At 51.8% G+C, this 115,343-nt stretch carries 103 protein-coding genes (1 of these 103 running past the window's edge); 51 read left to right on the top strand and 52 right to left on the bottom strand.

The annotated features are described in order from the left end of the window. Nucleotides 1-522: the 3' portion of a LysR family transcriptional regulator gene (locus tag Q8K39_RS15020; protein ID WP_305261383.1), read on the top strand. The gene continues 381 nt to the left of window position 1, outside the view; the window shows 522 of its 903 coding nt (coding positions 382-903); its start codon lies beyond the left edge, outside the window; it ends in the stop codon at nt 520-522. Nucleotides 523-579: 57 nt separating this feature from the next. On the opposite strand, the gene Q8K39_RS15015 is transcribed toward Q8K39_RS15020, so the two are convergent. After that, nucleotides 580-1,827, bottom strand: a complete 1,248-nt coding sequence (locus Q8K39_RS15015) for a hypothetical protein (protein WP_305261381.1) — start codon at nt 1,825-1,827, stop codon at nt 580-582. Between the two features lie 103 nt (nt 1,828-1,930). Between Q8K39_RS15015 and Q8K39_RS15010 the strand changes: the two genes are divergently transcribed. The 5 genes from Q8K39_RS15010 to Q8K39_RS14990 all read left to right on the top strand — a co-directional run bounded on the left by Q8K39_RS15010 (nt 1,931) and on the right by Q8K39_RS14990 (nt 5,541). Next, nucleotides 1,931-2,776, top strand: a complete 846-nt coding sequence (locus Q8K39_RS15010; RefSeq protein WP_305261379.1) for an alpha/beta hydrolase — start codon at nt 1,931-1,933, stop codon at nt 2,774-2,776. 75 nt (nt 2,777-2,851) lie between these two features. Beyond that, nucleotides 2,852-3,607, top strand: a complete 756-nt coding sequence (locus Q8K39_RS15005; RefSeq protein WP_305261377.1) for a hypothetical protein — start codon at nt 2,852-2,854, stop codon at nt 3,605-3,607. Then, on the top strand, nt 3,604-3,951 hold the full coding sequence (locus tag Q8K39_RS15000; RefSeq protein ID WP_305261376.1) for a hypothetical protein: 348 nt from the start codon (nt 3,604-3,606) through the stop codon (nt 3,949-3,951). Before Q8K39_RS15005 ends, Q8K39_RS15000 begins: the two co-directional genes overlap by 4 nt. Nucleotides 3,952-3,966: 15 nt before the next feature. Continuing rightward, entirely contained in the window at nt 3,967-4,821 is an 855-nt protein-coding gene (locus Q8K39_RS14995) for a tetratricopeptide repeat protein (RefSeq protein WP_305261373.1), read from the top strand. Between the two features lie 123 nt (nt 4,822-4,944). Next, the gene (locus tag Q8K39_RS14990) at nt 4,945-5,541 is read left to right on the top strand and encodes a DJ-1/PfpI family protein (protein ID WP_305261371.1); all 597 of its coding nucleotides are present in this window, start codon (nt 4,945-4,947) and stop codon (nt 5,539-5,541) included. Between the two features lie 293 nt (nt 5,542-5,834). Here Q8K39_RS14990 and Q8K39_RS14985 read toward each other — a convergent pair whose 3' ends face one another. The 6 genes from Q8K39_RS14985 to Q8K39_RS14960 form a co-directional block, all read right to left on the bottom strand. Continuing rightward, the gene (locus tag Q8K39_RS14985; protein WP_305261370.1) at nt 5,835-6,194 is read right to left on the bottom strand and encodes a hypothetical protein; all 360 of its coding nucleotides are present in this window, start codon (nt 6,192-6,194) and stop codon (nt 5,835-5,837) included. A 408-nt stretch (nt 6,195-6,602) separates the two neighbouring features. Beyond that, complete coding sequence (locus Q8K39_RS14980; RefSeq protein WP_305261368.1) at nt 6,603-7,766, bottom strand: hypothetical protein; 1,164 nt, start codon at nt 7,764-7,766, stop codon at nt 6,603-6,605. Between the two features lie 294 nt (nt 7,767-8,060). After that, nucleotides 8,061-8,969 (bottom strand): barstar family protein, encoded by a 909-nt coding sequence (locus tag Q8K39_RS14975; RefSeq protein ID WP_305261366.1) that lies wholly within the window; start codon nt 8,967-8,969, stop codon nt 8,061-8,063. Nucleotides 8,970-9,021: 52 nt separating this feature from the next. Next, on the bottom strand, nt 9,022-10,329 hold the full coding sequence (locus Q8K39_RS14970; protein WP_305261364.1) for a M20/M25/M40 family metallo-hydrolase: 1,308 nt from the start codon (nt 10,327-10,329) through the stop codon (nt 9,022-9,024). Between the two features lie 205 nt (nt 10,330-10,534). Beyond that, a complete protein-coding gene (locus tag Q8K39_RS14965) occupies nt 10,535-11,512 on the bottom strand; it encodes a DMT family transporter (protein ID WP_305261362.1) in 978 nt (325 codons plus the stop codon). Between the two features lie 74 nt (nt 11,513-11,586). Then, nucleotides 11,587-12,393 (bottom strand): AraC family transcriptional regulator, encoded by an 807-nt coding sequence (locus Q8K39_RS14960; RefSeq protein WP_305261360.1) that lies wholly within the window; start codon nt 12,391-12,393, stop codon nt 11,587-11,589. 329 nt (nt 12,394-12,722) lie between these two features. Here Q8K39_RS14960 and Q8K39_RS14955 point away from each other — a divergent pair, with 329 nt between their 5' ends. Then, nucleotides 12,723-13,139 carry a response regulator gene (locus tag Q8K39_RS14955; RefSeq protein ID WP_305261358.1) on the top strand — a complete coding sequence of 139 codons (417 nt, stop codon included), beginning with the start codon at nt 12,723-12,725 and terminating at the stop codon, nt 13,137-13,139. Nucleotides 13,140-13,313: 174 nt separating this feature from the next. Next, nucleotides 13,314-15,332 (top strand): methyl-accepting chemotaxis protein, encoded by a 2,019-nt coding sequence (locus Q8K39_RS14950; RefSeq protein WP_305261356.1) that lies wholly within the window; start codon nt 13,314-13,316, stop codon nt 15,330-15,332. Between the two features lie 36 nt (nt 15,333-15,368). Here Q8K39_RS14950 and Q8K39_RS14945 read toward each other — a convergent pair whose 3' ends face one another. Continuing rightward, complete coding sequence (locus Q8K39_RS14945; protein ID WP_305261355.1) at nt 15,369-16,277, bottom strand: lipase family protein; 909 nt, start codon at nt 16,275-16,277, stop codon at nt 15,369-15,371. 268 nt (nt 16,278-16,545) lie between these two features. On the opposite strand from Q8K39_RS14945, the gene Q8K39_RS14940 reads away from it, so the two are divergent. Genes Q8K39_RS14940 through Q8K39_RS14930 form a run of 3 tightly spaced genes read left to right on the top strand, consistent with a single transcriptional unit; the run spans nt 16,546 to nt 17,971 of the window. After that, nucleotides 16,546-16,947: a DUF3224 domain-containing protein gene (locus Q8K39_RS14940; RefSeq protein WP_305261353.1), complete on the top strand. Its 402-nt coding sequence runs from the start codon at nt 16,546-16,548 to the stop codon at nt 16,945-16,947. Continuing rightward, nucleotides 16,928-17,128, top strand: coding sequence for a hypothetical protein (locus Q8K39_RS14935; RefSeq protein WP_305261352.1), 201 nt, complete (start codon nt 16,928-16,930; stop codon nt 17,126-17,128). The genes Q8K39_RS14940 and Q8K39_RS14935 overlap by 20 nt, the downstream gene beginning before the upstream one ends. Before the next feature lie 51 nt (nt 17,129-17,179). Continuing rightward, a complete protein-coding gene (locus Q8K39_RS14930; protein ID WP_305261349.1) occupies nt 17,180-17,971 on the top strand; it encodes an ImmA/IrrE family metallo-endopeptidase in 792 nt (263 codons plus the stop codon). Nucleotides 17,972-18,215: 244 nt separating this feature from the next. Here Q8K39_RS14930 and Q8K39_RS14925 read toward each other — a convergent pair whose 3' ends face one another. The 8 genes from Q8K39_RS14925 to Q8K39_RS14890 all read right to left on the bottom strand — a co-directional run bounded on the left by Q8K39_RS14925 (nt 18,216) and on the right by Q8K39_RS14890 (nt 28,310). Then, complete coding sequence (locus Q8K39_RS14925; protein WP_305261348.1) at nt 18,216-19,367, bottom strand: DUF1624 domain-containing protein; 1,152 nt, start codon at nt 19,365-19,367, stop codon at nt 18,216-18,218. A gap of 11 nt (nt 19,368-19,378) precedes the next feature. Beyond that, nucleotides 19,379-21,463 (bottom strand): TonB-dependent siderophore receptor, encoded by a 2,085-nt coding sequence (locus Q8K39_RS14920; protein ID WP_305261347.1) that lies wholly within the window; start codon nt 21,461-21,463, stop codon nt 19,379-19,381. Nucleotides 21,464-21,550: 87 nt separating this feature from the next. Beyond that, complete coding sequence (locus tag Q8K39_RS14915; protein WP_305261345.1) at nt 21,551-22,225, bottom strand: DUF3299 domain-containing protein; 675 nt, start codon at nt 22,223-22,225, stop codon at nt 21,551-21,553. Nucleotides 22,226-22,238: 13 nt separating this feature from the next. Next, the gene (locus Q8K39_RS14910; RefSeq protein ID WP_305261344.1) at nt 22,239-23,537 is read right to left on the bottom strand and encodes an ABC transporter permease; all 1,299 of its coding nucleotides are present in this window, start codon (nt 23,535-23,537) and stop codon (nt 22,239-22,241) included. After that, complete coding sequence (locus Q8K39_RS14905; protein WP_305261343.1) at nt 23,537-24,256, bottom strand: ABC transporter ATP-binding protein; 720 nt, start codon at nt 24,254-24,256, stop codon at nt 23,537-23,539. Before Q8K39_RS14905 ends, Q8K39_RS14910 begins: the two co-directional genes overlap by 1 nt. Next, nucleotides 24,256-24,777, bottom strand: a complete 522-nt coding sequence (locus Q8K39_RS14900) for a DUF2796 domain-containing protein (protein ID WP_305261341.1) — start codon at nt 24,775-24,777, stop codon at nt 24,256-24,258. Before Q8K39_RS14900 ends, Q8K39_RS14905 begins: the two co-directional genes overlap by 1 nt. Then, nucleotides 24,774-26,027, bottom strand: a complete 1,254-nt coding sequence (gene zigA, locus Q8K39_RS14895) for a zinc metallochaperone GTPase ZigA (protein WP_305261339.1) — start codon at nt 26,025-26,027, stop codon at nt 24,774-24,776. The genes Q8K39_RS14900 and zigA overlap by 4 nt, the downstream gene beginning before the upstream one ends. A 684-nt stretch (nt 26,028-26,711) precedes the next feature. Then, entirely contained in the window at nt 26,712-28,310 is a 1,599-nt protein-coding gene (locus tag Q8K39_RS14890; protein WP_305261338.1) for a D-arabinono-1,4-lactone oxidase, read from the bottom strand. Between the two features lie 335 nt (nt 28,311-28,645). On the opposite strand from Q8K39_RS14890, the gene Q8K39_RS14885 reads away from it, so the two are divergent. Continuing rightward, the gene (locus Q8K39_RS14885) at nt 28,646-29,170 is read left to right on the top strand and encodes a hypothetical protein (protein ID WP_305261336.1); all 525 of its coding nucleotides are present in this window, start codon (nt 28,646-28,648) and stop codon (nt 29,168-29,170) included. A 301-nt stretch (nt 29,171-29,471) separates the two neighbouring features. Here Q8K39_RS14885 and Q8K39_RS14880 read toward each other — a convergent pair whose 3' ends face one another. The 13 genes from Q8K39_RS14880 to Q8K39_RS14820 form a co-directional block, all read right to left on the bottom strand. After that, complete coding sequence (locus tag Q8K39_RS14880) at nt 29,472-30,734, bottom strand: TerD family protein (protein ID WP_305261334.1); 1,263 nt, start codon at nt 30,732-30,734, stop codon at nt 29,472-29,474. Between the two features lie 24 nt (nt 30,735-30,758). After that, entirely contained in the window at nt 30,759-31,133 is a 375-nt protein-coding gene (locus tag Q8K39_RS14875; RefSeq protein WP_305261332.1) for a hypothetical protein, read from the bottom strand. After that, nucleotides 31,120-32,043 carry an HpcH/HpaI aldolase/citrate lyase family protein gene (locus Q8K39_RS14870; protein WP_186953256.1) on the bottom strand — a complete coding sequence of 308 codons (924 nt, stop codon included), beginning with the start codon at nt 32,041-32,043 and terminating at the stop codon, nt 31,120-31,122. Before Q8K39_RS14870 ends, Q8K39_RS14875 begins: the two co-directional genes overlap by 14 nt. After that, entirely contained in the window at nt 32,036-33,124 is a 1,089-nt protein-coding gene (locus Q8K39_RS14865; RefSeq protein WP_305261329.1) for a cysteine protease StiP domain-containing protein, read from the bottom strand. Before Q8K39_RS14865 ends, Q8K39_RS14870 begins: the two co-directional genes overlap by 8 nt. Further along, on the bottom strand, nt 33,121-33,873 hold the full coding sequence (locus Q8K39_RS14860) for a hypothetical protein (protein WP_186953254.1): 753 nt from the start codon (nt 33,871-33,873) through the stop codon (nt 33,121-33,123). Before Q8K39_RS14860 ends, Q8K39_RS14865 begins: the two co-directional genes overlap by 4 nt. After that, on the bottom strand, nt 33,851-35,014 hold the full coding sequence (locus Q8K39_RS14855; protein WP_305261326.1) for a phosphoribosyltransferase domain-containing protein: 1,164 nt from the start codon (nt 35,012-35,014) through the stop codon (nt 33,851-33,853). The genes Q8K39_RS14860 and Q8K39_RS14855 overlap by 23 nt, the downstream gene beginning before the upstream one ends. Nucleotides 35,015-35,043: 29 nt before the next feature. After that, nucleotides 35,044-36,069: an ATP-grasp domain-containing protein gene (locus tag Q8K39_RS14850; protein ID WP_305261324.1), complete on the bottom strand. Its 1,026-nt coding sequence runs from the start codon at nt 36,067-36,069 to the stop codon at nt 35,044-35,046. 7 nt (nt 36,070-36,076) lie between these two features. Further along, a complete protein-coding gene (locus Q8K39_RS14845) occupies nt 36,077-36,658 on the bottom strand; it encodes a TerD family protein (RefSeq protein ID WP_305261322.1) in 582 nt (193 codons plus the stop codon). A gap of 33 nt (nt 36,659-36,691) precedes the next feature. Next, nucleotides 36,692-37,414 (bottom strand): TIGR00266 family protein, encoded by a 723-nt coding sequence (locus Q8K39_RS14840; RefSeq protein ID WP_186953250.1) that lies wholly within the window; start codon nt 37,412-37,414, stop codon nt 36,692-36,694. A gap of 18 nt (nt 37,415-37,432) precedes the next feature. Then, nucleotides 37,433-38,746 (bottom strand): VWA domain-containing protein, encoded by a 1,314-nt coding sequence (locus tag Q8K39_RS14835; RefSeq protein WP_305261319.1) that lies wholly within the window; start codon nt 38,744-38,746, stop codon nt 37,433-37,435. A 23-nt stretch (nt 38,747-38,769) separates the two neighbouring features. Continuing rightward, complete coding sequence (locus Q8K39_RS14830) at nt 38,770-39,345, bottom strand: TerD family protein (protein WP_305261316.1); 576 nt, start codon at nt 39,343-39,345, stop codon at nt 38,770-38,772. Between the two features lie 71 nt (nt 39,346-39,416). Continuing rightward, on the bottom strand, nt 39,417-39,995 hold the full coding sequence (locus Q8K39_RS14825) for a TerD family protein (protein ID WP_305261315.1): 579 nt from the start codon (nt 39,993-39,995) through the stop codon (nt 39,417-39,419). A 12-nt stretch (nt 39,996-40,007) separates the two neighbouring features. Beyond that, nucleotides 40,008-41,054 (bottom strand): DUF475 domain-containing protein, encoded by a 1,047-nt coding sequence (locus Q8K39_RS14820; RefSeq protein WP_186953246.1) that lies wholly within the window; start codon nt 41,052-41,054, stop codon nt 40,008-40,010. Between the two features lie 323 nt (nt 41,055-41,377). Between Q8K39_RS14820 and Q8K39_RS14815 the strand changes: the two genes are divergently transcribed. The 7 genes from Q8K39_RS14815 to Q8K39_RS14785 are packed head-to-tail and all read left to right on the top strand — an operon-like array spanning nt 41,378 to nt 48,875. Next, the gene (locus Q8K39_RS14815) at nt 41,378-42,571 is read left to right on the top strand and encodes a helix-turn-helix domain-containing protein (protein WP_305261312.1); all 1,194 of its coding nucleotides are present in this window, start codon (nt 41,378-41,380) and stop codon (nt 42,569-42,571) included. 54 nt (nt 42,572-42,625) lie between these two features. Further along, entirely contained in the window at nt 42,626-43,264 is a 639-nt protein-coding gene (locus Q8K39_RS14810; RefSeq protein WP_305261310.1) for a VWA domain-containing protein, read from the top strand. 24 nt (nt 43,265-43,288) lie between these two features. Next, complete coding sequence (locus tag Q8K39_RS14805) at nt 43,289-43,942, top strand: TerD family protein (RefSeq protein ID WP_186953243.1); 654 nt, start codon at nt 43,289-43,291, stop codon at nt 43,940-43,942. Nucleotides 43,943-43,956: 14 nt separating this feature from the next. Next, the gene (locus tag Q8K39_RS14800; protein WP_186953242.1) at nt 43,957-44,598 is read left to right on the top strand and encodes a VWA domain-containing protein; all 642 of its coding nucleotides are present in this window, start codon (nt 43,957-43,959) and stop codon (nt 44,596-44,598) included. A 23-nt stretch (nt 44,599-44,621) separates the two neighbouring features. After that, entirely contained in the window at nt 44,622-45,671 is a 1,050-nt protein-coding gene (locus tag Q8K39_RS14795; protein WP_305261305.1) for a TerY-C metal binding domain-containing protein, read from the top strand. A gap of 15 nt (nt 45,672-45,686) precedes the next feature. Then, nucleotides 45,687-47,369 (top strand): PP2C family serine/threonine-protein phosphatase, encoded by a 1,683-nt coding sequence (locus tag Q8K39_RS14790; protein WP_305261303.1) that lies wholly within the window; start codon nt 45,687-45,689, stop codon nt 47,367-47,369. 9 nt (nt 47,370-47,378) lie between these two features. Beyond that, nucleotides 47,379-48,875, top strand: coding sequence for a helix-hairpin-helix domain-containing protein (locus tag Q8K39_RS14785; protein WP_305261302.1), 1,497 nt, complete (start codon nt 47,379-47,381; stop codon nt 48,873-48,875). Between the two features lie 94 nt (nt 48,876-48,969). On the opposite strand, the gene Q8K39_RS14780 is transcribed toward Q8K39_RS14785, so the two are convergent. Both Q8K39_RS14780 and arsA read right to left on the bottom strand, forming a co-directional pair. Beyond that, on the bottom strand, nt 48,970-51,273 hold the full coding sequence (locus tag Q8K39_RS14780) for a DUF4962 domain-containing protein (protein ID WP_305261301.1): 2,304 nt from the start codon (nt 51,271-51,273) through the stop codon (nt 48,970-48,972). 1,002 nt (nt 51,274-52,275) lie between these two features. Then, nucleotides 52,276-54,039: an arsenical pump-driving ATPase gene (gene arsA / locus Q8K39_RS14775; protein WP_305261299.1), complete on the bottom strand. Its 1,764-nt coding sequence runs from the start codon at nt 54,037-54,039 to the stop codon at nt 52,276-52,278. A gap of 160 nt (nt 54,040-54,199) precedes the next feature. Here arsA and Q8K39_RS14770 point away from each other — a divergent pair, with 160 nt between their 5' ends. Genes Q8K39_RS14770 through arsH form a run of 5 tightly spaced genes read left to right on the top strand, consistent with a single transcriptional unit; the run spans nt 54,200 to nt 56,886 of the window. Further along, entirely contained in the window at nt 54,200-54,529 is a 330-nt protein-coding gene (locus Q8K39_RS14770) for a helix-turn-helix transcriptional regulator (protein ID WP_305261297.1), read from the top strand. A gap of 45 nt (nt 54,530-54,574) precedes the next feature. Further along, complete coding sequence (locus tag Q8K39_RS14765) at nt 54,575-55,066, top strand: arsenate reductase ArsC (protein WP_305261295.1); 492 nt, start codon at nt 54,575-54,577, stop codon at nt 55,064-55,066. Beyond that, nucleotides 55,063-55,740 (top strand): MIP/aquaporin family protein, encoded by a 678-nt coding sequence (locus tag Q8K39_RS14760; protein WP_305261293.1) that lies wholly within the window; start codon nt 55,063-55,065, stop codon nt 55,738-55,740. The genes Q8K39_RS14765 and Q8K39_RS14760 overlap by 4 nt, the downstream gene beginning before the upstream one ends. A 14-nt stretch (nt 55,741-55,754) precedes the next feature. Further along, nucleotides 55,755-56,183 carry an arsenate reductase (glutaredoxin) gene (gene arsC, locus Q8K39_RS14755; protein WP_305261292.1) on the top strand — a complete coding sequence of 143 codons (429 nt, stop codon included), beginning with the start codon at nt 55,755-55,757 and terminating at the stop codon, nt 56,181-56,183. Beyond that, nucleotides 56,152-56,886, top strand: a complete 735-nt coding sequence (arsH, locus tag Q8K39_RS14750) for an arsenical resistance protein ArsH (RefSeq protein ID WP_305261290.1) — start codon at nt 56,152-56,154, stop codon at nt 56,884-56,886. The genes arsC and arsH overlap by 32 nt, the downstream gene beginning before the upstream one ends. 76 nt (nt 56,887-56,962) lie before the next feature. On the opposite strand, the gene Q8K39_RS14745 is transcribed toward arsH, so the two are convergent. Beyond that, nucleotides 56,963-57,316 (bottom strand): CZB domain-containing protein, encoded by a 354-nt coding sequence (locus Q8K39_RS14745; protein WP_186953228.1) that lies wholly within the window; start codon nt 57,314-57,316, stop codon nt 56,963-56,965. A 580-nt stretch (nt 57,317-57,896) separates the two neighbouring features. Here Q8K39_RS14745 and Q8K39_RS14740 point away from each other — a divergent pair. The 5 genes from Q8K39_RS14740 to Q8K39_RS14720 all read left to right on the top strand — a co-directional run bounded on the left by Q8K39_RS14740 (nt 57,897) and on the right by Q8K39_RS14720 (nt 63,398). Then, nucleotides 57,897-58,346 carry a hypothetical protein gene (locus tag Q8K39_RS14740; RefSeq protein ID WP_305261288.1) on the top strand — a complete coding sequence of 150 codons (450 nt, stop codon included), beginning with the start codon at nt 57,897-57,899 and terminating at the stop codon, nt 58,344-58,346. A gap of 172 nt (nt 58,347-58,518) precedes the next feature. Then, nucleotides 58,519-59,817 carry a hypothetical protein gene (locus tag Q8K39_RS14735; RefSeq protein ID WP_305261286.1) on the top strand — a complete coding sequence of 433 codons (1,299 nt, stop codon included), beginning with the start codon at nt 58,519-58,521 and terminating at the stop codon, nt 59,815-59,817. Between the two features lie 169 nt (nt 59,818-59,986). Continuing rightward, nucleotides 59,987-61,096 carry a phosphotransferase gene (locus Q8K39_RS14730; protein WP_305261284.1) on the top strand — a complete coding sequence of 370 codons (1,110 nt, stop codon included), beginning with the start codon at nt 59,987-59,989 and terminating at the stop codon, nt 61,094-61,096. Further along, nucleotides 61,093-62,100 carry a T3SS effector HopA1 family protein gene (locus Q8K39_RS14725; RefSeq protein ID WP_305261282.1) on the top strand — a complete coding sequence of 336 codons (1,008 nt, stop codon included), beginning with the start codon at nt 61,093-61,095 and terminating at the stop codon, nt 62,098-62,100. Before Q8K39_RS14730 ends, Q8K39_RS14725 begins: the two co-directional genes overlap by 4 nt. Beyond that, nucleotides 62,097-63,398 carry a lanthionine synthetase LanC family protein gene (locus Q8K39_RS14720; RefSeq protein WP_305261281.1) on the top strand — a complete coding sequence of 434 codons (1,302 nt, stop codon included), beginning with the start codon at nt 62,097-62,099 and terminating at the stop codon, nt 63,396-63,398. Before Q8K39_RS14725 ends, Q8K39_RS14720 begins: the two co-directional genes overlap by 4 nt. A gap of 188 nt (nt 63,399-63,586) precedes the next feature. Here Q8K39_RS14720 and Q8K39_RS14715 read toward each other — a convergent pair whose 3' ends face one another. The 3 genes from Q8K39_RS14715 to Q8K39_RS14705 all read right to left on the bottom strand — a co-directional run bounded on the left by Q8K39_RS14715 (nt 63,587) and on the right by Q8K39_RS14705 (nt 65,993). Next, the gene (locus Q8K39_RS14715; RefSeq protein ID WP_186953222.1) at nt 63,587-63,886 is read right to left on the bottom strand and encodes a DUF1843 domain-containing protein; all 300 of its coding nucleotides are present in this window, start codon (nt 63,884-63,886) and stop codon (nt 63,587-63,589) included. 133 nt (nt 63,887-64,019) lie between these two features. Beyond that, on the bottom strand, nt 64,020-65,483 hold the full coding sequence (locus tag Q8K39_RS14710) for a GDL motif peptide-associated radical SAM/SPASM maturase (protein WP_305261280.1): 1,464 nt from the start codon (nt 65,481-65,483) through the stop codon (nt 64,020-64,022). Nucleotides 65,484-65,540: 57 nt separating this feature from the next. Further along, nucleotides 65,541-65,993, bottom strand: a complete 453-nt coding sequence (locus Q8K39_RS14705; RefSeq protein ID WP_186953220.1) for a DUF1843 domain-containing protein — start codon at nt 65,991-65,993, stop codon at nt 65,541-65,543. Nucleotides 65,994-66,203: 210 nt separating this feature from the next. On the opposite strand from Q8K39_RS14705, the gene Q8K39_RS14700 reads away from it, so the two are divergent. Beyond that, nucleotides 66,204-66,821: a class I SAM-dependent methyltransferase gene (locus Q8K39_RS14700; protein WP_370868611.1), complete on the top strand. Its 618-nt coding sequence runs from the start codon at nt 66,204-66,206 to the stop codon at nt 66,819-66,821. 84 nt (nt 66,822-66,905) lie between these two features. Further along, complete coding sequence (locus Q8K39_RS14695) at nt 66,906-67,991, top strand: hypothetical protein (protein WP_305261275.1); 1,086 nt, start codon at nt 66,906-66,908, stop codon at nt 67,989-67,991. 7 nt (nt 67,992-67,998) lie between these two features. Here the strand turns inward: Q8K39_RS14695 and Q8K39_RS14690 are convergent, their stop codons facing one another. Genes Q8K39_RS14690 through Q8K39_RS14665 form a run of 6 tightly spaced genes read right to left on the bottom strand, consistent with a single transcriptional unit; the run spans nt 67,999 to nt 75,518 of the window. Continuing rightward, on the bottom strand, nt 67,999-68,433 hold the full coding sequence (locus tag Q8K39_RS14690) for a GAF domain-containing protein (RefSeq protein WP_305261274.1): 435 nt from the start codon (nt 68,431-68,433) through the stop codon (nt 67,999-68,001). Between the two features lie 19 nt (nt 68,434-68,452). Next, nucleotides 68,453-69,364, bottom strand: coding sequence for an EboA domain-containing protein (locus tag Q8K39_RS14685; RefSeq protein ID WP_305261272.1), 912 nt, complete (start codon nt 69,362-69,364; stop codon nt 68,453-68,455). A gap of 22 nt (nt 69,365-69,386) precedes the next feature. Then, nucleotides 69,387-70,334 carry a UbiA family prenyltransferase gene (locus Q8K39_RS14680; protein ID WP_305261270.1) on the bottom strand — a complete coding sequence of 316 codons (948 nt, stop codon included), beginning with the start codon at nt 70,332-70,334 and terminating at the stop codon, nt 69,387-69,389. Next, entirely contained in the window at nt 70,331-71,539 is a 1,209-nt protein-coding gene (eboE, locus tag Q8K39_RS14675; protein ID WP_305261268.1) for a metabolite traffic protein EboE, read from the bottom strand. The genes Q8K39_RS14680 and eboE overlap by 4 nt, the downstream gene beginning before the upstream one ends. Nucleotides 71,540-71,546: 7 nt before the next feature. Then, nucleotides 71,547-72,791, bottom strand: coding sequence for a 3-dehydroquinate synthase (locus Q8K39_RS14670; RefSeq protein WP_305261266.1), 1,245 nt, complete (start codon nt 72,789-72,791; stop codon nt 71,547-71,549). A 48-nt stretch (nt 72,792-72,839) separates the two neighbouring features. Continuing rightward, nucleotides 72,840-75,518, bottom strand: coding sequence for a ferritin-like protein (locus tag Q8K39_RS14665; RefSeq protein WP_305261265.1), 2,679 nt, complete (start codon nt 75,516-75,518; stop codon nt 72,840-72,842). A gap of 456 nt (nt 75,519-75,974) precedes the next feature. Here Q8K39_RS14665 and Q8K39_RS14660 point away from each other — a divergent pair, with 456 nt between their 5' ends. From Q8K39_RS14660 to Q8K39_RS14650, 3 genes are all read left to right on the top strand, one after another. Further along, entirely contained in the window at nt 75,975-77,378 is a 1,404-nt protein-coding gene (locus tag Q8K39_RS14660; protein ID WP_305261263.1) for a nucleotide pyrophosphatase/phosphodiesterase family protein, read from the top strand. Continuing rightward, nucleotides 77,375-78,484 carry a TatD family hydrolase gene (locus Q8K39_RS14655; RefSeq protein WP_305261261.1) on the top strand — a complete coding sequence of 370 codons (1,110 nt, stop codon included), beginning with the start codon at nt 77,375-77,377 and terminating at the stop codon, nt 78,482-78,484. Before Q8K39_RS14660 ends, Q8K39_RS14655 begins: the two co-directional genes overlap by 4 nt. Nucleotides 78,485-78,584: 100 nt before the next feature. Beyond that, nucleotides 78,585-81,359 carry a tetratricopeptide repeat protein gene (locus tag Q8K39_RS14650; protein ID WP_305261259.1) on the top strand — a complete coding sequence of 925 codons (2,775 nt, stop codon included), beginning with the start codon at nt 78,585-78,587 and terminating at the stop codon, nt 81,357-81,359. A 3-nt stretch (nt 81,360-81,362) separates the two neighbouring features. Here Q8K39_RS14650 and Q8K39_RS14645 read toward each other — a convergent pair whose 3' ends face one another. Continuing rightward, the gene (locus Q8K39_RS14645; protein ID WP_186953211.1) at nt 81,363-81,941 is read right to left on the bottom strand and encodes a 5-formyltetrahydrofolate cyclo-ligase; all 579 of its coding nucleotides are present in this window, start codon (nt 81,939-81,941) and stop codon (nt 81,363-81,365) included. Nucleotides 81,942-81,974: 33 nt separating this feature from the next. Between Q8K39_RS14645 and Q8K39_RS14640 the strand changes: the two genes are divergently transcribed. From Q8K39_RS14640 to Q8K39_RS14625, 4 genes are all read left to right on the top strand, one after another. Further along, entirely contained in the window at nt 81,975-83,942 is a 1,968-nt protein-coding gene (locus Q8K39_RS14640; RefSeq protein WP_370868610.1) for a transglycosylase SLT domain-containing protein, read from the top strand. Between the two features lie 11 nt (nt 83,943-83,953). Beyond that, the gene (locus Q8K39_RS14635) at nt 83,954-84,667 is read left to right on the top strand and encodes a glutathione S-transferase family protein (RefSeq protein WP_305261257.1); all 714 of its coding nucleotides are present in this window, start codon (nt 83,954-83,956) and stop codon (nt 84,665-84,667) included. Nucleotides 84,668-84,682: 15 nt separating this feature from the next. After that, complete coding sequence (locus Q8K39_RS14630; RefSeq protein WP_305261256.1) at nt 84,683-85,876, top strand: multifunctional CCA addition/repair protein; 1,194 nt, start codon at nt 84,683-84,685, stop codon at nt 85,874-85,876. Between the two features lie 112 nt (nt 85,877-85,988). Next, complete coding sequence (locus Q8K39_RS14625; protein WP_186953208.1) at nt 85,989-86,675, top strand: GNAT family N-acetyltransferase; 687 nt, start codon at nt 85,989-85,991, stop codon at nt 86,673-86,675. A 241-nt stretch (nt 86,676-86,916) separates the two neighbouring features. Here Q8K39_RS14625 and Q8K39_RS14620 read toward each other — a convergent pair whose 3' ends face one another. Continuing rightward, on the bottom strand, nt 86,917-87,417 hold the full coding sequence (locus tag Q8K39_RS14620; RefSeq protein ID WP_305261255.1) for an Lrp/AsnC family transcriptional regulator: 501 nt from the start codon (nt 87,415-87,417) through the stop codon (nt 86,917-86,919). A gap of 178 nt (nt 87,418-87,595) precedes the next feature. Here Q8K39_RS14620 and hppD point away from each other — a divergent pair, with 178 nt between their 5' ends. Together hppD and phhA are read left to right on the top strand one after the other, a co-directional pair. After that, a complete protein-coding gene (hppD, locus tag Q8K39_RS14615) occupies nt 87,596-88,708 on the top strand; it encodes a 4-hydroxyphenylpyruvate dioxygenase (protein WP_305261254.1) in 1,113 nt (370 codons plus the stop codon). A 72-nt stretch (nt 88,709-88,780) separates the two neighbouring features. Further along, entirely contained in the window at nt 88,781-89,677 is an 897-nt protein-coding gene (gene phhA, locus Q8K39_RS14610; RefSeq protein WP_305261252.1) for a phenylalanine 4-monooxygenase, read from the top strand. A gap of 74 nt (nt 89,678-89,751) precedes the next feature. On the opposite strand, the gene Q8K39_RS14605 is transcribed toward phhA, so the two are convergent. Beyond that, a complete protein-coding gene (locus Q8K39_RS14605; protein WP_305261251.1) occupies nt 89,752-90,243 on the bottom strand; it encodes a DUF2147 domain-containing protein in 492 nt (163 codons plus the stop codon). A gap of 219 nt (nt 90,244-90,462) precedes the next feature. On the opposite strand from Q8K39_RS14605, the gene Q8K39_RS14600 reads away from it, so the two are divergent. Both Q8K39_RS14600 and Q8K39_RS14595 read left to right on the top strand, forming a co-directional pair. Further along, complete coding sequence (locus Q8K39_RS14600; RefSeq protein ID WP_305261250.1) at nt 90,463-91,209, top strand: response regulator; 747 nt, start codon at nt 90,463-90,465, stop codon at nt 91,207-91,209. Beyond that, nucleotides 91,209-92,549 (top strand): ATP-binding protein, encoded by a 1,341-nt coding sequence (locus tag Q8K39_RS14595; RefSeq protein ID WP_305261249.1) that lies wholly within the window; start codon nt 91,209-91,211, stop codon nt 92,547-92,549. Before Q8K39_RS14600 ends, Q8K39_RS14595 begins: the two co-directional genes overlap by 1 nt. Nucleotides 92,550-93,033: 484 nt before the next feature. On the opposite strand, the gene Q8K39_RS14590 is transcribed toward Q8K39_RS14595, so the two are convergent. Continuing rightward, complete coding sequence (locus tag Q8K39_RS14590; protein WP_305261247.1) at nt 93,034-93,855, bottom strand: DUF2087 domain-containing protein; 822 nt, start codon at nt 93,853-93,855, stop codon at nt 93,034-93,036. A gap of 343 nt (nt 93,856-94,198) precedes the next feature. Here Q8K39_RS14590 and Q8K39_RS14585 point away from each other — a divergent pair, with 343 nt between their 5' ends. The 3 genes from Q8K39_RS14585 to Q8K39_RS14575 are packed head-to-tail and all read left to right on the top strand — an operon-like array spanning nt 94,199 to nt 99,276. Further along, the gene (locus tag Q8K39_RS14585) at nt 94,199-95,530 is read left to right on the top strand and encodes a response regulator (protein WP_305261245.1); all 1,332 of its coding nucleotides are present in this window, start codon (nt 94,199-94,201) and stop codon (nt 95,528-95,530) included. Between the two features lie 43 nt (nt 95,531-95,573). Then, nucleotides 95,574-97,943, top strand: coding sequence for a response regulator (locus Q8K39_RS14580; RefSeq protein WP_305261243.1), 2,370 nt, complete (start codon nt 95,574-95,576; stop codon nt 97,941-97,943). Next, nucleotides 97,936-99,276, top strand: coding sequence for a diguanylate cyclase domain-containing protein (locus Q8K39_RS14575; RefSeq protein ID WP_186953199.1), 1,341 nt, complete (start codon nt 97,936-97,938; stop codon nt 99,274-99,276). Before Q8K39_RS14580 ends, Q8K39_RS14575 begins: the two co-directional genes overlap by 8 nt. Here the strand turns inward: Q8K39_RS14575 and Q8K39_RS14570 are convergent, their stop codons facing one another. Beyond that, complete coding sequence (locus Q8K39_RS14570; protein ID WP_305261237.1) at nt 99,277-99,894, bottom strand: LysE family translocator; 618 nt, start codon at nt 99,892-99,894, stop codon at nt 99,277-99,279. 134 nt (nt 99,895-100,028) lie between these two features. Here Q8K39_RS14570 and Q8K39_RS14565 point away from each other — a divergent pair, with 134 nt between their 5' ends. Then, a complete protein-coding gene (locus Q8K39_RS14565; RefSeq protein WP_305261235.1) occupies nt 100,029-100,925 on the top strand; it encodes a LysR substrate-binding domain-containing protein in 897 nt (298 codons plus the stop codon). Here Q8K39_RS14565 and Q8K39_RS14560 read toward each other — a convergent pair. Together Q8K39_RS14560 and Q8K39_RS14555 are read right to left on the bottom strand one after the other, a co-directional pair. Then, complete coding sequence (locus Q8K39_RS14560) at nt 100,919-101,782, bottom strand: lipid A biosynthesis acyltransferase (RefSeq protein WP_305261234.1); 864 nt, start codon at nt 101,780-101,782, stop codon at nt 100,919-100,921. The genes Q8K39_RS14565 and Q8K39_RS14560 overlap by 7 nt on opposite strands. Continuing rightward, nucleotides 101,779-102,639 (bottom strand): lysophospholipid acyltransferase family protein, encoded by an 861-nt coding sequence (locus Q8K39_RS14555; RefSeq protein WP_186953196.1) that lies wholly within the window; start codon nt 102,637-102,639, stop codon nt 101,779-101,781. Before Q8K39_RS14555 ends, Q8K39_RS14560 begins: the two co-directional genes overlap by 4 nt. A gap of 218 nt (nt 102,640-102,857) precedes the next feature. Between Q8K39_RS14555 and metK the strand changes: the two genes are divergently transcribed. Together metK and Q8K39_RS14545 are read left to right on the top strand one after the other, a co-directional pair. Beyond that, nucleotides 102,858-104,039, top strand: a complete 1,182-nt coding sequence (gene metK / locus Q8K39_RS14550) for a methionine adenosyltransferase (RefSeq protein ID WP_186953195.1) — start codon at nt 102,858-102,860, stop codon at nt 104,037-104,039. Between the two features lie 48 nt (nt 104,040-104,087). Continuing rightward, entirely contained in the window at nt 104,088-105,041 is a 954-nt protein-coding gene (locus Q8K39_RS14545; protein ID WP_305261231.1) for a M14 family zinc carboxypeptidase, read from the top strand. A gap of 121 nt (nt 105,042-105,162) precedes the next feature. Here Q8K39_RS14545 and Q8K39_RS14540 read toward each other — a convergent pair whose 3' ends face one another. From Q8K39_RS14540 to Q8K39_RS14530, 3 genes are all read right to left on the bottom strand, one after another. Next, on the bottom strand, nt 105,163-105,570 hold the full coding sequence (locus tag Q8K39_RS14540; protein WP_305261230.1) for a hypothetical protein: 408 nt from the start codon (nt 105,568-105,570) through the stop codon (nt 105,163-105,165). 246 nt (nt 105,571-105,816) lie between these two features. Next, nucleotides 105,817-107,229: a hypothetical protein gene (locus tag Q8K39_RS14535; protein WP_305261228.1), complete on the bottom strand. Its 1,413-nt coding sequence runs from the start codon at nt 107,227-107,229 to the stop codon at nt 105,817-105,819. 2 nt (nt 107,230-107,231) lie between these two features. Further along, on the bottom strand, nt 107,232-108,536 hold the full coding sequence (locus tag Q8K39_RS14530; RefSeq protein WP_305261226.1) for an SPFH domain-containing protein: 1,305 nt from the start codon (nt 108,534-108,536) through the stop codon (nt 107,232-107,234). A gap of 254 nt (nt 108,537-108,790) precedes the next feature. On the opposite strand from Q8K39_RS14530, the gene Q8K39_RS14525 reads away from it, so the two are divergent. The 3 genes from Q8K39_RS14525 (at nt 108,791) to Q8K39_RS14515 (ending at nt 114,065) form a co-directional block, all read left to right on the top strand. Next, nucleotides 108,791-109,528, top strand: coding sequence for a response regulator transcription factor (locus tag Q8K39_RS14525; protein ID WP_305261224.1), 738 nt, complete (start codon nt 108,791-108,793; stop codon nt 109,526-109,528). Then, nucleotides 109,506-111,599, top strand: coding sequence for a HAMP domain-containing sensor histidine kinase (locus Q8K39_RS14520; protein WP_305261223.1), 2,094 nt, complete (start codon nt 109,506-109,508; stop codon nt 111,597-111,599). The genes Q8K39_RS14525 and Q8K39_RS14520 overlap by 23 nt, the downstream gene beginning before the upstream one ends. A gap of 354 nt (nt 111,600-111,953) precedes the next feature. After that, a complete protein-coding gene (locus Q8K39_RS14515; protein WP_305261222.1) occupies nt 111,954-114,065 on the top strand; it encodes a prolyl oligopeptidase family protein in 2,112 nt (703 codons plus the stop codon). Nucleotides 114,066-114,166: 101 nt separating this feature from the next. Here Q8K39_RS14515 and Q8K39_RS14510 read toward each other — a convergent pair whose 3' ends face one another. After that, entirely contained in the window at nt 114,167-115,054 is an 888-nt protein-coding gene (locus Q8K39_RS14510; RefSeq protein ID WP_186953187.1) for an amino acid ABC transporter substrate-binding protein, read from the bottom strand. Between the last annotated feature and the right edge of the window lie 289 nt (nt 115,055-115,343).

The raw sequence follows: 115,343 nt of genomic DNA, 5'->3' as shown, positions 1-115,343 counted from the left end.
GGCGAAACCTTTGTCGACCTTATCGAAGAAAGGGCGGATCTTGCCATACGCATAGGCCAGCTCAGCGATTCCAGCCTGCATGCGCGTCGCCTGGGTAGCAGCCGCATCCGCTTGGTAGCCGCACCGCATTATCTGGCACGCCATGGTGAACCACAGACCGTGGCCGACCTGGCGCAGCACAGGCTGCTGGGTTTCACCGCGCCCGCCAGCCTGAATACCTGGCCGCTACCTGCTACGGATGCCGCAAACAATGAAGGCTACATCATCGACCCCGTCGTCAGCGCCAGCAACGGCGAAACCCTGCGTCACCTGGCAGTGCAGGGTGCCGGCATCGTCAGCCTGTCTGACTTCCTCACCATGGCAGACCGCGCCCACGGCAGGCTCAAACCCGTGCTGGCCGACATCAGCCTGCCGTGGATGCAGCCAGTCTGGGCGGTATTCTATAAACAGGAAGCGATACCACCACGCGTGGCCGCCTTCCTGGAATTTTTGATGACGAGATTGCCGCTGGACAGGGTGTGAGGGGAGGGGCGGCCCAAGCTATATTGTTGCAACCCACACCCGCACAACCCGCATCCACTACTCCCGCGCCGTAATCGTCAACACCGGCGCATCCGGATCAGCCACATTCAACGCAAAGCTATACTTGCCAGCCTGTGGCGGTTCAAACCACACATCCTTGCCTGCCCAGGCCAGGGCCTTGCCAGTATTGATCGCGAAATTGCCTTTGGTTTCATTGGCCCTGGTATCGCCTATGCCAAGTTCGACCATTTTGAAGTCTTTCGACACTATCTTGAACTTGCTGATGCCCTTGGCTAAAACCACATCCACGCTAAAATTGCTGGCATCAACCTGCGTCAAGGGCAAAGAGTTATCCCATTTGTTCATGGTGCCGCTCAGGTAGATGGGCTGGGCAGTGAAATGGGCAATGCTGGTGGCTGGTGATGGCTGGAATTCGACCAGGGTATCGTCAGGCCAGTTGCGGTCAGCAAGTGGCAGCACCGCATACTTCAGGCGATGGCCACTCAAAAGCACCGTGCGTTTATCACCCGACACCAGGCTGACGCTGTCCGTCGGGAAAGGTGTAAAAGTACCATAGCTGACCCTGGATGACAGGCACCAGTCGGTGCCGCCTAAAGCCACTGCGGCAGCGGCACGCAGCAAGACATTGAATTCTTTCTTGGCAATTGCGATGGCGACCTGGCATTCAAGGCGCACATCACCAAGGCGGCGCATATTTGCCGGGACATTGGCGCTGTTCACGCGCGGCATGCCACTGAATTCACCACGTGCGCGATTGAGCATCAATTCGGCATCGCCATCGGCTGCTGCCTGGTCACGTGGCAAGATAAAGCTGCCATCAGCAGCAACCGCCACCGGGATGGACATGTCATCATTAGCGATGCGCAGGCTCAGCCCGGCCAGCGACGTACTGGCATGCCTGGGCTTGAGCACGAAACGCAAGTTGTCCGCCGTTGGTGCCAGATGGTGCTTGCTCTCAAACATGTCCAGCCCGGCCAGCATATTGCGGTAAGAACGCAGTTCTGGATTCTTGATGCCGCTCACGGCGACCGACTGCGGTTCTTCTGCGGCGGTAGCTGCTGGTGGGACTTCAGTGGCTGCGGCAGGCTGGCTGAGCAGGGGCAGAAGCAGAAACAGGCTGGTGTTGAGTAATCGTGCCATGGATATCCGTGGTGGGTTGATGACAGGCAGCAATATACGCCAGGGATTAAGGTTACAGCAATCGCTAAAACGACGACGCAAGGATAATCCTTTTTGTGGGCCAGCAAGCTGAACTTTATCGTACTTCAAGTACTCGTAGCCCATGGTTCGGATTTGAAACTCAAAGACAGATTTGTGCTTATTGTCAAAAGCATCAAATAATCCAGAGATAGCAAGACTTTGGGCATAGACCGGCAGAACGCCTATAATGGAGCAAAAGAGTGCGGCTGGCCTGGCCATACTCCTATCCTGCCTTGATGGAATCCCCGCCATGTTTGCCATGAGCAAGCCACCATTCGCTGTAAAAACCCGTATCCATCGCTGGATACGCTATTTCTTTTTCAGCTTTGCCACCTTGTCCACCCTCTGGATGATCAACAATGTCAGGACCCGCGATGTCGATGACAGCATGTTCCAGTCCAGCACCAGCATCGCACTCACTGACACCCCGGCATCCCTGGAATTGCGCCCCTTGCTGGCCCAGCCAAAACGTGGCCTGATTTTTTTCTGCGGCAGCGGCATTGCAGCAGATGCCTATATCCCCCTGCTCAGGCCAGTGGCCGAAGCCGGCTTTACGGTATTCATCATCAAACTGCCCTGGCGCTTTGCCCCGCTGGAATCCCACAAGGAAATCGTCCTGTCACAAGCCAAAGACATCATCAGCACCCACCCCGGCCTGCCATCCTGGGTGATTGCCGGTCATTCCCTGGGCGCTGCCCTGTCGGCGCGCTATGTGCAGACCGATACTGACCATATAGCCGGCATGCTGTTGCTGGGCAGCACCCATCCCAAATCGGCTGACCTGTCGGGTTTGCGCATACCCGTGACCAAAGTTTTTGCCACCAATGACCAGGTCGCCCCCAGAGAAAAAATCATCGCCAACAAAAATTTGCTGCCCAGACAAACCAGATGGGTAGAAATTGACGGCGGCAACCATTCCCAATTCGCCCATTACCGCTACCAACTCCTGGACGGTGACGCCACCATCCCCCGGGAACAACAACAGGCGCAGGCCCGCGAGGAAATCCTGGCGATGCTGAAACAAGTCGATTGATCTCTCAAGCTTGTTGCAAACACAGGCATAAACGCATTACATTGTCAGCTTGAAAGAAGCTGGCCAAGAAAATGAATGCGAACACTGCCCATGCAGAATAAACCGATGAGTTGCCGTCTCTGCATCAGCAGCATAGCCGCATGCTGCCTGCTGACAGGTTGCCCGGCGACCGAACAAGCCACAGCCAGCCAGGCTGCAGCGCTGCTGCCCGCAAGTGCTCCCACTCATCCACCGGCAAGCCCGCCCGCAGCGGCCAGTTTGCCATTAGCGGCCAGCATCGCGAAGTACACTGGCCCCTTCGGCCTTGCCATGGCCATCAGCGAAACCGAACTTGCCAGCAGCCTGGGTTTTGTCAAATCCGACAAGGCCAGGCATTTGTTCCAGGGCCAGCCCCCGGCACCGGCAGATGATTTTAGTGACTACTACGCCATCACCGCCCCCATCAGCGGCATCTGCAAGGTAGGCGCATCCCGTACCATTACCGCTGTCAGCGGCACAGGCGCACAAATCAAAGCCGCCGCCGACCGTATCGCCCATGCGCTGGAACAGCAATACGGCAAACCCAGCCTCAAGAAAGACAAAGCCAACACCGACATCTACAGCCGCCGCCCGCAATTCTGGATGGTCGGCCTCAAGGAAGGCTCAGTCAGCTACGGCTACCTGTGGGCCAGCGGCAAGACAGAACGCGAACTCCCCGACAACATCCTCAACATCATCGTCTTCGCCCAGGCCAAGGCCATCAACCGTGGCGAAGTCGGCGTCAGTTATGAATTTGCGAATTATGCAAATTGCCAGAAGGAGTGGCGTAAAGAGAAGGGGAGCAAATCATGAATCCACATGTAGAGAGAAAACGTCGCTGGCAAGAATTGGAAGAGCTAGCCTGGGCACATTTCAAACACTTGCTTGGAGAAAATCAGATCCCGGCAGAAGAGGCAGAACGTATCACCTCTGGTGTCATTATCAACCCAGGAAAACCAAGAAACAGCGTGACCCTCAAAGTTAGCCTTTTGCCACCCGCCAAACCTGAAGAAGAGATGTGTGTCAACGGCATACCTATTGATAACCACTGGGATACAAAACCCTTGTGCATAGTGGAAGTCGATGCTGCAACTGAAGAAGTAACCGTCACCATACACAATGAAATGCCATGGTTAAGACATGATATGTTGAAATAAAACGTAGAGAAAAAAATGAATCAAAACATAGACCCCAAAGACGTACCGCAATGGATAGCCTCCACCACAACGCTGGCAGACGCTGCTGAACTGCAAGCCTGGTCCATCGCCATGCTGAACCGGATAGAACGTGGCGACCTGATCATAGGTATCCTGCCCGTGGACGAAGCACGCCAGGTTCCGCTCGCCTTGCGCAAGGCGCTTGATCTTGGCCTGGCAGAGGCTGGCATAGAGCTGGCCGACTGGCTGGTGCGCAATCCCATCGATGATGCCGATATCCCCGCAGCGGAGCAAGTCTTGCTGGAAGTGATCGCCCTGGGCAAACATGCTGCTGCTGTGCCGCTGATGCGCTACCGCTGGTTTTACCGTCGTGACGACTGCACAGAGGAAGAAGCACAGCAAGCCTTTGCACTGCTCCATCAATGGTGCGTACAACACCAGGACGACAGCGATGCCCTCTACTTGCTGGCACTGGTCACCTGTCATGGCTTTGGTACGGATGCCAACCCTGCCAGGTCGGCGCAAATGCTCAACAAGGCTGCCGCCATGGGCAATGCCGATGCCATGTTTGAGCTGTATATCTATCATTCCCAGGGCATAGGTGTCGAAGTCAATGAGGACAAAGCCATCATCTGCCTGCGCCGTGCTGCCGAAGCAGAACATCCTCGCGCCATGTACAACATCGGTGCTTTCCACGCTACTGGCCGCCACGTAGAGCAAGACATGGCACTGGCAGTGGCATGGTACAAACGCGCCGCCGAAGCCGGCCACCCCAAAGCCGCCGAAACCCTGGCCCTCATGTATGAACATGGCGAAGGCGTGGAAGAGGACGAGGAAATGGCGCAAAAATATTGGGATATGATTACCTGAGAAGGCGGCGCACACCTTGCTGCGCGTACGATATCAAGACCACTCAATGCAGAGGCGCAAGGCAGGCCAAGAGTGGACAATGAGCAGATCATTTTAGTTTTATCCTCACCCAGAAAGACGCACATGCACATCGCCATTCTCAGTTTTGAAGGTTTCAATGAACTTGATTCACTCATCGCCTTAGGCATACTGAACCGCATCAAGACTCCAGGCTGGCGCGTTTCCATCGCCAGCCCGTCTGCACAAATACGTTCCATGAATGGCTTGCTGATGGAGTCGCAGATATCTTTGCAAGAAGCCTGCACGGCAGATGCCGTCATCGTCGGCAGCGGTTCACGCACGCTGGAAGTGGTGGAAGATGCGGCCCTGATGGCGCAATTGCAGCTTGACCCATCCCGCCAATTACTGGCCGCACAATGCTCAGGCACACTGGTGCTGGCCAAGCTGGGTTTGCTGGACAAGGTGCCAGCCTGCACCGACCTGACCACCAAACCCTGGGTGCAGGCGGCAGGCATCGACGTACTCAACCAGGCCTTTTACGCCAGGGGCAATATCGCCACCGCAGGCGGCTGCCTAGCATCGCAGTATTTGGCCGCCTGGGTCATCGCCCGTCTGGTAGATACAGAAGCCGCAGCCAGCGCCATTCACTACGTCGCCCCGGTGGGTGAGAAAGAAGAATATGTGGACCGGGCGATGAAGAATATTGCGCCGTATTTGTAGTGCCGGGTTTTTGATAAAAACCAAAAATATCACCACAGAGACACAGCGAACGGGAATGCTGCTTGCAAGTAGTCCGCGCAGATACGATTAGTGCTTACGTCATCGTACGCATGCGTTGCCTCAAATTGCAAGTCGCCTCGATCAATCCACTTGTCAGGCTGCACCTTTGCGATGTGAGCGTGATGCATGCCAGATTCTATCTCATCGTAAGGTCAGGGATTGTCAAGCAGCATGGAGTCTTGCCGCTGACCATGCGTACGATGACGTAAGCACTAATCGTACCTATGGCTCTTTCATTTCTGTCTTCGTTTGAGGTTCCTTGCCGTGCCAGAATTCTCTCTTCCGGGCCTCACCCAAGCAATATCATAATCACTTGCCGCGGTCATCGCAGCATCCCGTTCTTCGTCTGATTTGAATCCGCCGACTGTCTCAAGCCCAAACTCACAGTTTCTAGGCTTCTCAAACATGTGATGCACCTTAATCTTGGCCGTCTGTAAGACGAGATACACTTGGGCCATTTCATCTACTCCTCGTGCATCGCCCACCACAAATGAGTCGCCCCGTACCAACGCCTCTGCTAGTTTGGGGACGTAATGCTCGGTGAATTCTTCCTTTGAAATTTTCAAATGCCCGCTGATGTATGCTGTTTTCATATTTCCCAACTGAAGTTGTCGTAAGTTTTCGGTGTTTTACACCAAAATGCTCAGCAATCCGGGCTTTTGCCGTTCCAAACACGCCGAGCAGGCCGTGTAGGTACTATTAGTGCAACGTAATCGTACGCATGCGATGCCTCAAATTACAAGTCGCCTCGATCAATCCACTTGTCCGGCTGCACCTTTGCGATGTGAGCGTGATGCATGCCAATTTCTATCTCATCGCAAGCCCAGGGATTGTCAAGCTTCATGGAGGCTTGCCGCTGACCATGCGTACGATGACGTAAGCACTAATCGTACCTATGGACCTGAGCCGTATCAAGACACCAGGCTAGCGTAGCCTTCTATGGCTTCCATGAAGCCCTGGCAGCCGGATGAAATGTGGCCACTTATGACGCATCACGATCTTCATTGGCTGTCCACTGACTCAACTCTTTCCGCACCTGTACAGGTGATTTCCCATCGTGGCACTGGTCCGTTCGCCATGGAGCTGCGGCTTTCAACTACCAGTGTCGCCTGGTCACGAGTAGGGTCTAGCCAAAATCTGTATCCGCCGTAGTATCCTGGTACGCGAAAGTGCATTTTGAGCGCGGCGACTTCTAGTAGTGGCCCCAATTCTGGCAGGCGTAACTGATATATTTCAATAAAACTGGGTTTGCTCATGATCTGATGCAGATGAGTTTGTATGGCTTGCATTTCTGCCGATGAATAAGGTAACAGTAGCACTGGTTCCAGCAAGTCAAACAGATGGCTATGGCCGTATAGTCTGGCGATATCCAGTGGGCGCTCGCCACCGGCGTTGACGATGTTGCGCCATGCCCCCATATCCAGCATAGCCTGTATGACTTCGCGCGGGGCTGCTGCTTCAGCAGCACTATGCATGGCGGTATTGCGTGAGGCGCCACTCAGTTGCCAGTCATTTGGATTTTCACCTTTGCTGAGTAGATCAAGAACCTTGCTCCAATCAGCAGCCTGCACAGCTTGAGCAAAGGATTGGCGGCTTCTGTTCCAGCCATATTTGTATGTGGAAGATTGCGTTGCTCCATTCCAGCTTTGACTATGCAGAATAGAAAGTTCTTTTTTATGACTTTCGCTCAGGATAAAATCAGGTGTGTCATCATTCCATCCTTCCGGGAAAGTGGTGGTTTGCTCACCGTAATCATGGCGCTGATCTTCGTTATATCTGACTGTGAGGTAGATAAAATTGGAACCGAATTCACTTCCTTCCAGACAGATAATGTCACTTATGTCGCCATAATTTTGGGGATAATTGTATAGCTCTATTTGCTTATGGTTTCCACCCTGGTGTGACAAATTCAGGGTGACCTGCAATGGTCTTCCTGCAATATCATTGCCAAGATCAAGCAAGATCTTTTCTGCAAGTACAGGCATATTCAGCTCGCTATGCTCAGTAATGGCGTAGGCTTGATACATGTTTCTCATGCCACGTCTGGCTTTGCGCTGATTGACCAGCCTGCGATAAGCCTCGTCCGGGCCGTGAAGAATGGTGTTGAAGGCGTTAATAAGCCTGTCCCCAATATTCATCATCTTATTTTTTGTTGTATTGCTCATGTGATGTTTATCATCATTCCTTATAGACATTGGCCTTGTGAAAAAACAAACTAGCCCGCGTAGATACGATTAGTGCAACGTAATCGTACACATGCGATGCCCCATATTGCAAGCCGTCTCAAGCAATTCGCTTGTCCAGCTGCACCTCTGCGATGTGAGCGTGATGCATGCCAGATTCTATCTCATCGCAAGCCCAGGGATTGTCAAGCAGCATGGGGGCTTACCGCTTACCATGCGTACGATGACGTAAGCACTAATCGTATCTACGTCCCTGCTGATGTCACACACATTAAATTAATTTTCCAATAGTAAGCGGATATATTTTTCGCTTTGCAGGAAATCGATAATCTCATCAAACAATGGCCGGTCATCCCGTGCCATGATTTCGGCAATGCTTGACAGTTCATCTTCCTCATAATCATGGTTTCGCAATGCATATTCGCGTTGCGCTAAGACTTCTTTAATGCGTGCCTTTTTGTCGAGCGCTATTCTGGCGATATTTGATGCTTTCCAAATCAGTGTGAAGGGAGTCTCTGCTCCAAAGCCGCCACAAAGGCAATCAGCGAGCGCATAGAAGCAGCCACCAAAATAGCCGCCTGGGCCATTGATGGCTTCGCCTAGTGCGATTAAAAAGCTTGAATAATCGGTGACATAATTTCCATCCAGTTCATACACCATATTGGCGGGTTTATCTTCAATATCAGTCTCACATAGACAATGATGCTTGCGAACCAGATTCAGCCATGACCTGCGTTGCAGAAAGTCCAGATCAGCCCAACGATTCTTTGTTTGCTTATCTCTGCACCACATCGCCTGCAAAACATTCACGTGTTCCAGATCAGGATCAAAATGCGTAACGGCCAAGACAATGTCCATAACGCCATCACTCTGTACATTGGCATTCAAAATGCCCGTCGCTGTTACATTGTATTCCGCAATTTTGCGTCCATCCGAGTCCAACATGTAAATCACCAGGCCTGTCATCCTGGTGGAAAATGCGGCAGACGTGATGGACTTCTGAAAATCCGGATCTACAATTACGCACCCGGACAGTTGTAAAGTCTCATCTTGACTGCTCGGAAAACGAACTTCTCTACGCAGCACCTGAATCGTGCTAAAGGAGACAAGTTCAATGTGCTTTACATCCTCATCTTCACTCAGGAATTCCCAGCTGGCCAGGCAAAAATTTTTGTAGTGCGTCACGTGCTTTGAATTTTCATTGGTTGATATTTGTAGTATTGCGAATTCTACTTGTTCACCGCGTCAACCTATACAAATAAATCGCCGTCCTGATCGTCGCTCTTTGTATTGATGAAATATCCAGGTCTTCATCCGGTGAATGCGCACCTCTGCCGGTGGCACCCAGGCCATCCAGGCTGTCTACGTAAGGCGCGACGAATTGGATGTCACCTGCGCCGCGCTCACCCGGTGGGAAGGCTTTTATCTCGCCCAGGCCTGCGTCAAAGCTGGCTTTGGAATACAGGTCCAGCAGGGCGTAGTTGCCGGGTGTGGGGGACATGGGCGGGTAGTTTTCACTAAAGCGTATGCTGGCACTGGTGCCGGGCAGGTTGTTGCTGACGATCTCTTTCATGCGGTCTTTGGCGCGCTGGCCCTGTTCTGCACTGAGGTAGCGCAAGTCACCATGTACCTGGGCGCTGGGGGCGATGACATTGGTTTTGCCAAAGACTGTGCCCTTGCTGTTTTGGCCGTCGTAACTGATCTCGGTGCCGCCTATGATATTGCCGGGGTTGAAAGTCAGGTCGGGCTCTATCAGTTGTTCGCGAAAGCTGTTCAGTATGCGCGCAGTTTCATAGATCGCACCATAGCCAGTGTGGCTAAACACGGTGGCAGAATGGCCTTGCTTTGCTTTTACATCCAGCACAAAACCGCCTGATGCACGGCGGCCTATGGTGCCGGTGGCATTGCCCTGATTGTCCAGTGCCGTGCCTTCAAAGGCCAGTGCTACATCGCTGCGTTTGGCAGCATTGATGAGATCAGTACGTGAGGTGGCGATGGGATGGCCTGCGCTTTCTTCATCACCGCTGAAGATGACCTGGATGCGGGTATTGTCGAGCGCGCCCACGGCATGCAGGGCGCGCAGGGCTTCGATCATGATGACGTCGCCGCCTTTCATGTCATTGACACCCTGGCCGCGCACGCGCTTGCCTTTTCTCTCCCACAATTGGACGGGGCTGTCTTTTTCAAAGACAGTATCCAGGTGGCCTATCATCAGCACCCGCTTGCCCTGGCTACCTTCGCGCTCGGCCAGCAAATGCCCGGCACGGTTCATGGCGGCGGGCATCTCAGACCAGCTGGTCTTGAAACCCAGGCCATCCAGCTCAACACGAAACAGCTTGCCGACTTCACGCACGCCTGCATGATTGAGTGTGCCGCTATTGATGTTGACGCTGCGCTCCAGTAATTGCAGGGCCGCTTCTGATCTGGCATGCACTGCGGCGACGATTTGCTGCTCAGTCGGTGACAGACTTTGCGCGCTGGCAGTGACGGTCAATACGCTGGCAGCTAAGGCGATGCAAAAGGGGAGCATTTTTTTTGTGATCATGGCACAGCCCTGCTATGGGTGGTGGCTGGTTTGGACAGATGCATAATGTACACGGTTTTGCATAAGATGGGGCTCGATGAACCATCTGAGGAAGCGGCGAGCGCATTCAAGACCGCTCAACACAGAGGCACAGAGACACAGAGTAAGCACAGAGAAATATTTGAGAGAGTTTGCTTGCTACCACTGGCATTAGGGTAAGACGCGCTTAATTTATAATCTCGGTGTTATCTCGGTGTCTCCGTGTCTCCATGTCTCCATGTCTCTGTGGTGAGATTTTTGGTCTTTTTGAAAACACAGGTCGACCATTGCCCAGCAAAGCCATCCCGCCTATCGCCAGCAGCACGCAGGTGATGCCCGTGATCTGGCTGGCACTGATGGTCTCACCCAGCACCACAACTGCCAGCACCGCAGCAGATACCGGGGCGAGGGCGGTGAACAGCGCGGCTTCGCTGCCGCTGACTTTGGCGGCACCGGCATACCACAGCAAAAAGCCAGCGACCGTCGGCACTATTGCATAGTAGATGACGGCCCAGATTGCCTTGTTGCTGACGGGTGTTTGCCATGCCATTTCAAACAGGGCTGGGAGGATGGACAAGGCCAGCCCCAGGCCCGTCATGATGGTGGACAAGGCCAGTGGTGGTATCGCCGTCTTCAGGCGTTTATTGAGCAGGATGAACAAAGCTTCGCAGACGATAGCAGCAAAAATAAGGGCGTTGCCAAGCAGCGAATGCTGACCATCATTACCAGACCCGTCTTCCCTGACTGCAATCGACAATACCCCTGCACCTGCCAGTAGCACCGCCAGCAATAAGCTGGCATGTGGCCTTTCACCTAAAACAGCAATAGCAATCGCGGCAGAAACAATGGGCAGGGTGCCGATGATGACGCTGGCATCTGCGGCAGATGTGAGGTGCATACCGGCGATCAGCAATGTGGTGTAGCCGACACTGCCAGCCCCGGCCTGCAAGACCAGCAAGAACCAGTCCCGCTTACCCAGCTTTGGCAGGCGCGTACCGTTGACGCACATCAAGATTAAAAAGCAGGGGAAGGCGATGGCAAAGCGCAGGGCTGTTGCGGTGAAGGCCGGCAAGCCACTGCCTATGATTTTGCTGGCCACTACCGTGCTGCCAACGACGATCATCGCCAGCGCCAAATATACATATCCCACTAATTTCTCTGACATTGCCTGCCTCACCATGGATGAAAAAACCACAGCGTGCCAGTTTGAAATTGCGGTGTCTTGAATAAAATTGCAGCTTATCGCTTGGTGCTATAAGCCCCTGGCGATATCCCGAAGTTGCGCACAAATAGCCGCGTCAGATGGCTCTGGTCAGCAAAGCCGCTGTCCATGGCAACTTGCACCAGCGGAATGCCGGCAGCGATCAGGCGGCGGGCGTGGTGCAGGCGGCGTTGCAGGAGATAGGCATGCGGCGTCATGCCCGTGACTTTGGCAAAGGCACGCAAGAGCTGGAAGCGGCTCATGCCACTTTGCTGCGCCAGGTCTTGCAGGCTGAGGATGGCGGTCGGGTCGTCATCAATGCGGCTGCGTGCATGGTGTATGGCAGTCGGCGTCGTCTGGCCGAGCACGGCAGGCTGTTGCATGACACTGGCGAACAGCAATAGCATTTGTTCTTCTGCTAACATTGCCACGTGCGGTGTTGCAGTCATCGTCGCAAACAATTCCTGCATTGCTTTGCTGATACGTGCATCACGCATGACTGGCAGACGAAATTCGGCCTGGGCCATTTTACCTTCGCTGATATCGGTCATCAGGCTGGCGATCAGCGCCGGTTCAAAGTACAGCATCTGCCAACTGCGCCCGCTATCCCCTATCGGCGTGCCATCATGGATCTCGCCAGGATTGACAGTAATCGTGTCACCCGCCATGGCCTCGACCATGCCAAGCCCGCTCAGAGACTTTTGCGCACCCTGCACCACCACGCCTATGCCAAACTGCTCATGCATGTGCCGCCCAAAGCGGTGCCGGGATTGCGCCCGCACTGCTTCCACACCAGGCAAGTGGCAGGGCAGCAGGGTGAATTGTTTTGGTCGGCTGGCGGGCATGGGGTGATGAGATAGATTTAATGAAAGTTAATATTGCAATATTGCATGATTTTCCTACAATGTGTATGTGCAATGTTGTGCTTGTATTATTAAAACTGCCAAATGCAAGGGATGTCAACGATTGTTGCTAATGACATTATCGTGTGTGGATTTTTGGTGCAAGTCGTATTTTTCTACTTTTTTTTCGGGTAAGCTAAGTACTCAATAAGCAAGTCTGAAGAAACACCTTCATTTGCCTCCTCGCCCTGGTTTTAAGTCGATCAACACAGTAGCGATGCGGTGAAACTGATCAAAAACCGGTTTGATATCTTGGCAGAGGACTGCAAGGCATGGGGGATACAGGCACTGGGAAAAATGCACTTTCACTGCATGTGCTGGTGGCTGATGATGATTTCTTCATGCAAAGGCTCGCCACTATCCTGCTCAATAGTCTGGGCCACACTGGTGTGGTGGTTGACGACGGTGAAAAGGCCCTGGCTGCATTAGCCAAAAGACGTTTTGACCTGGTTCTGATGGATATCATGATGCCCAATATGGATGGCTTGCAGGCGCTTGCCTCATTGCGCAAACAAGAGCAGGTTAACGGCAGGCATCAGCGTGTCATCATGGTCACTGGTCATGCGGAACCAACGGACAGAGCCAGACTGAGCGCCGCGGGAGCCGATGGCTATGTCAGCAAACCTCTGGAGATCGACGCACTGGAGCGAGAACTCCGGCGTGTGATGAGCGGGCATCCTCACGAGTAATCAGATAGTGCAACACGGTTTCAAATTTTGCATCAGCTAAGTAAGTCATCAAGCAGCAAGCGGCAGCATCGTGGTCAGTTTTTGCATCAAAGCCGGGTTGTGTGTCTCAGGAGACATTTCAGGCACACTTCGCTCCCTACATAGCGCTAAACTTCGTATCAAAAGGACGTGAGTATGTCGAATATTGTCAGAGCCAGTGCAGAGCTCAAGCAGTTTTTGGCCGCCCCCGCAGCCAAACCAAAATATGATTCCGCCTTTGCTGCCCATGGATTCTGGACCTTGGGCGTGGTGTTCATGCGCAATTTGCGGTTTAAGTCAAAAGCCGCTGTCATTTGCCTGATGTTTTTGATCCCCATGTCACTGGTATCGTGGAATTATGTGAACCAGACGCTTGAGAATATCAGTTTCTCAGCCAAAGAAAGACAGGGGGTCGAATACAATCAGATTGTTTTTCAGATGATCGACTATGCACAGCAATTACGCCGAGACTCTGGCCTTGCAATTGCCAACGCAGGAGCTGCTGCCACGGTTGAAGCGACCAAAGAAAAACTGAAAGTATTGCAGGCCAAATTGGCGGAAGCCGAAAAAAAATATGGGGCTGATTTTGGCAGCGCGAAAGCCTTTGCCCAAGTCCAGGCAGCCTATGCTGAGACAGCCTCTGCAAAGACGGTGGATGAAGTTCTACTAGTCCATGGCAAACATATAAAAGCCCTGATCGAGTTGATGGGCCTCGTGACCGATGGTTCAAACTTGACCCTGGACCCAGAAGTTGCGAGCTTCTACCTGATGGATGCATCTTTAGGCCATATGCCACAGGTGATTGATCAGACGGGCTTGTTGCGTGGTATGGGCATTGCGACATTGCAACGTGGCAACGTCAGCCCTAAGCAGAGTGTGGAGCTGATCAGTCTGCATGCGGTTGCAGCAAATGAATTTGAAGGTTTACAGGAAGCGATTGGAAAAGCTGTGGGAGCCGATCCCGCTCTGGCGAAGCAAGTGGATACAAAAAAAATCAGTAGCGATATATCCTCATTTATAGCAGTGTTTGAAAAAAATTTCGTTGAAACTCAGAATTTCTCACCTGAATTTCAAATCGCTTTCATCTCTCATGCGAATAAGGCTTTAGAGGAGCAACATCTACTGGCAGGCCACATGCTGGCTGAGCTTGATGAAATTCTCGCAAACCGCATCGCAGGCATGAAAAACGCGCTATATACAGGATTTGGTCTATTTATCTTTTTCATGTCGTTGGCAGCCTATTTCTTCTACAGCTTCTTTCTGGTGACGCGCGGCGGGTTGCAGACAATCAGAAAACATCTGGATGAAATGTCGGGTGGCGACTTGCGGGTTTCTCCCGCTGCACCGTGGGGTAAGGACGAAACGGCAGATGTGATTATAGATCTGCGCAGGACGTATGATGCCCTGCATGAACTGATACGCACCGTGCGCCACTCGGCGCGCGCCCTGCACCACACCAGCAGCGAGATTTCTTCTGCCAGCCTGGATTTGTCCTCGCGTTCAGAAAATGCCGCAGCTTCGCTGGAAGAGCAAGCCGCCGCCATCGAAGAAATCGGCAGCACCGTCAACAACACCACCGACAAGGCCCTGATGGCGGCGCGCTTTGCCGCCGACAATGCCAACGTGGCAGAAGAAGGTGGTAAGGTCATCGTCGATGTGGTGGACACCATGCACAATATCCATGCATCGTCCTCCAAGATCAGCGACATCATTTCCGTGATTGACGGCATCGCCTTCCAGACCAATATCCTTGCGCTCAATGCCGCCGTAGAAGCGGCCCGCGCAGGTGAGTCAGGCCGTGGTTTTGCCGTGGTTGCCAGCGAAGTGCGCAGCCTGGCGCATCGCAGTGCCGATGCCGCCAAAGAGATCAAGAGCCTTATCTCCAATAGCGTCGATCAGATCAACAGTGGCACCGTCGTCGTAGAAAAGGCTGGTGCCACCATGAACACCATGGTCAACAACGCCCGCCAGATCAATACCTATCTGACCGAAATTGCCTCTGCCTCTAAAGAGCAGGCAACCGGTGTGTCGCAGGTCGCCATCGCCATCAATGAACTGGATGAACATACTCAACAGAACGCTGCACTGGTCGAAGAAACCGCAGCCGCCGCAGGCGCTCTGACGCAACAGGCAGAAACCCTGCAAAGCGAAATTGCCAACTTTATTGTTGCCTGATAAAGCGAAAAAACGGGGGGCGCTATGGCCCCCTTGTTACCCTGGCAAATCCAGCACCGCCCGCAGATAATTGATCGGCGCGTGATCAGTCAGGGAGCGACTATTGATTGTGGTCTCATTTGAATCCCACATGCCACGCACTTGTAAGCGCCAGTTGAATGACACTGAATTACTGGCGTGTTCAAACTTGGTTAGCGCATTTTTACCAGTTGCCTCTTTGCCGTTTGCATCCAGATAGCGCAGGCCCTGTACATGTGCGTAATACACGATATCTAGTAGATATTCCAAACTAGCAAAGGGTAGAGAATCGGGTGGTACACGAGTAACAAGATCGGCATGATTGACATACCGACGAACATCGCGCAGATCAAAGACTTGGGCGAATTCTTTATCGCCAACACGCGGTGATCCAAAAGTAATCAAAGTGCTGTTGGTATGGATGGCTGCCGCCAGCGTTGCTATTGCGGCCCCCAGACTGTGGCCAGTAAAGTAGACCCTCATGTCCTGATGCTTTTTAAGCCATTCATTGAGCTGGCCTTCAATACCTTGGTAAGATGTCAGAAAGCCTTTATGTACACAGCCCTTGCCTCTCCATGGTACTGGCAAGAAAAAACCATCGATGAAGATATCTGCAGGCTCATCCGTTTGTGACCCACGAAAGACGACATAGGCTTTCCCTCCTCTGGTGGCGGCGAAGCCCTGCGTACCCGTGCGTGCGTCGATCAACAGCACCAGGTGATTAAAACCTGCATCGACAAGTATTTTAGTGAATTCTTTGCGTACAAATTTGCCTTGGTCGTCTAGCCCTTCGTTTTCGTAACGCCAATACGCCAGCCGCGACAATTCTGCGCAAAGTGCATGTTCGCTTGCCGGAAAATTATTTGTCAGTAAGGGAGCTTGCAGCTCAGGGTGAAACAGGGCAGTCGCGCTATTGTCGTAGTTCATGCTATTTCCTTGTTGTCGGGGAGGAGAAAATATAAGATAAAACATAATTATCTATTTTGCAAGTCTGCCCTGCCTGACGCAAACTCTTCTCATCCTCCCTGAGTCATCGCCACCAACTGACTGAAATCCCGCACAAAATACGTCTGGTCAACGTAAGCCGGTTCGATTGCCAGCCTGCCTGTTGTCGCCTCCAGTGCGTTCTAGCTGTACACTGCGACTTGACAGACTCAGGCCTCAATTCCCGCCTACCATCGCAAAGGAGCAGAGTATGCAATACCCACATCACATCAGCGGCACATTTGAAGTCAAACTCAACCCGCAAGCCGCAGCACCAGGAATAGAAGCTGCCAACTTGGGCCGCATGACGATAGACAAGCAATTTCATGGCGATTTGCAAGCCCACAGCCTGGGCGAGATGCTGTCAGCCATGGGCGAGATCAAAGGCTCGGCGGGCTATGTCGCGATAGAACGAGTAACAGGCACCTTGCTGGGCAAGAAGGGCAGTTTCGTCCTCATGCACACCGGCACCATGAACCGTGGCCAGCCACAACTGACGATACAGGTCGTACCTGATTCAGGCACCGATGAGCTGACCGGCATCAGCGGCAGCATGGGCATTGAAATCAAAGAGGGACAGCATTTTTACAGCTTTGATTTTAGTCTTCCCTGAAGGCGGTTGTTGCCGTGACTGGCAATTCCTGATCTGCCTGATTTTCTTGTTGCGGGCCCTGCAGTCTGCAGAGAGCCAGCAAGTGGCAAAATTCATTGCCGGTGGCCTGTTTGGTTTGAATGCCATCTTGCAGTTCATTGCTTACTACAGGAAAAAACACCAGACTGAAGTATGGGAGTAGAGTCCCGTGGGCTGTATTACAATTGGCGTTTCTATCAAGCATCTTTAAAGCATGCGCCCTGGCTGGAACCCCACCCGCAGAAATAAACATGTCGGCACCAAGGCCCACGGCCACGGCGATGACAACCGCATGGTCGTGCCTGAGGCCTGGGGTGAGTATTTTCTGGAACAACTGGGCTCGCATGTGCTGGTCAAACGCCAGATCAATGGACGTGAGATGCTGTTCTTTGTCCAGCCTACGCGACCTGGTCACTTTTACCCTTGCAGCATAGACGATATTTGCAAGGTGCTGGCAGGTTGCCCTGACGAAGTGATGGCAGCTTTTGATTTCATCGTCCTGCGCCAGCCCACCCGCAAACAGGGCATCTTGCAGCCTGTGTGGGGCCGGGCAGCGTACAGGTATGAAATACGCAAACAACGTGGTGCCGCTGTCATCATTGAGGCGCAAATGTCTGACTCTTATATCTGGTCCAAGTCAACCAACCCTGAGCAAGCTCGTGAGTTAAAACGCTTGCGGCAAGATGGTCATCAAATCGAGGTGACGCGTCGCGGTGTTCAGGTTACGCGTACCGCCCAGTCTTCACGCAATACCATACTGTACCGTACACTCTTGCATGAGATAGGTCATCACCTCGATATGAACCGCAGCACCTATGAGGAATGGGCCGCAAAAACCCAGGCGACCAAAGAAGACTATGCGCACCGCTTCGCGGCAGAGTTGTATGCCAGGCTGGAGCAACAGGCTGTTGTGCCGTTCGCACCTATACTGGATGAGATTGCGATGGCACAGGATGGGCTTGATCTTGCATGGTTTCATTCACGAGACTCTGTAACAACATCGTAAGTTACGGCTGCCTTTGTAAACCTCTCACTCCAGATGCAAAGGGAAAGCACAGAGGAAAATTCATTCTTCGCCATGCACGATGATGACACTGAGCGCATCGCAATGTGCCTCCCGCTGTGACTACGTCACGGCCTTAAACCGGCTATATTTTCTGGTGGCTGGGTACGCCGCGCGCGCCATCTCCATGTCGAGAAAACGGTGAGGATCGCGCACCCTGGCACCCCGCTGGGTGATTCGTAGTCCATCAAAAATATCTGACCCATGCCTTCCCGCTTTGCCGTTTATAACGTGCGAAGGCGCGGCAGGGGTAGTACAGCGCTGGTATCAGGGCTACAGCAATCAACCAGACTTGCCAGACATGCTCAACACCAAACCGTTGTCCATGGCTGGCACCAACAGCAGCGAGCATCAGTTTTTGCAAGCCCAGCAGGACAAGCAGATGCAGCAGGTAGTAAAACATGGGGGCACCTCCAAACACACTGGCGATGCGGCTTAACTTGCCGGGGTATTTTTCCAGCAAGGATAAACAGCACATGCCTGTGCCCAGTGTCAGCAGGGCGAAGTCCAGTGAAGGCGGGTACTTGGTCAGGTTGAAAAAGGACATCAGTGTCAGCAGTTCGTTGCCATGATCTTGCCAGGGCTGGGTGTCGCCATAGCCATTGACACAGCGCAGCACGACAAACATCAGCAGAGCGGTGGTGCCCAGGATGGCCAACAGGCGTTGACGGCGCGGGGCGCTGATGCCTGTCGCATACAAATGGCCAGCAACATAACCCAGCAGAATGATGCCTACCCACGGCAGCAGAGGGTAACTGACCTTGATCTTGATGGCTGCATCGCTGATGAGATAGCCCCTGTGCAGCAGCAAGGTCCATAAGCTATACGATGCGGTGCCCGGTGCAAAACTCAGGCCAGCCAGGGCATTCTGCCCGCCCACGATCAGCAAGCCCAGCAGGCCCAACACCAGCGGCGGCAACTTGTGCAGCAAACCCAGAATAATCATGGCAAGACCGATGACCCAGATCACTTGCAGGTAGATGGTCGGCGGCGGAAATTGCCCGGCCCAGGCGAAATTGACGATCGTCAGTTCCAGCACCACCAGCAACAATCCACGCTTGATGAGAAAGCCGCTGGCATCACGCGGGCCAGATGGCGGGTTTGCGTACAAGCAGGCAGACAAACCCGTCAGGAACACAAACACAGGTGCACACAGATGTGCCGCCAGTCGTGTGAAAAATAATGCTGGCGCAGTCTGGCTCACGTCCATGGGGTCGCTGACTTGCTGATGCAAAAAGAAAGTTTCGCGCACATGGTCAAACATCATGATCATCATGACCAGGCCGCGCAGCGCATCGATACTGTTGATGCGCTGCTGGTTTGGATTATTGGCCGTCATCGTCAACACCATCAAAACTGTTGATGCAGGGTGAGACTCATGCTGCGCTCTGTACCAGGTGCCACCCACAACTGGCTATATGAACTGGCGTAATAGCGCTTGTTGAACAGATTATCCACATTCAGCGAAACCCGCGTGGCTTTGCTGGGGCTGTAAGAAGACATCAGTTTCACTGTGGTGTAGGCGGGCAGCATAAAGTTCGAAGACACCGCCACGTCACCCAGGCGTTCTCCCACATAATTGATGCCCGCACCGACGCTGGCTCTGGCTGTGCCTATGTTGAATAACTGGCTCAGAATGAGGTTGGCGCTATGTTTGGCCACATTCGGGAAACGGCTGCCAGTGATGATAGTGTTGTCGCCCTTGGTGACGGTTGCATCGGTATAGGCATAGGCGGCAGACAGGCGCAGGTCATTGGCGATGTCGCCCGCCACATCCAGCTCCAGCCCCTTACTGCCCACTTCACCTGCCGCAATCGAGAAATCAGTATTGGCCGGGTTGGTGGTCAGCACATTGCTTTTCTTGATACGGTACAGCGCAAGGGTGGCGCTGGTCTTGTTGTCTGGTGTATCAAACTTGAGGCCCACTTCATAGGAGCGGCTTTCTTCTGCCGGGAAGGCGGTGTTATTGATGCTGATGCCGCTATTCGGTCTAAAACCTTTTGCCACATTGGCATACAGTGATATGCCCTTCATGGGTTGATACACCAGGCCGGCACGCGGGCTGGTGGCACTGAGTGACTGGCTGCTGGCAACGGATGCCCGGTAATTAGTCAGAGTCTGGTCATAGTGGTCACTGCGCAGGCCCAGCAGTGCCTTCCATTGCGCCCCAAGATCAAGCTGGTCTTGCAGGTAAAACCCTTGCGCACGCTGGTTCTCCAGGGTGTTGATCGACAGCGTCAGCGGGTCGGCAGTTTTGCCATACACAGGATTGTAGATATCGATCGCATAGGCATTGGTGGTTGATGGATTGCGGCGCAACTGCACGCGGCTGTCATCAAACTGGTAGGTATCCACACCCAGCAGCACATGGTGTTTGATGCCAGCAGTGTCAAATTTGCCGACCAGTTCCACCCGCGCAGATTTGTCCGTCGCAGAAAAATCACGGTAGCGGCGCTGGCGGCGCAAGGTGCGCCCATCTGCCAACAGATTGTTTGCCTCGGTGGAGTAACCGCTGAGCGCACTGTCACGGTAAGACAAGCCACTTTGCAGCGACCATTGCTGGTTGAAATCATGTTGCACAAACACCTGATGCCCCAGTGAGTTTACCGTCATCGGGCCATCCCCTGGCTCACCCAGAAAGCGTGAATTGGGTATCAGGCCGAGCTTGCCATTCACGGCCAGCACGCCACGGTCGAATGGTGTTTTTTGTTCACTGGCTTCGAGTTCATACGACAGGGTAGTGTGCTCGCCTATCAGCCACACCAGCGAGGGCGAGACAAAGCTGCGCTTGCTGCTGATGGTATCGCGGTAGCTGTTACCCTGTTCTGCTGCCGCATTGATGCGGTAGGCGATGGTCTCGCTGACTGGCCCGGTCAGGTCAGCAGCAATACGGTAAGTCTGGTGGCTGGCCAGCGTCAGGTCAACATCATAGGCAGGCTTGAAGCGCGGTTTCTTGGTCATGATATTCACCGTGCCGCCGGGTTCGCCACGGCCATATAGTGCAGACGATGGCCCTTTCAATATCTCTATGGATTGTGTACTCGCAGTATCGCGCAAACCATTGTAACCACGGCTGGAACTGAATCCATTGACCATATAGTCAGACCCAAAATTGGGGTCGCCGGTAAAACCGCGCATGGCATAGCTGTCCCACAAACCACCGAGATTGCTTTGGCGCGCAATGCCGCTGGTCAAGTCCAGCGCATTGTTGAGGCTGGTCACGCCATTGTCCTTAAGCAGATCAGCCGTCAATACCCGCACGCTTTGCGGCAGGTCTGCCAGCAAGGCATCGGTCTTGGTGGCACCAGTGGCGGAGATGCTGCGGTAGTTTTGTCTCTGGGCTTTGATCAGGACTTCGCTTTGGGTTTGTTCCTGGGCTTGAATGAGCACGGGGTATGCGGCGGCGATGAGCAGGGTGAGGTGTTTGTAATGCATGGGATTCCTGAGGAAATTGAAAAATTGATTTGGGGACGGAGGTTGAATAGGGTGTAGGTTGGCCTAACCTGCGCTGGTTCGGATAAGCTACTTCGGATAAACATAAGCCTCCACCTTCACCCCCTTGAGGCGATACCCCGCACTGCCCATGGAGGTATCACTACGGATGGTTTCCAGCACGCCGCTGACCCATACCGCATCCATCATCTGTATCTTGGCGGGCTTGTCGAGCACGACATCGATGATCTGGTTGGCAGGTGGCGGCGGGGTGTGGATGCAGCCGCCGAAGTAGGGGACGAGTAAAAATTCGCGCAATTTGCCGCGTTCGCCGTCCAGCGGCACGATGAAGCCGGGGATCTTGATGCGCGTACCATTGAGGCTGGCCTCAACCGGTGCCTTGTCCCAGGCTTCGCGCATGGTTTGCAGGGCGGCCATGGCGCGTGGGTCACCGTCGTTGAGGAAATTCATGTCGAGATTTTTGAAATCCTTGCTCGGGTCCCAGTTCTTGGGAATCAGGGCTTCCCATCGTATCTCTTTGTAGCTTTCACTTGCGGCGGGCGTGGCTGGTGTTTTTTGTGTAACTGGCTTGGGCGGCGCGGCTACAACCTTATTCTGTGGCAGCCTGTCCCCCAGCTTGTATTGCCCGGCGGGTTCCGCAGCCTTGGCTGTCATCAGCAACCAGGCAGTCAGCATGAATAAAATGCAGCAGGCGCAGCCCAGCCAGAACTGGTAAGCAAAGCGCGAATTTTTTCTTTGTTTCATGGCGATCCTTTTTCTACAGACGCGGTGTCAAACCATCGGCCAGGGAATTTCGGTAAGCCAGCCAGGCAGGTATCAGGCTGGCCAGCATGCCCATCAGCACCACCATGCCCAGCAGCGGGATTTCTGTGGCATTGATGAGGCCAGACTGGATGAGGATGCCGTAATGCATCTGTACCCAGTCCTTGCCTGCCAGCGTCAGCACATCGAGCAGGAGCAGGCCGCTGATAGCCCCGGCGATGGTCAGGCCCAGGCTCTCTGCCATCAGCATCAAAAACAGATGTCCCGGCCCAGCACCGGCAGAACGCAGAATCGCCAGTTCACGCCTGCGCTCATTCAGGCTCGCCAGCATCACTGCCAGCAAGCCTGCACTGCCCAGTACCACCAGCAGCGAAGACATCGCCAGCAAGACCCGCTCAACGATGCTGATGACTTGCCACAACTGATCAAGCGCCACACCCGGCAGCACGGCCAGCAAGGCTTCTCCATTTTTAGTGTTGATTTGCCGCTGCAAGCGAAACACCATGCTGCGCTTGTGCAGGCCCACCAGCACAGCGGTGATTTCTTTTGGTTGCAAATCAAACTTGCGCGCATGTTCTGCCGCGATAGAAAAGCCCGGTACAGGCGCACCACCCTGCCAGTCAAGATGAATAGCCTGCATGGATTGCAGGCTGATATGCACGCTGCTATCTACCGGCGTACCGGTGCGCGCCAGCACGCCTACTACCTTGAAAGGCTTGTCGGCATGTTCAGCCAGCGCAGCATCGCCAGTACCATGACTGAGCGTGATTTTTGAGCCGACCTGGTAGCCCAGATTGTCTGCCACATCCGCCCCTATGACGGCAGCAAACAAATGGTCTGCACCCTCGCCAAAGGCTTGGCCCGCCCGCAGTTGCAAGCCTTGTGCATCACCATAGCGAAAGCGGCTGAAGTAATCTGGCGTGGTACCCACCACCGCGAAGCCGCGATGCGAGTCACCCAGCGATAGCGGCACGGCCCAGGCCACCGCCGGGTCTTGCAGCAAATCCTGGTAACTTTGCCAGGCAATATTATTGGTCGCCGCACCTATGCGAAACACCGCGTACAGCATCAGTTGCACCGGGCTGGTACGCGCACCTACGACAAGATCTGTGCCAGAGATGGCATGCGAAAAACTCTCGCGCGCATCGTTGCGCAGCCTCTCTACCGCCAGCAACAGGCAAACCGAGAGGCTAATGACAAACAGCATCAGGCCCAGGGTCAGGCGGCGGTTCCAGGCGCTCTTGCCTGCCAGCCGCAAGAAATAAAATAACTGCGAAAATAACTGCGAAAACATCAGTGATGCTCCACGCGGTTAATTTTTTGCAAATCCAGTTCGCGGCTAAACTGGCTGGCCAGTCTGTGGTCATGGCTGACAAACAACAGGCTGCTGCCATGGCTGACGCATTGCTCCAAGATCAGCGCGATAAAGTCTTTTTGCCTGTCGGCATCCAGTGCCGACGTAGGTTCATCAGCGATGATGATTTCTGGCTGGCCGATCAGCGCACGCGCCGCAGCCACGCGCTGTTGCTGGCCTATGCTAAGTCCTGTGACATGGCGCTGGTACAGGTCGGCATCCAGCCCCAAAGTATTCAGTAAAGCCATTGCCGCCTCACGCGGGCTGCCATGCGCTGCACTGGCACGTTGCTGCCGCCTTTGCGACAGGCGACAGGGCAGCAAGACATTCTCGAGCATCGACAGATAAGGGATGAGGTTGAACTGCTGGAAAATAAATCCCGCATGATCCACCCGGAAACGGTCACGCGCTGCGCCAGACAAGCTACCCAGATCACTGCCCAGCACCGTGATCTGCCCACGCTGCGGCGTGATGATGCCACCCGCCAGCGACAGCAGCGTGCTCTTGCCACTGCCGCTAGGGCCGTACAGGAACACGCTTTCACCCTTGCTGATACTAAAGTGCTCTATGTCCAGACAAGCTGCCTGCCCGGCCTGCCAGCGGAACAGCACGTTGCTCAGGCTCAGCGCAGCGCTGTTTTCCTTTGGCATAGCAGACATCACCATGTCAGTGTGCGTTGTTTCGGCGTCAGCGTTGCCGCCACTTGCCCGCGCGCACCAGCCATTTGCGCATCGACTTTGTGTATCGCAGGGAAAGCATCAAACAGACTCAGGTGCAGCGATTTTAATGCTGCGGCTTTGGTGCAGCTATATTCATATTCAGCATGAAGATTCGCATGTTCATCCTTAGACGCCGTAGCCGCTGCAGCTTGCAGCACAGGAGCAACTACCTTCACGGTGGTGAGCTGGCAATCTGCCTCGGCATTGAGCTTCAATAAGGTGTCTGGTTTTTGCATGATATCAAGCAAAGCCCTGGCTGCCTGTTTTTGCTTGTCCGTGCGCGGCGCATGTTCAAAGCCCAGCAGGTTATCCAGCGGGCTGTCAAATTCCAGCGTCAGTCTGTTGCCATCCTGCGCCAGCAATACCGTGGCGCTGCCGTGTACATGGGCTTCATGGGCGGTGCTGCTGGTTGCTACTGCTTGCAATAAGCTTAGAATAATGATCTGGATCAGTTTGTTCATGCTGTTACTTCCAGGTGCTGTGAGATCGTATCGTCATCATCGCTGTCATCCACTTCCATCCACGATGGAAACGGGTCGGCATAGCTGGTCCACTGCACTGGTCCCTCTGTCATTTCGGCCGTTGTCAGCAGACAGGCATCCAGCACCGCTTCTATCGCCGCCTGATCCATCTCCACACCGATGAACACCAGCTCCTGGCGACGGTCGCCATGTGGCTCTATGCATTTGCTTAAAATATGCTGCTGATAGTCTGCATCCTGCGGCCACTCTGCCTTGTTGACGGCAGACCACCACAAGCCTGCTTCATGGTGACGGCAAATGCCGCCTGCCTGCGACCATTCGCCAGCGATATCCATGCGCGTCGCCAGCCAGAAATAACCTTTTGATCGCACCACACCCGCAAAACCCCGGTGTATGCAAGACCAGAAACGCTGCGGGTGAAACGGCCTGCGCGCGCGGTAGGAAAAGCTGCGTATGCCATATTCTTCGCTCTCAGGAACATGCTCGCCGCGCAGCTCTTTGAGCCAGCCTGGTGCTGCAGATGCCTGTTCAAAATTGAAGCGGCCTGTGTTCAAAACCCGGTCCAGTGGCACATTGGAAAAACTGCAAGGCACGATATCGGCTCGCGGGTTTAACGCACGCAAGATCTGGCTCAGCCTCTCAAACTCATCAGCACTGACCATGTCGGCCTTGTTGAGCACGATGACATCGCAAAACTCTATCTGCTCCACCAGCAGATCAACCACAGTGCGTTCATCCTCTTCGCCCATGGAGGTGCCGCGCTGGTTCAGGCTGTCGCCCGAGGCATAGTCGCGCAAAAAGTTATAGGCATCCACCACCGTGACCATGGTATCGAGCCGCGCAATATCAGACAGGCTGCGGCCTTCTTCATCACGAAAAGTAAAAGTCTCGGCCACGGGCATGGGTTCGGATATGCCGGTCGATTCTATAAGCAGATAATCAAAACGCTGCTCACTGGCAAGCCGCTGGATTTCTATCAGCAAGTCTTCCCGCAGGGTGCAGCAAATGCAGCCATTGCTCATCTCGACGAGTTTTTCATCCGCCCGCGACAACTCGGCACCACCTTGCCGCACCAGGTCTGCATCGATATTCACCTCGGACATGTCATTGACAATGACAGCCACGCGCTTGCCTTTACGGTTGTTGAGGATGTGATTGAGCAGGGTGGTTTTACCTGCACCCAAAAAACCTGAGAGTACGGTCACGGGCAAGAGCTGGGTAGTCGGCATGATGAGTCCTGTATCGGGGATAGGTGGTGGCGGGTGCAGTAGTGGTATTCGATGACAAATCAGGGGCAGCGGTTTTTGTGTTATCAGGTGGGATATCCAGCCCTGGTCATATTGTTAAATGCAACTTTGTTGCATTATTGACTTAAAAAAACAGACTGGTTTCAGTCTGCACGTATCAAGGTATTCCACAATTTTCCAGCTTTGCGTAGCGCTTGCATGGACGCGCACGCGGCGCTGAACATCAGGCAGATCAGCACGCCGATTCGCACGCCGATTCGCAAGCAAATTAGAATGCAGTTCGTCAAACATGCAGGCAGCATCAACCATGCGTCTGGAAACACATGATCTACAGCGGAAAATTTATTTGCAACACAATTGCATTTCCAGGATCATAAAGTAATTCAAATTGTTTTGCAACACTGTTGCAATGAATCTGAGTGTCAGTGAATGGAAAGCTTGATGGTGGTTGCGTCGCAGCGGTGTTTTGAACATCCGCAAAGTAGGGCGCATCGCCATGCGTCGCATGGGTTGACAGGACTCTGGGCAAATAATCCATGCCGGGGACCTTGCAGACATACGGCGTACAATGCGCCGTATGTCTATCCAAAGACTGCCAGGCTCGGCATTCGGTCGATGCTGACCTGTCATCAACATATCAGGAGGCAGAATATGACGCCGCAGCCATTACTCTCCCACTAGCCGTGCCACATAAGGATTAATAAACATCCCGGTAGGGTCACAACTTTGGCGATAATCATCAAAGGCTTGCACGCGCTCCTTGCGGCGGCTGCGTAACTGCTTGATGAAAGCAGGGTTGAAGGGCTGCGTTGCTGCCGCAGGGCCGGTGGCGGGGTCATAGAAGCCATACATCTTGCCATTGTGTGGCCAGCCACCGAGGGCGAGCCATTCGCTTTCGACTTCGGCAAAAAAGTTCAACAGCTTGGTGGGGTAGTCAAGTCCGCTTTTGTCTTCATGCACGGCGACAAAGGCGATCAAATCAAGGTTGACGAAATAAGCGTCGGCATTGCTGGTATAGGTGCCTGCCATGGCAGTGTTGCCACCCTTGATGAAACGAAATTCCATCGGTGCGGCGATGTGAAAGTTGCTGCTCTTGTTGACCTTGTCGCTGACTGACTTTAATGCACCCCATACTGTGGATAAGCTGCTGGCACCCAGGTCAGGCAGTTCGATAAAATAAGACATGAAGATGACTCTGGCAGCATCGCCCAGCCACAGGTCAGAATTTTTTTGCGCAGCGGCCTTGACCTCACCCTTGATGACGGAGATTGCCGTCGAGGTGATCAGGGCCGCCGCAGCGGTGCCGACTATCGGTGCATCAAAGCTTTGCGCATAGATGGCGGCGTCTTCGGCCAGGTCTTCACCAAAGGGTAAATACGGTGCGCCAAATTCGTCTTTCTTTGCCAGTTGGCAGGCGTCTGGTGTTGGTTCCGGGGTAGGGGCTGCACCTGAGCCGCTTTCCACATTCCACCAGGCCGCCGTAAAGTTGCTGGTGCCGCTCAGTGCATAGGGGTTGAAGAAAGTTTCCACCCTGGATTTGGATGCCAGCAAGGCAGACAGGCCAGCGCCAAAGTTGGCAGCGTTTTCCCAGACATAATCAGTGATGCCGGCGCTCAGGCAGTTGGCAAAAGGGCGTGGCATGACGCTGATGGTCACGGCTGTGACGACACCCAGGGCACCGAGTGACACGCGGGCGAATTGCAGTGGTGACCAGGCGCCTACTTTGGGCGTATTCGCATCAATGGTGTTGACGATACCGCTGGGGCCCATGATGGCAAAGGCGGTGACGGTCTCGGCAAAGATAGGTGCCTGTACAGTCGCACCATGCACGTCCACTGCCGTCATGCCACCAAGGCTGAAAAAGCCGCCAGCAGTCACGGTTTGCAGCATCAGCTTGTTTTGTGTCAGAAAAGCGTCAAGTTCATCTTCACGCACACCCGTATTCACGGTGACGCTTTTGCCGTCGCTGTTGATCTGCATGCGCTGATCGCCTTCGCGACCCAGGTCGGCATAGCAAGACAGATCGACGATGACGACGCCACTGGCAGGGGTTTCACTGCTGGCCACCAGCGGGGTTTGCGAGTGGCGCTGGCCGGAGACGCGCAGCTGCTTGTTCTGTGCGGCGGTATTGGTGACGATGGTTTGCAGTTCTGCACGCGTGCGTGGTGTGTAGTAATAATTGTCGCCCTGGTAAAACAGATTCTGACTCCAGTTTTTCCAGAGAGGGGAGGCGGGTTTGGTATTGTCTGCGCTGTTTTGTGGCATGGCTTACTCCGTGGTTGGATGCAAGTGGGGGATGGCTTGAATGGCAGTCTCTAGAACTCATTTCATAAATAGGATGAGTGCGAACAAGACGATTTGGGATGCAGTGCAAGGCGTGTCCCGCTGCTAAGGCTCCAGCCTTAGCGAGGGGCACAACGCTGCAATGCGCCCAAATCGTCAGTTCCCGAAGGGTTTGCCTCATAACGCGCGCTGGACTGCGTTAGACTCGTTGTCAATAGCACCGCTATTGACTGCCTCGTCTGTCTTGCCAGCCCAGGTTATGAGGCAAACGCATCTCACCCTATTTATGAAATGAGTTCTACTAACCAAGGATACATATGAAGCTATCACATTCAATTCTTACTATCGCATCGCTGGCAGTATGCAGCCTGGCACCAGCATTGCTGGCACATGCCAAGACACCTCAACAACTCAGTGCAAAAATCGATGGCAAACTGTTTGAAAGCGATGATGATGGCATCACTTATCTGATACCGACCAAGGGCGTGCTCAATCTGATTGCCGTTACCAAGGGTGCATCCACCTATCCTCCGCCAAAAACACTGTCAGACCGTCTGGGCATTATTTGCAAAAATTTTAACGGCAAACCTGTCAAATACCAAGGCAAGGATTTTGGCAGCAACGGCTGCGAAGTTAAATTTACCAAGGGCCAAAGCAAGCAACCATTTGGAGAGCCCGTCGCTGAATACGAGGTGCGTGACGGTAAGAACATGTTTGAGATTACCTCCGTCAATGGCAAAGTCATCGAAGGCAAGTTTTCTTTTGAACTCAAGGACAAGAAAACCAAAGCAGTCTTGAGCATCGTAGACGGTACATTCAAGGCTGAAGATCGCCAGTTGTAGAACTACAACTATGCGTGGATGATTGTAGTGGACAAGTATTTTCGGACACTGTTCCCGAAGGGTTTGCCCCATAACGTGTGTTGGACTGCAGTTGTTGACAATTCGACTCCTTATCAATAGCACCGCTATTGACTGCCTCTTCCGCCTTGCCAGCCCACGTTATGAGGCAAACGCATCTGACCCTCTTTATGAAATGAGTTCTAGGAATAGAAAACGATGGCTGAGTTTGCTGCCCGGTTCAGAAATGGTTCTGAAATGCCGGGCTTGCTTTGCCACGCTCTGAAATACGCAGGCTATAAGCTTATACGTATTTGTAAGGATTTCCCTTGTTGAATTGGGCTTCCTTGCTTTTTTCTTTTCCCTTGAAGACAGCTGGGCCCATCACTTCGATACGTGGCTCATTGCCATTCATGAGTATCCATGGGGTGTTTTCACTGCCCGGCTCTGATGTTTTACCTGAGGGTGCCAGGGTGATGCTGTCTTCATTGATGACGGCTGTGCCGATGACATAGGTGTACACCGTATCGTCATCCGCATACTTGGAGGTTCTGAAATCAAAATCGCATTCAACGATTTGCTCGCCATATTGCATGACCATCTTGGGGCGCATGGAGGCGACAGAAACCGCACCATTGGAGAGTGCCGAATACACACTGAATACCATCACCACCTGGCCACCTGAGAGTTTTGCAATATCAGGATTCACTTCCACCACTTCAGTTGCTGGTTCCTTGGCAGAGGCACTGACGGTATCACCGAGATGCAGGGCGTAGGGTGTCGACATAAAACTGCCTGGCGCATCCGGTGCGGTGATGAACTTCATCTTGCCATAAGGCAGCAAGAGGCCAACGCGCAAATCCAGGTCGTCGTTGTCGTCTTCACCGTCGCCATTATCCAGCCAGGTCGCCTTGACGACGAGTTTCCTGGGTGCGCCCGCCCCTTTTTCCAGTGACACTTTATGTGTTTGCCCGACCTTGGTGAGCGATACCTTGGACAAGGATACTTTCTTGACTTCTGCCTGCTCTGAAGCTGGCGCTGGTGCTGGCTCGGCCAGGCTGCCACCAAAATGGGTAACCAGAGCATCCAGGCCGCCGTTAAAGCCCTGGCCTATGGTCATAAAACGCCACAGACCATCCTTGCGATAAAACTCGGCAAGCATGACCGCTTTTTCTGCGCTGAAATCTGTGCCTGAAAATGCAAACCTGGCTTTTTCAATGTCCTGGTCCAGCAAGCGCAAATACCCACTCTGTAGTTGCGACATGGTCCCGCTGCCGTCGATACTGGTTGTGATGACGATGCGGTCTATCGTCTGGGGAATTTTTTCCAGTTCAAACTGGAAACCCTGCAGGTCACCAGTTACACCAGTAAGTGAAATGCCGCCACAAGGCGACGTAGCCTGGTTGAAGAAAATCATATAGCGGTCATCCGACAACTTGCCCTGGGCATCCAGGCCAAAACAGGCGAAATCGAGGGGCAAGCCCTGTCCCTGCAGCCCCACACGTACAGAATTACCAGCAACAATATTTGATAGCGGCAAGCGCTGGCCTCTGGCTAGATTTTCCATGGATGGTCCTATTCCTTAGTGCATTCAATTAGTGGGAACAATGACATCAGTCACAAAATATTCTGTATCGCCAAAGCATGATGTTGGCACGCCTTTGTGTTGTCCATACTTGAGCACTACCCTCTTCCCGGCAGCAGCACTGATTCTTTTGGCGACGGCATCATCTCTTACAGTGAACTGGAATTTCTCCGGAATGGCACCGGGCATGGTAACGAGAGCAAGCTCGCCTTCCCATGATTTGCATATCCAGCCACGCTTGGACATTTTTTGCATGTAACCGGCACGTTCACCTTCAGAAAAAGCATAACTGAGTGTGATCCATGTGTACAAGGAAAACAGGATGAAAGGGAGTAGCGCGACAGTCGCAACAATCAATTTTACTTTTCTAGTAACTTGCATCTTGTTCCTCGTTCACTGGTCGGGATACATCGTGGGAGTGCTGGCCAAATAGTTTCGAGCGTTCCAGGGTTCTGATAGCCCATGCCTTGTGGGTGGCAATCTCGCACATGGCGTTATGCATCTTGAATACGGCAGGGCTGTTGACATTCAAAATGGCACTTGCCGATTCCATTTCTGTATTCGATACCCTGTAATGGCATTCTATTTCTTCAATCTGGTCCGGGTGTATCGCGGTTTTTCCTACCAGGCCGTGGGCCAGGTCCTGTATTACCTCCTGGTCCAGCAATTCAGGCAAATCGAGATACTCAAACACGGGCGCTGTCAATTCAAAGCCATGCGGTTTAAAAATGGTCACCAGCTTTGCTATCACACTGCCTAGCGGTGTTTGATAGATTGTCACTGAGCGAGGTCGACGCAAACCCAGCAGCGCCAGCAAGTCATTCCCGCCTATCCTGAGCGCGAGGATGCGAGCCTTGACTTCGGGTGCCAGTAAGATGCTACGCAACTGACGCATGGCATCATCACAAAATACTTCTGCAGTTTCCAGCGTAGGCATCAACAGATGTGCAGTATCTTTTACCAGCGCAAAGTAGTCATGGAAATTTTCTGCACTGGCTTTGGGGATGACAAAGCCAGTCAATTTTTCTGCACCATGCATGGCCAGCACTCGCTTGAGTACCTCAACATTTCTGACGCGTACAAAGCGATCAGCCTTGCATGCGAGGTGCATGTTTTCCAGCGTAAGTTGCAGGTTGAACAGTGCATAACCCAGTGCTTCTTCCGAAACGGCGTCTTCAGTGCAAAATATCAGGGAGCGCGCATTCGGGAGCAATTCACCATTGGCGATCGCCAGTAGATTCTTGTGATTTGCTGGCACATACAAGGATGCGCCCATAAATTGATTAGCCATCTAACGCACTCCGTATTATCGATACAGCCTGATAAGGTAAATGAACATCGACTTCCAAAGGAACTTGCTTTTCTTTTGCCAGGACGATGAGATGTTGTACATCGATGGCATCCGCATTCCTGATGACGACCACTCTGGGTACACGTCGCAACAGCACCCTGGTGGCCTCACCTATCCCTGGTTTGATCAGGTTGATATCTGTCACCTGAAAGCGCGCCATCATGGTTTGCAGGCAGGCCAGTGAGACTGACGCGGCCTTTTCCCGGTCTACCGGCACTGCATCCAGCGTCTTCCTTTTTGCAAAGACCTGGCTGGCAAGTTGAATAATGTCGTCAGCAAAACTGATGGACCTGTCATGCGGCAGGAATTCATCATAGAAAACACAGCCATGAAAATCATGTTCAGTGATATCCGCATTCAGGATGGAGCGGCTGACCAGGCCAGACACTGTGGCATTGAGTATGCTGGACGGAATTAAATAATCATCGCTACTTGCGGCAAATGCGGCCGTTCCAGCCAGATCCGACAAGACATACAAACCTGGATCTATCGAAGTCCCATGCACGCGATTGAAATCATCTACGGTTTTGTGCAACTCCCTGGAGATGACACCTTTGCCGGTCCAGCCATCGACAAACACGATGGAGGCATCTTTGTGTGTTTGCAAGATATGCTGTAGAGCGACGGTATCAATGCCGCGGTCACGGATAATGGAAATCGAGTAATGCGCGACCCTGGCCCCCATGCTGGCTTCCAGCACATGCTTGAGTATGACGCCAACAGGCGTGCCAGCCCTTGCCAGTGAGACTATCGTCAACTCTGGCCCTTTGCGTTCACGGATAATCGCCGCCAATGCAACGCAGTCCTCTGCCATTTTTTGATTATTGGCAGCGCAGGCTTGCTCAAAGATGTGCAAGTAGGCTGGCGAAGGCAATGCCTCGGGCGACAGCATTTCACTGTAATGGCGCTGCCCTGTCTGTATCAGCAATTCTTTCTCTGACACTTTGGTGAAACTCATCAGTGGCAGTTGCTTCAACAAAAACTTCACATCGTCTGGACGATAACTTCCACTGAAACTCATAGAGCCTCCAGCGCAACACCAGCCAATTGCGTGGACCTGGGAATGATCGCGTAATCACATTGCGACATGAAGCAGGCATCAGACTTGCTGTCGCCCATGCCAAAGCTGAGTATTTCACCGTGTTGTTCAGACAAAACCGCCTTTAGGTGCAAGACCGCATTGGCCTTGTTCAGTGCCTTCGGCAGCACGGCCAGATTATTGCCATTACGGTGCAGATAATAGTCTTTGCCATCGGATGCCAGCCAGGGGGCAACCACATGTTTTTCCACTTCAGCCAAGGGCTCCGGCTTTTTGTGGGGGTCTTTCAGGACCATATAAAATGGCGTGCCAAAGTCCTCGATCAAACGGGCTTTGCCGGTAAATCCCACTTTGCGGCCATAGTCATCGATGTGCTGCATGACATCCATCAAACCCGGCAGGGCCAGATGCATTTGTGATTGCTTGGCCGAGAGATAAGACAAATCTGCCTGCCCGTCTTCACTCAAGATCACGCCGCCATAATTGATGATGGCGTAGCTATTGAAATCCAGCTTGACGCGATTGTAGGCATCAAAATTTCTTGCTGTCGTCGGGATCAGCGTCATCGATTGCTCGAACATGCCCAGCAACTCGCGCTGCTTTTGGGTTGAATACGAAATCGGTGCGCCATCTTTCAAGAAAGCGATGGGTTTCAGATCAGTGGCATCGCCACACTTTTCCATGGACTGGAACAGTGTGTCATCCAAATCAACAAAGAGAAATTTTTTCAAAATGCGACTCCTTGGTAAAGTGAATTAAGTCCGCGCCAGTCTGTCTTGCTGTTTCCAGCAGCGCGTCATTGACGGGTGTTTCATGGCACAAAAACACATGGTCATACTGACGATCTGCGACGTTGTATACAAAATTGGAAATACCTTCTCCATAATTATCTGCAAATTGCAAAATGCTGCTCACGTCCCCCCATTGCATGATGGGTGAGCGTGTTGTTGACTGCACCTTGACATCAAGCCCGCGGGCCTCCAATGCCAAACCCAGGCTATAGGCCGGATGCATGAATTCACCTGTACCAAGCACCAACACTTTTGCATCTGGTGGCAAGCTTTGCACCAATGTGCTGACTTGCGACTCGTCCAGGACGAGTTCATGCGTAATCCCAACCCGGCCAAACTCAGTGCTGGCACCGCGATCTACCGCTGTTTGAAATGCTTGCGCTGGCACGTCCGGCACCAGGTATTCACACTGCTGAAAATCATATTCACCAGTCAGCGCCGAACCTATGGTGACTTCCAACCCAAATCTGACTGACAAGCTATTGTTTCTTTCTTGTCCCATGAAATTGGTAATCGTCGACAAGTGCAGTCGTCTGATATTCGGATTAAATTGCTGGAATGCGTTCTTCAGATTAAGAAAAGTATTACCTGTACTGGCTTCATCATCCACCATCACCAGTGATTGCGCCTGCATGATTTTGTTTTTCATGAGCGCATCTTTGGGCATGTGAATAAACTGGCGCGGAGCATGGCTATGTGCTTCTTCAAACTCGATCAATTCATAATCGCCTACGTGATAGCGGGTGGTATGAATAAACAGCACAGATTTTTCTGGATGCATGCGCTGATACGCTTCAAATACACCCTGGCCCAAACCTACCGCGGTTTCTGCCATGGCGATAAAGACCACAGGTTCAGGCAAGTCTGCGGCAATTTGCTCAGCCAGGGCTTCATGGATCTCTTTCATGAGTGAGGGACGGACGGGCCAGTGCTTGCCCAGTACCTTACTCAGGAACAGAAAACCGCGTTTCAGGTTGGCACGTGCGGCAAAACCCATCAATGAGTCCAGGCTGAATAATTGCTCGTGCACAGCCACAGACAGCAGGCCAGTCGGCAGTTGCTGCTTTATCTGCATACTCATTGCTGGTGATGATTGTTGCGCCATAATCGTCATACAGAAGCAATCGTTATTGGTACTGAAATTTCCATCACACGGATACCCTGATCTATAGCCGGCACTTCCAGCTTATCAAAACCATCCACAAAACCTTTGACAGCCAGGTAAGGCAAGTTAGGCCCGGCCTGGCACGCCATGGCGATACCACCAGACATGCGGGCATTGATTTCGAGCAGTCGCGGCTTGCCCTGGGTTTCTTTAAACTGCACGTTGTAGATGCCACTCAACTGGAATTGCCTGGTCAGCTCCCTGACCGCCTGCATGATAACGGGGTCGCATTCTATGGTTTGCCCATAGCCTGCCAGCGGCGACTTCTTGCGTGGCACTGCTGCCACCACTACACCTGCATTGCCGACGCAATCAACGCTGTACTCCGGACCTTCCAGATATTCCATCAGCAGCATGGGCTTGCATTCGCCCATGTCTGCCAGGCCACGCCGAAAATCTTGCAGGCCTACTTTGTACTGCTCGCCAGCAATCAGCAATTGCGCGGCATTGCGCTCATCGTCGAGGATACCAAAACCCAGGCCATACACTGATATCGATGGTTTCACGCACAAACGCGGAAAACGTACCTTTAATTCGGCGTAGGCTGCATCAAATTCAGCAACGCAAGTGAATACGCGGTATTCAGCAGGAAATGCATCAGACAATTGCACTTCTGCGCAAAATTGTGCCTTGTCATTTAACAGCCGCAAAACTTCTGGCGTCGCCACATTCATCACACGCGTGCCCTGGGCTTCAAACCGAGCTTTGTGTTCGGCGATCAATCTGGCTTCATGACCCGGCCAGAACAAATCAACCTTGCGATCAATGCAAGTTTGCAAACACCAGTCGACGTATTCTTCGCCACGCAAATCTCTGGGTTCAAGCAAGAATTGATCGGCCACGCGCTGGGCAGCTGCATGTGGGTTGGGGTGACTATAAGTAATCGTAAATTCGTTCGTCACATCGGCCTGTTTGATCAGGCCGATGGCTGCATAGACAGACGAAAAAGTCCGGTTAAACCAAAGATGCATGTATCGCTTACAGGTGAGGAGTGATTTGTGGCATCAAATCATTGAATGTGCGACCTGAGCCGATTTCACCGATGGCATGCATTTTCCATTCGCCATTGTGACGATACACCTTGCTCATGATCTGTGCACTGTGGCTGCCCAAGGTCGTCAGATTGAAGCGTGCTACTTCCTGGTTATTAGCACCGTTCAAAATGCGGCAAGTGGCGTTGTCCACTTGCGAAAAATTTTGACCAGTAAAGCTGTTGACCGTAAACACCAGGCTTTTGACAGTGGCAGGAACGCGTGTCAAGTCCACTGTGATCTGCTCGTCATCACCGTCGCCCTCGCCCGTACGGTTATCACCGCTATGCACGATGGAACCATCTTTTGACTTCAATTGGCGGAACCAGACAACGTCAACCAGATTATTCTGTTCATCAAACATCAAACAGGAAGCGTCCAGATCTATTGTTGGCGCAGATCCACCGAAACCCAGGAAACCTTTCGATTTCACAGCGTCCCAACCCAAACCCATAATGATCTTGGACAAAGTTGTTCCAGCTTCTTTGTCGAGGGAGATCTTTTGTCCCTTACTGAGATTCACACCCATCTTGATACTCCATTTCTATATTGATGATTACAACTATCGACCGGAACGGCCACCAGCTACTTTTTGCATCCATTCCACGAACGCGTCACGGTTGCGCGAACAGATAAATACTTTTCCACTACCTTTGAAACGCAAAACTATGCCTTCACCACTGGTCACACTATTGACGATGTTGCCCAGAAATGCACCTACACCACTGCTGTTGTTAGCTGTGGTTACAGATATCTCGTATTGCAAAGTATGGTCCCAGCAGACGACATGTGAATTATCGATAATCACATCTTTTCCCGGAGACACTTCCAGTTCAAACATGGAACCAAAACCGGACACCACCATTTGCCCTGAACCTGAAGATTCCATGACGAAGAAACCACCGGATTGTGCAAACAAGGCATTGCCTATATTTTGCATCCGGGTTTTCATTTCTACACCTGTCGTCGCAGCGACAAATGCACCATCATTCAATATGTATTGGCGCGGACCAATATCAACTACTTGCATCGCGCCAGGCAATACAGGGGAAAGCAGGCAATCGCCATCGCCGTTGACTGCTTCTATATGTTGCTGGAAGAATGACTCGCCATTCGCCATGCGGCGCATCAATGATGAAATCAATCCTCCCTGCATCTTGCCCTTCAATTCCAGGTTGGCTTCCATCATGACCATGGCATCTGATTCACAATAGATTTTTTCACCTTTTTTCATGGTCACGTGGAGAAATGGATCCACGTCACCAGTCGTTGTAAATGTAGGCACGATTCAGTCTTTCTAAAATTAAATTAAAATGCCGCGGCTTTTTGCCAGCTTGATCCATTCTGGATATTCACTCATGAGCAAGTCATACAGCTCATCATCGCTTAACTCATCAGGTGCAGCAACCGAGAAATAGCTGGCATTGTCGATACAGCGGCCTTGCAATTCGTCGAGTTTTTCCAGAAAGGGAAAATCAGAACTTGCAAACGACAGCAATTTTTTGCTCTTGGACTTCCTGCCTTTACCTATGCCCATGAATTGCCAGAAAATGGGTTCAAAACTGGCCCATTTGAGCTGTTTTTCTGTGAAGGATTGATCCGAGGTAGAGCCATCCGTCACGAACATGACATACACAGGTAGATTGGCCGGACTGACTTGCGTTGCTGCTTGTCCATTATTCGCAGGCACATAGAATTTACGCACAGCTTCCATGGCAAGACCATACCTGGTATCACCTTCCAGAGGGTAGGTGTGGATAGCCTGCTGGACAAAAGCCTGGCAATTCTGCAGCCCCATCGCTACTGGCTGGTGTACATTTTTCCCAAACAGGAAAACATCGATTTCACCATCATCATCAAACTTGCAACCGAGCGCCAGGATTTTTTCAGCAAATTTTTGTACTGCTCCCGACTTGTACAAGCCATTCATGGAACCTGAAATATCGAGCACCAGACAAACCTTGGCCTTGTGCGAACCGAGTCCCACTTTCTCCAGCGAGAGGGTGGCTTTTTTCACCAGACTGACTAATTGGGGCGCTTCTTTTTCAACACGTTTTTCCAGCGAAATTCTTTGTTCGTTTGCGGCATTATCCGCTACCGTTGCCGACTCGGCAGCAGCCACTTCACCACCAAAATGCTGTACCAGAGCATCCAGGCCGCCATTAAAGCCCTGGCCAACGATCATGATCCGCCATTGACCGTCTTTTCGATAAAGTTCAGCCAGCATGACTGCCTTTTCATTTTCAAAATCTGCTTTTGAAAACGCATAGCTGGCATGGTCTTTCAAGACCACGGAACCAGACTGTATCGCTTGCATATTGCCCTGGCCATCGATACTCATGGCGATCACCAGTCTGTGTATGCTGGCAGGCAATACATTCAAATTAAAGTTGAAGCTGCTTACGGCGTTCAATTGTGAAAACCGTACGCCGCCGCAGGGTGAAGCCGGCTGGTTGAAGAAAGTCATATAACTTTCATCAACCAGCTTGTCAGTTGCATCCAGCGCAAAGCATGAAAAATCCACGGCATGACCAGTTACTGTCATGTCAATCTGGCAGCGATTATCTGACAGAATATTAGCAAGCGGTAATCGCTGCCCTTTAAGTAACGGTGTCATACCAGGATCTCAATTAAAGATGATTAAGCATTGACGCCAAAGGATCTTGCCAGTGGGCCCAGGCCGCCTTTGAAGCCCTGACCGATGGCCTTGAATTTCCATTCTGCGCCAGCACGATAGATTTCACCAAAGATCATGGCAGTTTCAACAGAGCCATCTTCAGACAAGTCAAAGCGGGCGATTTCTGCATTGCCATCGCCATTCAGGCAACGCATGTAAGCCTTGCCTACCTGACCGAAGTTTTGCTTGCGCTCTTCTGCCTGGTGGATGGTGACGCAAACAGCGATCTTGTCGATTTCTGCTGGCACCATCGTCAAATCAACCAACACTTTTTCGTCATCACCATCGCCACCGCCAGTAGTATTGTCGCCGGAGTGGGTAACAGAACCATCTGTGGATTTCAGGTTGTTGTAGAAAATGAAGTCGGAATCAGCACGGACTTTACCGTCTGCTTTCAACAAATAAGCACTGCCATCCAGATCAAAGGCAGAACCGTCTGTTGCGCGCGGGTCCCAGCCCAGGCCAATGACGATTTTCTTCAAGCCAGGAGCTTCTTTGCTCAAGTTGACGTTACCGCCTTTTTGTAAACTAATAGCCATTTTATTTCCTTTGTAAATTAGATGAAATTGATTGCAAAAAAAAGCCAACTACACTTAACACATTCTTGTCATCAGGCGATCTGTACACCATGTTGCGTCGCCAGTGCTGACAAGCCTCCAGCAAACCCTTGTCCGACTGCCTTGAATTTCCACTCGCCATTGTGGCGATACACTTCACCAAACACCATAGCCGTTTCTGTCGAATAGTCTTCCGACAAATCGAACCGGGCGATCTCGCCATTCGTTTCATTGTTCACGATACGGATATACGCATCATGTACCTGCCCAAAATTTTGCTTTCTGCCCTCTGCATCGTGGATGGTGACAGCCACCACCAGGCGTTTGATTTCAGCAGGCACCAGGTTCAGGGTCAGTTTGATTGCTTCATCATCCCCATCGCCAGCCCCGGTTTTATTATCACCTGTGTGTTCCACTGAACCGCAGGTGGATGTCAACTGGTTGTAGAAGATAAAGTCATTATCGCTACGTACCTTGCCGTTCTCACCAACCATGAACAAGCTGGCATCGAGATCAAAGTCATGCCCGTCTGAGGCACGCGAAGACCAGCCCAGACCGACTAGCACATTGTTCAGATTCGGGTCTGTTTTCGATAAATTGACATTACCGCCTTTTTGCAGACTGATAGCCATACACTCTCCAGATTATTTTTGTTCTGCCAATAATGACTGACGTTTGTGTTTTACTGATGACCATACCGATGCCACGATAAATGCCACACCAATCAAGCCTGTGAAAATTTCAGGAATATGATATTTCATGCTGGCGAACATGATCAACGCCAAAATACCAATCGCATAATGCGCGCCATGCTCCAGGTAGACGAATTCCTCCAGCGTGCCCTGCTTTACCAGATAAACCGTCATGGAGCGTACAAACATCGCGCCTATGGCCAGGCCCAGCATAATGATGACAACATCATTGGTAATCGCAAACGCGCCAATCACACCATCGAATGAGAAGGATGCATCCAGCACCTCAAGATACAGGAAACCACCTATACCACCACCTTTAACCACGGCACCGATATTGACATCAGTTTCTTCTTCTTTCTCCAGCAAGCCGCTAATAAAGTCCACACCAACGTAGACAATAATGCCCCACACACCTGCAATCAGGACAACAAAGCGCTTGGCTTCTTCAACCATGGAGACGCTGAACACCACCACCAGCAGAGCCAGTAAAACAGGTACTGCGCCTACCTTGCCAAATGAAGCCAATTTCTCTTCGACATTGCCCATCCAGTGAAGTTCTTTATCTTCATCAAAAATGAAGTTCAAGAATACCAGCAACAGGAATACACCGCCAAATGCGGCAACTTCTGCGTGATGATTAATCAAATGCGTAGAAAATTGCTTGGGATCATTAATTGCCAGATTCCAGACTTCCATCATACCCAGATCCGCCGCCTGGGCAACAATCACCAAAGGGAAGACCAGACGCATGCCGAACACAGCGATCAGGATACCCACCGTCAAGAAGATGGTTTGCCAGAAGGCATTCCAGTTTTTGAGAACAGAGGCATTGACGACTGCATTATCAAATGAAAGAGAAACCTCCATCACCCCTAATATTGCAGCAATGCCCAACGCAGTCATCGCCCCAGCGATGCCCGTGTGGACATAACCCCAATAAGCGGCAAGCCCCAGACAGACTGCCGTTATGAAGAAGGAAAACCTAAAGTGTTTCATTTTGTTTCCTAAAAGAATAATTTAATGAAGTGTAACTATGCCAAGAAAAATTGAAAAAGGTAAAACAACAAAGAATTTACCGTTGCAATGCACTTTTGTCCATTTGAATACGGATTTATCTGTTTATTTTGTCCAATCTTAATTGGTGCCAAAGTATACACATATCTCAAAAGCAAAACGTATTGATCAAGAGAATCATTACGTCACGCTATAAATCAGGCATTTATTGATATGCAGACAGGTACACTATAGAGGAAAAATTTTTCTGATACACAAATTATTCCGTAATTGTGGAGTCAGATAATAAGTGCTAGGATGTCAACATGAATAAACGACGTCATCAATGGTTAATGCCTTTGCCAGGTATGGAGTTGCTACATATTGAAGAGGCAAATCAGGATGAAATCACCATAGGACTGGAAACATCCAATACCCCTGGTGCTTGCCCGCGTTGTACATCTACCAGAGTGACCGGCTACGGACGGCTCAATATCAAAATCCGTGATGTCAATCTTGGTGCCCGCGTGGTGTTTCTGAATATAAAACGGCGCAGATTTCGTTGCCAGCAATGCTTAAGCACGTTCAATGAAAGTATCCGCCACATTTCCGAGCATCACCGCGCTACTGAAAGATTTATTGAGCATATAGGAAATCTGGCGTTGCAGATGTCGTTTACTGCCATTTCGAGGCAATACCGTCTTGACGAAAAAACGATACGAAATATTTTCAACGAAGCCCAGCATCACCGCAAGAGCAAGAGCCTGGTCATCCCCCCTGAGCTGGTACTACTCTGGACACCGCACCTGCTAAAGCATGCGCGCAGCATATGGGTCAATACGGCAGAACTATCACTGTATGAAATGCAGTCAGATATCAAGCCGCCGACGCTGCAAGCTACGCTGGACAGATTGATTGCTTCAGGGCATACAAAGCGTATTATTGTGCCGCCTGACCCTGCAATCATCAAGACATTGCAAAAAGCTGCAGTCATCCCACTCAGACTGGATAGCCGTACTTGTCAGCGCCTGGTCAACACTATTTGCTTGCCATTTCTGGAAAGCAAGGAAATTGCTGATTATCAGCAACAATTCAACAAATTCACCGAAGCAATATCTATCGAAGAATTTCAGGGTTTGTACCATACAGTCATGCAGCCCCCCAAGCCCATCAAGAGCAAAATGAAACATGTCATGTCGTCACTGGCCTTGTTTGCTGATGCACAATACCCGTTATTTGAAAAAATTTCAGATGAATGCGATATTCAGCTCTACACACTTGCCAATGCGATTAACAACCAGTTTGCGCGCAGGTCCTATGAAGTCATGCATTCTGTCATGATACTTGACCAGCACTTGCATAAATTCAAGCGTATACAATCAAGTCCATCGAATCAAACAAGTGATGTGTTCCCTTGCCCTGAAAATCAACTGGATTATTACAAGATGGATTATGGTACACAGATTAATTTACTCAACGCTCGCCTGAGCGCACTCAATTTACCAGTCAGTTTGTTGTAGCAATAAAGTCGTAAAATAGCGCTGAAGTCCCTACACTTTCCTGAGGAAGAAAAAATGAGAAAATTACCTGTTTATTTATTGCTGGACTCCTCCGGCTCCATGCATGGTGAGCCAATTGAAGCCGTGCGTAATGGTCTTCAAACCCTGGTTGCTGCATTGCGCCAGGATCCGCATGCACTGGAATCTGCCTATTTGTCTGTCATAACTTTCGCAGATGCAGCTCAGCAAGTCGTACCGCTGACAGAGTTAAGCCAGTTTCAAATCCCGACCATTACTGCCAGCGGCACCACTGCCATGGGCGCTGCCCTGAGTCTACTGGTGGAATGCATTTCCCGGGAAGTGGCTGTGACCAGTGCTGAAGTTAAGGGTGACTGGAAACCCATCGTGTTCATGATGACCGATGGTGAAGCCACCGATGACATGACCAATAGCATTGCCGAATTGAAAAAAGCCAAGGTTGGGACATTTATTGCCTGTGCTGCTGGCCCAAATGCCAACACCAGCCATTTGTCGCAAATCACAGACTCCGTCGTCAAACTTGATACAGCTGACAGCAATACCATCAAGGCCTTCTTCAAATGGGTCAGCGCATCTATCGCGACCACCAGTCAGAAAGTTGATTTGCAAAAGAAAGAGACGACAGGCTTGAGCGACCTTCCGCCACCGCCCCCCGAAGTCAATGTAGTTCTTTAATTTCTCAATTTTTTAGGAGTAGCTATGGCAGTGAGTTTGAAAAAGGGCCAGGGCGTCAGCCTGCGCAAGGAAGAAAATGATCTTTCAAAAGTGACTATAGGGCTGGGCTGGGACGTTGCCGAGGAAAAAAAAGGCTTTTTGGGAAAATTGTTCAGTGGCCCTGCGGAAGAATTTGATCTGGATGCCATAGCGATATTGCTTGGCCCTAAGGGCAATATTCAGCATCTTGGCAAGGATGAAAATGGCCAGCCAAGCATTGCTGGCAGTGACGTCATATTTTTCAATTCCCTCAAACATCCCTCAGGAGCCATCTGGCTTACAGGCGATAACCGCACTGGTGACGGTGATGGCGATGACGAACAGATTATCGTCAAACTCGACCAGATACCCGCCATCTATGAACGCATCGTTTTCATCGTTGCCATTTATCAGGGCCGGGAACGCAAGCAGCATTTTGGCAGGATCAGCAATGCCTTTATCCGCGCGGTAGATGCCAAAAACAAAGAGGTCTGCCGCTATGATGTTAGCGTCGATAGTTCTTTCAATAACCGCAGCGCGCTGACCTTTGCAGAATTTGTACGAGAAGGGGCCAACTGGTCATTCAAGGCCATAGGTACGCCACTGGATTCGGATAATTTGATGGAAATCATCCGCCCTTACCTGTTTGACCCAACTTAATCTGAAAGACCACTATGTCCGGACGCCGCTTACCTGTTTATATTGCCCTTGATACTTCTGGGTCGATGCGTGGTGAACCAATACACTCCGTCAATGTCGGCATACAAGCGATGCTGACATCATTGCGCCAAAATCCATTTGCGCTGGAGAGTGTCTACCTGTCCATCATTACTTTTGACGGCAAGGTTACAGAAATACTGCCGATGACGGCACTTGAAAATGTCCGCATCCCGGAGATCGTCTGCCCGGAATCCGGCCCGACATTTTTGGGTGAAGCATTACATTTCATTTGCGACAAAGTTGCAGTCGAAGTCAGGAAGTCAACGCAGGAAACAAAAGGTGACTGGCGTCCATTGTTGTTCATCATGACGGATGGAAAGCCCTCCGACACTTTGCAATTCAATGAAAGTATTCCGAGAGTGAAACAGGCAAATTTTGGCACCATCATTGCCTGCGCCGCCGGTCCTAAAAGCGTGCCTGATCAGCTCAAGGCACTGACGGATACCGTGGTCAGCCTGGACACCATGGACAGCAATAGTTTTTCCAGTTTCTTCCAGTGGGTCAGTGATGCTGTCACTTCGGGTACAACGAGCATGGGTACAGCCACAGCCGTGGAATTGCCGCCACCACCACCAGAAGTTCAGGTTGTCCTCTAACATTATTCTTTAAAGGATTTTTGATGCGCCGCCTACCTATTTTCCTGATGCTCGACGTTTCTGAGTCCATGGTTGGAGATAACCTGCGCCAGTTGCAACAAGGCCTGGAACGCCTGGTGACGAGGTTGAGAACTGATCCTCACGCACTGGAAACCGTTTATCTCTCTACTATCGTCTTTGCGGGAAAACCGCGCACCCTGACTCCTTTAACTGAACTGGTGTTTTTCTATCCGCCACGCCTGCCGGTCGGCTCTGGCACTTCTCTGGGTGCTGGCTTGATGCACCTGATGGACGAGATAGACCGCAATGTGGTCAAAAGCACTTCCGAAAAAAAGGGCGACTGGAAACCTGTGGTCTACCTCATGACCGATGGCAAGCCCACTGATGACACCAGCAAGGCGCTGGAACGCTGGAAAGCCCAGTATGCCAGCAAAGTCACCCTGGTCGCGATAGGCATAGGCAAGCACGCCGCATTGGGCACCTTGCGCCAGCTGACTGAAAATGTCCTCCAGCTTGATACCAATTCCGAAGAGGATTTCAAGCGCTTTGTCGACTGGGTCACCATGTCTGTGGTGGCACAAAGCCGCAGCGTCTCCATGAGTAATGTCGAAGGTGTCAATCTGGCCAAGCTTGATGACTCCATCATGAAGAAAATTGGTGACATTGTCGATGCGGCGGTCGTTGATGAAGATATCGTCGTCCTCACAGGTCAATGCTCAAACAATAAACTACCCTATCTGATCAAGTACGAACGCATACAAAATCAGCTGCAGCTCGAAGGGCATGCATTCAAGATCGATCAGTTTAATCTGACCGGGGTTTATCCCATGGAAAAAGATTACTATGACTACTCAGACCAACGCGCCCTTGTCAGCACCGTCAGTTCTGATGCATTAATTGGCAGTCCAGGCTGCCCGCATTGCGGCAACCCCATCGGTTTTGCAATGTGCGCCTGTGGCCAGATCATGTGTCTGAAAGGACCAGGCTCAGCAACTTGCCCAGCCTGTAACAAGGAAGGCAATTTTGGCTATTGTGAAGGCGATGGGTTCGATGTCAATCGTTCCCGCGGCTAGTATCCAGGAGATTTTGTGAGCTCAAAAAGCACTGCCATCGAACTGTATGCGCATATACTGCTGGAACAAAATGGCAATAGCAAATCTGACATTGATCACTACATAGGAGATCCGCGCTTTGGGAATTTTGTCAAAAAACTTGAGGGATACATGCTCAGGGATTTCAATGCATTCCTAAAGTCCAGGTCCACATCAGCGAACCCGCCTGCGACTGAATCCAGGTTTTTTCCCCCACGGAATTTGCCTGCACCTCCTGTCGTCACGAAACATGAGTTTAGCGAACTGCCCCCTCTTGCCTCCGCTTCACCCAAGTCAACACCGCCTCAAGAAGCCAAGCCTGAAAGCCAGGTCTTAGCGCGTCATACAGAAAGTGATGCAATGAAAATACCGTCTCAAGTTGTTCCGGGGCCTGCTACCGATGCTGCCGCATCTCTCCCTCCCGCCACGACGAAAACACCCGCCGCCATCTCGGATCACAAGAATATCCGCTTTGTCGTATCGAACGCGCGTTGCCAGGAAGCCTACACTTCAAAAGTAATCCCTGATCAGGCCCAGACCGAGAATTATCAAATTCTCGACATCATCGTCCCTGAGCAATTGGGTTTGAGATACAACGACGTACTGGAAGAACTGAGCGGCATACCAGCGGTTCAGGGAGATTTCCCGATTCAGATCACTTATCGGTTTACCAATGAACAGTCAAATCGCCTGGCGACCTTGAACATCACTGTGACACCCAATCCAAAATCCATGTGGCTCAATAAGCCATCCGATAAAGGTGCGATTTACTGGAAGCCCGACGAGGATGCGAAGTTCGTCCAGGGAAAAAATCTTAATCTTGTCGCAGCCAGCAAGCGCGGCCGCTCACATGCCCATGTGGGTTCATTTCGCGACGATGATTTCAGTATTGAGTATCTGACAGAATCTGACTGGGGTATCGCCATCGTATCAGATGGTGCCGGCAGTTGCAGTTATTCACGCCGAGGTTCCCAGATTATTTGCGACACTGCCTTGCAACATATCAAAAGCACCCTGAATGCTGGAAAACCAGATGCCATTGGTTTGGCGGCTGAAAATTATTCGCGCGCGCGCAGCGCAAATACCGATGCTGTACAAACTGAAAAATTGCGGCTGGAACTGCGCAATGAGTTGTACCTCACCGTTTCACATGCAGCCTATCACTCTGTCGTCAAAATCCTGGAAGAAGTCAGTCTCGTCGCAGATGCAAAGCTGAAAGATTTTTCCAGTACGGCACTGATTTCCGTCTGCAAGAAATTTAGCTTTGGTACCTTGTGCGCTGCCTATTGGGTGGGCGATGGCGCTGTTGGTGTCTACAGTTCAAGCAAGGGTATCAGCTTGCTGGGCGAAGTCGATAGCGGCGAGTTTTCAGGCCAGACACGTTTTTTGGACAAAGACGAAGTGACTGCGGAGGCCCTGAGCAAACGCCTGCGTTTTGATGTATTTGACGATGTCACAGCCTTTATACTGATGTCAGATGGCGTTTCTGACCCTAAATTTGAGACCGAAGCTCGTCTGGCGCGTAGCAAGGATTGGGACGCTCTATGGCAGGATATGAATGCCGCTGTGGCGATTGTGCATGATGATGAAACGGATGCAAAGGCACAGAAATTGCTGGATTGGCTGGACTTCTGGTCACAAGGAAATCATGATGACCGCACCATCGCGATTGTTTACTAAGGATGCCTGATGAGTAAAATTGTTTCCCTTAAAGCCTCTGATGGAAGTACTGTTGAATTTATCGACGAGATCAAAGCATCTGGCGGCATGAAGGATGTGTATTTTTCACCGAACAAGGATTATGTTGTCGCCTTTTTTCGGGGTGACGCCGATATGGCAACCAAAGAACGGGTCGCCGTCATCACAGGCACTTACCGTGACCGTATCTTTAACCAGGTTGGCGGAGATTACTGGAAAAAACTATTTTGCTGGCCGACTGCCATGGTTGAGTATCAAGGAAAAATCGGTGTCGTCGTGCCTTTCTACGACCCAGAATTTTTCTTCAAGATTGGTTCGCGCAACAATGACATGTTGCAAATCAAAGGAAAGGAGAAAGAAGGCAAATGGTTTGCCTCGGCCAATAATCGCAACAAGTTCCTGGATCCACGTGAACTGGGCGACTGGATGCTGCAGCTCAAGCTATGCCTGATGATATCGCGCGCGGTAAGGCGCATGCATTCGGCGGGCCTGGCCCATAGCGACCTGAGCTATCGCAATGTCTTGATTGATCCATCCAGCGGACGCGCCTGCCTGATCGATATCGATGGCCTGGTCGTGCCCGGGAAATACCCTCCTGACGTAGTGGGTACGCCTGATTTTATTGCCCCGGAATGCGTCGCCACGGCGCACATGGACAAACACGACCCCAACCGCAAATTGCCATCCATCGTGACGGACCGGCATGCCCTGGCGGTACTCATCTACATGTATCTCTTGTTCCGCCACCCACTGCGCGGTGACAAGGTACATGCGGCTGACGCCCAGCAAGATGAAGAACTGACGATGGGCAAGAATGCCCTGTTCATTGAGCATCCGACAGATGACAGTAACCGCATCAAGCTGGCTAATGTCAAACCAGCGGAGTTGCCGTGGAAAGATACCAGCAAGATCCCTTATCAGATCACCGGACCTTATTTGTCCGAGCTGATACTGAAAGCATTTACGGAAGGCTTGCAAGACCCGACTGCCCGCCCTACGGCAGATGAATGGGAAAATGCCTTGGTCAAATCCATCGATTTGCTACAGCCATGCAGCAACAAGGCTTGCGAACAAAAATGGTACATCTTCGACAATAAGACAAAGGCCGTTTGCCCTTTCTGCAAAACGCCGTTTTCAGGCCCGTTGCCTGTACTGAACTTGTATTCATCGCGCAAGGATGCCAACTTCCGTCCTGATAACCATCGCCTGATGGTGTACACCAATCAATCTCTGTTCCAATGGCATATCAATCGCAATATCGTTCCCAATGAACGCTTGACTGATGAGCAGAAGAAACGGGTTGGCTACTTCGTCTATCACAGCGAGATATGGTATCTGGTTAATGAAGGCATGCCAGATCTGACCGAGGTAGCCACTAAAACACCGATACCGATAGGTGGCAAAGTGGCGCTGGAAGATGGCAAACAATTGCTCATGTCAAAACAGGATGGTGGTCGCCTGATTGTAGTGCAGATGGTGCTCAACTAATACATGCGGTCATCTGCTTGACCTAAAACGCTCTGTTTGCATTTTCTACCGCAGACAGAGCGCCGGGGACAATATGGTGCTTTTCAGGCGAGATTTACCTTGCCAGAATACTGACAAGTTTCTTGTCAAATTCCACGCCTTTCACCCCAATCATCACTTGTGCTTTTGTACCGTGCACAGTCACTTCCGCTGTCTGGGCTGAGCAATTTTCCTTAATGACCGTAATGGCAGCCAGTTCTTGCGATGCCGCATTTGCGGTAGATCGCAAGTGATACTGAGACGGCGCTGTTTTATCAGGCGGCACTTCAAACTGATCTGTCATACGCATGGTGGATGGGAAATTATGATGAGTGATGCAAATCGATGATCCTCCATTGTTCAGCCTTGCCATGCCTGGCGTATCGAACTGAAACGCCGAAAGTGCATGGAAGTTCAGTTCCCAGGTGCGGGCCGTAGCGCTGGTCGCCCAATCATAAATTACGGTGATTTGCTCGTTTCTGAAATAGGCAATAGAGCGCACGGCATTGCTAAGCAAAGGCCTCCACGTAGATTGGGGTGTCGTAGATACGCGCTGTCTGTACGCTTTACTCGCATCACCGGTCACAATGGCAATATTATTCACGTCTATCGCGTTATACAACTCTCCAGATGCCTCAGTGCTATCGAAAGGTGTGGTGGGGCGCGCAGGTATTGCACTTGAAGCAGACTCAGATTGCCCAATGCCGCCATCAAAAGTCAGTGCATTATGTGAACGGGTAGATTTAGTAAAAAGATGATGTGCAGACCCGTACTGAAAATAGTATCCACTGCTGATCAACATATCCTTGCCTTTGGAGACCAGGGTAAAACTATTTTGATCCGCATAGGAATGGCTATAGGCGCCCGACTTGCTTGACCTGAAAGCGATGCTGGATCTTTGCGCATCAACGCCATTGCTGGTCAGGGAGGCCAACCCTGCCTCCGGGAAAAACCAGCTATGTTGTGCAGGCGGTACAGCGGCAACCGGAGTGGAGCCCATGCTGATCAAACTAAAATAAGTGATGGGCCGGATAATTTGATTTGTCAGATTACCTGGATTTGCCTGGAAATACCATTGGTGTACACCATTTTTGGTAAATAAGGCATACGGCTGCAAAGTGTCATGTGAATAACCAAAATACATATAGTTGTAGGTGTGGTCGTTACCAAAAGGCACCATCAATTCTTTGTATAAGGGCGCTGTAAATGCCATCAGATAATCCACATATTTTGCATAGTAGGGAATACTGCTTAAATCATGACCGGTTACTGTTTTGATCGTCACCAAGGTATCCAGCAAAGTCGCCACATACCAACCATAGCCGTTCCCGTTAATAAAAGCGCCGTCATCTCCCCCCAAAGCGGTGCTGATCGCCAGGAAACTGTCATAGACATCCATCAGGGCATTTTCAGCAAACGGGAAATTACTGTCACCAGCCAGCAGTATCAAAACGTTGACGAGAAAACTGACATTGGTGACACCGTGTGAATTCATTTTATTTTTATGAATATCATTAATCAGATTTGCCATTTGTGCATACCTGACGCCGATTACCTTACTAATCATGTCGCGCTGGGCTGGCGTCAGATCGTCATAAAAGTAATCATAGCCTCTGGCAAGCGTCTGCAGCACTTGCCGCGCCGCTTGATCCTGAAAGGTATAGTTGGTGGTGCCGTTGACTGCATCCCAGCGCGCCAATTCGAGTAATCGTGCAATACCGGCTCTTTTTGTTTCTGTATCATTGGTCAAGGCGGCGACATAAGCCAGTTGTGCAAATTCTTTTCCAAATTGCGTTGTGGTCGCATTCAATGAACTGATCCATTGTGAGTATTCCAGGTCAGTTTGAAATTCAGCTCTGGTTCTTTTCCGAGGTTCAGTTGTTATGGGTGAGCTGGCGATTGTGGATGCCTGTTTACGCAAATTTGCAAAGGGTGAACTTGCATAGGACTGCAAGTTTGCAAGCAAACTTTCGCGCGTCATCCCTTTGGGTAAGCTGCGTGGACGAGCTCTCAGTTTTGCTGCTTCCGCCATCATGCCTGGCGTCACCACCGGGATGGGGGCGGCATTCTCATTGATAGAAAAGTGGCGGACACCGCTTTTGACAGTACTTCCGTTCTTTAGCTTGAAGCTGACGGACCATTCATAGTCGCCAATAGGCAATGAAGAAGGAATTTGAAAATGTGGAAATTTGCTGCCACCTGACAAATATGGTTTCCCCTCCTTGCTGATCGTGACGCTCCAGGGGGCAGGGAGACTAGTATCAACGTCACGGTAGCCCACTGGCCATTGCAAGACTGGGGGGTTGGTACCGGAATAGGCGCAATCTTCAGGATAAATTTTCCCTGAAGATAGCGGTAGTTCAGCAATGAAGTCAGACACAGGACCTGCAACACAAGATGAGTTAGACCTCGATTTAACTGCATTGCCGTCATATGTGGAAATAATGTGCCGTGGCACTGACGAATTCCCAGCTTGCGCTTTCACGGTATGGTTTCTCACCGCACTGCTTGGCACTGTGTGAATCTGTGCGTTGCTTGAATAAGGTAGGTTGGTGCCGCTTGCCTGCAGTGTGCTACCAAGCTTGACGACTCCCTCTGTTGTTGAATTACTCGCTGCCTGCGCTGGCAGATTCATCAAGTACATGAAGCAAAATATAAATTTAAAAATTGAGAGCAGTCTTGTGACGTATGGAATTGATGCCATTTTTTACTCCATTCAGTTGTCATTCATTGAAGAGCAGTGCGTGGGAGCGAGCATTTAAAAATCAGGCTCCCAGTATCGTTCTGTGCCCGTTCTACAAACCAAGAAAATGCCTCAAGCATCTGATGCTTTCCCTTGCTTGAACCAGCAACTACAGCGGGATCACCTCTCAGGAAGCATTGCTCCACCAAGAGTTTTCACAATTCAATTTGCTGCCAGGTCAATTTGCACCAGCATCTTCTGCCTAAGGCATCTAAGGATTATTTGCCAATTGATCTGTAAGGAAATTTGCCACATGGAACTATTGTTACTGTAAACACTTGTGTTAAATACGCAATTAGACCTTGGTATATATAGACAAGAGCGCGGGGAAATGCGCAATGCATCAAGTGCGCGATTTTTGCTATGGAAGCAAAACAAAGGAGTGAAAATAAGGTGTAGCCGGGCTTGTTGCGTGCTGCTCAGTATCGACGTGAGGCTTACCTGCCAGAAGTACAGGAACGCTCTGCGTTGAAGCTTTCCAGCCTGGGCGAGGAAACTTGAAGGTGTCATCCCAAAAACCATCCCTCGCTTTATCATGCCTCACAAAAGAATAAGCAGAGAGCGTTCGGCACGGCTAACCAAACAAGGCCGCCCTCTTGTTCAAATTGATGAAAATGCCGCCTTCCTTCATGCCCCCCATTAATTCTTGGCGCGCAATAGACTCTTCAATTTCTCCAGGCCAACTGGTTCTTCAGCTTGCAAGGGGATAACTGCCCACCGTGATGCATATTTGCTTGCAACGTCATTGATTTGCACCAGCTCATTGCGTGCCCTTTGACGCAATAGACTTGAGCTTGGATTTGCCATCGCCAAGCTGTTATTGATGATCCAGGCCCACGGCTCTATACCCGCGCGGCGCAAGTCTTCTTGCAAACCTGCTGCTTCGAGCACAGGAGTGGTCTCAGCAAGGGTGACGATGACGACCTTCGTCTGGTTCGGGTCTTGTAGTTGCATCATGGGGGTGGTGAAATGGACGCTGGTATTGGCCATCTGCCTCTCAATGTCCCGATGATAGGCGCCTGTCGCGTCGAGCAAGAGCAAGGTGTGGCCAGTCGGTGCAGTATCCATGACGACAAATTTCCTGCCTGCTTCACGGATAATGCGTGAAAAGGCCTGGAACACGGCAATCTCTTCGGTACAAGGTGAACGCAAATCTTCTTGCAGCAAAGCGCGACCTTGCTCATCCAGTTCCTTGCCCTTGCTTTTCATGACTTGCGCACGGTAACGCTCGATCTCAACCTGCGGATCTATACGGCTGACCGTCAAATTCTCCATTGTGCCATCCAATGTTTCAATCAAATGTGCAGCAGGATCAGAGGTGGTCAAATGTACCGGGTAGCCACGACTAGCCAGCTCTATCGCAATAGCGGCGGCGACAGTAGTTTTACCGACACCGCCTTTGCCCATGGTCATGATCAGGCCATGGCCACTGCCGACCAGACTGCCTATCAGATTAGACAAACCAGGTACGGCTGGTATTTCCACGGGAAGTGAATTTTCATGCTTGCGTACCAGGCTTTCTGGTGCCAGCAATGCACGCAGCGCGTCCAGGCCTACAAGGTTGAATGCTTGCAATGGTACATAGTCAGTAGGTGCGTCACACAGTATGGCTGGCATGGCAGTCAAGGCTGCCTGTTCGCGCTTCCAGACTGCTGCGGCAAGAATGTCACCTGCGACTTCGCTTTCAGGCAGTACGCCATTGATGACGAGATACTGGTGTTTGAAACCTATATCTGCCAGCTCTTCATGAGTGCGAGCTGCTTCCCGCAGGGTAGCGCTTTGGGCGCGTGCAACCAACACCATGCGGGTGCGTTGCGGGTCAGAAAGTGCATCAACAGCGGCATGATATTGCTCGCGTTGCTTTTCTAATCCTGCCAGTGGGCCAAGACAGGATGCATCGCCTTTACCTTCTTCCAGAAAGCCTGACCATGCTCCAGGCAGTTGCAGCATGCGTATAGTGTGGCCTGTTGGCGCAGTATCAAAGATGATGTGATCAAAGTCGTTGAGTATGGCGGGATTGGTCAACAGATCAGTAAATTCATCAAAGGCTGCAATCTCGGTCGTGCATGCGCCGGACAACTGCTCTTCCATACTTTTTAGCACTACATCAGAGACGTGCCCGCGAGCAGGCCCGACTATGCGATTGCGATAGATTTGCGCTGCTGCCTGGGGATCAATCTCCAGCGCGGACAGATTCACGACATCAGGTATAGCTGTTATGACATTACCAATACTAACGCCAAATACTTGTCCCACATTTGAAGCCGGATCAGTACTAACGATCAATACCCGCCTCCCGGCATCGGCCAGTTTAATGGCACTGGCACAGGCCATGGACGTTTTGCCAACTCCACCTTTACCAGTGAAAAATAGGAACTGGGGTGTTTCTGTGAGAAATAGCATGGCATTCCTTCAATTGGGGGCTGGTTCTTATCATTTAGTCTAAAGAGACTGCTTGCCTTAACATTAAGCAAGAACAAACATATTCATTTTACTTTACTTTAGTTCGACAATTCGATTATTATGGAATTATAGAAATTTCTCAGAAAGTCTATTTAGCAACATGGAAACAAAAAACGTATTGCTGGCATTGGCTGCCCTGGCACAAGAATCGCGACTGGCTCTGTTTCGCTTGCTGGTGCAGGTTGGTCCTGAAGGCATGGCTGCCAGTAAGATCAGTGAACAGCTGGGCGTGCCGCCGTCCTCTCTGTCTTTCCATCTGAAAGAACTGGCGCATGCCAATCTGGTGGAATCGCGTCAGGCTGGGCGTTTTGTCATCTACTCAGCAAACATCACCACGATGAACCAGATGCTGGGCTTTTTGACTGAGAACTGCTGCGGCGGCAACCCATGTTCACCAGTACAGGTGCAGCAATGTGCCAATGCTGAATAAACCAGACACCCTGCATTTACCTTTTCCTCATTATCCAGACGACTTATGAACGTTTTATTTCTGTGCACCGGCAATTCTTGCCGCTCCATCCTTGGCGAAGCCACCTTCAATCACCTGGCACCTGCTGGCTGGAAAGCCATGAGTGCCGGCAGCAAGCCTACTGGTCAGGTACATCCACGTTCGCTGGCATTGCTGGCACGCGAAGGTATCTCGACAGAAGGTTATGTCAGCAAGTCCTGGGACAATCTGCCAGCAACTCCGGATATCGTCATTACAGTCTGCGCCAGCGCTGCGGGCGAAACATGTCCTGCTTACCTGGGACCAGTCCTGCGCACGCACTGGGGCGTGGAGGACCCAGCACATGCGACTGGCACTGATGAAGAAATTGATGCAGCCTTTATGACTGCTTACCGCATCTTGCGCTCCAGGATAGAAGCATTCCTGGCACTACCGCTGGAAAAACTGGTGCAGGACCGACAGAAATTCAAGGAAGCACTAGACGATATAGGAACACTAGTTGGAGTCCGCTTATCATGAGTATGGCACGACGCCTGGTTTCTGAAGGCCTGGGCACGGCATTCCTGCTGGCTGTGGTGGTAGGCTCCGGCATCATGGCAGAGCGCCTGGCTGATGGTAATGTCGCCATCGCCTTGCTGGCAAACGCGCTTGCCACTGGTGCTGGCCTGATCGCCCTGATCCTGATGTTTGGCACGATATCGGGAGCACATTTCAATCCTGTTGTGACGCTGTCAGAAGCATTCCAAAGGAATATGCCCGGCAAGGAAGTGCTGCCTTATATCCTGGTGCAAGTGCTGGGCGCTTTTTCTGGTGTCGCTGCCGCACATGGCATGTTTGAACATCCCTTGTTTTTCGCATCGGAACATGTGCGCACTGGCACGCCACAATGGTGGAGCGAGTTTGTGGCGACCTTTGGCTTGATCGCCGTCATCATATCCTGTACACGCAGCCGCCCTGCGGTGACACCGTTTGCGGTTGCTGCCTATATCACGGCAGCATACTGGTTCACTGGATCGACTTCATTTGCCAACCCTGCCGTGACATTGGCGCGGGCTGCCAGCAATACTTTTGCTGGCATCCGTCCTATCGATGCTCCGGGTTTCATCATCGCCCAGATACTCGGGGCAACTGCAGCCACCCTTGTATTTTGCTGGCTATATCCGGCAACGCAGAAAGACACTGTCAGCCATTAATTAATGAGATATCCATGACGATCACCATCTACCACAATCCCGATTGCGGAACTTCCCGCAATACCCTGGCCCTGATACGCAATAGCGGTACCGAACCAGAAGTCATTGAATACCTGAAACAGCCACCAGGCAAGGAGAAACTGCAAGCACTGATCGCTGCCATGGGCATAACAGCGCGCGAACTTTTGCGCAAAAAAGGCACACCGTATGAAGAGCTGGGTCTGGATGATGGCAAGTGGACGGATGATGAACTCATCAACTTCATGGTCGCCCATCCGGTACTGATGAATCGCCCTGTCGTTGTCACCGCGATGGGAACCAAGCTATGCCGCCCTTCCGAAGCTGTGCTGGATATTTTACCGACACCACAAATTGGCGAATTTACCAAAGAAGATGGCGAGAAAGTGATTGATGCGGAGGGCAATCGTGTTCACCACAAATGACTTACCCAGCCTGCGCCGGGATTTGTTCCAGCTGCCGGACACTGAGCAATTGTTTGCACCCGCACGCGCCACTCATGCACCGCGCATCCTGCTCCTTTACGGTTCTTTACGCGAACGTTCGTACAGCAAATTGCTGACGCTGGAAGCAATGCGCTTGCTGCAAGCCATGGGGGCCGAAACCCGTGTCTTTGATCCGCATGGCTTGCCTTTGCCGGATGAAGTGCCGGACAGCCATCCAAAGGTACAGGAACTGCGTGAACTGGTACTATGGGCTGAAGGCATGGTCTGGACTTCGCCAGAACGCCACGGCGCGATGACGGGCATCATGAAGGCGCAGATAGACTGGATACCCCTGTCCATCGGTGCCGTGCGCCCCACGCAGGGCAAGACGCTGGCTGTGATGGAGGTGTCTGGTGGTTCTCAATCATTTAATGCTGTCAATCAAATGCGCATCCTGGGCCGCTGGATGCGCATGATCACGATACCGAATCAATCATCGGTAGCAAAAGCATTTCTGGAATTTGATGAAGCTGGTCGCATGAAACCATCGTCTTACTATGACCGCGTGGTTGATGTCATGGAAGAGTTGATGAAGTTCACTCTGCTGACACGCGATGTCGCACCGTATCTTGTGGACAGGTACAGCGAACGCAAGGAAACTGCAGAAGAACTTGCCAAGCGTGTCAATCAGCGTAGCATCTGATTGTTTGTCTGACATCCCATTGGCCTGGCGACAGGCCAATGGGATGACTTGAATGCCGTACCTGAATACGACTAATTCATAGCCCAGCCTCTTTCTTAAATTTCATGATGGCTACTCCTACGGCACTCGAGGCTGCTGAATAACTTGTACCAGCATTAATCATTGCTTCAGCCTCTAGATATTTCTTGGCATTGATGGCTTGGGCCACCTTGCCTGCTTCAGTGTGAAATGCTGCATGCCTGGCAACACAATCCGCATGTGTCGCCAATTTGCCGAATGCTGTCTTACCTTCCCCATGTAAATATTTGCCCAGGTCACAGCAATTGTCTTTGGCGATGGTCGCTGCATCCATGGCTTCTTTTTTACTGATTGCCATACGGAATTTAGTTTTCCATTCGGAATGTTTTGCTACGGCATCTTCCAGATCCATGTATTCCCCCATTTAGTTTTTGACCTTCGTTCAGCATAGATAGGCTTGGAACGCCTGGCTTGATCCAAGTCAAACTCTGACCACGGTTCGCTCTATGAGTTTGTCTAAAAATCTGGTTGTTATGTCCGAAAATTTCCATACGATGTCTTTTGCCAATGAAAATCTGTAATAAATTATTACGTATTCACCCTTGAAAAAAATTAATAATAGATTAACCTTGAATAATTGACATGCAAATAAAGTAATAAGTATATGCAATAAATTCCTGCTTCAACAAAATCCCTACCCATTCAGTTTTTTTGCATTTTTGAGCCAGCTTCCAGCCAGCTCATGGAGGGATTTTGTCGCTTGTTTTTCTTGCGCTTTTTCGCTGACAGGCATGGGCGTCATGATTACGTTTTACACGCGTCATCTTGCGGTAACAGTGTCGCGTGCTGTTGTAGCAAGGCAGGGGCCCGGCTTCTGTCGATTGAGTTTGAGCATTGTATTGTTATCCAAATTTTTCTGAATCCACAATCAGGTATCTGAAAAAGCCCGATGTCTGATCTGTGTTTCAGTTTCAACCGAATGGAGAACTGTGATGGCGAAAGACAAGTATTTTGTAGAGGTGTTGGCGGCAGACCCGGCGAATATTCCCGAGGTAGTTTTGCTCAATGGCTTTGTGGGCAATTCTGCTCTGGAAAACTACACACGCCTGTATCTGAATGCCGTACTGAATGAATATTATGAAATCCCCACTGAGGCGATTCTACACACGGCCCCGGCTACCGCCGGCGCCAATAATCCATTGGAAACCGCCTATCTCTGGGTCAAGGCGGATGCCGAGTTAATACGCAAAGGCAAGAGTGTTGCGGACACCAAAATCAGTTTCTTCAGCGGCCCCATACAAAGCGCTCAGGCAGCCACTGCCGCTGCCAATGCCGCCCAGGCTGCAGTTGCCGGAGGGCCCACTGGCGTATTGAACTGCACTCAAGCTGCACCTGTATGCGGCAATACGGCATGGCAGGGCTGCCCGGATAAATCAAATTGAAATATTCGTGATGTGAAGGGCTGCAGATTGACCGGCCTTTATCTCATGCGAATGTGTGAAGAATGGCGCAAGCATTGCTTTCGTGCGAAGGCATGACCTGTTGCCATGAGTTTGTTCCCTCGTTGTTCTTATCATTCATGAATTGTAGTTTCACTCTTAGGAGAGTTTTGTTATGACTACTCAATTTCCGAATTGCCAGATGCCCACATTGCTACCACAATGTCTGCCACCAACCAGCCCCATCGCCTGTCACATTCTGACACAACCGCAACAATGCATCCCCCAGACCTCACCCGCCATCTGTCATGTGACGCAACCACCGCAATGTTTTCCCCAAACATCGCCAGCCATCTGCCATTTCACCCAGCCACAGCAATGCTTCCCACAAACGCTGGCTGGGCCAATCTGCAACAATGTCACCAGCCCTTTGATGTGCCGGATTACCCGGAATCACCCTCTATGCGACATACAACAATGTCAGGCGAATACACGTATTTTCCCCACGAAACCATTCGACCCGACCATAGTCCAAAACCAGACACCGGTATTTAATGGCGGCGTGGCTGCCGGAGGTGGTCTGGCTGCACCAGCTCAAGCGCAAAATTTCGCCGGCGCTGCTGCCCCGGAACAACAATTTGCTGCGCAAGCCAACTTTGGCCCTACCGGCATACAACATTGCACAGTAGGACCACAATTTTGCGGCAATACCGCGTGGCAGCCATGCCCGCCAATTGGGCAGACAGGTGTCCAATATTGCACCGCTGCACCGCAATTTTGCGGTAATACTGCGTGGCAGCCTTGCCAGCCAATTGGCCAGACAGGGGTACAGAATTGCACCGCTGCACCGCAGTTCTGCGGTAACACTGCGTGGCAGCCCTGCCCCCCACAACAGGCCCAGATGGCGATTCACCCGACCACAAACCCTACTGCCAACACCCATTGCTTCATTTGCCCACCGCTCACTGTTGATGCACTGCAGGCCGCACCACAACAGGCTCAGGCCATGAATCCAACAGCCAGCACCCATTGCTTCGTTTGCCCCCCACCTACCCTGGAGGCACAGCAACAAGTAGGCCCGACCGGTGTTCATTTTTGTACAGCCGCGCCACAACTTTGTGGTCATACCGCGTGGGCAAATTGCCAGCCATTGCTGTCGGCACCACCACATTGCCCAACAGTATCCCCGGTTTGTCAGCCACAAGCGGTAGCTCCTACGCATCTCCTGGGTTGCACTTGCCTACCCATGACCGTTGGCCCTGTTATTCCTACCAATAACATGCCAATTTGCGGTAACACTTGCCTGCCCATGACGGTTGGCCCTGTGATCCCTACGCAAAACATGCAAATTTGTGGCAACACTTGCCTGCCCATGACAATAGGCCCGGTCATCCCCACGAATAACATGCCAATTTGTGGCAATACTTGCTTGCCTATGACGGTAGGGCCAGTGATGACAGTGGCTGCTTGCTAATGAGAGCGCCAGTGAACTAAAGCAGTACAGAGCAGTTTGATCAGCCCTGGTAAAACCGGTCGGGATAAATTCCCGGCCGCGGGTTGACTCATTCTTTGTAAACCCCAAGTGCAATTGTGCACCTGGGGTTTCGGCATATTTGCTTGCACAATTGAAGGAGTAAACAGGAATGTTTTTGACCGCTTCCAATATGGCCCACTATCTGCTGGCACGTGGCACGATCCCACCAGCTGTGGTCGTCGATGGTGATTTTATGGTGGTAGAGGCAGGCAGGCGCAATCGTAATTACAAGATCATACGGCGCGATGGTACTGGCTTGTTCGTCAAGCAGATCAAGGAAGTCGAACCGATGGCGATTTCGACCATGCAACGTGAAGCTGCCTGTTATCGCATGGCGCAAAAAGAAGGCTATCAAGCTCTGGCGAACCTGATGCCCAATTTTGTCGATCACGATGCGGCCCGGCATTGCCTGACAGTAAGTTTACTACCTGGTGGTGAAAACCTGACGGAATTCTATGCCCGCAAAAGAACATTCCCCGCCGAGATCGGCAAGTTGCTGGGAGTTGCGCTGGGAAACTATCACCAGACCCTGCGCGGCAATACTTTACAGGCAGAAGACCTCAGCAGCTTCCCGCGCATGGTGCCATGGATCTTGAGTTTTCATCAAAACAGCATGCAGGCTGGCAATGCCCTGAGCGGTGGCGTGCAACAGCTAGGTGCACTGATCAGGCAATATCCAGATCTGCAACAAAATCTGGCACGGCTGGCACAGGACTGGCGTTACGACAGCATTATTCATGGTGACATGAAATGGGATAACTGCGTAGTGTATCCAGCCCCTGATGGAGAAATGGCTTTACGCATCATAGACTGGGAACTGGTTGATTATGGTGATGCCAGCTGGGATACAGGCGCGGTACTGCAAGCCTATCTGACCTCGTGGATTTATTCCATGCCGCTGTATCATGATTTCAATCCCACCAGCTTTGTTGACAAAGCCGTTTACCCGCTGGAGGGGATGTATCCATCCATCCATGCCTTCTGGCGCAGCTATGTGCAAACGGCGGGCATAGATAAATCGCAGGCTTTTACCTACCTGCTACGCTGTATAGAATACGGCGCAGTACGCATGGTGCAGACGGCCTTTGAATCACTTTACTATGCCCCGGTCATGACAAACCATGCGGCAATCTTATTACAAGTCAGTCAGAATATTTTACGCAATCCGCGCCAGGCAGCATCGGCCTTGTTTGGATTTGGCGGGGAGTTGCAATCATGAGCGACACATCGATAAACGAAGAACTAAAGGGCATCTACGCGGCCCTGAAAATCAACAACCAGCACAGTTATGCGCTAGGTGGTACGTCCCCGACTCCCGTATTCATGGCAAGCGGCCAGAACAATCCGGTCCAGGCATTGATCGCCGCCATCAATACCAGCCTGTATGGAATGTACTATGTACGCGACACTGCAAACGAACCTGTATTGCCTTCGCAAAGTCTGGTGCCCAACCTGAGCCAGGCCAATCAGACCCCAGATCGCTGGGACCCCGGCTGGAAAATTTATCAGCAAAGCCCCGATGGCCGCGTCATGGTACAAAAAGGCGAGCGCAGCCGTACTGCTGTTGTTGGCGAATATGCTGCCAACAAATGGCCGGGCATGGCACCTGTGGCGGGGGAACTAGTGAACTTGCGCGTCTATCCCGGCACGGCCGATATGCAACAAGGCTTTTACTATGCCTTTGGCAGTAATCTATCTGACCAGTTTGATGACTATGAACTTATCCGCTTTTACTTCAATGTACCAGCCAGTGCAGCGGCTGAATTGCTATATGGCCTGACGACGCAACTGAATCGCTATGCCCTGCCATTCCGCTATAAAACACTGGTTGACGCCGGCGCCTACCGCCGTGCTGATGCGGCAGTGCTATATATCGCCAAACGCCATTACCCCATGGTAGCAGCGCTGATACAGGATTTGCATGCCAGCATTGGCAGCAAATTGCGCCCGGTCACCCCCATGTTTTGCAAAACCCTGGTCGATGGCATCGGTGTGGCAGAAGAGCCAGGCACAGGTGAAAGTTTTGGCATGCACAGATGCAGGCTGGTCGCCGAAGGCATGGTCGATGCATGGCTGGCCGGTTCACAAAGCGTGGATGCGCGTGCAGACGCAGTGCAAAAACGTTTTGCCGCCAATGGCATAGATATGCGTACCCCTTACCTGAATCGTCATTCAGTCAATTTATTTGAAGCACCCCTATTTAACGGAGGATTGCAGCTATGAACGCACCTATCGACGTACCAATGAGCGCAGCGCTGCATTCGTACAAGGAAGTCTATCTCGACGTGGCCGACCGCATAGGCCGCAGTTTGTGCCGTGATGCCGTCTGGGATGGTGCGCGTTGCAACTGGCTGGGTTGGTCTATGGAGGCAGTGAATCAAGCCTGGGTGCCGGCTTACCGTTCCTTTGCAGGTGACTTGTATGGGGGCACCAGTGGCATCGCACTATTCCTGGCAGAGCTGCATCAGTTCAGCGCCGACAAGCAACAAAAGCGCGTACTGGAAGGTGCATTGAATCAGGCTTTATCACTATCTGGAAAAATGCAGGGCGCGGCGCGCAGCGGTTTTTATGCAGGCAGTAGCGGTTTTGCCTATGTGCTGGTGCGCATAGGTACATTATTAAAAAATGAAGCCTTGATAGCACGTGGCCTGCGTGAAATGACCAGCCTCACAGAAGAGGCACCAGATACATTATTCATTGATGTCATAGGTGGAAGTGCCGGTGCCATACCTGCCATGTTGAAACTGGGAGTGGAACACCAGCGCCCCGACTTCATCGCCATGGCGCAAACCCATGGCGATTATTTACTGGCACATGCGAGCAAAAGCGACGCAGGCTGGTCATGGGAAACCATGCATGTACCGGGACAAAAACATTTGACCGGCCATTCGCATGGGGTAGCAGGCATCGTCACTGCCTTGCTGGAACTGTATCGCGCCACAGGTGAGACACGCTACCTGGATGGTGCCAATGAAGGCCTGCGCTATGAACGCAGCCTGTTCAGCGCCCAGCACAACAACTGGCCAGACTTGCGCATCATGGATGCCAGTCAGACTGATGCAGCACCTGTCTACAATATGGCCTGGTGCCATGGCGCACCCGGCATAGGCTTGTCACGCCTGCGCAATGTGGCATTGATGCCGGATGATGCAGTGCTCATGCAGGAATTGAATGCGGCCATACAAACCACGGCCAGTTCGCTGATGCCAGCCTGGGTACACGGTATGGGTAATTTCTCGTTATGCCATGGTGCTTGCGGCAATGCTGAATTGATGATCATGGCGGGGCAATACTTAAAGCGCCCTGACCTGACCCAGATCGCGGAAAAAATAGGGCAAGAAGGCTGGCAGCATTACGGCCAGTCCGACATGCCCTGGCCTTGTGGGGTGGCTGGCACGGGTGAAACGCCGAACCTGATGCTGGGGACAGCGGGGATAGGGCACTTCTATTTGCGTCTATATAATCCTGAGGCCGTGCCTTCGGTGTTGATTGTGACACCGCCGGAGAAGGTGTGGCATTGATGTCTCACTATGATTGAGTTCGCAGGTTGTGCCGGGCGAGGTCCGGCACAACCTGCGAATTACGTAAAGGCTACGCTGATTAAGTCCTGCTCGTAAATTTTACCTCTTTGTGAATCAATGACTTATCAAAGGTAATGTCGTTATTCGGATACTTGTTCAGCATAGCCAAAGGGTGCTTTTTACAAACCTTACAGCAAGCGACTATAGTAAGCCACTTCCGCTTTCAAACGTGACAGTTCAGCCTGGTCACCACGTGCAACTGCATCCTGTATGGAGATGCCATACAATGCCTGAGGCGGCAAGCCCTTGGCTTTCATGGTTTTTTCCAGTGATGGCAACAAGCGTTCTATTTCTGATGCTGCGGCCAGATAGTCCAGTGCCTGATCGCGGATGGCGATCATTTTACTGACATCGCCACTGGCGATGGCTTCATGCATGGGCACGCCATACAAGGCGGCCATGGGTGCTGCGTGAGTTGGGGAAACCATATCTACTCCTTCAAGAAATGCTGGCAGCTAATGAGCAATTAATGCAGAGAGTTAACTGCCTTGCGGATTAAGGGAAACATACTTCAACACCAAAACTATCCCGGCAGCAGAAACAAAAGCCGGGCTTTGATCGTCAAGCTGTGCTGGTTAGCACGTGCAGACGATCGAGTACGCTCTTGAGTTCTATCATGACGGCTTGCCGTCTGGCTTCTTCAATGGCATATTTTTGTGCTGCGGTAGCGACATCGACATGGCAATGCGGACACTCGGTTTCATCTGGCCAGATGTATTCATTACAGCCACGGCACAGATCCAGTTCAGGCAAAGGATTATTGCTGGTGCGTTCTGCCACCCTAGGTGCTGGCGCAGGTTCTTCCGGCAGCACTTGCCTTCCTGGAATCGCTTCTTCATACAGTTCAAACCTGCCGATGGCAAAAGGCTTGTCAGGCGCTGGTGCCACTTTGCGGATTTTTTCATGGATGCCGCGTTTTTCCAGCTTCAGTGCGCGGTAATGGCAATAGGGGTTATTGCCAGGTTTGCCGAACAGGGAATCTGAAGTCCAGGTGCAGCCACCACGACAGACATCAGCATAGTAGCAGGTGCGGCAATGGCCCCATAGCGAATCAATATTGCGCATGCGGCCAAAGTGCAGGGCTTCAGACGTGTTCCACAATTCTGCCACGGCAGTGTCACGGACATTGCCACCGCCATAGGTTTCCGTTGCCAGTGATGGGCAGCCCTTGATGGTGCCATCCGCCTCAAGACCAATGACATTCTGACCAGCAGCGCAACCTGTCCAGTGCAAGGTTTCATCACCCAGGCCACGCCAGTGATGCTCGAAGGGACCGAAGTAACCGAGGTTGTTGCCAAAGGTCAGCAACAGGCCGCGTTGCTGGCCTTCATGGTAAAGACGATTCAGCAAGGGCATGAGTTCAAGCACGCGATGCGGTTGCAGCAAGAGGTGGTCATTCTCTACCGCATTGCCCATGGCAACTGTGATTTGCAATTGCCAGTGGGTGGCACCGGCTTCGATGATGCGGTTGAACAGCGGTTCCAGTTGATCTATGGTCTCTGCACCTATCTGGGTATTGCAGCTGACACCCAGGCCCAGGGACTTGGCGGTTTCCATGGCACGCAGGGCATCATTCCAGGAGCCGACGACACCGCGCACCCTGTCATGATAATCCTTCATGCCATCGATGGAAACACCGATGCCAAACAGACCAGCCTGCTTGCCCGCTTGCAGCCTGGCAGTATTGAGGTTGCGGGCACCGGTTTGCATGCCTACCCGTATGCCATGACCGGCGATACGTTCCACCATTTGCAGCCAGTCCTTACGCAAGAAGGCTTCGCCACCTATCAAAGTGATTTCACGCGTGCCCAGGGCGGCCAGTTGATCAATCACGGAGAAGGCTTCTTCTGTGGAGAGTTCACCCACCCTGCGCTTGCCTGCGCGTGAACCGCAATGGCTGCATTTCAAATTACAGGCAAGAGTAATTTCCCACACCACGTGCACAGGCGTATGACCGTTGAGATCAGACAGCGTACGCGCCCTGGCGGGTTGAGAAGCTTGAGATATAAGAGCAGTTTGTTCCATACTTGGCTCCGGTGGCAAATGCCAGCAAGCTGGCATCCGGGATAAAGAGGTACTTGCTTATTTGCTGGCGTTGAGCTGTGCCAGCAGGCTTTGTGCGAGTTCTTTCAGTCGGTCCACTTCGGCCTGATCACCGCGCGCCTGCGCGTCCTGAATCGCGACGCCATAAGGTGTGACAGGATGAAAGGCGGCAGCAGTGTTGCTGGCTCCACCGAGCATACTGGTGTAAGAAGCCAGTTCGGATTTGAGGCGGGCAATTTCAACTGCATCGCCACGGGCAACGGCATCTTGTATGGTGACGGCATACAAAGGGCGTATGACGCCGCCCTTGCTTTTGATGGCGCTTTCCAGTTCTGGCAAAAGACGGGCAACATCGGCTGCAGCAGCCAGATGGCTGAATGCAGCTTCACGTGCAGCGCTCAATTTGGCGGCGTCGCCACTGGCAATTGCATCACTCATTGCCACTGCATACAGAGGAATGAAACCGCCATAAGTTTCTTTATTGGTAGTCATAAGTTACTCCTTGAGGTGAGTCTGGTTTATGAAACTGGGGTGGGCATCTATGGAATTCTGGAAACCTGCCTGCTATCAATATGGCAAGCTTACTTAGTATATTTTCAATTATCGAAAAGTCAATGTCATTATTCTTTTTTAAGTAAAGATATTCGAAGCAGTGATTTACAATCTTCATTTCCGGCAAAACACGATAGTCAGAACATGCATGTGAATAAAATCAGTGGCACTGAAGGCTATGCCGAGACAGCCGATTACCTGGTCAATCAGTGGCAGGAAATTTCTTTTGAAGAACACCACGCCACGGTTTTGCATTTACTACCGACAGCGCCCTGTCGTGTACTTGATATAGGTTCAGGCATAGGCAAAGATGCAGCGGCGTTTGCTGCCATGGGACATAGCGTAGTCGCGGTAGAGCCAACGCGGGAGTTGCGCTTGCCGGGCATAGCTCTGCATGATGCGCCAAACATCTGCTGGCTGGATGACAGCCTGCCAGACTTGTCGAGGCTGTGTGCCATGAACCAGACTTTCGACCTCATCATGCTTAGCGCCGTGTGGATGCATCTTGATGCAACACAACGGCAACACGCCATGCCCAGGCTGGCAGGCTTGATGAATGCATCTGCGACCCTGATACTGTCCCTGCGTCATGGCCCCATCCCAGCTGGGCGACGCATGTTTGATGTCAGCGCAGAAGAAACCATGGAACTCGCAGCCATGCAAAACCTGCTACCCATCTTGAATGTGCGGACGGCATCCATACAAAAACTGAACCAGCAAAGTGGGGTCAAGTGGACGCGACTGGCTTTTCGCAGGTTCTTGTCCTAGCACGAAAGGTACATATCACATTGACCACAATTATCTTTTGTGAAACACTGTCCTACATTGATAAGTTCCATTCAGAATCATTACATGGCAAACCCGCCCTCCATCGCTCTACCGCAACTCATGATCCAGCAACGATGCGCATCCAGCATCATCTTGCACGGACTGAATAATCCGCGCGGCATCAAGCTCAAGCAGGATGGCAGCCTGTTGTTGGTAGAGGCAGGCAGCGGCAATGCAGAGCAAGTTTTTTCTGGTCGACTAGTGCAGTTCAAACAGGGTGTGGACGGTGAATATACGAAACGCGAGATACTCGCTACCGGTTTTCGCTCCATGAATATGCAGGCACGCATGTGCAGGGATGAAATATTTGGCCTTGCGGATATCGCTTATGGTGGCGGCCGCTGGCTGCTGAGCCAGACTGACTATATCGCTGGTTCACGCATCCTGGATTTGACTACCCTGCCACCGCAAGCTGTATTCCACAGTCATGGCAATCTGAATGCGCTGTGCTATCACCCGCAAAGACAAAGCTGGCTGACGGTGAAGCCGGATATCAATCAGGCCATAGAATTTATTGATGGCCAGCCAGAATCTGTAGTCGGCGTGCTGCCAGATTTGTCTGGTGGTCAGCATGCGGTGCCAGTCACGGTGATTCTTGATCAAAGCTGGCAACGAACGAATAGCAGCCAGCCGGTATTGATTTCCCTGTTCTCAGGCGAATTGCAGGGTGATGCTGACAAAATGGGCATCAACTTTGAAAAAGGTGTCAGCAAAATCGTCAGGCTGGATCTTGATACCTGTGAGGTCAGCGCAGTAATAACGGGCCTGACGCTGGCCACTGGCATGGCTTTTACTGAACAAGGGCAATTGCTGGTGCTGGAATTATGCGATGATTTTTTAGAACCCATGCCATCAGATGAAGTACCACAAACTGCCTGGCATGGTGGCTTCAAGCGCTACTCAGGCCGCCTGCTTTGCTTTGACTTGAACAAGCAGACAGTGACTTGCCTGGCCAGGCATCTGGATACTCCATCAAATTTATGCGTGGCAGGCAATACAGTACTCATCAGTGAAGGTATGGGCCTGCCCGGTCGCCCCATCGCCAATGCAGATGGAGAAACAGTGGCACTCGAAGGCTATGTGCGCAGATTAGTTCTGCCCGAAAACTGAACGGATTTCAGACCGCTTGCAGACGCGCAGTCAGTTCAGCCAGTTTGGCGGGGAAAGGTGCCTGTGCCACCCACTCAGCAGGGTCACCTTCTTTTTGCCAGGCAAAACCAACTACCGCCATGACATCGCCCGTCTTGCTCAGCAAGGGAATCGCGATTGCCGCTTGGGCACCAACTGCCTTGGCACCGGGACGTATGTTGCCGCTTTTATCGTCTTGCAGATTGCAGGTCTGCACCGGCGTCTTGCTCAACTGCGCCGCGCCCGCCATGCCCTTGCCATGACTGACATGGGCAACGATGGCGAGTACGGGTTCTGGTATGCGCAAGGCGGCACTCAGGTATAAATCTTCACCGCGCTGTACATGGATAGTGCCAGCGGCTGCATCCAGATTGGCGATGCTGTCTTCCAGCCATTGCTGGTGTTCTGTATTTTTTTCAAACATATTGATTCTCCTTTGTGTATCAATGTGGCACTTGCTGCGACTCTTGTAACAGTTCTTGCCAACTCATATCTTTCGCTGCTGTTTTCAGATTCTGTTGCTGGCATAAACTGCGAATTTTGCTGTCATGGGCAGGCAGGCTCTTGGCGATGGCCAGCCGTTCTGCCATGCTGCCTTGCTCCAGCACGCGTAACAATTCGGCATCACCTACAACATCAAGTTGCGGTGTCACGCAACGCCATAACTCAGGACTGATGGCGCGCCCTGCCGCCCAGCGCTCATGCGCCAGGTCAATCAATATGCGTGCCAGGGCAGGATTATTCCTTTGCTCCAGGCCTTGCACTGGCCACAAGGGGCTATCGAGAAAAAAGCATTTGACGACCATCTGGTTCCAGGCTGCTTCATCAAATGCCTGCATCGGATAAGGATTACGGTGCGCCATTGCTTCAAAGATAGGGCGCATGCTGGAGCGTATGGCTTCACGGGCACGGTGTTCTATCGCGCTAGCTGCGGGATATAAGGGGAAGCCGGAATACAGGGCAATCAGTTCATTGATTTCAGCACTGTCGGCGATACTGTCCAGTTGACTGGCAAATTGCGCTTCATCACCGGCATAGCTGGCGAGTATGAAGGCGACCCTGGCGGCAATATCGACACTCCAGCCCGAGGGATCAAAACCGGGACGCAGCGAATTCGCAGTTGCCAGTTCATCGCTGCTTAAATTCAAATCAAGCTTGCCCAGTTTGCGCGCAGCCATACCCATGGCGCGATAAACATCACGCTCCTGTTTTGCCGTGCTGATTTGCTGGCATTGCAAGCGGAACCACAGCAAGGCTTCTGGAGTGCTGCGCGCTGCTATCCAGATATCGAGTTGCGACAGGGCTGTAGCAGTTGGAGTAAGAGCCTGCATTTCTTCTAACGATGGATGTCTCATGATGGCCGCCTAAAATGATGGATCAGGTTCCTGGAATGACACGCTGCAAAACCCTGGTCATGACAAAGGCACATAGGCAAAACGCCACGGCAGCAACACCGCCGCCAGCGATGGCGATGACCAATGCATCCAGCAGCGAAGTTGCAGCAATCAATTGCGCTACGGCCTTGGGTACCGCACCTGCGATATGGCGGGTGATTAACAAGCGCACGGCAATGATGTCTGCCGCAATCAGGGCCAGCAACATCAAAAGAGCCAGGCCACCATCGGTCCAACTGGTGACAGATCTGCTGCCATACAAAAGCACGGGCAATGCCAAGATCAGCAATGGCCACAAACTACCCAAACGATTCAGACTCTCTTGTTTTGCTGCATAAGTCAGACCCACTACATGCGCCCAGATCGCCAGTGCTGCCAGGACCACGGTTGTATTGAACAGTCCAGTGTTTTTTAGCGAATGCTCGGCTGAAGTAGTGAGCTCTACCATCATCACGCTGGCAGCAGCGACAAAATACACCAGGGCGCGACACAGTCCCATGATCAGCGGACTTAGAGGATTGCCCTTGTGCCAGACGTTGTACAACAAAATGGTGGCGGCCAGTGCACAACCGCAAACTATCGCCCAGGTGCCGTAGTAACTGAGTATGGCGATGCCCGCAACTTGCAAGACAAAGCCGATGGCAAACACCGCCCTTGCGCTGATCTGGCCCGAGGGAATGGGTCGCCCCGGTCTTTCACGGGCATCGATTTCCCGGTCAAAGGCATCATTCAAATACATGCCCGCGCAGTAAAAAGCTGATATCGCCAGCATGACCAGCAGCGTATGTATGATAGATAAGGGGCGGCCTGTAATGCTGCCTGCGACGATGGCACCCGCCAGTACATTGGTCCATACGGTGGGCAGGTTGGACACCCTACCCAATCGCAAGTAGATGCCCAGGCGGCTGTTATTCATGACTAAAGTATTCATGTCAGCAGTTCTTTCATGATAAAGCTCAACTCACGCGCAATTGCATGGGCTTTGGATTCATTTTTCAAATGTGCGGGCAAGACATCCCAGGTATAAGTCTCCACTTCCAGATGGCTGGAAAGCCCCTGCTTGCGCAAGGCTTGCAGGGTCGCCAGCAAATCAGTCCGGGTTGAACCCAATTGCTCTTCACTGTCCCAGAATATCGGGACGTGACAATGGACACGCCATTCGCCATCAGCCTGACCAGCCTGATAAGCCGACAGTGCGGCAGGCAGGTCGGTATAGCGTTGCAAGCTATCCTGATTATGGACCACGACCTGGTGCAGATACACGCCATCGTCAAAACGCCGTAGCTCATTCACCATCCCTGCATGCATGGCAGGGATGCGCAAGGCGCAGGACAACTGTATCTTGAGTATGCGTATGCCCAGCTCTGTCAAGCTTTGCATGGCACTCACCGGGTCCTCAAATTCAACCGCGGCATGGCAAACGTCATAGCAAACCCCCAGATGACGGCGCATCAGGCGGGCGGCTTGTGCTTCCGTGCAGACGCATAATTCTGCCAGCCTGGCTATGCTGTCCTTTGTCCACAATTGACCGCAAAAGAAAGCTGCGGTCTCGTCCATGGTTTCCAGAAAACAGCAGGGTTCAGGTTCCAATGCCAGCGCTATGCATTTGCCACTTGTTTGTTCCAGTCCGGCCAGCATGGCGACTGCGGCTATCAGTTGCTCAACAATCTGCTGTTGCGCCCCGGCTGTTTGCGCTTCTGATTTATACCCACCGGGCACGGTGGAAATACTGCCTTCCACATCCTCCGGCAAAAGCTCAGCCAGAATGTGGGCGCATTGCCTGGTATAACGTAAACGCTCGGTATCGCGCCAGTCTGGCAAATACACTTGTTCTTTGACCCTGACGCCATGGAAAGGCCCGTAAGGAAAAGCATTGATGGTGAAGACATAGGCGCCCAGTCGTGCCAACTGCATTTTGAATTCCTGCAACCTGGCCGGAATGATGAGGCTATCGGCTGCCTGGGCAGACAGACGCAAGCCTATGCCAAATGCCTGGTCAGCGACCAGCTCCAGTTTTTCCCTGAGCAAAGGTATGGTTTCTTCCAGGCTGGCAAGCACTTCATCCCAGCTTTCACCTGCGTGTATATTCGTGCAGTAAGTCAAATGCACGTTTTGCGGTGGCAGGGATAATTGCATGTCAGCCTCAGTCGGTCAGGACAACTGAATTTGCCTGCTGGCTGTGCAACCAGTCTATTGCTGCGCGCACCAGCCCTGCATCCATCTCGTGGACTTCTACACCACTACCTATGGCGGCCAGCAGCGTGATGGTCAACTCGCCCCCCAGGTGTTCGCGGAATTCTCTTAAGCCCTGCAATACCAGCAATTCACCTTGCTCGTCCTGAGCCAGTAATTGTGCATGCCACAGATCAAAACCCAGTTGCGTCAGCAAGCGATGGATGCGGGCATCTTCTCCGGCTGGTAGCAAACCTGCGATGCAGGAATAGCGTGCATCCAGTACCAGGCCTATGGCGACCGCTTCGCCATGCGATAGCGCATGTGCAGTCAGGCGTTCGAGTTTATGCGCGACCCAGTGACCATAATCCAGCGGCCTGGCCGAGCCGCTTTCAAAGGGGTCTCCACCATGGGCAATCTGATGCATATGCAGGCTGGCGGAGCGGGTGATCACTACGTTCAGTACATTGCTGTCAAATGCTGCCAGTGCGGGCAACTGCTTTTCCATCATGAGAAAAAATGCATGGTCGCGTATCAGGGCAACCTTGACAGCCTCTGCCAGCCCGGCCCGCTTTTCACGTACGGGCAAGATATCGATGAAACGTGCATCGTTGATGACTGCCCAGGGTGGGGCAAAGGTGCCAATGAGGTTTTTTTGTCCTTGCCAGTTGACCGCATTTTTGACACCAACACCGCTGTCATCCTGCGCCAGCACCGTAGTCGGGAAACGTATATGCCGCACGCCGCGATGGAAGATGGCAGAGGCATAGCCCACTGCATCCAGCACTGCGCCACCGCCAATGGCGATGGAATAAGAATGCCGGTCTATTGCCCGCTCTGACAGAGCCTGCAATAGGCGTTCCACCAGGCTTGCATCATTCTTGCAGACTTCACCGCCAGGCAGCAGGTAGATCTCGCCTGCCAATTCCATGGCTTCGTGATGAAAGCGCAGATAGGCAAGTATCTGCTCGACCAGGCCGGGCATGGCCCTGGCCACGCCTTCATCAAGGAAAATCGCCAGCCTGTGCCTGCGCTGCGGTTCACGCAAAGTCACCACTGCACGAAAATCTGGATTGGCAATATCAAAGGCATCACGGGTGAAAACCACGGGAAAGGTGTAATCGACGCGCACATGTTGCTGTTGCCAGCCTGTCCGCGCAGTTGCAGGCGCGACCACTTGCAGATCGGGCAGCCGGTTCAGTTCAGCCAGTTTCACGATACATCCTTTCCTGGTTTATCCACGTTTTTTCCTTCAAGCCTTCCTTCAACCTGGGAATGGCAACTGGAAGCTGGGCCCGGCATTGGTGCCATCGTTCAAGCCTGAAGGCGTAGCCATCAATTGCTGTGCTGCCAGCCCCAATGAGAACATCAGGCCCACGGCTTGCCCCAGTGTTTCTGGTTTGCCATTGAAGGCGATGTGCAAGCCATTCAGCAAGGCTTGATAAGTGCGGGCAAATTGTTCCTGCAAAATGCGGGCGCGTGAACCCTGGGGATACATCGCCAGATTGGGATCATCCATCATCGGCCAGACACCATCTGGATCGAAAGGAATTTTTTCGCCGCTATAGGCAAAGCCATGTTCATTCTTGACCAGGCGATGACCATTGACGATTTCGGCATACTTGTAATAATGGGACAATTCACCATCACCATCGCCTGGATGACGCGCTCCGGCACCCTCACCCTGACGTTTGATTTCATCAATGGCACGGCAGGCATCGGCCAGTGAAGTAATCGCAAATAACTTGCCTGTGCCATGCCATTCTGTGACCTGCTTGTCGGCATTGCCAAAACTGATCTGACCGGCATTGCTCAGTTCCGTCAAGGTCTGTTTGATTTCATCATAGAACCAGCCTATGGTGTACTTGGATGTATCAACAGGTTCACCCTCCCTGGCACGGTAATGCACAGGCTCTATGGTTTTCTCGGGCTGTTCTATGGACATGAAGGCACGCAATTGATCAATCGAGCATTTGCGCAAGCGCACACTCAAATCTGCACGCAAGCCACCTGGCAGTGAGCCGGGATAAACAGGTACAAATTTGGGCCGATTGAAGCTGGGCTTGCCGCCGATGGATATCATCAAATTCGCGACCAGAGCCATATGCAGCATTTCTTCCATCACCACGCTGCGTATCAATTGTGCTACTTCGATATTGGCATTTGGCTTGATACTGTAGAGCGCTGTCAGGTAAGGCGGTATGGTTGCATGCTCCAGCTCTATGGCCTGTTGCAGGGCACGGTGCAGATCAGGAACGGAATCGAGTTCCATATACACAGGATTGTCCAGCCACTTTTGCAGCATCTCGCGTTTCTTGGTGGAGAGGTCACGTGTCACGGGCATGTAGTTGGGGTCAGAAACCGGCGCCCTGAAGACATTTTTCAGGGCAAAAATCTTATTCGTCAAACTGGCGTAATTCGACAGGTCAACGATCTTGTGCATGATGGGATAGAGGTCAGCATATTGCTGAAAGATGGGACGCACATCACATAACCAGTCTGGCTTATCAGGAATGGTGTAGCCACTGAACACCAGTGCATTCAGGCTCAGTGCGCCATTGCCCACGCTGCCTATGGCGGGCTGGGTGCTGCCTATCTGGTAAGTGATGCCATATACCTGGCCATCGATATAGCAACGCGGATTACCTGGGTCCGAGGCTTTCAAGCTCAATTCCGCCCTACCGTCGCTATCGGTAATGATACTGGGCTGGAAAGTGAGCGCCTCAGGTGGGGTGCCGACTTTTTGCGGGCCGGGCACCGGGCCTTGCTTGATCTGCCCTTCCATGGCGCTGGAATCGTAACCCAGGCTGATCCTGGTGTTTCCCAGGGGCTGACCAAAACTGCTGGCATAAAATGTAACCGTCTGATTTTCTGGTGGATTGAACCTGAAAACAAAATTGTCGGCACGTACCCATTGCCCATTCGGTGCTTCCGCGAGCAAGGGTTGGGTGGCATTGGCCACCAGTCCCAGAGGTGTATTGGCAGCCGCCGCCAGTTGAGTGCTGTTCAAAGGGATGGAGACTATACCCGCCGTGCTTTCATACCAGCGCTGGCCCATGTAATTGACTTCAGCCAGCAATTGCGGCGCACCATCGTTAGGCAACAAAGCCACCGTCAAACTGCCGGAGTCGGCCCGCGCACCACCCAGTTCCTTGATGGGCAGGCTATTGCCGAGATCAAGGGTCAATACATTACCGACAATTTGCCCTATCGCATCATTGGCGGTTTGCCCAGGCACTGCCCACAGGCGGCGGCCTGGGACAAAATGGCGCGGCTCCTTCGCTTCATGCAAGCCTATGCTGCCCACCACGCGGCCAAAGGTAAAATTGGGCGAGGACATGGTATCGTCGAAACTATCGACATTGAACTTGATACTGAAGTTGTCTGGATTTTTATTCTCGGCCAGCAATTCATTCAAGAAGCGCGAAGGCCCGGCACCTGTGATCTTGATTTGTTCCAGCACAGACTGATAATAGGCACAAAAAAAAGAGTCTGGCTGGCCGGGTGGATAATTGACCCAGATATCGGCAAACGGGGCGACAGCAAAACGGCTCTGGAAACCCATGCCTGCGGCCTCGCTACCGAGGTTGACCGAAAAGCCCCAGATTTCCGACACCATTTGTTGTTCACTATCAAGATCCACCAGCTTGCCTTCTACCCTGGTGTCTGAACCATTCACGGCCAGGCCGATGACGGGATCGAGACTGGGATCTGAACAAGTGCTGCCATCGCGGTAGACCACGCTGGTGACCACGCAATTGCGGAAACGCCAGGAGCCGGTGCCGTTAGGGTTCCACCAGCCATTGGTCGCGCCAGGACCTGGCATCTGGTAATTGGAGCGGAAACGCGCTGTATCGAAATGCTCGGGATCGTTGTTGATGGTGGACACATCGGCCTGGAACTGGCCGGCAAACACTAAACGGGGCAGACTGAGGTAGCTCATTGGTTCTCCTGTGGTGGTTGCACCAATCGATACCGGATAACGCAAAACCGTGACAGCCCGAGATGATTTTGCGCAAGCCCTGAAAAGATTGATGAAGTACATGGGGTTGCCGTTGCAATACCGAAAAACAGCGACATTCCACTCAACTGAGCCGGAAATGTCCATTGCCTTCCGTACATCCTTGCATATACATTGCAGAAAACATAATTACCAATATTGAAACAATAGTGTAAAACATGCAATAGCTTCGCGGCATCTTTTCTTGAAATATCTTTTCCATGCAACATTTCTTTTTAAGAAATACTTTCCAGCAAGTAGCTATTGCGCAAAACCAGGATTAAATTAATAATAAGGAAACAATCCATCGCTAAGCTGGTGCGATTATTCGTCTGAGTGGTGGCAAGATGTACTGCGCTCCCGGACTTCACCGTAGTATGAATAAGCAAAAATTTACTCATGCAAAGCTTGTTGATATTGAATATCGTGGGTCTCACCCCTAGTCTGCTGGGTACGCTGACACCACGGCTGTCTGCCTTTGTTGCAAGCGGCCATATGCAGCCACTAAAAAGCGTGGCACCAGCCGTCACGTGCAGCGTGCAAGCCACCATCATGACCGGGCTATCGCCACAGCAACATGGCATCGTCGGCAATGGCTGGTTATTCCGCGACCTGGCAGAAATCTGGTTTTGGCGGCAATCCAATAAACTCGTCACTGGAGAAAAAATCTGGGAAGCAGGCAAGGCGCGTGATTCCAAATTCACATGCGCGAATTTGTTCTGGTGGTACAACATGGCATCGACCCATGACTATGGCATCACCCCTCGCCCCATCTATAAGGCAGATGGGCGCAAGCTGCCGGACTGTTATACGACACCGCCAGCATGGCGCGATGAACTGACACAAAAAATCGGTGCCTTCCCGCTATTCCAGTTCTGGGGCCCGGCCACCACGATCAAGTCCAGCCGCTGGATTGCTGACGCCGCCAAGCTGGCCATCACAGAAAAAAACCCGACCCTGACCATGGTCTACCTGCCGCACCTGGACTATGACTTGCAAAGACATGGGCCAGACCTGAGCAATCCGGCAGTACAACAATCCTTGCGCGATATTGATGACGTGGCTGGTGACTTGATCGCCCATGCCCAAAAGGCTGGCCGCCGTGTCATGGTCTTGTCCGAATACGGCATTACTGCCGTTGACAGACCAATACACCTGAACCGCATCTTGCGTGAAGCGGGGTACCTGGCCGTGCGCGAAGAGGATGGCGCAGAGTTACTCGACCCGATTGCCTCCAGCGCCTATGCCGTGGCTGACCATCAGTTTGCCCATGTATATATCTCCAGGCCAGAATTGATTGCGCCAGTACGCAGGTTGCTCGGCAATGTCGCTGGTGTAGAAGACATCTGGGCTGGCAGTGAGCGTGCGGCCATAGGGCTGGATCACCCCCGGTCAGGTGAACTGGTAGTGATGGCAGACAAGCGCTCCTGGTTCACTTACTATTACTGGCAGGATGATGCGCTGGCACCTGACTTTGCCCGCACGGTAGAAATCCACCGCAAACCCGGCTATGACCCAGCTGAGCTGTTTGTCGATACCAATATCAGCTTCCCCAAGCTGGCAGTGGCATGGCGGCTGGGCAAGCGCATGCTGGGTTTTCGCAGCCTGATGAATGTCATTGGCCTGGATGCCAGCCTGGTACAAGGCTCACACGGCAGGCCGGTGGATGATGCAGCCGATGGGCCTTTGCTGATACTTGATCGCCCGTCAGCAGATAGCAGGAATGAAGTCCATGCAGCGGATATCAAGGGCATCGCCTTGAAAATCATGTTTGAAAATGCAAACTCAGGAGCTGGCAAATGAATGACAACGGTAAATTTTCAAGCGACTTTGTCGCCGACAGTACGATCGTGGATGAAATGTTTTCTGACCGTGCCGTCACCTGCCCCTGTTGCAATGGCACGATCACACCGCAGATGCTGCAAAACCTGCTGGCCCAGGCCGGACAATTGCAACAGGGCCAGACGGCATTCCGCCAACTCGCCAGCGGTGGCAATGGCATGATGATAGACCCGCATGCGCATATGATCGCCCGCACTACCGATGACTATGAAGCCATGGCCAAAGCCGGCATTGTCGCCGTCATCGAACCGGCATTCTGGCTGGGGCAATTGCGTACCAATGTAGGCAGCTTCATCGATTATTTTTCCACCATCACCGGCTTCGAGCGCTTTCGCGCCGGGCAGTTTGGCATACGTCATTACTGCGCTATCGGCCTTAATCCCAAAGAAGCGAATAACCCGGCACTGGCAGAAGCGGTGCTGGACATCATGCCTCGTTACTTGGGCAAGGAAGGCGTAGTGGCACTCGGTGAAATTGGCTACGATGAGCAGACAGAACTCGAAGACAAGGCCCTGCGTGCTCAAATCGCCATGGCGATAGAATTTGAACTGCCCATCATGATCCATACGCCACACCGCGATAAAAAACGCGGCACCACCCGCACCATGGATGTGCTGGAAGAATGCGACTTTGATCCGGCACGCTGCGTTATCGACCACAATAATGAAGAGACTGTGCAGGAAGTGCTGGACCGCGGCTACTGGTGCGCCTTCACGATTTACCCATCCACCAAGATGGGGAATGAAAGGCTGGCCGACATCGTCAACCAATATGGCCCTGAACGCATCATCGTCAATTCTGCCTGCGACTGGGGCGTGTCTGATCCGCTGGCCGTACCCAAGTCCGCCCGCCTGATGGCCAGCCGCGGTATCTCTGCCGAAGTCATTCATCAAGTCGTGTATGCCAACGCATTGTCTGTGTACGGCCTGAACCAGGAAATGCAGGAGGCCCACTGGTGCCAGCCAGCCAAAATAGACCAGCGCACCCTGTATAGCGGCAATTCGGTGTTGCGCGGACAAACACCGAGGGTGGATGAAGAAGTCTTGAATCCTGACATTATTCGTTAAGCCAGCTAGCCACGACCCGGATCACCTTTACTTTCGCCAGTTTAAACAATTACTGGTTAAAATAAGCGTCATTTTCTACCAGCAAAGAAGACTGACGCTTATGTTGAACTGGCTTAAAAAAACTTTTTCAAAATCACAAGAAACGCCCGAACCCCAACAAGTTAGCGCCCCTCCTAAAAAACCCGGCCCGGTCTTGGCAGCGGATGAACCAGCAACAGTTGCCAGCAATGTCGCAACAATGCCGGTATTTGCCGGGCATCATGATGCCATTGCCGTAGCCTACGAAAAACTGCAACTTGACCCGGCTGAAAACCTGCCTGCCAATATCCTGGCTGACACGCTGTATGAAAAATTCTTGTTGCCGGAAGCCGAGGCTGTCTATCGCATTGTCCTGGAAAGCGAACCAGAATCATTGGAAACCTGGATCAATCTTGGCCTGTGCCTGGATGGGCAATCACGCTTTGCGGAAGCGATAGCATGTTACCGACATGTCCTGGCCCGGCAACCTGGCAATATCATCGCCCACTTCAATCTCGGCGTCAGCCTGTCGCTGGAAGGGAAAAACCACGATGCTGAACAGGCTTATCTGCACGCCCTGGAACTCAATCCGCAATTTGGACATGCGCATTTCAATCTGGCCATGCTTTTTCAGCAGCGCGATGACCTCAGTGCTGCCATCCATCATTATCAAGAATTATTAAAACTGGAACCCCAGCATTATTATGCCTATTGCAATCTCGGCATGATACACGCAGCACAGGGGCGCTACCTGGATGCCGAGCCTTGTTTCCAGCACGCGATTGCCTGCCAGACCGAGATGACAACTGCGGATTTTTTCCTGGTCAACCTGTATCAGCAACAGGGTAAACAGCAGGAAGCAGAAAATGTATTAAAAAACCTGCTGACACGCCAGCCCGCCAATACGGCAGCAAGGGATGCGCTGTTAAATCTGTATTTGCAGTCCTCTCGTTATGCAGAGGCTGAGAGCATATATCGCCAGATGCTGGTTTCTCTTCCACAAGAGGCCATCATTCATTACAATCTGGGCGTGGTTTTAAAAGAACAGGGGCAAGTCGAGGCAGCAAAGAACTGCTACCTGCAAGCTCTGCAACTGCAACCAGTTTTTGCCCAAGCGCTTGGCAATCTTGGCTTAATTTTCCTGGATCAAGGGGATCTTGCACAGGCGGAAAGTTATTATCAGCGCGCCCTGGAGCAGGACCCCAAATTTGCCCTTGCCTATGTCAATCTTGCACAGATTTATAAGTTAAATGCACAGTTTGCCAAAGCAGAAGCAAGTTACCGCAAAGCCCTGGATCTGGATAAAAACAATGCCAGTTATCACAGCCTTCTAGGCCAACTCTTTTTTGAACAACAGCGCTATGACGACGCGCAAACCTGTTACCAAAAAGCCCTGCAACTGGACCCCAACTCCATCGTATCCTTGCTTGAACTTGGTCAGTTACACATGACCTTCAACCGGGCGACACAAGCTCGTACCTGTTTCGATCAAGCGATAAAAATCAAGCCAGATTTAGCCCATGCCCATAATTGCCTGGGTGTGTTGTACGACGATCAGGGCATGATCCCTGAAGCAGTTGCGGCTTATCGCCAGGCACTGGAATGCCAACCGGATTTCTCTGAAGCCTATGGCAATCTGCTGTTTTCCCTGAACTATCATCCCGACCTGAGCGCAGAAGAAATTTTTGCCGCTTATCAGGAATATGAACGCCGCTTTGTAGCGCATTTTTACCCGCAATGGCACCCGCATACCAATAGCAAGCAGCCAGCACGTCGCTTGAAGGTAGGCTATGTTTCACCGGATATGCGGCGTCACCCGGTCCAGCATTTCCTGGAACCATTGCTGGCTCAGCATGACAAGAGCCAGTTCGAGATCTATGCCTATGCTGAACTCGCGTCAGAAGATGCTGTGAGTGTACGTTATCGCAAGCATGTGGATCACTGGATACCAACCAGGCATCTGAGCGATGATGCCATGGCCGAAAAAATACGTGACGACGGTATTGATATCCTCGTCGATGTCGCTGGTCATACAGGTAATAACCGCTTGCGCGTCATGGCCCGCAAACCAGCTCCGGTTTCGATCACCTGGCTGGGTTATGCCTATACGACAGGCTTGACGGCGATAGACTATATGCTGTCCGATGCGATTTTCGCGCCACCAGAGGCAAATCATTTATTTGCTGAACAAGTCTGGCGTGTCGAAACGCCATCGCTGGTCTATCGTCCTGCAGAAGGCATGGGAATGTACAACACCTTGCCCGCATTGACAAACGGATATGTCACGATAGGCACGCTTAGCCGTGCCGTGCGCATCAATCACAAGGTGATCAGGGTTTGGGCCAGTATATTACAGAAACTGGAGAATTCACGGCTGGTGATAGACAGTGGCAACTTCAAGGATGAAGCCATGCGCAAGTCCCTGGAAGATAAATTTGTGGCCCTGGGGATAGACCGCAGCCGCTTGCAAATCGGCGCTCACAGTCCGCCATGGGATGTTATCCGTAGCATAGACATCGGACTGGATTGCTTCCCGCACAACTCTGGTACGACTTTGTTCGAATCCCTGTACCTGGGCATTCCCTTTGTCACCCTGGCGTCTCGCCCCAGCATGGGCAGGCTGGGTAGTAGCATATTGAGCGGCCTGGGCCGACCTGAATGGATTGCAAGGACAGAAGAAGAATATGTGGACAAGGTCGTCAGCCTTGCCAGCAATCTGCCGGAGCTCATCACTATACGTGCTGGCTTGCGTATGCAAATGCAAAATAGCCCATTGATGGATGAAGCAGGCTTCTGCCGCAAGATAGAAAATGCCTATCGCAGCATGTGGCAAGTCTGGTGCGCCAAGGAGAACTAGAACTCAGGCGGAGATTATGCAATCCATGGGAATATCATGTTCCTGCGCTGCAAATTCTGCCTGGGTGCAGGCATAGGCCATACCGATCGCCCTGGGCCGTGGTGCAACGGCAAGAGTACGGTCATAAAAGCCGCCGCCATAACCCAGGCGGTAGCCTGCCGCATTCCAGCCCAGGCAAGGGATAAGCAAGACTTCAGGCTGCGCCACCAGACGCCCGTGCGCCGGAATGGCAATACCATAGGAATCGACTGTCATGGCATCCCCTGCCTGCCAGGACAAAAAGCTTAAAGGCATGTCTTTGGCTATCACCAGCGGCAAGGCCAGTTGCACGCCCTGCTCCTGCAATTGCTGATAATAGGGACGCAAGTCCGGTTCTGCCTGTATCGGCCAATACACAGCCAGGCTGGCGGGTGTATTTTGTTGACACCATAACAGCAATTGCTTTCCCAATTCAGCATCCAGCAAGCTTTTCTGTTCCGGCGTAATGGCCTGGCGTTGTTGTCGCAAAAACTGACGCAATTCAGTGCGGCTTTGCGCTGTTTCAACGCTGAGTTTGTGTGCGCTATTCTTGGGCTGTGTCATACTGTCAGAAATGTAATCTCAAACTGTCAAAAGATGTCTGTGAAAAAAAGTTTAACTGGTCTTAGCCTGATGATCTTAGCAGGTTTCGCAACAAGTCCTTTCGCCTATGCAGCGCCAGCGAAAAGGAGCCTGATTGCCAATGATGATGACCGTTTCATGGCCTTGCGTGATGCCGCCTTCCATGAAGACGCCGCCAGCACCGAGCAACATGCAGCGGCATTGAAGAATTATGACATCCCCTCCTATGTCGATTATTACCGCCTGCGCTCACGCCTGGTAAAAACGACCAACGCTGAATTCCGTGACTTTATCAGCAAGTATGAAGGTAGCGCCATCGCTGACCGGCTACGCAATGACTGGCTCTTGCTGCTGGGCAGGCGTGGCGAATGGGACTTGTTTGATCAGCAATATCCACAATTTGTTGTCGCAGATGATAATCAGTTGCGCTGCTATTCCTTGCTTTCCAAGGCAGTAAAGCAGCACAAAGTGGCAACAGAAGCGCGCAATTTGCTCAATAGCCCGCGTGACTATGGAGAAGGCTGCTATGCCCTGGTCACTTACCTGACGACGAATGGACAATTCAACCAGGATGATTTGTGGGCGCAAATGCGCATGGCGGCAGAAAACGGCGCCTTGCCACTGGCACAACGCCTGGGTAAATTGCTGAATGTATCAGACAAGCAAGTTGCAGAAGCCGTGGACAAACCAGCTGGCATGCTAAAGAAAGCCCCGGATGCCGGGCATGCCGCCCACGAACTGTATCTGATTGCCTTGGGACGCCTGGCAAAATCTGATCATGAGCAGGCAGCAGAAACCCTGAGTCGTCACAGGAACTTATTCACGGACAATGAAAAAGCCCTGGGCTGGGCGCAGATCGCCATGCAAGCCGCACAAAAACTGGAACCGGAAGCCCTGGCTTACTGGCAAAAAGCCGAAGGCGCAGTCTTGACACAAGAAGCCTATCAATGGCGCACCCGTACAGCCTTGCGTGAAGGGGACTGGAAGCTGGTGAAGTCCAGCATCACCGCCATGCCTGCCAGCCTGAAGGCAGACCCGGCCTGGGTTTACTGGTATGGCCGCGCATTAAAAGCCGAAGGCAAGCATGAAGAAGCGCGCGCCCAGTTCGCCAGCATCGCCGATCAATTGCATTTCTATGGTCAACTTGCCCTGGAAGAACAGGGACAAAAAATAGGTGTCCCCGGCACCGTCAAACCAGTAACGCCAGAAGAGCTGGCGCCGATGGAAAGAAATCCCAATTTGCAAAGGGCACTGAAATTCTATGCCATGAATTTGCGCTTCGAAGGCACGCGTGAATGGAATTGGGAGTTGCGCAAGATGAGCGAGCGCCAGCATCTGGCCGCAGCCGAACTGGCAAGGAAAAACAACTTACTCGATCGCATGGTCAACACCTCCGACCGCACCAAGGGTGAACTGGATTTCAGCCAGCGTTACCCTACGCCATTCAACGACAGCATGTACAAGACTACCCAGGCACTGGGCATGGACATGGCCTGGGTATATGGTTTGATACGCCAGGAATCACGCTTCATCATGAATGCCAAATCGCATGTGGGTGCATCTGGCCTGATGCAATTGATGCCAGCTACTGCGCGCTATGTTGCCAAGAAGATTGGCCTCGGTAATTTTGTACCTACCCAAGTCAATGATGTGGAAACCAATATTGCGCTTGGCACCAATTATCTGAACATGGTATTGACCGACCTGGGTGGCTCGCAGGCTCTGGCATCCGCTGCTTATAACGCTGGCCCTGGCCGCCCGCGCGCCTGGCGTTCCAAACTGACACGTCCGGTGGAAGGAGCCATTTTTGCCGAGACCATTCCTTTCAATGAAACCCGCGGCTATGTCAAAAACGTATTGTCGAATGCGACTTACTACGCCGCCCTGTTTGAGAAAAAACCGCAGTCACTGAAGAAACGTCTGGGCATGGTCGTCCCCAAGGGCATGACGGCCACTGAATCCGATGTTCCTGCCAATCTTTAAGTGTAGACATCATGCAAGATACTGAAATGCAACCTGCACTGGCCGCCTTGCTGGGCCAGCACCGGGCCGGTTTGCGCCTGGTGATAGGCAACAAAAATTATTCCTCCTGGTCCATGCGCCCCTGGGTACTGATGAAGGCTTTTGGTATACCCTTCGAAGAAATACGCATACTGCTGAACCAGCCAGATACCACCAACCGTATTGCTGAATACTCTGCTGCCGGTCGTGTGCCAGTCTTGCTGGCGGGTGAAATCACTGTATGGGATTCACTGGCAATTTGCGAGTACCTGGCCGAACAATTCTCCATACTTAATCTGTGGCCAGAAGATATCGCTGCCAGGGCCACGGCACGCAGCATCTGTGCCGAAATGCATTCCGGCTTCTCTTCCCTGCGCTTTGACATGCCCATGAATATCCGTGCCGACCTGTTTGGCAAGGGCCGCACCATAGGCTCACAAGCCGACATAGGCCGCATCAGTGAAATCTGGGAAGATTGTCTGGCATCCTACGGCGCCCATGAATTCCTGTTCGGTGCATTCTCTATTGCTGATGCATTCTATGCGCCGGTGGTCATGCGCTTCCGCACTTATGGTGTCTCGCTGGCACCAGCCCTGCAAGCCTATGTAGATCGCGTGATAGCACACCCTGCAGTCGCATTATGGGTGCGGGAAGCATTGATGGAAACCGAATCCATGCCCGGTCATGACAACCGTCATGGCGAATAAGGACAGCAACGCTACATGAAGACTTATATAGTTGGTGGCGCCGTACGCGACGCCTTGCTCGGTCATCCCGTGCAAGACCGCGATTACGTCGTGGTTGGCGCATCGCCAGAAGAGATGCTGGCCCAAGGCTTTTTGCCAGTTGGTAAAGATTTCCCGGTATTCCTGCACCCCAAGACCCATGATGAATATGCGCTAGCGCGTACTGAACGCAAGACTGCCGCCGGTTACAAGGGCTTTGTATTTCATACCGATGCCGATGTCACGCTGGAACAGGATTTGATACGCCGCGACCTCAGCATCAATGCCATGGCGCAGGATGATGACGGTAACATCATCGACCCCTACGGTGGTTTGCAAGATCTGGAAAACCGCGTGTTTCGCCATGTCTCCATGGCATTTTGTGAAGATCCGGTACGCATATTGCGCCTGGCCCGCTTCGCTGCCCGCTTTGCCACACCGCCACAAGATTTCAGCGTCGCCACAGAAACCACGGCCCTCATGCAAACCATGGTGGCCGCTGGTGAAGTTGATGCCCTGGTGCCAGAACGTGTATGGCAAGAAATTTCACGCGGCTTGATGGAAGTGCGTCCTTCCCGTATGTTTGAAGTCTTGCGCAGTTGCGGCGCACTGCAACGCTTATTACCCGAGATTGATAGACAATGGAATATACCGGCCGCGGCTAACTCCTGCCGGGCTGAGCAATTGATGCAATTGCTGGATGCAACGGCAACAAACAAGCAGCCGCTGACTACACGTTATGCCGTACTCTTGCACGATCTGACCGCAGATCAGGTCAATGAGCAAACCGCTACGGCGCTAGAAAAGCAACGCATGGCCGTGGCCGATGCGATTAGCCAGCGCTTGAAAGTACCGGCAGAATGCCGCGACCTCGCCGTCATGCTGGCACGTGAGCATTTACATATCAATCTAGCCATCAGTCTGCCTGCTACCGATATCATCGATTTACTGGGGCGCTGTGATGCCTATCGCAAACCCCAGCGCTTCCTCGACGTATTGAGTGCAGCAGCCTGCCTGTATGCGCAGACAGACGAGACATATGCACCACAAACCCGGCTAGGCAAGGCGCTGGAAGTGGCACAACAAGTCAATGGCGGTGAAATTGCTGGGCAATATGTCAACACCCCGTCACAAATTCCAGTGGCAATACGGGAAGCCAGAATCGCAGCTCTGGAAGCCGCCAGCGTATGAATGGGACAGAATAGAAGTTTTACTCTCAAAAATAGCGCTTTTCTGGAATAATCGAAACAGATCATCTACAATGCATTGTGCAGTGCACAAAAGCTACCCATAAGGAGCTGCTATGAATGCGTCAGACGTTTTTCCAGAAGATCCAAAACACTTGCTAGACTCTACCAAAAAGCCATCGCAATCCACCATTTTCGTCAAGGAATTATCAGAAAAGGACAGGCATCGCATCTTGAGACATTTTCTTGGACTCGAAGAAAGTGACCGCTTACTACGCTTTGGCACTTATCTGCCGGATGCCATGATAGAAAAATATGTAGACGGCATCGATTTCTCCCGCGACAAGGTATTCGGCGTCATCAGCCATCATTTCCGCGTCGTCGGCGTCGGCCACCTGGCTTATGCGCCACGCGCCGAGGATGATGAAGCCACGGATAAAGACAAGGTCGCCGAATTTGGCGTTTCCGTCTCCACCTCAGCACGCGGCAAGGGCATAGGCTCCAGACTGTTTGAACGAGGTGCCATTCACTGCCGCAATGATGATATTGACACCTTGTACATGCATTGCCTGTCATCGAATCAAACCATGATACACATCGCCAAAAAAGCTGGTATGGAAATCCACCGCGAATACGGCGAAGCCGACGCCTACTTGAAGATCCTGCCCGCCGACGCCGCCAGCGTCTTGAAAGAAGCCATGCAAGAACAGGTTGCAGCGATTGACTACACCATCAAGGCAAATACCCGCGCTGCTGCCAAATGGCTCAGGCATTTGCCGGGGATGAAGGGTGGGTCGAAGTAGCGAAGCCAAGACCTTTCACCACAGAGGATGGAAAGACTGCTTGTAAGCAGTCTTCGTTACGCAGGCGCGCGGCATGCCGCACGAAGTCCCGGCTACACCACCGAGACACAGAGAAGATGAAGAGGAAAGCAAAACCTGGTTTCTCTGTGTCTCAATCGTCGATTACTTTAATATCTAGAAATCTAGGTACAAGTCGTAATTTGAAGCTTAAGTATATTAAAGATGCCTCCGTCAGTGCTCTTTATACCCCCACCACCGGCAAGGCTGTCGTATCCTTAATCTGCTGCAAGGCAAAACTAGACTTCACATCCAGCACCGCCGGATGCCGCAACAAGGTCTCCATCATGAAGCGCGAAAAATGGTTCATGTCTTCCACATGCACGCGCAAGAGATAATCCATTTCCCCTGTCATCGCATAACAGGCCACCACTTCTGGCCACTGCCCTACCGAGGCCGAAAAGTCATCACGCGGTGAGCGTGAAGCACCCTTGCCGGGGGCATCGCTATGCTTTTCCAGCCTGACATTGACATAAGCCAGCAAGCCCAGGCCTATCTTGGCGGGTTCCAGCAAAGCTACATATTTGCGGATGACGCCGCTGTCTTCCAGGCGCTTGATACGGCGCAGGCAGGGTGAGGGCGAGAGATTAACGCGCTCTGCCACTTCCTGATTGGTGAGCCTGCCATCTGCCTGCAAAATCGCCAGGATCTTGCGGTCTATCTTATCTAGTTCAACCTCAAGCATAATCTGCTCCATATTAAATAAATTTAGCAATATTATTGCTCAAATAAATAAATCATTGGGTTATTTTGCAATTATATGGCGCGTTTCGCAGACTATACTGAGAGCTTGAGCTACATCAAAGCCAGTCTTAAATTGGCTAGTTGCAGCGGACACTGATGATCACACTGAGGAGACAGGCATGACAATCCAAACTTGGGAAAACCCTATGGGTACCGATGGCTTTGAGTTTATCGAGTACGCAGCACCCGATCCAAAAGCACTCGGCGAATTATTCCTCACCATGGGTTTCACCGCGATAGCCAAGCATCGCACCAAGGATGTGACACTGTTCCGTCAGGGCGACGTGAACTTCATCATCAATGCTGAACCTGATTCTTTCGCACAAAAATTTGCCCGCAAGCATGGTCAATCCGTTTGCGCATTCGCTTTCCGCGTCAAGGATGCCAACGCTGCCTACAAGCGCGCACTGGAACTGGGCGCCTGGGGTTTTGACAATAAGACCGGCCCTATGGAATTGAATATCCCTGCCATCAAAGGCATCGGTGATTCCCTGATTTATTTCGTTGATCGCTGGCATGGTAAAGATGGCGCAGATGCAGGTGCCATCGGCAATATCAGTATCTATGATGCTGACTTCGTGGCGTTGCCAGGCGTGGATTCCAATCCAGTCGGCAAGGGCCTGACTTACATCGACCACCTGACCCACAATGTACACCGTGGCCGTATGAAGGAATGGGCGGATTTCTATGAAACCCTGTTCAACTTCCGCGAAATCCGTTACTTCGATATCGCTGGCAAACACACAGGCCTGAAGTCCAAAGCCATGACTTCACCTTGCGGCAAAATCCGTATTCCTATCAATGAATCTTCGGATGACAAATCCCAGATCGCTGAATACCTGGACCTGTACCACGGCGAAGGCGTGCAACATATCGCCATGGGTACAGACAATATCTATGACACCGTTGGCGGCATGAAGGCCAATGGCGTGGTTTTCCAGGACACCATAGAAACTTACTATGATCTGGTAGACCGCCGCCTGCCTGGTCATGGTGAAAACCTGGAAGAATTGCGCAAGCTGCGCATACTCATCGATGGTAAGAGCACAGAAACATCGCGCGAATTGCTGTTGCAAATTTTCACGACCACGGTCATCGGACCTATCTTCTTTGAAATCATCCAGCGCAAGGGCGATCAGGGTTTTGGTGAAGGTAATTTCCGCGCCCTGTTTGAATCTATCGAGCTTGATCAGATCCGTCGTGGCGTCATCAAAGACGAAACAACTGTCTGATTTCGCTAACAGCTAATGGAGATATGAAAGAGGCTGGTCATCATCTGATGCCGGCCTTTTTCACTGAAAAATATGGATACTATCGCTACTTCCGCTACTACTGTCAGCAACGACGATTTCCTCGCCACCGTTGCTGAAAAATCCAATGGCGCAGCCCTGCGTGGCAACTATGAAAAAGCCGACGAGCAATACGTCGTCGCCCAGGACTGGGATGCCTACACAGAAGAAGAACATGAATTGTGGCGCAAGCTCTACCAGCGCCAGATGGAACTCTTGCCTGGCCGTGCCTGCGATGAGTTCATAGCAGCACTGCACAAGATGGATGCCTCGGGTGGCATACCAAAATTTGAGCGTACTTCAGAAGAATTGTTTGCCGCTACTGGCTGGCGCATCGTCGCCGTGCCTGGCCTGATCCCTGAGCTGACGTTCTTTGAACATCTGGCCAATCGTCGCTTCCCGATCACGGTCTGGTTGCGCAAGCCGGAAGAATTCAATTACATCGTTGAACCCGATGTCTTCCATGATTATTTCGGCCATGTGCCACTGTTGTTCAACCCAGTCTTTGCCGACTATATGCAGTTGTATGGCAAGGGGGGCTTGAAGGCGATGAAGCTGGGCGGTCTGGATTATCTGGCACGCCTGTACTGGTACACGGTGGAGTTTGGCCTCATCAAAACTAATAAGGGTTTGCGCATCTATGGCGCAGGCATCTTGTCATCTGGCGGTGAAGTCGAATATTGCCTGAAGCCTGGCACACCTTCGCGCCACATCCGCCTCGAGATCGAACGCTGCCTGCAAACTCTGTACAAGATAGACAGCTTCCAGGAAACCTATTTTGTCATCGACAATTTCCAGCAATTGTTTGATGGCACGGCACCAGATTTCACGCCCTACTATGAGCGCCTGAAACGACTCGATGCCTTGCCAGCCAATACTTTGTTGCCGGGTGAAGTTGAATTGCTGCCGTAAGCCAGCAATCAGTCAGCAACAAACCAGCCTCAATGTAAAAAGAAAATGGGACATCAAGCACGATGTCCCATTTTTTATTTTTGCGCAGTAACGGTATTGGATACGCGCGTCCACACCTGGCTGCGGCCATTTTCAGGACTATCCTTGTAGGGCGTGATTTCCAGCTCGGTTGAACTCAGCATGCGCATCTGACAATCATAAGTCTGGCCATCAGCACGGTTGAAAATCTTGCCTGACCAGGTGGCGGCCTTGGTAGACAGGGTAGGAGTGAAACCTGCCATGATGGTCTTGCCCATTGCAGGCGCAGCAGATGCTTCCAGTACACGGCTGACCTTGCCGCACAAGGCCTGGCCGCATTTACTGATCTCTACTTCCAGGTTACCACTCTGTGTCAGCCAGATGCCTGCGACTGCGCCAGCCTTGCTGTTGGCATGATTATGGGCCTGAATTTCAGCCTCCACCGGTGCCAGATAATAATCAGACAAACCCGCTTGTTGCGCCTGGGCAGACCAGGCACTCATCAATAAAGTGGCGCAAGTGGTGATAAGGATAATTTGCTTTTTCATGTTGACTCTCCTTGATTTATAGAAGTGATGAATTCATCACGGCAAGATCATTAGACAGGAGCAAGGTATCTGGCACATGTCAGGAAATGCCTTATTTGCATCTACATATGTGCCGACGGCATTCAGATACACTGGGATACAAAAGATTTTGTCCCTGCTGCGATTTAGGCTATAAAGCTTCATGAACGAACCGTCAAATATGAATGCAAAGTCCAGCGCATGGAAAACACTGAATCCCCGGATCACATCCTCATCGTTGATGACGATGCAGAAATACGCGAACTGACTGCCCTGTACTTGCGCAAGAATGGCAACAAGGTCAGCACGGCAGCAGGCGGCAAGCAAATGCGCGCCTTGCTCGAAGGAAGTGCCATCGACCTCATCGTGCTTGATATCATGATGCCGGGCGAAGATGGCCTGAGCCTATGTCGTGAATTGCGCTCTGGCCCGCACAGAGTCATTCCCCTGTTTTTTCTGACGGCACGTGCAGAAGAAACTGACCGCATAGTCGGACTGGAAATGGGTGCCGACGATTATCTGACCAAGCCTTTCGCCGCACGCGAATTGCTGGCCAGGATCAAAGCGGTCTTGCGCCGCACACGCATGCTGCCGCCCAAGCTGCGTGAACAAAGACCATCAGCGATGTTGCAGTTTGGTGACTGGCAACTCGATACCCTGGCACGCCATCTGCTCGATAAAGACGGCGTCATGGTGACACTCAGCGGGGCTGAATACCGTCTGCTACAAGTCTTTGTCGAGCATCCACAAAAGGTGCTTAACCGTGACCAGTTACTGAACCTGACCCAGGGCCGCGATGCCGATCTGTTCGAACGCTCCATAGACTTGCTGGTCAGCCGCCTGCGTCAGCACTTACGTGATGATGCGCGCGAGCCGCGCTACATCAAAACCGTGCGCAACGAAGGTTATGTATTTTGTGCACAAGTCACCGCACATGAGGAAGTCTGATGCATCTCATCGAAAGCCCGCACTGGCCGCACACCCTGTTTGGTCGCCTGTGCCTAATTTTACTGAGTGCCCTGCTGATGGCCTATGCACTATCGTTTGCCTCGTCGCAATGGGACAAGATGCAGGTCAGGAAAAATCACATGGTCTATTCGGTAGGCAAGGATGTCGCCAATGCGATTTCCTTTCTCGACCGCCTGCCAGTCAGCGAACGCCAGGCCTGGCTGGGCAAACTGGCCCGCAACAACTATGAATATACTTTGCAGGCGGCCCCTGCGGATGCCACGGACAGCATAGATCTGGACATTGCCAACGAGGCCATAGAGGCCATTAAAAATAACCTCGAACATCCAGCAAAGATCAGGATCAGCGTAAGTACGGAAGGCGATAAAAAAATCCTGCAATTGCATCTGGCCTTGAGCGATGGAGCACCAATCACTATTCGCCTCACCGCATCACCTTACAACATACAGTGGAGCATGCTCTCGCTACTCTGCGTACAGCTTGCCATCGTCATGCTGGCAGCCTGGCTGGCAGTCAGGACAGCGACACGCCCGCTGGCGATGCTGGCTGAAGCAGCCGATGCGATGGTAAAGCCAGGTGCCAGGCCACAGTTCCCTGTCCGGGCACCGCGTGAAGTATTCCGTGCCGCAACCGCCTTCCAGAACATGCAAGAACGCATAGATACATATCTGGCGGAACGCATGCAAATCCTGGGCTCCATCACTCACGACCTGCAAACCCCCATCACCCGCCTGCGCCTGCGCACAGAACTCATGGACGACGATACCCATCGGGATAAGATGCAGGCTGACCTGCAAGCCATGCAAAAACTGGTAGAGCAAGGTCTGGCCTACGCCAAGGTACAAAATCAATTGCAAGCCGATCAGGAAGCCAGCAGCAAGATCAAGCTCGACGCCCTCGCAGGCAGCCTGGTACAAGACTATTGCGACACCGGCCAGCAAGTCGGCCTGCGTGGCAATAGCAGCCAGATAATACAAACCCGCCCCCTGGCCCTCTCCCGCCTGCTCGGCAACCTCATCGACAATGCCCTGAAATTTGGCAGCGAAGTGGAGGTTATCCTGGGCAGCGATATGCAGTGTGCAGTCATCACCGTGCAGGATCGCGGCCCCGGCATCCCCGAAGACCAGTGGGACGCAGTCATGCAACCTTTCGTACGACTCGAATCCTCCCGCAACCGTGATACCGGCGGTGCGGGTCTGGGCTTGGCGATCGTGGCGCAACTGGCGCTGCAACTGCATGCGGAAGTAGGGTTTGCCAATCGTGAGGGTGGGGGGTTGGCGGTAAGTGTCAGATTGCCTTTGCTGGTTGGGGTGGAGTAAATCGGTTGATCGATTGAGTATGAAGAAAATAAGCTGCGGTCGTATTGACGTTGCTGTTGAATTTGACGTTGCTTTTGACTTTTCGCAGTTCCCATGTGTAGGCGCCGTTTGTGCAGTACAGAAAATGGATTAAGAAGGACCGCTGTCTGAGCGTAGCGAGTTTCGGGCCTTCCCATTTTTTGTACTGCACAAACGGGAACCCCGCAGGGGCGACTACGCCTGGGTCGCCTTTCTTTGAATTCTTTCTTTGGCGACGCAAAGAAAGGATTTCGGCTGCCGGGCCGAAACCCGGCTTGCATCCACGAAGGGTAATCCTTTTAATCAAAGCACCACATGTAACGAACGACACGGCATACCATGAACGCCGCTGGGGCGCCAGCCCGGTGGAATGACGTTAATCTTATTGCCGTTGAATTGAAGGTATAGCAGCCAGGTAGGCATAGAAGTTGTTAAGTTCATCGGCATCAAAATACCAACATGCCAATCACACTCTCCAATACTCCCCCTCAGCCCTCTCCATCAATCCATTCATAATAAACTCCCGCCGCAAGGTCGCAAAATCAGCATGAAACTGCAGCAAAAACGCATTGATATCAGCCTCCACGTAACGCCGTTCAAACTGTAATTGCTCCACCAGCCAGCGCAAGATCACCAGCCGTTTTTTACGCTGCTCAGGAATACTCACCAGACGCCCGTTCTTGACGAAGGACTTCATCACCCGCTCAGCTTCAACGTCAGTAGACTGCAAATCCAGCATGATTTTAGTAGCATCCCAGTTCGCGTTGAAACGTTCCGTGCGACTGGATTGCAGTCGCTGCTGCGCCAGATTCAGCCAGCTTGCGCTTCCATAACCCTGCACCAGATCATGCCCGATAACATTCCAGAATTCAGGTGCACCACTAATACCCAGCGCCTGCAGATAATCACCGGTAACGACCAGATATTGACAGCGATAGGGCAGCAAATAACCAGCTTCATTAGCCCGCAATTGCTGCTGCGCTTCGGCATAACTGGCATACCAGTGATTGATGAAAACAGCCACTTCGGGACCATGCCAGAAGTCCCCCATGTCTTCACCAGGTTTGACTTCGCCACCGAGGACGATGCGGGCATGTTCCCAGTTCTGAAAACCGGCGTCGGCTGCAGCCAGGTTCATGCAGTGCTTGAGTTGCCAGCTTTCAGGGATTTCCCAGTTGCGCTGGCGGCTTAAGATCAGGGCGCGTTTGCTGGCTGCGGTATTACGTGTCTCCAGCAATTTTTGCAATAAACGAGCACGCGTTTTGATTTCTGTAGTAAGTGCGTTCATGCTGTAGCTCCAGTCAATATGGGCTGTAGGGCAATGAACAATGATGGGTAGTATGACGATAACATGATGAACTCCAGTTCGCTTATCGACGACCCGCTGACGTCAAACGAAACATGGCAATTATCACATTAATAGGGATGTGCATTTGCAGGGTGAGAGCCTCTTGTGCGGGAAGGCGCCCCTTAGCACCTGCCGTGATTGTAGGCCAGTATAAAAACAACGTCAATCATCTTTAACTTCGTGAATATGTCTTGAAACCGAGCTGCTTCTCTGCTAAACCCTGATAATAAGCAAATCATTATTTACTTTCTGACCAAACACCGTGGTGTAAAAGGGGAGAGTTTTGATTCATCAATCCGCAAGCGAAGGGCATGGCCATGCCTCAAACGACAGCATACTGATCGTCGATGATGCGCCGCCGAATATAGGTTTGTTGTATGCCGCGTTGCAACAAGCGGGTTACCAGATTTATGCAGCAACTTCAGGAGCCCAGGCGCTGCTGATCGCACACGAAGTACGGCCCAACCTGATCTTGCTTGATGTCGTGATGCCAGGCATGGATGGCTTTGAGACTTGCAGGCGACTCAAGAATGAGGCAGCAACTGAACAAATCCCTATCATTTTCATTACTGCTGCCAATAGCACCGAAGACATCGCCAAAGGTTTTGCGGCAGGTGCTGTCGATTACCTGAGCAAGCCACTACGCGTGGACGAGTTATTGATCAGGGTAAAAATGCATTTACAAAAACAGCATTTCCTGCTGGTTCAGCAAGAGCAAACAGAAAAACTCAAACTCATTGTCGATAATATGTCCGAGGCAGTGGTCTTGCTGGATGCCAAGGGCCAAATAACATTTAGCAATCCGGCTTGCCATGCTGGCTTGGGTTACACCGGTGATGAGGTTCTAGGCAAATCCATCACTTCACTCTTAAGTGAACGCCAGCCTGCCAGTTGCCTCAAATTTTTTTCAACAGACAGCGACCTTAACATCAGTAGCCCAACCCACTGCGGCCCCAGCGAAGTCTGCGTGCAGCATAGCAGCGGCAAAGCCCTCAATATGGATTTGACCCTGGCCTCGGTCTTTTTACAAGAACGCCATTATGTGGGCTTACTGAGGGACCGCCAACCAGAATTGCAGCATCATGCAAGCTTGCTGGCGGCAGACTGCGATCCCTTGACCAATCTGGCCAATCTGCGACGTTTTGAAGTAACTCTGGAACAATGCTGGCAATACTGTTTGTCCACTGTCATGCCAGTTTCACTTTTGCAGATACGCATCCATCAACGTGAAGATTGCTACCACCATGCAGAACGCCATGCTGGCGATCAGATATTACAAGAAATTGCCAGGATTTTGCTAGTGCAAGCCAACCGCCGCAATGGTTTGGCGGCACGTATCGCCGAGCATGAATTTGCCTTGCTCGTGCCAGATTTAAGCAAGGAAGCAACAGCATTTCTGACCCATACGTTGAGAGATGAACTCATGCTCTTGCTCAAGCAAAAAATACCTGCCTCAAGCACAGAACGCGAGAAGGCAGGTGGTATCAGTATTGCCTACGCCAGCCAGGTGCCGCATGCTGGTCAGAATGGAAAGCAACTTTTGGATGTCCTATCGAATGCCTTGCCAACCCGCCAGTGTGATGAGGTTAGCCGCATCATCGCCACAGAAATGTAAATGAGTAGACGTAGCTATCCAGGCTCAAGCATGAGGAAAAAATATGTCCATAAATAAACAGGAAAACACGGCAGAGTATCTGGATGATACTCCCGTGATTTCTGCAGAAGAAGAAATACTCAGGCGCTCACCTCCCTGGCGCATACTCATCGTCGACGACGATCACAACACCCATACCGCCACTTGCTATGCCCTGGACAACCAAAGCTTTCGTCAACGTCGCTTTGAGTTTATCAGTGCCTACAGTTCGGAAGAGGCATTCGTGATCTTACGCGATACTCCCGATATCGCACTGGTGATACTCGATATCATCATGGAGACTTCCGATGCTGGCCTGCAACTGGTCAAAAGAATACGCAATGAATTGAATAATCATCTGGTACGCATCGTCTTGCGCACAGGCCAGCCCGGGCTGGTGCCAGAGCACCGTATCGTCATGGATTTTGATATTGACGATTATAAAAGCAAGACCGAACTGGGCGGCGGCAAATTGTTTACCATGGTAGTTTGTGCCTTGCGCGCGTATGACAATTTATGCGAGATGATGGCGGCACAAAAGGCGCTCGGCAATTCCTTGAAAAAAATCCAGAACCTGGAAACGGCTTTGAACCAGCATGCCATCTATGTGATTTTGGACCGCAGTGGCAACATCATCGCCGTCAATGACAAATTTTGCACAATTTCAGGCTGCAATGCCGTTGAATTGATGGGCAAGACATTTGATCATCTATGTCTGCAATCCACGACCAGCAGTGCATTGAACGATATATGGGTGGCCATGGATAAAGGCGACATCTGGCAAGGCACGGTCGCCGGGAAATCCAGCCTGGGCAAGTCTTACTGGATGAACACCAGTGTCGTGCCCTTCATGGATCATGATAATCAGCCCCAGCAATATGTGGTCGTCGCCACCGATGTCACCGAGGCCAAGCTTGCCCAGCAAGAAGTGCTGGAACTGAACCGTGACCTGGAGCAAAGAGTCATACGCCGTACCAATGAATTGGAATTGGCCAAACTCGCTGCTGAAAAAGCCAACAATGCCAAATCAATTTTCCTGGCGAACATGTCGCATGAAATACGGACACCACTTAATGCCATTTTTGGATATGCGCAACTCTTGAGCAAGGACGATCGTTTGCCCGCCGAACTGGCAAGCATAGTCGCACCGATAGAAAAGTCAGGCGTGCATTTACTCAATCTGATCAATGACATACTTGATCTATCGAAAATAGAAGCAGGCCGCATGACTCTGGAATTTGGGCAAATCGACCTGGAGAGCCTGGTCTCCGAGGTCAGCGACATCTTTGCCATGCGTTGTGCACAAAAAGGGATACACTGGCATTGCGCGACCAGCTTTGCGCCGGCAAGTTACTTACTGGGCGATGGTGAAAAACTGCGTCAGGTCTTATTGAATTTGCTGAGTAATGCTGTCAAATTCACTGATTGTGGTGAGGTCGTTCTGACGATCACAGAAAGTGCCAGCGACAAACCTGATCACGCCCGCCTCAGCTTTGAAGTCAGGGATACTGGTCTTGGCATACCCGAAGAACAGCAGTCCCTGGTGTTTGTTCCCTTCCATCAGGCGGAACCAAACAACAAGCGCGGTGGCACAGGTTTGGGACTGGCCATTTCAAATCGCCAGGTGGTGCTGATGGGCAGTCGCTTGCAACTGGCATCTACGCCGGAACATGGCTCCCGGTTTTATTTTGAACTGGAATTGTTGCGCATACAAAATGCCACACCAACAAGCAACCGCCCTGTGCACGGTAAAATCAGCCTCTTGCCCGACCAGCAGTTGAACGTCCTGGTGGTAGATGACATAGAAGAAAACCGCGATGTACTAGCGCGCATGCTGCAAAGCCTGGGGGCTACAGTCAGGCAGGCCGAGAATGGTGCAACTGCCCTGGAAAGCCTACGCGCAACACCTGCCGACATTATTTTTCTAGATATCCGCATGCCGGTCATGGATGGGATAGAAGCCATGCGTCACATACGCGCAGAATGGCCACAACCACAGCCAAAATGCGTGGCACTGACGGCCTCAGCTCTTCTACATGAACGCGAACACTATATGCTGGAAGGTTTTGATGACTTCATCGGCAAACCCTTCTTGTTCGACACCATCTATGCCTGTCTAGGCAAGCAACTGGGCATGCGCTTTACCAGCAAGACAGAAGACTCGCCTGAGATATTGACAAAACCCACCATGGTCAAGTTGCCAGAACGATTCCGGGAGCGCTTGCTGACAGCAGCCAGAACAGGCTGGGTCAGTGGGCTGGAATCCACTCTGGCTGAACTGAAACAATGCGGCACCGTAGAAGCAGCTTTGGCCAGTCATTTGACGAATTATCTGATGCAATATGACATGGATGGTCTGGAACGCGAACTGATGACAGGATCCGAGCATGTTTAGACTAGGCAGCAATCCAGCCAGGAATCGCGAAATGGCCTTGTTAATCGTCGATGATATGCCGGACAACATCGGAGTCTTGCGTGGCATGTTGTTACCTTATGGGCATCAGTTGTTCGTTGCCACATCTGGTCAGGGTGCGCTGAACATTGCCGCCCAGGTGCCGCTGGATCTGATCTTGCTGGATGTCATGATGCCCGGCATGGACGGTTTTGAAACTTGCCGCATGCTGAAAGCAAATCCGCAGACCAGGGAAACACCGATTATTTTCATCACGGCAAAAACGGATACCCAGGACATCGTCGAAGGCTTCAATCTGGGTGCGGCCGACTATATCAATAAACCAGTACGGATGGAAGAAGCACAGGCTCGCATACAAACACAATTGCAGATACGCAGTTATATCCTGGAGCAGAGAGAACAGGCAGAACGCATGCGTGCCATCGTCAACAATATGGCAGAAGGCTTGCTCATCATAGAAGCAGATGGCCGCATACAATCCAGCAATCCTGCGGCAGATTACCTGTTTGGCTATGCACCGGACCAATTACAGGGGCATTCGATTTTTGATTTGCTCGATACTGCTGCCAGCCAGGAATACCATCATTATTTCAGCCGCATCGCCAGTGATGGTTCGGGCATGCAAATCCCGCAGCATGGCAGTCGTGAGGTACAAATAAAACATCATAGCGGCGCCATGCTCAATGTCGATTTATCCATCATGCCCATGTTTGTACGGCAGCCGCTGTTTGTCGGTTTGCTGCATGATATTACCCGCCACAAATTGTCTGAACATGCCTTGCGCAGAGAAGCCAGTATGGACGCCCTGACCAATGTGGCCAATCGTCGCCATTTTGATGCAAGCCTTGAAAACATCTGGCAATACGCCGTCGAGAATGAGCAAGAACTTTCCCTGATCTTGCTGGACGTAGATCACTTCAAGCACTACAACGACACCCTGGGACATCAGGCAGGTGACCGCTGTCTGCAACAAGTTGCACAGGTCTTACGCACAATTGCGTCACCACCAGCTACCCTGATAGCCCGCTACGGTGGCGAAGAATTTGTGATCCTGTTACCCAATACCGGTCAGCAAGATGCCCATGACCTGGCATGTCAGGTGCAATCCGCCATGGAAGCCAGGCAATTGGCGCATCCTGCATCAACATGCTCTGCCTGGGTCACCGTCAGTATAGGTGTCTGTAGTCTGCGACCGAATGCGGCAATCAGCAGCGAACTCTTGTTTCTGAATGCTGACCAGGCCATGTACCAGGCCAAAGAGTCTGGCCGCAACCGGGTCTGCACAGAATTCGGCCAGGCAGAAAAAAGTGTATGACTAATGCAATGCGGGCAAGCCAGCCAACGACACACCAAGGACGATCAGCACGGCGCCGATAAAACGGTTCAATACAACTTGTTGCCTGAGCATGCCGGCACGCAGGCGGTTGTCTGAAAAAAACAAGGCCACCAGGCTGAACCATATCCAGTGGGCGACAGACATGAACAAGCCATAACCGATTTGTGCCAGCACGCTGGTATCAATTTGTACCACCTGGGTATAGGTGCTGACTACAAATAAAGTGGTTTTGGGATTGAAGGCATTGGTCATGAAACCAGCACGCAAGGCCGGCCAATTACCCATCTTCTGCCCTGCCCCTGCCTCTGCACTGATGACGGCACGGGCAAAAAAAGTCTGGTAACCGATATAGATCAGGTAGATCGCACCTATGATCTTGATGGCAAAATACAGGCTGGGTGATTTTGCAATCAGCAGGCCCACGCCCAGCATGGTATACATGACATGCACTTGCACACCCAGCGCGATGCCGCTGGCGGCCAGCAGGCCTGCACGGCGACCATACAGATAACTATTCCTGGTGACCATGGCAAAGTCTGCTCCAGGGCTGATGACGGCCAGGATGGTGATGATGGCGACGGCAATGAGTTCCGTCATGTTTTTCCTAAAGATAAAATATTCATTTGTGATCCGATTTGTGATCAAATATCACGCATGAACAGATTCTGAAGGCAGACAGTCGATTTGAAAATCGATATATACTCAAACATATCATCGAGAAAATCTCACAGATGAGCTATCACCTACCATCGCTGAATGCCATACGCGTGTTCGAAGTCGCTGCACGCCATTTGAGCCTGGTCAAGGCTGCGGAAGAACTGCATGTGACCCACGGTGCTGTCAGCCGCCAGATCAAGCAACTGGAAGAAAACCTGGGCCTGGAATTATTCGAGCGCCGCAACCGTGCCATCTTTTTAACGCGCGCTGGACTGAGCCTGCAAGGCACTTGCACTGACATCATGAGGCAACTGGAAGCAGGCCTGCGCCAGCTCAGGCAGGCAGATGATCAACCTCTCGTAGTCTCATGTGAACCGACCATAGCCATGCGCTGGCTGATTCCACGCCTGGGTAAATTCAGGCAACTACACCCTGAACTGGAAATTCATTTGTTTGCCGCTGGCGGCCCTGTCGACTTGCGCCATGGTCACATAGACCTGGCATTACGGCGCAACGATTTTGTCTGGGATGCAAACTATCATGCGACCAAAGTTGCCCAGGAATTGATCGCCCCAGTTTGCACACCAGGCCTGCTGAAACAAGGTAAGCCAGCACTGAACCAGCATTGCCTGTTACACACGGCAACCCGGCCCGATGCTTGGTCACAGTGGCAAAAACTCAGCGGACAAACGGCACGCGGCAAAAGCCGGGCGACCTATGAACATTTTTACCTGAGCCTGCAAGCAGCTTGTGCGGGTCTGGGCGTCGCCATGGCATCAGCCTATATGGTGGAAGATGAAATCCGCAGCGGGCAATTGCTGGCGCCGCATAATTTCAGGGCAGATGGCAGTGATTATGTCTTGCTGTCAGCGCTGCCCTTTGATGAGGACCGGCGCCGCCTGGCATTTCTGGAATGGTTACAGCGGGAATTTGAAGTGACGGCACAGGCCGTCACTGGCCTGTATCAGTAAACGCTGGGTTCACCAGGTGGGCGTGTTTTGAAACGTTTGTGTGCCCAAAAGTATTCTGCGGGTGCTTTCAAGATTTCTTGCTCAATGAAAGCATTCATAGCGCGCGTAGCCGCCACGATATCCTCACCCGGATAATTTTGCCACGGCTCATGGAAAGTCACTTTCCAGCCCTGATAGTTGGGCAAAATAGTGGCAATGACTGGGATGACTTTGGCACCGGTAGTCGCCGCTATTCTTGGTACTGCTGTCAATGTGGCAGCAGGTACACCAAAGAAAGGCACGAACTCGGCATCCTTGGCGCCAAAGTCCATATCTGGCAACATGAAAAAGGGCAAGCCTTCACGCATGGCGCGGATAATGGGCTTGACGCCTTCTGCCCGGGAAAACAGTTTTACCGGACGAAAACGTGATCGCCCCTTGCGCAAGGCTGCATCAAACACCTTGCTGCGCTGTTGAGTATAGATGGAGCATAGCGAGGATTCCAGCATGACTGCCACGCCTGCCACATCCAGGCTGACGAAATGCGGGCACATCAAAATAGTCGGGCCATCAGCCATTGCCGCCATCGGTACGGCAGGATCTATCTGTATCAAACGCTTCAGGCGCGCCTCTGAAGCCCACCAGAGTATGCCGCGCTCCAGCACGCTGCGGGCATAGACCTGAAAATGCCGTTTTGCCATGGCCAGCCTTTCAGCTTCGCTGAGTTGTGGCAAACAAAGTGATAAATTTGTCAGCGTGATATGTCTGCGCTTGCGTATCACCATGAACAGCAAGCTACCAACACCCTCACCAAGACGGCCCAGCACTGGTAAAGGCAACCAATGCAAAACCCACATCAACACCAGCACTGCCCTCATGCCTGGCCCCGGTCAAAACGGGATTCAGGTGAGTCGATGCCGTCCGGCTTCTTGTAGCGGTTATAACTCCAAAAATACTGTGCGGGCGCGCGGGCGATCAATTTTTCCATGCCGCGATTGATGGCCGTGGCCTGGGCCACAGGATCAGTACCCAGCTCCTCTTCAAAAGGCACGAAGCGAATCACATAACCGCGCCCACCCGGCAGGCGTTCGGCATAAGTCAGGATAATCGGTGCACCTGTCATGCCATGCAATTTGGCAGACAAAGTCATGGTGTAGGCGCGTTTGCCAAAAAATTTGGCCCAGACGCCCTCGCCTTCTTGAGGCACCTGATCAGGCAACAAGCCTATCGCCTCGCCTTTTTTCAAGGCTTTGGCCATGATACGCACGCCAGACAGATTGGCAGGTGCCAGCAAGAGATTTTCGCGCGCCCTTGCTCCCTCTATCAAAGGCTTCAGGGCAGCTTTGCGTGGTGGCCTGTATAGGACCGTCAGGCGGGTTCGGACTGCAATGCTTTGGGCAACAATTTCAAAACATCCCAGATGAGGTGTCAAAAAGATCACGCCATTTTTGGCATCCAGTGCAGTTTGCACAAGCTCCCAATTCTCTATCGTAGCGGTTTTTAATACCCGGTCTGGCTTGGCGCACCAGATAAAGGGCAACTCCAGGATATTCTTGCCAGCCTCTCTTACGGCCTCATGCAAATGGCCCGAGAAACCGGCGCGGCTTATATTGTGCTTGAGGCGACGGCGATACGACCCGGACAGCAAATAGACGAACCAACCCAGCGCGGCTCCAGAAAAATGCAAGACCGACAATGGAAAAATGGAAAGAAAACGAAACAAAGTGACAAGCATGACGCCGCTCAAGTATCAGTATAATAATAAGGGTATATTCGACAGACTAGACAGAACGAGCGTAAAATATCACACATTGGCTGGCTTGATTACATAAAGCTGGCTACCGCCGAGTTAACAGACAACTTGCGAGGCGGTTAATAAAACTCGCTAAAGCGTCGCAGGACTCTTCCGACTGCGGCACATTTATTACGGTCAATTTTTTATAGGAGCCTGCGATGGCTAATGATTTTCTTTTCACCTCTGAATCGGTATCCGAAGGACACCCGGACAAAGTCGCCGATCAGATTTCCGATGCAATTCTCGATGCGATCTTTGAACAAGATCCACGTTCCCGCGTTGCCGCTGAAACCCTGACCAATACAGGTCTGGTGGTTCTGGCTGGCGAAATCACCACCAATGCCCACGTTGATTACATCCAGGTAGCACGCGATACCATCAAGCGCATTGGTTACGACAATACTGAATACGGAATTGACTACAAAGGTTGCGCAGTGCTGGTTGCTTACGACAAGCAATCCAATGATATCGCCCAGGGTGTAGACCAGGCGTCGGATGATCACCTCAACACCGGCGCTGGCGACCAGGGCCTGATGTTTGGCTATGCCTGCGATGAAACACCAGAACTGATGCCTGCGCCGATTTACTATGCGCACCGTCTGGTAGAACGCCAGGCACAATTGCGCAAGGATGGCCGCCTGCCTTTCCTGCGTCCTGATGCCAAGAGCCAGGTCACCATGCGCTATGTTGATGGCAAACCGCACAGTATCGATACTGTCGTGCTGTCCACCCAGCATCACCCTGACCAAAGCGAAACCTCGACCAAGATGAAACAGTCTTTCATCGACGCTGTCATTGAAGAAATCATCAAGCCAGTCTTGCCGAAAGAATGGTTGCTCGACACCAAATTCCTGATCAACCCGACTGGCCGTTTCGTTATTGGCGGCCCACAAGGTGATTGTGGCCTGACTGGCCGCAAGATCATTGTTGATACCTACGGTGGTGCCTGCCCTCATGGTGGCGGTGCATTCTCTGGTAAAGATCCTACCAAGGTTGACCGTTCTGCTGCCTATGCTGCACGTTATGTCGCCAAGAATATCGTCGCTGCTGGCATCGCCCGCCAGTGCCAGATCCAGGTCGCTTACGCGATTGGTGTAGCACGCCCGATGAACGTGACTGTGTATACTGAAGGCACAGGCGTCATCCCTGATGACCAGATCGCCGCTTTGGTGAACGAGCATTTTGACTTGCGTCCAAAAGGTATCATCCAGATGCTGGACTTGCTGCGCCCTATCTATTCCAAAACTGCTGCTTATGGCCACTTTGGTCGTGAAGAGCCAGAATTCACCTGGGAACGTACCGACAAGGCAGCAATTTTGCGTGCCGCTGCCGGACTGTAGCCTCTTTATTATTTTAAGTAATAGGTAGCACTGGGAGTAGAAGCAAGAATGCCGGTCAGTTTTATCAGAAGTAAGTTCTGCGCATCTCGCTGCAAAAAACTCGGTGCTTTGTTTGCGGTGGCTGGCCTGTTGGCCATGCCATCTGCAAACAGCCTGTCTGCTACGCCAGCGCCTTCAACTGCACCACCACCTGTTCCAGCCAAGCCAAACGTCAAACCCAAAACCATCAGCGACTGGTGTACACCACTGGTAGCGCGCCTGCCCAAGGTCAGCTTGACTGACTGCAAAAACAGCAAGCTCAGCCCCACAGGTGCCAATTCGCTCAATGGTTTTCCAGTATTGTTCCGCGATATCAAGGCTGATGCCAAGCATCCGCAAGCCATACGTGTGCTGCTGCTGGGTGGCATACATGGCGATGAGCAAACAGCATCCTCCGTCGTGTTCAAATGGATGGACACCATGCAAAAAAACCCGCTGGAATTTAACTGGCGCATAGCGCCTGTGGTGAATCCTGATGGCCTGCTGGCACCCAAACCACGCCGAATGAATGCCCGCGGCATAGACCTCAACCGCAACTTCCCCACGCCAAACTGGCAAAAAGAAGCGCCAAGTTACTGGGCGCGCGTGACCCGCAGCGACCCGCGTCGATATCCAGGCAAAGCCCCGATTTCTGAACCAGAAAGCCGCTGGGTCTATGAAACCATAGAAAAATACAAGCCCGACGTCATCATCTCGGTGCACGCGCCTTTTGGCGTACTGGATTTTGACGGCCCGGCCACACCACCCAACCGCTTTGGCCGCCTGATCTATAACCGCGTTGGCGTCTACCCAGGCTCCCTGGGCAACTATAGCGGTCTGCACAAGGATATCCCTGTGGTCACCATAGAACTACCCAACGCCACGCAGATGCCGCCAGACGCCGAAGTACAACGCATCTGGCAAGATATGCAAACGTGGATACGGCAAAATGTGGCAGCACCGTTGAAGACTGCTCGAAATTGATATCAGGATTCAGCTTGGGAATAGGCAACATACAATGGACCGGAAAATCCAAGAACCAAGACCGATTTCTTCAAAAATGACTTGATAATTTATTTGCTTACGATATGTCTTCTTGCAATTTCTAACTGTGAAAGTCAGAGAATTTACGTATTGCCAGCAGCTTTATCATGCAATCTTTTGTATTGCTTAGCAAAAGGGCAAAAATAAATGCGTCCGTTATATTTATCGGCGAATCTTTCCAATTTCTGGTGCCAAGTATCAATATTGAGAGTAAAAGGAAGGCCAGACCTAACCCTATTGATTCCCGCGCTTTGGGCACTATTCGGGCATCAAGCTTTTTATGTTCCTTGAAGCTATCGTAGGCATAAAAAACCAGGAAAGCCAAGGCTGGCAGCCAAAATTCCAGTAGTGGCGCCTTGTTGAAAATAGCTAGTGCCGCAAAGTAAATCAGCACAGAAATATTGCAGAAGATGAGCCCATAGAACATCATTTGCTTGCTGCGGACATTATTTGTTTGCGTAGAATTCATTTTTCTCATTTCTTAACAATGACAATGGCACCTGTGTGGGCAGAACTGTAGGCAAGGGAATCTTGTTTAAAGCATAAATGAAAGTTTCCCATTAATGTTAAAAAAAGTTAAAAATATATTTAAGTCAATTATTGCCATTATTTGATATACATTTGCTAAAATCGCGCGCGCTGAAATGCCAGGTCAGGCAAACAGGGCCGCAGCAATTTCTTGCCACGGCTCTCAACTGTTTGATTGCATGATCTATCAACGCAAACTGATGGTTTGCCTTTTCCACGCCTGGTCTTGCCACTTGTAGAACACACTCAAAGAACCCGGCTTGTCTGCACCATTTTCAACTTGCAGGCTATCCATGCTGACGACTTCAAAGCTCTTCTTGAAGCGGCCTTCGACTTTGGCTTCACGGGCTACCAGCATCTTGTTGGTGCCTGGCACCCAGCCTGCAAATTCTGCATAGCCGAGATCAGGGTCAGTATTCGCGGGTGGCAGGATGTCGATAATCCAGCCCTGGCTGGTCTGGTGGAATAGCCAGAGTTCGCGCCAGTTTTCCATGGGTTGTACGGCCAGTGTCAACGCTGTGTTTTGAGCATTGGCGCGGGCGGATGCGGCCCAGACTACGCTATAGGTGCAGCGTTTTGCCAGAGGGGTTTTTACGTCATGTTTGGCATCGGTCAGCATGACGCAGGTTTCGCCTGGCTGGCCTGGGGCGGTGATGATGTTCAGGCCGGGTTTGGGGATGATCGCCGGTTCAACCGCCCAACGCGTTGCACCTACACGCACACCAGCGTCGGCGTAGGCATACACATCTTCATCGGTGAATTCTTCTTTGTTGACTGATGCCAGTTCTGTCAATGCGTGGTTGGCGGCATCTTCCACTTTCTCGCCTTTGCGAGCACGCTGAAAGGCGATGCTGGACCAGACGCTGGCCTTGCGCATGCGCATGCGGTTTTTCAGATACTCGGGCAGGCTGGTGGTATTGACCTTGTCAAGTACATCGGCGCGCCACTGGTCGAGGGCATAGCGCTCGGTCGGGCGCATGGTGGGGTCTATGCAATCCTGCCTGGTCAGTGCCAAGGCAGCGCGGGCTTTTTGGTCGGGCGTGGCATTCATGGCAAGTACGCGGCGGAATGCTTCGCCGTCATAACAGAGTTGCATACGGCCTTCGCGTTCATAGCCTTTGATGTTGATGCCGTAATTGGCGACCACTTCCAGGTGGGCTGCAATAGTCGCTTCATTTTGCTTGGGTTGTTTGCTGGATGCGCGTCTGGCAAGGCGTTCTGCCATGCTGCCGAGCGCATCAAAAGCTTCTGCGTTTATCGCTTTGACTGGTGCTGCCTTGAGGTAAGCAGCGGTATAGCTGATGCCCAGTGATTCTGCGCCCGGGGTGTCCCTCAGGAAGCGAATGACGGCGAAGGCATCGGGCGCATCGTCTGGCTGCATGGACACCAGGCGTACTTGCGATGTCTTGATATAACCCGCGCGCTCGCGCCTGTGATCATACACTTGCAGGTAGTCGAGTTTTTCACCACGGATTTCCAGGCTATCCCCCTGCCACAGCACGGCTTGTTGTTGTGCGCCATCCTTGGGAGCAGCGCGCAATTGTGCCTGGTCCTGGGTGACAACAGCGAGTACGGCGACAGCAGCTAAAGTAGCAAACATGATTATTGGCTCTCTTTGTTTTCATTAGTGGTTTCTGTTTCAGCTTCTGTCGATACTTTTTGCATACCCTGCTTGCCGTTCCTGCCGCTACCCAGCAATGCGGCACCAATGAAGCTGCCATCTGTTGGTGGTGGTGCGATGATGACCGAGATCTTGTCTGACAATTTGTCGGCCATGGTTTTCTGTATCAACAAGGGGTGCTTGGTCAGGAGGGCACCTTCCCTCTCCATCTGCACGCTGGTGACCTTGCCGACCAGGTCTTGTCGGTAGGCTTCTGCATCGGCCAGTTTGCGGCGTGAATCGGCTTCACCCTGGGCTTCGATGACGCGTGCCTGGGCTGCACCTTCCGAGGTTTTGATGCGAGATACTTTTTCTGCCTCGGCCTCAAGCTTGCGTTGCTCTATCTGCTTTTGTTTGAAGGGCAGCACGTGTTTCATGGCTTCTTCCTCTGCTTTTGCAGCGATGATTTGCTCATTACCTGCAGCCTCGGCGGCTTTCTCGCGCTTGATCTTGTCTGCGTCTGCTTCCAGCGCGGTTTGTTTTACCTGCTTGTCTTTGAGTTCCAGGGTGTAGCGCATTTTTTCGCTTTCCAGTTCTTCTGCCAGCAGTTTTTCCATACCGCGTTTATAGTCGGCAGGCAAATCGATCTTGCCCATCATGACACTGCGCAGGATGATGCCGTCTACGGCCAGCCTGGGTTTTAGTTCAGCTTCTATCTGCTTCTGGATTTCTGCACGTTTGCTGGAAAATATTTCGCGTACTGTATACATGGTGAATGCCTTGTAGATCACGCCCTGCACTGCCGGTTCAACGATGTCGGTATTGATGTTCTCTGGCAGACTGGTGGACATATTGGTCAGCTTGGTTGGGTCAACCGCATAACGTATGCTCAGGTCTACGCCAAGTGACAAACCTTCTACCGACTGGAAAGGAGCATCACCATCGGCACGGCTGCCGCGACTTGGCCGGTATATCTGGTCTTGCAGGTTGAACAGGCGCAATTCATGCAGGCCGGGCACGACTATCAGTACACCATCACGCACCTGATCAGCATGGCCAGTCAGTTGATTGATACGCACGCCAACTTCACCACGTGAAATATGCTTGATTGGCGGGTGGGTGCTGATGGCGTAGATGGCACCACCGACCATGCTGAGAACTACCAGGCGCTTGAAAGTCACTTTGCTGAACATGCCTGATTCTGTCGTGACCCTGGCCTCCGCTTTGATTCCCGATGCGCTTTTGCTGAAAACGGAAGACAGAGTGGATCTTACGGCTTGTACCAGGGATTTGATACGGTCAGACATGATAGCTCTCCAATGTGAGTGATTTTTTAGGGTTGGTGCTTGGCATTTGCCCTGCATCCCTGAGACACATCATGCGCTGTACTGGGCGGAACATACAATGCTGGGGCGGGGGCAGAAATATCACTGTGGCAAGCTATTTATTCCGCGCCTGGAATAAGCCTTGCCGCGTGTGAAGAAAAACTCACAGCGGCTTTATGACTTTTGCTTGAAAAGCGTAGATACTGCGGATATTGAGATTCTTGCCGGAGAAACCCGTGGTCAAAGTAGCTGTCATTGAAGATGATCTGCCCACCAGCAATCAGTTAAAAACCTGGATAGAAGCAGCAAAGCCGGGCATACAGATAGACCAGTGGTTCAGCCGCGATGATGCCGAAGCGGCCATCGCGCGCGAAAACTATGATCTGGTGGTGCTCGATATTGAACTGGGGCGCGAGCGTCATGCCGGGGTTGCCATCATCAATGCCATCAACAAGCAGCATGCAACGCCAGTGCTGGTGGTGTCTGCCATGCCGGCCACCATTTACCGCAGCATCATGAAAGCGCTGGACGCCTGGGATTACCTGCAAAAAGCCACCTTTGAAGAAGCAGATTTCATCGAAACTTTTCTGGAAATCCTGCGCTCGGTCAAAGAACGCAAGCTGCACAAAGAGAGCCAGAGCGCTGCTTATAAAGAGGCAGCGAAATCCCCAGTCGCCGACCAGCTCAGCATGGACCCTTTGCGCCAGCGCACTCCTATCTGGCGCGGCCAGCGTATCAACCTGCCGCTGACTGCCCAACGCATACTGGCAGCCCTGTTTGCCCGCCGCGGCCAGGTAGTGTCGTATGAAGACTTGTATGAAGTCGTCAAGAGCGGGCGCAACCGCGACAATATACGCAAGCATGTGTCAACCATACGCGATGCCTTCCGCGAGATTGATGCAGATTTTGAGTGCATAGAAAACGTCCCCATGCGCGGTTTCAGATGGGTGGATGACGACGCAGGCAGAAGCTGAGATGGGCAAGTTCTTGCTGGCGACTTACCGGCTGCGAATATTATTTCGCGGCGTTTTTCTATTGCTGGCGCTGGCAACCGTAGGCCTGGCCCTATCTGTCTTGCAGCAGGAAAAACAGCTCAGCTATAATAATTACCAAAGCAATTTCAATAAAACCCGTCTGCAAATATCGGCCACGCTGCGTCACCCTGCTGGGCAACTGGCGTTGCTGAATCCGCCTGCGGACAAACAGCGAGCTTCCTTGCGACCGCTATTGTTACCCTATTCTGCGATCGATTTTGATGACCAGAACAAGGTGCAGCAAGCCATCGCCATGTCGGGCTGCCTGGTGCAATATGGTACTGAAGGTGCACTCTGTAGCGGCATAGGCAATAACCCCTGGGCAGGCGGCTTTATTTATATTGCGGGTAACTTCAACAGCAACCAACTGGTCTCGCATAAACGTGGCAATGAAAGCCTGACACAGGCGCACAGGCTGAAAGTCAGCGTCAGCCTGCGCGGCCAGACGTATCGCTGGATCGCGCCGTTTGAAGAAGAGATTGCACCAGCAAGGCAAAACCAGGGCGTGCGCGGACGCTGGACCGGGTTCAATGAAAGCGAAGCCAACAGACCAAATGCGCGCCCCATAAGAGACTTTCGCGGCTGGGCCTGGCAGCAGGCGATCTGCAACCAGGCGGATCAGGATGACAAGGATACTGACTGCCAGAAAAATACCTTTTTCTCGCTGCGTTTGCCTATACCGGTTTTACAAGAAGCCTTGTTTGAAAAGAAGCGCCCGGTCTGGCCACCGCAAGACCTGGACCAGATGGAAGTCAGCCTGTCCGTGCTGCCACCCGACTCTGAAACCGCCCTGCTCGATAGCAAGAATGCCCCGACTGCTACACCGTTTTCTCTTAAGGATTTGCAAGACAATCTTTTGCCTGGAGAAACCCTGCGCATACGCAAGCGCGATGCTCAAAACACCCAGGATGACTTGATCAGTCTGACGGGCGCCTTTGAACAAATTGATGAATCATGGAATGTATTGACACGCCTGATACGCCGCCTGCCGGTGGATGAGTATGATGTCCCGCTGGAAAGCCGAGAAACCATCAGCACACCATTGGCGAATTATGAAGTCTTGCTGAAGGGTGACGTGCGCAGTGTCAGCAAGAGCCTCAGCGTAGTTGCCAGCCGGGTGTCCTGGTTTGTCGGTGCGATGTTGCTGGCGCTGACAATGGCCTGGCTGTTGATCGAGGTCAGCATCATACGGCGCATCACCCTGCTGACCAAACGTGCAGTATCACTGTCGAAGACCATGAAGCGCGCAGGTGAGCTTGAGCAATTCGATGTCAGTGATTTGCGCAGCCCGGATGAGCTGGGTGTGCTGGCCAGTTGCCTGCATGATTTGCTGCGGCGGGTAAAGGAAGATGTTGAACGCGAAACCATACGCACTGAGCAAGAAAAAGAAATGTGGCATGCCGTCGGTCATGAAATCATGTCGCCGCTGCAGTCTTTGATGGCCTTGCATGGCAATGCAGATGACCAGAGCAACCGCTACATCAGCCGCATGCAGCAGGCCATACGTGTTCTGTATGGCAGTGCTTCACCGAGCGAGGCATTTCAGTCCACCGTATTGCAAGTCAGTGAAATTGATATCACCCTGTTCCTGAAAAACGTCGCAGACAATGCACCCATGGTGGGCATACCGGATGTCGCCTACCAGGGCACGGATGAAGTAGTCATGGTAAAGGCAGATGAGTATTCGCTGGAAGATGTGGTGACCCATGTCTTGCGCAATGCAGAGCGGTACCGCAAGCCTGGTACTGCTATCAGTATCAGGCTGCAGAATAGTGAGACTGCAGCAACCATCACTATCCACAATGATGGCCCGCATATCGCCGACGATCTGATCGACAAGATATTTGAATACGGTGTATCTGACCAACATGACTCTGGCGCAAACGGCAACCGTGGCCAGGGTTTGTTTGTGGCCAAGACGTATATGGCAAAGATGGGTGGGACTATCAGTGTGCAGAATGTGGAACGGGGTGTGAGTTTTGTCCTCATTTTGCAACGAGGAAATTCTTAAATCTGTAGAGGGACGAAAACGACGACACTGGATTCCGGCCAAAAACATGCCGGAATGACGTAGCTGATGCATGGAAAAATAAAACTCATCCAGTCTATATCGTTTTCAATAAATTATTAAAAACACACCAATCCAGCGACTTCAGCAGTTTTTGCCGAAAAAGCAAAACTTAGTTTTGCTTCACACCGCAAATGACGTCGCACTATCGGAAAACATCGCTTTAGAATCCTTGACGGGCGCGCTGAACTAAATGCCTGCTCACGGGGTCCATCAGCGGGCTAGTCAGATAGCCAATCCTGATCCCCTGTGAGAAAACACCAGGCTGAGACAGCCTGTCCAACAATAAGGAAAGCAATGAAACCACAATTAACACTGATCGCGGCGCTGTGCATGGTAGGTGCAAGCAGCTTGGCGCTGGCACAGGCGGAAGACAAACACCAATGGCTGGAAGATGTCTCTGGTGACAAGGCCCTGAACTGGGTCAAGGACCAGAACAAGGTGACTCGTAGCAAGCTCGACAATGACGCAGGTTTTGCCAAGCTGAAAGCAGATTTGCAAGTCGTGCTGGATTCCAAAGACCGTATCCCTGGCATACGCAAAATGGGCGATGCGGTCTACAACTTCTGGATGGATGCAGAACACCCACGTGGTGTCTGGCGTAAAACCACACTGGAAGAATACAAAAAAGCCCAACCAAAATGGGAAGTCGTGCTGGATGTTGATGCGCTGGCCAAAGCAGAAAATGAAAACTGGGTCTACAAGGCCAGTACATGCCGCGAGCCAGTGTATGACCGTTGCCTGATCGAATTGTCACGCGGTGGCGCTGACGCCGTTGTCACCCGCGAATTTGACCTGAGCAGCAAGTCCTTCGTCAAAGGTGGTTTCAGTCTGCCAGAAGCAAAAATGAATCTGGACTGGGTCAATAAAGATACCCTGTTCGTCGCCACCGACTTTGGTGCTGGCACGCTGACCGATTCTGGCTACGCACGCGTCGTCAAGGAATGGAAACGTGGCACAGAATTGTCTGCTGCCAAGACCCTGTTCGAAGGCCAGAAAACTGATATGGCCGTAAGTGCTTATTCCAGTAACCATAAAGGCATACACAGGGAACTGGTCAACCGCCAGATCACTTTCTACACTTCTGAGCAATATCTGAAGGAAGGTGACAAACTGACCAAGCTTGATGTTCCTGCCAAGAGCGATCTATTCTTTTTCGATAAACAAGCCATCATCACACCACGTGAAGCGTGGAACGTAGGTGGTAAGACTTATGCATCCGGCAGTGTACTGGCCATCGACTTTGATGCCTTCATGAAGGGTAACCGTGAGTTCACGGTCTTGTTCGAGCCTAGCGACACGACCTCGTTTACGGGTGCCACTGTCACGAAAAATTTCCTGTTGCTGCAAACCCTGGAAAACGTCAAGAGCAACCTGAAAGAATGGAAATTCGACGGCAGCAAATGGGCTTCCCGTCAGGTCAGCCTGCCTACCCTGGGTGCAGTTGGTGTAAGTGGCATTGATGCAGAAAATTCTGATGATTACCTGATCAGCTATTCTGATTACCTGACACCCAGCGTCTACATGATGGCCCATGCGGGCAATGACAAGCGTGAACTGTTGAAATCAGCACCTAGCTTCTTTGATGCCAGCGCCTATGAAACAGTACAAAAGTTCACGACTTCCAAGGATGGTACCAAAGTGCCTTACTTTGTCGTGCGTCGCAAGGATGTGAAATTTGATGGCAATAATCCTACCCTATTGTACGGCTATGGTGGTTTCCAGATTTCCCTGACACCTTCTTACTCTGGTGGCCTGGGCAAGAGTTGGCTGGACAAGGGGGGCGTGTATGTGGTTGCCAATATCCGCGGTGGTGGTGAATTCGGCCCGCGCTGGCATCAACTGGCATTAAAAGAAAACCGTCAACGCGCTTATGATGATTTTGCTGCCGTGGCAGAAGACCTGATCGCCAGCAAGATTACCAGTCCCAAACACCTGGGTGCCATGGGTGGCAGTAACGGCGGTCTGCTGGCTGGTGTTGCATTGACTCAGCGCCCTGACTTATTCAATGCCGTAGTCAGTCAGGTGCCTTTGCTGGATATGCGTCGCTTCAACCAGTTGCTGGCAGGTGCTTCATGGATGGGTGAGTATGGCAACCCTGATGTACCCGCAGAATGGGATTACATCTCGAAATACTCACCTTACCAGAACGTCAAGGCAGGGGCAAAGTATCCGAATGTCTTGTTCATCACCTCTACCCGTGATGACCGCGTACATCCTGGCCATGCGCGCAAGATGGCTGCCAAGATGATGGACCAGGGTCACAAGAATGTCTGGTATTACGAAAACATAGAAGGTGGCCACGGTGGTGCAGCCAACAATGCACAACGTGCCGACATGAGTGCGATTACGTACACCTTCTTGTGGAATATGCTCAAGCGTGACAATGAGGCTGTGCAAGTGCACTAAGTAAATACAAGAGGCCTGCGGGGTTTACCTGCGCCGGCCTCTTGCAAACAAAAAGCCCGGGGTTCAAACTGAACCACGGGCTTTTTTTATGATGCAGCGTATTAATTTACCTTGTCGGAAGGGAAGCGTATGGTTTCCTTCAACAAAGAACCCATGGGCCAGGCCAGGTTCATATTCTTTGGTTGTATCGGTTTGGTAAACCATTTTTCATACAACCTGGTAATTTCACCATCTGCCATCATGCGCCCCATCTCTGCATCGATGGCTTTCTTGAACGCTGCATCGCCTTTAGGCAGCATGATCGCATACGCTTCTGAAGCCAGGGGATCGCCCACGATAGTCAGCTTGGCCGGGTCTTTGGCCTTGGCTTTCAGACCGAACAGTATCGCTTCATCCTGGGCAAAAGCATCTACCTGATTTGTTTCCAGCAGATTGAAAGAATCACTATGATCCTTGCCCTCGACCATCTTCATATGCAGGGCACGCACCTTGTCACGCTCAAGTACGAATTTGTCGGCAGAAGTACCCTTGGTGAAGACAACTTTCTTGTCTTTCAGGTCTGGCCAGTTCTTGATGCCTGAGCTGGTACTGACCATCATACGCAGAGTGGAAAAGAAATGAGGTATCGTAAAATCGACTTCTTTCCGGCGTTCTGCCGTATTGCTGGTAGAGCCACATTCCATATCAGTTTTACCTGAAGTCATGGCCTGGATACGGTTATCTGCTGTCACGGGAATAAAATTGATTTTTAATTGTGGCAGCTTCAATTCCTTCTTGAGCGCATCCACCATTTTTGTGCAAATATCTATCGTATAACCGATAGGCGCTTTACTTTCTGACAAATAAGAAAATGGCAATGCAGCTTCGCGATAAGCGATATTGATCGTCTGACTTTTTTTGATACGGTCAAAAGTGTCAGCCACTGACACCTGAGCAAGAACAGCAGCCGACGCAAAAACGCCAGCCTGGAGAATACAGCGCAATTTCATATGATTTCCTTATGCTTTTTCAGCATGTAAGAAGCATTTGTTTGGAGGCTGTTGCAAAAGATGGTCAGTGTCGCGCTTATTCAGCTAGTGGACATTGCCTGAGTATAGGTAATACCAGAGGCCGACGCAATCAGGCCCGGATAATTTTGCAACAAGCGTGGAGATTATAGAACTCATTTCATAAATAGGGTGAGTGCGAACAAGACGATTTGGGATGCAGTGCAAGGCGTGACCTGCAGCTAAGGCTCCTGCCTTAGCAAAGGGCGCAACGCTGCAATGCGCCCAAATC

It is taken from the genome of Undibacterium sp., assembly GCF_030683615.1.
In the GTDB taxonomy this organism is placed as follows: Bacteria; Pseudomonadota; Gammaproteobacteria; order Burkholderiales; family Burkholderiaceae_D; genus Undibacterium; species Undibacterium umbellatum.
This window is presented reverse-complemented; position numbering and strand designations above follow the sequence as displayed.

Coding starts and splice junctions, on each gene's coding strand:
- Q8K39_RS14680 (WP_305261270.1), bottom strand. CDS start 70,334: ATGAATACTTTAGTCATGAATAACAGCCGCCTGGGCATCTACTTGCGA.
- Q8K39_RS14900 (WP_305261341.1), bottom strand. CDS start 24,777: ATGAACAAACTGATCCAGATCATTATTCTAAGCTTATTGCAAGCAGTA.
- Q8K39_RS14855 (WP_305261326.1), bottom strand. CDS start 35,014: ATGAGTATGCAGATAAAGCAGCAACTGCCGACTGGCCTGCTGTCTGTG.
- Q8K39_RS14650 (WP_305261259.1), top strand. CDS start 78,585: ATGTTGAACTGGCTTAAAAAAACTTTTTCAAAATCACAAGAAACGCCC.
- Q8K39_RS14815 (WP_305261312.1), top strand. CDS start 41,378: ATGAATAAACGACGTCATCAATGGTTAATGCCTTTGCCAGGTATGGAG.
- Q8K39_RS14540 (WP_305261230.1), bottom strand. CDS start 105,570: ATGAATTCTACGCAAACAAATAATGTCCGCAGCAAGCAAATGATGTTC.
- Q8K39_RS14510 (WP_186953187.1), bottom strand. CDS start 115,054: ATGAAATTGCGCTGTATTCTCCAGGCTGGCGTTTTTGCGTCGGCTGCT.
- Q8K39_RS14940 (WP_305261353.1), top strand. CDS start 16,546: ATGCAATACCCACATCACATCAGCGGCACATTTGAAGTCAAACTCAAC.
- Q8K39_RS14660 (WP_305261263.1), top strand. CDS start 75,975: ATGCAAAGCTTGTTGATATTGAATATCGTGGGTCTCACCCCTAGTCTG.
- Q8K39_RS14520 (WP_305261223.1), top strand. CDS start 109,506: ATGACGACGCAGGCAGAAGCTGAGATGGGCAAGTTCTTGCTGGCGACT.
- Q8K39_RS14980 (WP_305261368.1), bottom strand. CDS start 7,766: ATGAGCAATACAACAAAAAATAAGATGATGAATATTGGGGACAGGCTT.
- Q8K39_RS14690 (WP_305261274.1), bottom strand. CDS start 68,433: ATGTTTGAAAAAAATACAGAACACCAGCAATGGCTGGAAGACAGCATC.
- Q8K39_RS15010 (WP_305261379.1), top strand. CDS start 1,931: ATGGAGCAAAAGAGTGCGGCTGGCCTGGCCATACTCCTATCCTGCCTT.
- Q8K39_RS14575 (WP_186953199.1), top strand. CDS start 97,936: ATGTTTAGACTAGGCAGCAATCCAGCCAGGAATCGCGAAATGGCCTTG.
- Q8K39_RS14695 (WP_305261275.1), top strand. CDS start 66,906: ATGGCAAACCCGCCCTCCATCGCTCTACCGCAACTCATGATCCAGCAA.
- Q8K39_RS14685 (WP_305261272.1), bottom strand. CDS start 69,364: ATGAGACATCCATCGTTAGAAGAAATGCAGGCTCTTACTCCAACTGCT.
- Q8K39_RS14600 (WP_305261250.1), top strand. CDS start 90,463: ATGGAAAACACTGAATCCCCGGATCACATCCTCATCGTTGATGACGAT.
- Q8K39_RS14740 (WP_305261288.1), top strand. CDS start 57,897: ATGGCGAAAGACAAGTATTTTGTAGAGGTGTTGGCGGCAGACCCGGCG.
- Q8K39_RS14805 (WP_186953243.1), top strand. CDS start 43,289: ATGGCAGTGAGTTTGAAAAAGGGCCAGGGCGTCAGCCTGCGCAAGGAA.
- Q8K39_RS14835 (WP_305261319.1), bottom strand. CDS start 38,746: ATGACACCGTTACTTAAAGGGCAGCGATTACCGCTTGCTAATATTCTG.
- metK (WP_186953195.1), top strand. CDS start 102,858: ATGGCTAATGATTTTCTTTTCACCTCTGAATCGGTATCCGAAGGACAC.
- Q8K39_RS14870 (WP_186953256.1), bottom strand. CDS start 32,043: ATGGCTAATCAATTTATGGGCGCATCCTTGTATGTGCCAGCAAATCAC.
- Q8K39_RS14595 (WP_305261249.1), top strand. CDS start 91,209: ATGCATCTCATCGAAAGCCCGCACTGGCCGCACACCCTGTTTGGTCGC.
- arsH (WP_305261290.1), top strand. CDS start 56,152: ATGCGGAGGGCAATCGTGTTCACCACAAATGACTTACCCAGCCTGCGC.
- Q8K39_RS14890 (WP_305261338.1), bottom strand. CDS start 28,310: ATGCCACAAAACAGCGCAGACAATACCAAACCCGCCTCCCCTCTCTGG.
- Q8K39_RS14955 (WP_305261358.1), top strand. CDS start 12,723: ATGGGGGATACAGGCACTGGGAAAAATGCACTTTCACTGCATGTGCTG.
- Q8K39_RS14725 (WP_305261282.1), top strand. CDS start 61,093: ATGAGCGACACATCGATAAACGAAGAACTAAAGGGCATCTACGCGGCC.
- Q8K39_RS14985 (WP_305261370.1), bottom strand. CDS start 6,194: ATGAAAACAGCATACATCAGCGGGCATTTGAAAATTTCAAAGGAAGAA.
- Q8K39_RS14820 (WP_186953246.1), bottom strand. CDS start 41,054: ATGAAACACTTTAGGTTTTCCTTCTTCATAACGGCAGTCTGTCTGGGG.
- Q8K39_RS14720 (WP_305261281.1), top strand. CDS start 62,097: ATGAACGCACCTATCGACGTACCAATGAGCGCAGCGCTGCATTCGTAC.
- Q8K39_RS14825 (WP_305261315.1), bottom strand. CDS start 39,995: ATGGCTATCAGTCTGCAAAAAGGCGGTAATGTCAATTTATCGAAAACA.
- Q8K39_RS14845 (WP_305261322.1), bottom strand. CDS start 36,658: ATGGGTGTGAATCTCAGTAAGGGACAAAAGATCTCCCTCGACAAAGAA.
- Q8K39_RS14745 (WP_186953228.1), bottom strand. CDS start 57,316: ATGGATCTGGAAGATGCCGTAGCAAAACATTCCGAATGGAAAACTAAA.
- Q8K39_RS14665 (WP_305261265.1), bottom strand. CDS start 75,518: ATGAGCTACCTCAGTCTGCCCCGTTTAGTGTTTGCCGGCCAGTTCCAG.
- Q8K39_RS14735 (WP_305261286.1), top strand. CDS start 58,519: ATGACTACTCAATTTCCGAATTGCCAGATGCCCACATTGCTACCACAA.
- Q8K39_RS14705 (WP_186953220.1), bottom strand. CDS start 65,993: ATGACTACCAATAAAGAAACTTATGGCGGTTTCATTCCTCTGTATGCA.
- Q8K39_RS14810 (WP_305261310.1), top strand. CDS start 42,626: ATGAGAAAATTACCTGTTTATTTATTGCTGGACTCCTCCGGCTCCATG.
- Q8K39_RS14920 (WP_305261347.1), bottom strand. CDS start 21,463: ATGCATTACAAACACCTCACCCTGCTCATCGCCGCCGCATACCCCGTG.
- Q8K39_RS14915 (WP_305261345.1), bottom strand. CDS start 22,225: ATGAAACAAAGAAAAAATTCGCGCTTTGCTTACCAGTTCTGGCTGGGC.
- Q8K39_RS15015 (WP_305261381.1), bottom strand. CDS start 1,827: ATGGGCTACGAGTACTTGAAGTACGATAAAGTTCAGCTTGCTGGCCCA.
- Q8K39_RS14995 (WP_305261373.1), top strand. CDS start 3,967: ATGAATCAAAACATAGACCCCAAAGACGTACCGCAATGGATAGCCTCC.
- zigA (WP_305261339.1), bottom strand. CDS start 26,027: ATGCCGACTACCCAGCTCTTGCCCGTGACCGTACTCTCAGGTTTTTTG.
- Q8K39_RS14635 (WP_305261257.1), top strand. CDS start 83,954: ATGCAAGATACTGAAATGCAACCTGCACTGGCCGCCTTGCTGGGCCAG.
- Q8K39_RS14950 (WP_305261356.1), top strand. CDS start 13,314: ATGTCGAATATTGTCAGAGCCAGTGCAGAGCTCAAGCAGTTTTTGGCC.
- Q8K39_RS14570 (WP_305261237.1), bottom strand. CDS start 99,894: ATGACGGAACTCATTGCCGTCGCCATCATCACCATCCTGGCCGTCATC.
- Q8K39_RS14800 (WP_186953242.1), top strand. CDS start 43,957: ATGTCCGGACGCCGCTTACCTGTTTATATTGCCCTTGATACTTCTGGG.
- hppD (WP_305261254.1), top strand. CDS start 87,596: ATGACAATCCAAACTTGGGAAAACCCTATGGGTACCGATGGCTTTGAG.
- Q8K39_RS14880 (WP_305261334.1), bottom strand. CDS start 30,734: ATGGAAAATCTAGCCAGAGGCCAGCGCTTGCCGCTATCAAATATTGTT.
- Q8K39_RS14990 (WP_305261371.1), top strand. CDS start 4,945: ATGCACATCGCCATTCTCAGTTTTGAAGGTTTCAATGAACTTGATTCA.
- Q8K39_RS14875 (WP_305261332.1), bottom strand. CDS start 31,133: ATGCAAGTTACTAGAAAAGTAAAATTGATTGTTGCGACTGTCGCGCTA.
- Q8K39_RS14945 (WP_305261355.1), bottom strand. CDS start 16,277: ATGAACTACGACAATAGCGCGACTGCCCTGTTTCACCCTGAGCTGCAA.
- Q8K39_RS14760 (WP_305261293.1), top strand. CDS start 55,063: ATGAGTATGGCACGACGCCTGGTTTCTGAAGGCCTGGGCACGGCATTC.
- Q8K39_RS14970 (WP_305261364.1), bottom strand. CDS start 10,329: ATGATCACAAAAAAAATGCTCCCCTTTTGCATCGCCTTAGCTGCCAGC.
- Q8K39_RS14580 (WP_305261243.1), top strand. CDS start 95,574: ATGTCCATAAATAAACAGGAAAACACGGCAGAGTATCTGGATGATACT.
- Q8K39_RS14565 (WP_305261235.1), top strand. CDS start 100,029: ATGAGCTATCACCTACCATCGCTGAATGCCATACGCGTGTTCGAAGTC.
- Q8K39_RS14910 (WP_305261344.1), bottom strand. CDS start 23,537: ATGTTTTCGCAGTTATTTTCGCAGTTATTTTATTTCTTGCGGCTGGCA.
- phhA (WP_305261252.1), top strand. CDS start 88,781: ATGGATACTATCGCTACTTCCGCTACTACTGTCAGCAACGACGATTTC.
- Q8K39_RS14640 (WP_370868610.1), top strand. CDS start 81,975: ATGTCTGTGAAAAAAAGTTTAACTGGTCTTAGCCTGATGATCTTAGCA.
- Q8K39_RS14625 (WP_186953208.1), top strand. CDS start 85,989: ATGAATGCGTCAGACGTTTTTCCAGAAGATCCAAAACACTTGCTAGAC.
- Q8K39_RS15005 (WP_305261377.1), top strand. CDS start 2,852: ATGCGAACACTGCCCATGCAGAATAAACCGATGAGTTGCCGTCTCTGC.
- Q8K39_RS14960 (WP_305261360.1), bottom strand. CDS start 12,393: ATGCCCGCCAGCCGACCAAAACAATTCACCCTGCTGCCCTGCCACTTG.
- Q8K39_RS14965 (WP_305261362.1), bottom strand. CDS start 11,512: ATGTCAGAGAAATTAGTGGGATATGTATATTTGGCGCTGGCGATGATC.
- Q8K39_RS15000 (WP_305261376.1), top strand. CDS start 3,604: ATGAATCCACATGTAGAGAGAAAACGTCGCTGGCAAGAATTGGAAGAG.
- Q8K39_RS14765 (WP_305261295.1), top strand. CDS start 54,575: ATGAACGTTTTATTTCTGTGCACCGGCAATTCTTGCCGCTCCATCCTT.
- Q8K39_RS14715 (WP_186953222.1), bottom strand. CDS start 63,886: ATGGTTTCCCCAACTCACGCAGCACCCATGGCCGCCTTGTATGGCGTG.
- Q8K39_RS14885 (WP_305261336.1), top strand. CDS start 28,646: ATGAAGCTATCACATTCAATTCTTACTATCGCATCGCTGGCAGTATGC.
- Q8K39_RS14530 (WP_305261226.1), bottom strand. CDS start 108,536: ATGTCTGACCGTATCAAATCCCTGGTACAAGCCGTAAGATCCACTCTG.
- Q8K39_RS14560 (WP_305261234.1), bottom strand. CDS start 101,782: ATGAGGGCAGTGCTGGTGTTGATGTGGGTTTTGCATTGGTTGCCTTTA.
- Q8K39_RS14630 (WP_305261256.1), top strand. CDS start 84,683: ATGAAGACTTATATAGTTGGTGGCGCCGTACGCGACGCCTTGCTCGGT.
- Q8K39_RS14645 (WP_186953211.1), bottom strand. CDS start 81,941: ATGACACAGCCCAAGAATAGCGCACACAAACTCAGCGTTGAAACAGCG.
- Q8K39_RS14930 (WP_305261349.1), top strand. CDS start 17,180: ATGCGCCCTGGCTGGAACCCCACCCGCAGAAATAAACATGTCGGCACC.
- Q8K39_RS14555 (WP_186953196.1), bottom strand. CDS start 102,639: ATGCTTGTCACTTTGTTTCGTTTTCTTTCCATTTTTCCATTGTCGGTC.
- Q8K39_RS14590 (WP_305261247.1), bottom strand. CDS start 93,855: ATGAACGCACTTACTACAGAAATCAAAACGCGTGCTCGTTTATTGCAA.
- Q8K39_RS14785 (WP_305261302.1), top strand. CDS start 47,379: ATGAGTAAAATTGTTTCCCTTAAAGCCTCTGATGGAAGTACTGTTGAA.
- Q8K39_RS14795 (WP_305261305.1), top strand. CDS start 44,622: ATGCGCCGCCTACCTATTTTCCTGATGCTCGACGTTTCTGAGTCCATG.
- Q8K39_RS14770 (WP_305261297.1), top strand. CDS start 54,200: ATGGAAACAAAAAACGTATTGCTGGCATTGGCTGCCCTGGCACAAGAA.
- Q8K39_RS14850 (WP_305261324.1), bottom strand. CDS start 36,069: ATGCATCTTTGGTTTAACCGGACTTTTTCGTCTGTCTATGCAGCCATC.
- Q8K39_RS14925 (WP_305261348.1), bottom strand. CDS start 19,367: ATGACGGCCAATAATCCAAACCAGCAGCGCATCAACAGTATCGATGCG.
- Q8K39_RS14865 (WP_305261329.1), bottom strand. CDS start 33,124: ATGAGTTTCAGTGGAAGTTATCGTCCAGACGATGTGAAGTTTTTGTTG.
- Q8K39_RS14535 (WP_305261228.1), bottom strand. CDS start 107,229: ATGTTTGCTACTTTAGCTGCTGTCGCCGTACTCGCTGTTGTCACCCAG.
- arsC (WP_305261292.1), top strand. CDS start 55,755: ATGACGATCACCATCTACCACAATCCCGATTGCGGAACTTCCCGCAAT.
- Q8K39_RS14710 (WP_305261280.1), bottom strand. CDS start 65,483: ATGGAACAAACTGCTCTTATATCTCAAGCTTCTCAACCCGCCAGGGCG.
- arsA (WP_305261299.1), bottom strand. CDS start 54,039: ATGCTATTTCTCACAGAAACACCCCAGTTCCTATTTTTCACTGGTAAA.
- Q8K39_RS14620 (WP_305261255.1), bottom strand. CDS start 87,417: ATGCTTGAGGTTGAACTAGATAAGATAGACCGCAAGATCCTGGCGATT.
- eboE (WP_305261268.1), bottom strand. CDS start 71,539: ATGCAATTATCCCTGCCACCGCAAAACGTGCATTTGACTTACTGCACG.
- Q8K39_RS14655 (WP_305261261.1), top strand. CDS start 77,375: ATGAATGACAACGGTAAATTTTCAAGCGACTTTGTCGCCGACAGTACG.
- Q8K39_RS14730 (WP_305261284.1), top strand. CDS start 59,987: ATGTTTTTGACCGCTTCCAATATGGCCCACTATCTGCTGGCACGTGGC.
- Q8K39_RS14830 (WP_305261316.1), bottom strand. CDS start 39,345: ATGGCTATTAGTTTACAAAAAGGCGGTAACGTCAACTTGAGCAAAGAA.
- Q8K39_RS14515 (WP_305261222.1), top strand. CDS start 111,954: ATGAAACCACAATTAACACTGATCGCGGCGCTGTGCATGGTAGGTGCA.
- Q8K39_RS14605 (WP_305261251.1), bottom strand. CDS start 90,243: ATGAAAAAGCAAATTATCCTTATCACCACTTGCGCCACTTTATTGATG.
- Q8K39_RS14545 (WP_305261231.1), top strand. CDS start 104,088: ATGCCGGTCAGTTTTATCAGAAGTAAGTTCTGCGCATCTCGCTGCAAA.
- Q8K39_RS14905 (WP_305261343.1), bottom strand. CDS start 24,256: ATGTCTGCTATGCCAAAGGAAAACAGCGCTGCGCTGAGCCTGAGCAAC.